Here is a 112,373-nt window from a genome sequence, read left to right as displayed (position 1 = left end):
TCCGTGACGTCGCGTGTGCCCAGGCGCTGCTGCTCATTGGACTTGCCCCTGGGGTGGAGCTTGCAGACCACATCTGCCGCCGCACGAAACAGCTTCGATTCCGGTGGCAGCTTCGCAATCAGCGCGCCGAGGTCTTTTTCAATGACCTTGGCATCCTCACCGGCATCCAGATGAAGGTGTGCGGACAAGATCACCCCCATCGCATCGCGGCAGAGATCGAAAGCAATCATGTGATGACAAGGCCGCTCAGGCAGAAGGCCGGTTCATCCAGCCACCACTGGAAATCAGCCGGGAGATGCTGGCGTCAAATGCGCGCTTGAAATCCGGGTCCGACGCGTACTGTTTGTACAAGTCAAGTTCCCGCCTGCGCTCCATGCTGATGGCCTGCTGGATGATCTTCTCCAGGGCCAACTGCCTGTTCTGTGCATCGGGGTTGTCTTCAACCTGGGCACGATAATCAACGTGCGCCACCACATGCTTGGCGATGTTGATGAACTTCACCCGCTGCTCTTCAGGCGTTGCTTCCCAGCCTGCAAAGTGGCGCTCGTTGAAGGTGCGCACAATGTCTTCCAACGGGTCTTTGTCGCCCTCCCCCATGTGCGCACCGCGCAGATTGGGGTTGGCTGGCTCTTGCTCCGCCTCAGAGTCATCCAGGCCGATCTTGACCTCCAGACGCGAGCGCTCCAAGCCGTAGGTTGACAGGTCCACGCTGTTGAGCAGCTCGTCCAGCTTGTCCTGATCTGGGTCTTTGACCTTCAGCTTTGGGATGAGGAACTTCAAGAACCAGTGCAGCATTTCCCAGTTCACGTTGTTGAACGGCAAGATGGCCGCCACCTGGGCATAGATCTTGACGAACTGCTTGGCTTTGATCTTGAAGTCGATGCGCTTTTCATCGTCCAGGTCGGCGTCGAACCGTGCCACCACGGCGTCGATGATCGGCGCCAGCTCCTCCGCCTGGGCGCTGGCAAAGAACTTCTCGTTGAAGCTCGTCACCTCGCTCCAGTCGTAGATGCCAAAAGCGTCGAGCGCATCCTTCAGGTCATGCAGCACGTTCACGTCGGTGGGCTCGCTCAGCGACGTGGCGGTGTAGAACGGATCGAAGGCGGCCTTGATGTCATCCACCGAGTTGTAGAAGTCCAGCACGAAGGTGTCGCGCTTGTCGAGCTTCCAGTTGCAGCGATTGAGGCGAGACAGCGCCTGAACCGCCAGCACGCCCTGCAGCTTCTTGTCCACGTACATGGTGTGCAACATGGGCTCGTCAAAGCCGGTCAGGTACTTGTTGGCCACCACCAGGATCTTGAAGTCATCCTTTTCGAACTCGTCGGGCAGGTCACGCACCGCGATGCCGTTGATGCTGTCCTCGGTGTACTTGACGCCGTCCACCGTCTTCTCACCAGAGAACGCCACCAGCGCCTTGAACGGCGCATTGGCCTCCCGCAAGGCGGTGCGGATGGCGAAGAAGTAGCGAATGGCGCACTCGATGTTGCGGGTGACCACCATGGCTTTGGCCTTGCCCTTGAGCTTCTTGGCCTGCCACACACTGCTCATGAAGTGATCGACCATGATGCGGGCCTTCACTTCGATGGTCTTGGGGCTGGCCTCCACAAAAGCCTTGAGCTTCTTGTGGGCCTTGGCGGTATCGAACAGCGGGTTGCCTTCGACTGACTTCTGAACCTCGTAGTAGCTCTTGTACGTGGTGTACTTCTCCAGCACATCGAGGATGAACTTTTCCTCGATGGCCTGCTTCATCGAATACAGGTGGAAGGGGTAGAACTTGCCGTCTGCGCCTTGGCGGCCAAACTTTTCCAGCGTGGCAGGCTTGGGCGTGGCCGTGAACGCGAAGTAACTGGCGTTCTTGCTCATCTTGCGGCCCGCCATGGCAGCCAGGATCTTGTCTTGGATGTCCTCGGGCGCTTCGGCGTCTTCGCCGCCAATGGCCTCGTTCAGACTGTCGGCGCTGGTGCCCGATTGAGATGAGTGAGCCTCGTCAATGATCACTGCAAAGCGGCGGTCCGTCAGGGCGTCCATGCCTTCAACGATGCGCGGGAACTTCTGCACCGTGGTGATGATGACCTTCTTGCCGGCCTCCAGGTTGTACTTCAGCTCCTGCCCGCTCTCGCAGTGGGCCACGATGTTCTTGGTCTCGGAGAACAGTTTGATGTTGTCCTTGAGCTGGGTGTCGAGCACGCGCCGGTCTGTCACCACGACCACAGAATCAAACACGTTGGCCGTGCCTGCCTGGTTGTACAGCTCCACCAACTGGTATGCCAGCCACGTGATGGAGTTGGACTTGCCCGAGCCCGCCGAGTGCTGAATCAGGTAGCTCAGGCCCACGCCGTTTTGCTGCGCATCGGCCAGGATGCGGCGCACCACGTCCAGCTGCTGATAACGCGGGAAGTACAGCGCCTTGCGTTCCTTGCCGGTCTTCTTGTCCTTATCGACCGTGAACTTGGCGAACTGCTCGATGATGTTGCTCAAGCTGCGGCGCGCCAGGATCTCTTCCCACAGGTAGGCTGTTTTGTAGCCGTTCGGATTGACCGGGTTGCCCTTGCCGTGGTCCACGCCCTTGTTGAAGGGCAGGAAGTTGCTGTCCTTGCCCGCCAGGCGGGTGCACATGAAGACCTCGTCCGGGTCTGCAGCCAGGTGCACCAGGCAACGTCCGAACTCGAAGATCGGCTCATTGGGATCGCGCAGGTTGTACTGCTTGTAGATGGCGTTCCAGACCGTTTGCCCGGTCCAGGGGTTCTTGAGCTCAATGGTGGCGATGGCCAGGCCATTGACGAACAGCACCATGTCGATGGACTTGAGGCTGTCGGTCTCGCTGTAGTGCACCTGCCGGGTGACGCTGAAGACATTGGCCTCGTAGCGGGCCAGCACCTCGGGGTTGAGCTGGTTGTAGGGCTGGCGGTAGAGCAGATCGAAGTGGGCGTCATCCACATCGAGCCCCTTCTTGAGCACGGCCAGCACGCTGTCTTTTTTGATCTTCTTGCTGAGCCGCTCCAGCACCAGGCGCTGCCAATTGGGGCGGTCCTTGAGCTTGGCCACCTCCTGGGGTTGGGTGGATTCCAAAAAATCCCAGAACAGCTGGCGATCGACCGCAAAGGTCCGGTCAAAATCAGCCGGGTTGCCAACGCGATAGCCATCCTTGACCAAGGCTGTTTCGATGTGCGTTTCAAGCGCGGCTTCGTTGGTTTGACTGACCATTTTTACTCCCTGGGGACCGCCACTTGACCACTCACAACGGATTCAATCAACACATACTTGAGTTCCCGGAGCTGCTCAAGGCTTGACGCTGTTGAGGCAATCACTGGCTTGAACTGATTTTGTATTTCTCGAATTTTCTGACTGATGGCACGTTGCTCTTCGAGCGGGGGGAGCAGCAAAGGAATGTTACCAATGTCCGACATATTGAAGTGCGCAACCGTTGAGCCGACACTTAACAACTCCACGAAGACTTTTGCCGCACCAGAATAAATTGAATGAACTGCGAAATGAGGATCCAGCCGCTCTGCATTGACCTTGAAGAGAACCATGCGTTGACCGATGATCGCCTTGACGCCCGCAGGCAATACACAAGCCTCGCCAGCGGGAGCCTCACGCGTAAAAAGTATGTCGCCGGCTTCAGGTGTTGCTCGACGCGTCCACCTTGAGAAGGTTTTCTCATCAGTGAATTTCGCGTTCGCATAGGTCAACTCACCACCCTTGACGTTACTCGTCCGAACGACAAGGACTGGGCCCTCTTCGTACATTGGGGGGGTCTTGTGTTCGGTATCAACGATGGCCGAGAGGACGTGTTTGATGCGCATCAGTTGCCAGTGCGCAGGAAAAGACTCAAGCCACTGCTCATTGCTTAGTTGCCGAGGAGAATCAATATCCAACCCTTGGGTTACGACGTGATTTATCGCGTTGAACTGCTGCTCTAACAACAACTCAGTCAGCCGCTCCTTCTTGGCAATAGCGGCATCAATTTCAGAGATTTTCTCATCAAGAAAGGTGACGATGTGGTCTTGCTCTTCGAGCGGAGGGAGGACCACCGGCATGTCCAAGAATCGATCAGGGTAGAGCCTCAATCTAGATGAGTTCACCCCCGTGGATCGCCGCGTGTACTCAGCCACATACATGGGCGTGCGGAACAACCAGTCCATGTACCGAGGGCGCAGGCGTTGTTCAAGCTGTCGGTACACGCCATATGCCGGGCTGACGATGCCAGTGGTACTGGACACGCCCAGAGCCCCCATCCAGGCCCACATGGTGTTGATCACCAGGTCACCGTCTTTGCAGAGCTTGGCCCCGGTGTAGTCCTCGGCCATGAACATGGTGACGTTTTTCTCACTGCGCGGTGTGACGCCAGTCAGGTGCGACACCGATAGCAACTCCTCGTCACCGGCCACGGAGCGGTCGTCGATCTCCTTAAAAACATACTTGGCTCGAAGAATGGACCAATGTGAAGGCAGGTCGCCAAGCCAGTCAAAGCCACTCGGGGCGTACTGCTCATACCGCCGCATCACTTGCCCGCCTTCTCGCTGGCTGCAGGCTGGCTGCCATCTTGACCACTCGCCACGGCGCTCTCGGCCGCCCACTCCTGCAAGCGCTGCTGCAGCTCGTCTTTGCTGGGCAGGTACAACTGGTATTCCGAGGCGTGCACATTGGCATCCTGGGGCAGCGTGATCTCCACCAGCGCGTCGTTCTTCTTTTTGCACAGGATGATGCCGACGGTCTTGTGCTCGTCGTCGCGCTTCACGAAGCGGTCAAAGTAGTTCACATACATCTGCATCTGCCCCAGGTTCTGGTGGGTCAGCTTGCCGAGCTTGAGGTCGATCAGCACATAGCAACGCAGCAGGCGGTTGTAGAACACCAGGTCCACGAAGAAGTGTTCTTCTTCAAAGGTGAAGCGCTTTTGCCGGGCCTCGAACAAGAAGCCTTTGCCCAGCTCCAGCAAGAAGTGCTCGATCTTGTTGATGATGGCCGCTTCAAGATCGGATTCTGAATAGCTGCTGCGCTCTTCCAGGCCCAGGAACTCCAGCACATAGGGCGTCTTGATGAGGTCCTTGGGCGCTTGAATCAGGTCGCCTTCTGCGGCCAGTTGGCCGATGGCCTGCGGATCGCGGCTCAGTGCCAGGCGTTCAAACAAGCCACTGTCGAACTGGCGGCGCAGCTGCGCCAGCGTCCAGGTGCCACGGGCCGCCTCGATCTCGTAGAAGCGGCGCTCGTCGGCATTGCGCAAACCCGTCAGGAACACATAGTGCGACCACGACAGTTCAGCCAGAAACCCCAAGGGGCTCGATTCGTCAGACGCTGTCTGACGAATTTCGGGCTGGCGCTCCGCGTAGGCCTGGTAGAACAAACGGCAGTTCTTGAGGTTGGTGGCAGAGAAGCCGCGCCCAAAGCGGGCGGTCAACTCAGAGGCCAGCCCGTCCAGCAGGCTCTGGCCATACCCTGCCCGATCTTGCCCGCCCTGCAGCGCCTGTACGATCTCGCGCCCGATGAGCCAGTAGGCCAGCACCATCTCGCTGTTGACCGTGCGCGCGACACGCTGGCGCGCATCTTCCAGGATGGTGACGACACGGCCCAGCAATTCGCCAGGCAAGGCCGCTGCCTGGGGCGCCACAACCTTGCGCGGGCTCATGCCCCTGCCCCCACAAAAGCCACCAAGGCCTTGAGCAGGCCATCCGTCTCGGCTTCCAGGGCCAGGATTTCCTGGGTCACCTCTTCCAGGCTGCGCAATGGCTTGTGCTGGTAGAAGTATTTGTTGAAGCTGATTTCATAGCCGATGACCGTCTTGTCCAGCGCGATCCAGGCCTCGTCGACATGAGGGCGCACTTCCTTGATGAAGTAATCGTGGATGACGCCAGAGGCTGCCAGGCGGGTGTCCAATGACAGCGGCACGTTTTCGGTGTCGCGCAACTCACTGTCAGGTTCGTACTCGATGTACTCGCCCGCCTTGGCCGCTTTCTTGCCGCCCTTGGTTTCAGCGGCGGCCTGCACCTCTGCTGGCCAATAGCCATGGTCGGCCAACTTGTCGGCCGTTGTCTTGAGTTCGGCCAACAAGTCCTTGAGCTTGGCTGCGGTGAGCTGGTGTCGCTTCTTGATCACCTTGGCTGCGCGCGGGTCTCGCCAGCTCACGGCGTTCAGGATCTGCTTGCGCTCGTTCGCAGCAAGCTTGAGGCCCAAAGCTTTGATGGCATCGTCCACCAGGGCTTCGAACACATTGAAATCGAGGTGCTCCGTACTGCCGATCACCCCAGCCAATTGCTGAGCGGCCTGCATGATGGATCGCTGCGCCAGCCAGGTGGTCTCAGACAACAGCTCTTTGCGGCTCTTGGGCGAAAGGGTGATTTCTTCGCGCTCAAGGTGGTTCTCAATGGCCTCGGCATGGGCCTTCAGGCCGGTATAGACCTCTTCGCCATACTTGCCGTGCACCCATTCCATGATCTCCTGCATGCCCGGCGTGTAGCGCAAGGTGGCCATGCGCTCGGGTGTGAACTGGGCTGCCAACCGCAATGGGCGCTCCACCGTGACTTTGTAATAGCCGAAGTCGCGGTTGTGGAAGACCTTCGAGATGCCATCCGCCGGCATGGTCAGGTACAGCTGGGTGATCTGCTCAATGTGCTCGTCGGTGAACTCGCAGTTCTTCTCACCCAGGTTCTTGCGCAGTTTCTGGAACAGGTTGGACGCGTCGATCAACTGCACCTTGCCCTGTCGCTTGGCAGGCTTGTTGTTCGTGAGCAGCCACACGTAGGTGGTGATGCCGGTGTTGTAGAACAGGTTGTTGGGCAGCTGGATGATGGCTTCGAGGTAATCGTGCTCGATCAGGTGGCGGCGGATGTTGCTCTCGCCACTGCCTGCATCACCTGTGAACAGGGCCGAGCCGTTGTGGACCGATGCAATGCGCGAGCCGGCAAACCGCACAGGGCTGTCGGCACGGCGCTTCATCTTGTCCACCATCTCCATCAGAAACAGCAGCTGGCCATCTGAGGAACGAGGGATGGCCGGGTAAAAATCAAAGCGCTCGCCCGTGTAGTCGGACAGGTTGACCTGGAAGCGATGGTCAATGACTTCCTTGCCTTCAACAATACTCTTCTGGTCGCTCTTCCATGACTTGCCGTAGGGCGGGTTCGTCAACATGAAGTCGAAGCGCTTGCCAGAGAAATCGTTGGTGGCCAGCGTGGAGCCAAAGCGGATGTTCTCGGGGTCGTTGCCCTTGATCATCATGTCGGACTTGCAGATGGCATAGGTCTCGGGGTTGACCTCCTTGCCGTACAAGAAGACGCCCACCTTGGCCTTGATCTCGCCTTCAGGGTCGGTCACGAAATCCTGGGACTCGGTCAGCATGCCACCGCTGCCGCAAGCGGGGTCATAAATGGTCAGCGGGTTGGGGAGCTGATCCTTGACGGGGATGAACACCAGGTTGGTCATCAGCTTGATAACTTCGCGCGGCGTGAAGTGTTCACCGGCCTCTTCGTTGTTCTCTTCGTTGAACTTGCGGATCAACTCTTCGAACACGTAGCCCATGCCAAGGTTGGACAAGCCAGGCTGTGTCCGACCATCCGGGCCCTTGCGGTCATCGGGGCTGAGGTTGATTTCTTCGGAAACGAATTTTTCGATGACGTCGTGGAGCACGTCGGACTGCGCCATCTTGCGGATCTGGTTGCGCAAGTCGAACTTGTCGACGATTTCCTTCACGTTGTCCGAAAACCCGTCCAGATAGTTCTTGAGGTTGGCCTCCAGTTGCGTGGGGTTGCCCAGCAGGCTCTTGAGGGTGAACTTAGACGTGTTGTAGAAAACGTAGCCAGACGCATCGCGCAGGCCATGCGGGTCCAGATCAGCCATCGCCGCGTCTTCTTGCTGGAACCGCACTTCTTCGAGCACACCCGCCTTGCTCGGCTCCAGCAAGCAGTCCAGGCGGCGCAGAACGAACATGGGCAGGATCACGTCACGGTATTTGCCCCGTACAAAAACATCGCGCAAGCAGTCATCGGCAATGGCCCAGATGAACGAGACGATCTTGTTATGTGCTGCGTGATCCATGAATACCTGGCAAATTGGGGGAAATCGCGATGGGCATGATTTTCCACCGAGCCAAGGCTCGATTGGATCACTGAATGTCTGGGGCATGCGCGATACAGCAACGGCCAACTGCTCGGAATCGCTGGGCGTGAGACCCAGAGACTTGACACTGTATAAATCCACATGGAAAATGTGGTAAAACGCTACCTGTAGTGTTTTTTACCCCACCCAGACACTAAATAGCGCCTGCCACAAGTACACCTCATGTCAGCACCTGCCCCCTGTTCAGCGTCGCAGCCAGATCAAAACAAGGTATTCCAAGTCCTTGCGCTTTCAGGCGGCGGCTACAGAGGCCTGTACACGGCAAAAGTGCTTGCAGACATCGAGCAAGAGCTTCAGGGGCCCATCGCATCCAAGTTCGATCTGATCACAGGCACCTCGATCGGCGGCATCTTGGCGCTGGCCCTCGCCTTGGAAATCCCGGCGCAAACGATGGTTGACCTCTTCGTCAAGCATGGCGAGGAGATCTTCAAGAAGCGCTGGTCTTTTCTGGGAATGGTGCGCGCACCCTATACGCCTGCATCGCTCAAAGCACAGCTTGAGGCCCCCGAAGTCTTTGGCGACCGACTCCTGGGTGCTTGCCTTCACCCTGTGATGGTCCCCTCCATTAACTACACAACGGGTGAGCCTGTTGTCTTCAAGACGGGGCACCACCCCACGTTCAAACGAGACCACAAACATCGCCTGGTGGACATCGGGCTTGCAACCAGTGCAGCACCGGCCTACTTCCCGCGTCATGTCTTCAATGGGGGGCAGTATGTCGATGGTGGGTTGTTCGCGAACTCACCGGGACTGCTCGCGCTCCATGAATCGCAGCATTTCTTCGGTAGAGATATCAAGCACATCCGCATGCTCAGCATCGGGACGATGTCGTCGAAGTTCACCGTTGACCCTCGGCACAACCGGCAAGGCGGCGCCTACGACTGGGGTGGCTGGAACCCCAGCAACATGCCCAAGAGGCTCTTTGGACTGTCCATCTCCGCACAAGAGGTTCTGACCGACAAAATGCTTGAGCACCGGCTGGAAAGCCGATACCTGCGCATTGATGACGACCTGTTCGATGAGCGTGCCCGTGCAGTTGCACTTGACAAGGCCGATGGTCACGCACGTGAGGTGCTGCTCGGTGCCGCCATTGAGCGCTCGAAACGATGCATCAGTGACCCACGCCTACTGGCTTTCTTGGAACACTCGCCACCCAAGTCAGTCTTCTTTCACGGCGAACACGCAACTCCTTGACCGGGGTCCCTCATGCTGAAACTCAATCGACTGCTGTTCGCCACTTCCGAGACCGATGTCTTCATCGACCGCCTCGCCCCCACCCCACATCAACGGGAGACCTTGGTTCAGGCCAAGAACGACATTCGGGATCATCTGCGGCCACGCATTCGAGCGGCGACAGTGGCCGTGCTCGGCATGGACAAGGCAGTCGACCCAAAATTCCGCACCCAAGGCTCCTGGTCGTATAGGACCTGCATCCAGCCAGCATGGCAGCCACCCCAGGAAATGGATTGGGACTTCGGTGTGTACTTGCCGGTCACGGTTTGGGAAGACAATGGCCCGCCGCACAAGATGGCGAAGCTCTACTTCACGCTGGTGGAGAAACTGCTGGCGGACCTTTGCACGGACAAGGGTTGGGAACTGATCACCGGCAAGGACACCTGCATCAGGATCCAGATCAACAACTGGGCGCACATCGATATCCCTTTGTACGCTGCACCTGAAGAAGAGTTCGCGACGATCCTGGAAAAGTCCTTCTCCGCTCAGTTGACGCTTGACTCGGCGCGTGGCACCCTGGTTGAGAATGCGGCGTTCGGCGAGATCGCAGAACAAGAGTGGGCCGACCTGGATCACATCGTCATGGCGACGCGGTCTGGCGAATGGAAATCATCAGACCCTGAAGCTGTCTCGAAGTGGTTCCTTGACCGTGTGAAGGAACATACCGATCAGCTGCGCCGGGTGTGTTGCTACCTCAAGGCTTGGCGTGACCTGCATTGGAAAGCTGGCGATGGGCCCACGTCCGTTTGCATCATGGTGGCCGTCGCACAGAAGTTCGAAGCGATCCGTGGCCGTGACGATCTGGCCTTGGAGGCTGCGTCCAGGACCCTCGCCAACGCTTTGCGCGGAGATATCCGTGCGCCAGGCATTGACGAAGGCAAGGAAGACTTCAACAAGCGCTTGAATCCGGCGCAACGGGAAGAGGCTTCAGCCATGGCCAGCACCCTGGCGCAGCAAATTCAGGCTGCGCGACTGAAGCCCGTGCACACGCCGGGTGATGCCATCGACATCATCCAAAGCCAACTTGGATTGCGCATCCCAATGCGGACCGATCTGGTCGAGCCAGACAGCGGCAATGATGCGGTGAGAAGCGTGCCTGCTCGTGAGGTCAGCCGCCCGATCGTCAGAGCCACTACGGCTGGCTGATGACCCCGAGTGATGCGCAGCTGACCGACGCCCTGCGGTTGCTTCGCATGCGTGGCTTTGAGCCTGCAGGCAACCGTGCCGGCACGCGTTCTTTTGAGGGCGATTTGACTTGCCGTGGTGGCAATGTGCGCGTTCGGCTGAGCATCACGGACTGGGACTTTCTGCGTTATCCATCGATCATCGTGCTCGATGGCACTGACGGCTTCCCTCCCCTCGTTCCGCACCTGACTGCAGAAGGATGGCTTTGCTACTTTGCAGCAGGATCAGTTGTCCTTGATCGCTACAACCCAGCTGAAGCACTCGCTCAGTGTCTTGACCAGGCCAAGCTGGTCCTTGAACAAATCCGCTTTGATGCGGACTATCGCAGGGGCGACATCCAAGACGAATTCATGGTGCATTGGCTCAATGGCCAATCGACGGCCATCTGGGATGTGCTCATTGGCACCGTCGCACTCGGTGCCACCTGTACCAACTACTGGCTCGTCGACATCAACGGTGTGCCGACCGCATTGATCGCAGATTCCGAAAAGGAAGTTGCGGCCTTCGCTGGAGCACTCGGTGCTGCAGCCCCCGAAAAAACAACCTGCCCTTGCTGGCTGTTCCAAACCGATGAGCTTCCTGTTGTGCCGGATGTCATGCCATCGACCGTGAAAGAGTTATTCGCCTGGTTGAAGGCGTGGGACAAGGGCATCTCGAACGGCGTTCAGCGTATCCTGGAGAAGGAGCCCCGATACCTCGAATACAAGCAAGCGACCTTTGCCGTGAAAACGCCCATCGGCTGGCTCGGATTCGGCTTCGATCTCGACCAAGTCCAACGGCTGGGCGCCATCAAGAAGCCGCGGCTCTACAAACAGCACCTCCACGGCAAAGGCGGCACACGCGGCATCATGCGATTGTCCATTTCGGAGTTCGGGCCAGCGTTCGTCCACAGTCGAAACTTGACTTTCAAGGACCTCAGCGGCCGGCAGATCAAGGTTGTGGGATGCGGTGCGATTGGCTCCTATGTCGCTCTATCTCTGATTCGACTTGGCGCTGGAGCCAATGGTGGAAAGTTGACGTTGATCGACCCCGACAAACTCAAACCGGAGAACATCGGAAGGCATGTGTTGGGCTATCCGGCACTGTTCAAATCCAAGGCGACCGCCTTGCGTGATGAACTTGTTCGCCAGTTCCCTTTCTCCACCATTGACGCGTGTCCGACTGACGTCCGTGGCGTTCCTGCCTTGTTCTCCGCCGATTTGGTGATCGATGCCACTGGCGAAGAGTCTGTGAGCGAGTTTCTCAATGCCCGCAGAATCGCCGAGGCGACGAAAACACCTTTGTTGCACGCGTGGATCAAAGGGAATGGGCAGACTGTTCAGACGCTTTGGGTTCAAGGCAGCAAAGGGGGATGCTTCCGGTGCCTGCGGTTGGCAGATCACAAGAACTACAGAGAAGAAAGATTCAAGGTCCTTAAAGAGGACCCCGTGCGCAGACTCATCGGGTGCACCGGCTTTACGCCATATGGTGTTGCGGCGCCGATGCATGCCGCGACATTGGCCACTGAAACCATCCTTGACTGGTTGCAGCGCGATAGCCCAAGCCCCCGGTTTCGCACCCGCTCAGTTGCGAGCGCCGACGTGTTCGAAGTCAAGAACCAGGATCTCACCCGCCTGGCCGCCTGCCCAGCGTGCGGTACCAATGATGTTGCGATCCCAGCCGTACGGTAGCACTGAGGCACGGGTTCTCATTGAGCCCAAAGTTCTCGCTCGTCTGTCCATCTACAAGCAACTGCGACCCCGAGACCCTGAGTCGGGTGGAATTCTCTTGGGATACCGTCGAGGAGAGCACCTGCATGTTGTTGACGCCACCGAGCCCCATCCACACGATCGCCGGAGCCGCTTTGGATTCCACCGTAAGGAGTCGTACCACCAGTCCATGGCTATCAGGAAATGGACTGAAAGCGGCCAGAAGATGGACTACCTCGGGGAGTGGCATACGCATCCAGAGCACCTGCCAACGCCTTCATCAACTGACATCAGAAGCTGGCTGGACATCACCGACAACAAGACCAATCCCATGGTGTTTCTAATCATCGGTATCTCCAATGTCTGGGTAGGTGTCGGGCTTGGTAGCGGCCACAGATCAACCGACTTGCTGGTGCCATGAGCGCATGCATGCGTGGACAACGCCACCGTCAATCGACGGGATTTGGGGAGCTTCTTCGCATGGATAACACGCCGTGAGGCTCAAATCATGTTGATTTGGCACCATCTCTCCAGCAGACTGAAAGGGCTACCTGTGGACATCGCGTTCACGCAGCCTTCAATGGAGATCTAGGTCTCCCTGAAGTCCAGCCATGCTGGCGTCGCAGTCGTGACCTGCCTTGTAGAAGCTGAACCTCGGTTCAGCTAGGCCATGTCAATGGCCTTGTGCCACGTTCAGCCCTCATGCTGAACACCGTGTCATCGGCGCACCTCACCGTGCCGCCGCCGAGCCGCTTCAACCGCCAAGGCTGAAGCATCCCAAGTTGGGGAACCACCATGTTCCCCATCGGGACGAGGCGTTCCCCTTCACACCCTGAAGGAGAACGTCATGAACGCATGCCCTCATGCGACAAGGGAAACGCGCGCCATTTGCGTGCTGTTGGGTGGCTCCGGGCTTGCCCGCGAGCCTGTGTTCCGTCCTGCAGTGCTACCCGCATTGCTGAAGCCTGCGCCGCCTGTCTCGCGACAGGTCGAACAGGTCATGGCTTACCGTGCTGCCGCCTGAACCACTTGACTGTGGTCCAGCATCAGCACATTGACACCGTGGCGATTGACCTCGCCTGCAGTTCGGGTCGAGCACGAAATGACGCGCAGACCTCCCCGGTCTCGCCCAACTTGTGTTCACCCGCGTTCGCATCCCATTGAAGTCAAGCCCGATTGATCGGGAGCCCTCGACTTCATGGGATGTGAACCGTCTTTCATGTGCCTCGGCCATTCGGCTGTGCTGCACTTCCACGCAACCCTTTGGGGGAGTCCACCGTCTCCCCGCCGGGATAGGTGTGCCCTCCTCCTTTCTGGAGTTCACACCATGAATCATGAAGCGTCTCGCGCTCGCCCCAAACGCAGCTGTGTCGAAATTGAGGAGTCTCGTGCCTGGATGGGCTTTTACCGCCGAGTGGGTCAGGACCCCGTCATGGCCGCCGAAGTCATGGCCCAGTTGGAAGCTGACCCGATGATGAAGCGCAACCACCTGGCCCTGTACCTGTGCTGCAAGCAATCCTTGCGGACACACAAAGCCACAGCCGCACGCAACAGGCGCATCGGTCAGTTCGTGCGTTGGCTGTTCCATGGCGTTTTTGTTGCGCCAGCTTTGGCACTTCGCCACATGCTGCGCCAAGGCGGCGACATCGCCGTTGAATGCCTGCCACCTACTGCCAACGAACCGGCAGCAACCCAAGTCAAGCGCCTGAAGAAGGCGCCGGAGTTTGCCCAGGCTCAATCGTCTTTTGAAGGCCAGCCTCCTGTGTCCACGGACGCGCCAGCCGCCACATCGGGTGAGCCATCAAAGCCCAATGCTGTGTCTCAAACGGCCTGATTCCCCGCACGTCAAGACCACCGCGTCTTGACCGTGCCGGGGCCAGCGCCCTGGCCCTGCCCAGATCGACCCACGCGCCTGCCCATCTGCTGGTGGTGCATGCCGCGTCCTCACCCATTTCGCCCGCATCTGCCCGAGTGGCAGTGCGGCACACCCACGGAAGGAATTTCCCATGACCACTGCAACCGACGCCTTGTGCGCCATCGAGAAGCGTGCCCACCGGGCCATCGTGCAGGAACTGCGCTTGCTGATCAAGGAAGTGCAGGCCCTTCAGCCTGGCCTGGCAGGTGATGACAGCGCACATGCCCATGCACTGCTGCTGAAGCTGGAGCACCTCCGACAAAGCCAAGTGGTGGACAGCGTCTGCGATCAGCCGCCCATCCGGTTGGCCGCGCAAGGCTGATACCGACCTGATAGCGAAACAACACGCCTGCGGGGCCACGGCCCGAGCGGCGGTGCGTCCCCAGGCTTCCACACAAGGAATCCTCATGACCACCGTCACACTCAACCTGGAGCAAAAGCTCTATGTCATCACGGAGCGATCAGGCCACAGTTGCTTTGGCTTTGACAATGCTCGCGATCATGCCAACCAGATCGCACAGCAACTCGACCAAAGCCACCTGGCCTTTGCGCCAGGCGACTACGCCACGCTGGCGGGCTATCAGAAATACCTGACGGCCACAGCCGCATGGGGCCGATCCCCACTGAACCACCGCACCTACTTTGCGCCCGGGACCGATCCCAAAGCGGCCAAGGTGCTGGAGTCCTATCGCCGAACTGGCGAGAAGATCCGCCTGATACTTGGCGACCTGGCCACGGGTGAACCGTGGCTTGATGAGCATGGCGTGGTCGGCCGCATTAGCCGATCTGGCGGCATGCTCAAAATCCCCCTGCTGGTCGAGCCTGGCGAGTCAGGTGGCGGCGCCATTTTGACCGACTGCATCCTGTGCCTGGTGGACTGGCAGACCGGCAACACGCCGTATCGGCATCCAGCCTATCGCGAGGCCAACTTGAGCCTGTCGCCCAATGAATGCCCTGACCTGCCATGGGCCGTGAGGCGAGGCAGCGATGCCATCGCTTGTTTCGCGGACATCAGCAAGGCCGCTGCCTACCTGGCCTTCATGCGCGGCGCCACCATCGAGCCACGTGTCTTTGCTTGATGAACCGCCAGGCGGCGTGCTCCATGCTACGCCGCTGAACGGCATTGCTGGTACTCCCGGTCGATCAGCCAATGCAGAAACTGGGTGTCCCTGGAGACGCCCCAATAGTGCGCCTTGCATTGCGCGATGTAGGCATCCAGGTCAGCCAGCGTGCGGATGCCGACAGGCTCCAAATCGGTGATCAGCTTGAAGCGCTCAATCTCTCGCCGAGTGAGCCGGATATGGAGGCCAAAACGGATCATGGTCGTGCTCGTTGCATGGGTTCGAGTCGCCATCTTGGCGAAATTTCAGGCCCGTGTCACGGCTTTGGCCACCCACTGAAACAAGATTTCTGTACTGAACTTCAGGTGATATTCAGCTATCACCCAGGCGTGCACTCGACAATGACCCGGTTCCATGGGGCCTTGTCCATGGCATGCAGCGATCAAGGCTTGAACGCTTCTGACCATCACGACACACTGCCCACCGCTACCTGCATTCCATCGCGGAATGCGCTCCGACCTTGAGTCGGCGTCGCAGTCGTCACCTGCCTCATTGACCGTGCTGGCCTCGCGTCAGCACATCCCGAGCGGGAACATCCATCCCCTCGGGACTGGACGTTCCCGCTTTTCCTTTTTGTGAAGGAGAAATCCGTGAATGTCACCCACTTGTCCAGTGCCGAACTGGTCAGCGAGTTACTCGCCGCACCTGTTCGCCAAGCTCCCCTCCCTTTGCCCTGCGCCTGCGATGCAGCAGCGACATACCAGGCCGTTGAGCACGCTCCCCCTGAGCTGGCCCACAAACTCAGCATCGCACGTGAGCTGCTGCTGCGAGACATGCGCGCCAAAATGCTGGATGGACCGGTCATGGCGTCACCCAAGGTTGTCAAGGACTGGTTGTGCATGTACTGCGCCGGTTTGGAGCACGAGGTGTTCCTTGTGCTGTACCTTGACGCCCAGCATGTTCTGATCGAGGCCGAAGAGATGTTCCGGGGAACATTGACCCAAACGTCTGTTTACCCTCGTGAGGTCGTCAAAAGCGCGCTGGCCCACAACGCGGCATCCGTTTTGTTGGCCCATAACCACCCGAGCGGTCAATTGTCGCCAAGCAGTGCAGACGAACTCTTGACCCAGACGCTGAAATCCTCTTTGATGATGGTGGACGTGCGCGTGCTCGACCATTTCGTCGTAGGAGGAGACCGCGTCCTGTCTTTTGCGGAACAGGGTTTGCTGTGAAGAGGCCGGCCACCCTAGCCCGCATGGCACAGCCTCATTCCTGCCAAGAAGGAGTCCGCCTTGGATAACCTAATCGTGACCAGGTTGTTGGAACTGGTCGAGCCTCTGGCCGCGCTGTCGATCAGCCACTTGACGGCCACCACACGCCAGAAACTGGCCAATGACGATTTGTCAGTCAACGTGTACCCGAACGACTATGGTGGCTTCGTCTACGTGGGCGACCCACCCTACACGGTGCCCGCTGAGAGCGATATGGCCACGATCTTCGAAGCAGCCAGATTGGCTGGCATCGTCTGGCTCAAGTTCGACAGCGATGCAGCCATCGTGGACGGGCTGCCGATTTTCGAAGAGACCGATCCCCTTTGACCCCCACCGGGCGTCGCGCCCTCAGGCCGACGCCCATTTTTTTGCGCCATCTACAGTCACCCCGCGATCGCGCATCGCATCCAGGTCGATCACGGCGTCGGCCATGGCGGTCAACTCCGGCGTTTGCGACACAAAAAACTCCCGCTGGTAGCCGCCCACGCGCAGCACCTCGCGCTTCATGGCCATGAACATGCGTTTGCGCTCGGGGTCCAGCGCCCCATCGGCTTCGTCAGAAAACAAGGCGTCGTAGCGCCGACCTGCATGCTGCGCCAGGTACAGCGCCACCGCCCGCGTCAGGCACTCGTTGACCCACACGCGCTCCCCTCCGCTCATCAGGCCCAGGCTCTTGCAGTCCCCCGACTCGCCGTCATGCACGACGATGTCAAAGCCCTCGCGTTGCTCTCCCTTGCCTGTCTCCACCAGCGTGAGGATGGACACGGTGAAGCGTGGGCCATAACAGGCCAGCAGCAAGTCATTGGCCAATCCAGACAAAGCCGGGCCTGCATCGTCAATGGCCAGGGCGATCAGGCCATCGTTGCTCATGCATCGGGCAAACAGGTTCCAACTTCCCAAGCTGTCCTCCGCTCGGGCCATGCGGGATTGCACCTGCACACGCCGATGAGCCAGGGCCCGCACCTGAGCCATCAATTCAATCCTGGACTGGGCATCGCGCTCGGCGGCCAAGTGGGCTTGCTCAGCGATGGACAAGGCCAGGCGCGCTTGGGCCTCAGCCTGGGCGGCAGCAGCCAGCATCTGATGGTCAAAGGGCGTTGGCAAACCATGAAGCACCGCGTCCAGGCGATTGAGCGCCTCCCGGAAATGCTGCGCCTGTTGCACCAGCGCCTGCGCGATCCGCTGGCGTGTTGCCTCGATCTGTTGGCGCTCGGCCTGCTCTTCGGTCGTCTCGTTGCCTTGGGTCCGGCCAAGCTCTGCCATCAATGAGGACAGTTCAAGCTCAAGGGTCTGCAAGGCGGCGCAGGCTTGGCTGATCTGGCCCGCCCTGGTCGCCAGCAGCGACAAGCGAGACACCCGTGTTCGAGCCATGTCGCCCAAGCGTTCGGCCCGGGCCAGCGCTTGCGGCGCCTGGGCCAGCTCTTCGTACCGATGGCGGATCAGGGAGAGTTCCTGTTCTGCGAGGGCCTTGTCCTGCGCCAGGCGGCTGATCTGGCCTTGTGCGCTGGGTATGAGGGTCTGGGCTTCATGCGCATCCCCCAGCAGCTTGCATTGCCCTTGCAGATCGGTGCCTGCACAAGGCACCTCACCAACCAGGCCAAAGCGGTGCGCCAACTCCTGAGCCTTCAAAGCCGCCCTGCCTGCCTCCAGTTCAATGCTGGCGAGCTTCTGCACCAGCAGTCGTTCCGTGGCCTGTGCATCCCTCATCGCCTGCACCTGCTGTCGGCACACAACGATCTCCTGTTGCCTGGCACTCAGCACCAGTTCAGCCAGAGGCAGGCGATGTGCCGCACGCTGGACAGCGCCAGCCTCTTCGAGCACGTTCAGGCACTGGCGACGTGACTGCATGACCGTGCTCTGCCGAGACTGCGCATGCGTGCGCCGACTGTTGATGCGTTGCGCCAAGCGCTCCAGGCCCTGCAACGCATCCTGCTCTTGAGCCTTGAGCCCCTCGATGGCTCGCGTGCCGGCAGCGATCAACGCCTTGCGCTCCTCAAGCAACTGCGTACGGCGCGCCTCGGTGCTCTGTGACTGATCCCGTTGAGCCTGCAAGAGGGCATGGCCAACCCGATGCCCATCCAATGCCTGCAGCGCTTGTTGTCGCTCAATCAAGGTCTGCGCAACTCGGTCAGATGCACCTTGCAAGCGATGCAGCCCCGCATCCAGGCGAGCCTGCTCCGCATCCAGCCCGGACAACTCCTGCCTGATGGCCGACAGCCCGGCCTTGATCAGCTTGGCGGTGTCATTGGCCTTTTGCCCCAACGCTCGGATTTCTTCCTGGCCGAGCAAGTCGGACAGCAGGCTCTTGATCTCGGCATTGCGGTAGGTGCTGAGCTGGCGCTTGCCCTGCGCCGAGAACGCCGAGGTGAAGAAGGTATCAGCGCTGCCACAAATCGCTTCAACACAGCGGGTGTAGGTCTCGACCTTGCCGTCGGACACCAGACCATCATCAAGGCACACGGGGCGCCATTGGCCCGCATCACTGAGCGCATGCAAATAGGCCTCGGTCTTGCGGCGCCCGTTGAACCGGATCACCACTTGGGATCGATAGCACCGCCCCTCATGTGACCAGGTCAGATCCTTCTCGTTCTCGGGCAGACAGACATGGTCGTAGTAGGAAAAGCCGCCGGGGCCGCTCAAGGCCGCCCGTGACGGCATCGTCAGATAGGGGTGCATGTTGTCCATCAGCGTGGTCTTGCCCCGCCCATTGGCCCCGGCAATGGCGACGAGTTCAGCGCCATCGGCCAGGCGCTCGAAGTCCAGGGTCAACACGTCTTGCCCCAGGCCATAACGGATGCCCCGAAAGCCTTTGAGGGTGAGTTTCAGTGGTTGCATGGTTGGCTCCAGCGGTTTGCTGAAACCAGTTTCCGACGCGATGTCACGTTGTCAACGTCTGCCTGTCAGTACGGTGAATGCCAGCACTGCAGCGGTTGCGGTCATTCAAGTTGAATGACCGAATGACCGCTTCCGACCCAATCCAGTCTGTCGAGGAGTTGAGAAGCAGTCGCTGCCGACGGCGGCGACCGATGAAGATGCCCTGCGTTTCGGTGCCAGTCAGCGTCTTGCGGCCCGCGCGGACGAGCCTTTATCGGTGGGGATGCACCACAGATTCCACCCACCTGAAGTTTCACTTGGCACCCCCGCTGGCCTTCGACACGTAGAGCGCCAGCGCCGCAATCTCTGCTTCGGTGAGCTTGTCCTTGTACGAGGGCATCTGGCCCAGCCCGTTGCGCAGCGCCTTCGCCACGCGCGCAGCGTCGGGCTTCAACTCGTCCAGCACCGGGCCGACGGCGCCCTCGGCGCCCGCGGCCTGCAAGGTGTGGCAAACGGCGCACGACGGGACGACGCCTTGCAGGAACAGCTTCTTCCCTAGCGCGAGTTGCGCGCTGTCGTCGGCCGCCAGCGCGGGTAGAACGGGCAGCGCCAGGCCGGCGACGAGCACCGACGCGACCCTCATTGCATGCAACATGAAGCGCTGCTGGATGGTGCTGCGCATGATCAGGCCACCGTCACTTTCACGGCGTGGTCGGCCCAGCTCGTGTTGTTGTAGCCGCCGGCGTTTTCCATGCGCTGCTCGGGTTGCACGTTGCCTGCCGTGTCGGTGGCGCGGCTGGCCAGCGTGTGGCTGCCGGCCGGCAGCCTGGCCGGCAGCACGAACTGGCGCCAGGCATAGCGGCCGAGGTCGGGCCCGGTGAGCCGCGCGTCGCTCCAGGTCTTGCCGCCGTCCAGCGACACCTCGACGCGCTTGATGCCGTTCATCCCGCCGAAGGCCACGCCCTGCACTTGCACCAGGCCGGCCCTCACGCCAGCTGCGTCGGGCGCGGGCGAGTTGATCCACGACTTGACCGTCATCTCTTGCACCGACGGCTGGCTCGGGTCGCCTTTGCCGCCCGGCGGCGAGATGCGGTACCCGTGCGACATGATCTTCGCGTCCGTCTCCTTGGCCGTGAAGGCCAAGCGCTTGATGTACTTGATGTTGTTCACGCCGGTGTAGCCGGGCACGATCAGGCGCAGCGGGCCGCCGTGGGCCAGCGAGATCGGCACGCCGTTCATCTCCCAGGCCAGCAGCGCGTCAGCCATCGCGGCGGCCGGCACCGAGCGCTCGACGATGATGCTCAGCGGGTCCAGGCCTTCGGGCAGCTTCTCGCCGCCGGTGCCGGTCAGGTAACCGGCGCCCGGCACGACGCCGCCCAGCGCTTCGGCCACCACGCGCACCGGAACGCCGGTCCACATCACGCAACCCGCCGCGCCCACCTGCCAGGGTGTGCCACTGGGCTTGCTGGGGAAGTAGCCGCGACCATTGCCCGAGCACTGCAGCACCATCGCGGTGGTCTCCACGCCCATCGTCTTCAGCTCGCGCAGCGTCAGCTTGCGCGGGGCCTTCACGCCTTCGATGGCCACTTCCCACGCGTCGCGGTCGGCCACGATGGAGGCGTCGGGCGCCGGCAGGTTGTTGCGGATGTAGAGCTGCTCGGCCGGCGTGATGACGCCACTGCCGAAGGCCGCGCGCTTGGTCTCGATGGTGGTGCTGCTGTGCACGATGACGCTGGCCGGGTCTTTCCAGTTCACGTAGGCGGGCAGCGGCTTGGGCGTGGCGCTGGCCACTGGGGTTTCGCCAGCCGCGGCGGCACCGCGCGTGAAAGTGGCCAGGCCGGCCGCGGCCAGGGCGCTGGCGCTGCCGGCCAGCATCTGGCGCCGCGGCAGCGAGTTCAAGGTCTTGTTCATCGGGTCTCCTTGGGGGTCGGTGTGGAATTCGGTGGGGACATGTCGGTGGCTGGACCGAACTGGCTTTGCGCCACGGCCAGGGCCTGCTTCTTCTGCGCCACCAGCACCAGCGGCTTGCCGTCGCGCGAGGTGATGACTTTCCAGTGCACGTTGCCCCACCAGCCGCTGCCCTCCGTCAGCGCCACCGCCTTGTCGAAGGCGAACACGGTGACCATGCCGCCCTTCTCGAAGAAGGTGGTGAGGTGGTAGACGAGGTGGCCGTCGATGTCGCAAGGCCGCATCAGCTGCGGGAAGCCGGGCACAACCTGTTGGCCGGCCAGCCCCAGGTGCTGCAGCAAGGGCGCGCTGGCCATGAAGGTGCCGCGCAGCGTGCGCTCGAAGTATTCGTGTTCGATGGCGCCGCGCACGAGTTCTGGCGGGCGCATGGCCAGCACGGCGCCGGTGCCGCTGCCTGCCAGCAGCAGGCCCAGCACGGCGCGCTGGAAGCTGCGCCGCGCCATTAGCGGCTGCGCCTTGCGGTACAAGTGCGGCGGGGCGTCGATGGGCTCGAAGGCCAGCGCCAGTTCGGCGCGCGTGCGCAAGTCGAACGCGCTGTCGGGCAACTCGGGCGGCCGGAGTTCGCGCTTCATGACGGGGTCTTCCGCAAGGGCGTGACCTGGGCGCCGCCGGGTGCCCGCACTGGCACGCCCATCACCTGCTTCAGCGCGTCGCGCGCGCGAGCCAGGCGCGACAGCACGGTGCCGGGCGCAATCTCCAGCGCCTCGGCCATCTGCGCGGTGGGCATGTCGTCGAAATAGAACAGCACCAGCACCTCGCGGTGGATGGGCGCCAGCCGCGCGAGCGCCTTGACCACGTCCAGCTTGTCGTCCAGCCCGGCGTCGGGGGCGGCCTGCTCGGGCTGCTCGTCGTCGTCCAGCGACTGCATGCCCGGCGCGGCCTGGCGGAAGGCGGCGCGCCGCATGATCTGGAACAGCCAGGCCCGCGCCAAGGCCGCATCGCGCAACTGCTCGCGGTGCTTCCAGGCGTTGGCAAAACAGTCCTGCACCACGTCTTCGGCGATGTCACGCGAGCCCGTCAGCGCCCAGGCGCTGCGCAGCAGGAAGCGGTAATGGTCCCGCACCCATTGGTTGTAGCGGGACTCGGCAGACTGGAACAGCATGGTGATCAAGAGCGGACAGCGCTGCGGTTCATTCCATCGCCATCGTCAGTGCTTACCCTCAGGCTGGGCATCACGGCCCGCGCGTGCCACCCAGCGATGGAAATTCGGCTGCCGAACCCGCGCTAGAGCGCTGCTGCAAGGCCGCCAGCCGCCGCGTCATGCTCTCGATCTCGATGGTCTGGCCGGCGATGATCTCCTCCGCCAGTTGCCGCGTGGCCGGGTCGCGGCCGTGCTGCAGCACCAGCCGCGCCATGTCGACGGCGCCGGCGTGGTGCGGAATCATCATCGCCAGGAAGTCGATGTCGGCCTGGCCCACGAAGCCCGGGCCGTGCATGTCTTGCATCATGCGGGCCATCGAAGCGTCCATCTCGCGCTCGAAGGCACTGACTCCATGTTGGGCGTGTCCGCCCCTCATGCCCTTCATGCCCTTCATGCAGTCTGCCCCTTGGCACCCACGCGCACGTAGACCAGGTTGATGCTCTTCTTGTTGCGCAGCGCTCCGGAAGGCAGGGTCAGGTTGCCCAGCGGAATCTGCGCGATGAAGACCGGCTTCAGCGGGTCGCTGACGTCGAAGGCGCTGCACACCGTCTGGCCGGCGTTGGGCGTGCCGGGCAGTTCGTCCTGCTCGTGCGCCACGTAGAGCAGCGTGTTCTCGGGGTTGGTCCACAGCCCGTGCGATTCGCGGCCGTGGCTGAAGAAGGTGCCGACCACCTTGCGCTGGCCGCTGGCTGCGCTGCGGTCGATGATGGCGATGGGGCTGGAGGCGACGCCGCCGGGGCCCCCGTCGTCGATGCGCGCCAGGCTGGCATAGACCACGCTGCCGCGCGCGTTGCTGACGAACTCGACGTGGTTGGGCCGCGCGCCCATGCCCAGCGGCACGCTGTCAATGAGGTCGAAACCGCCCCGCGTCGAGCGAGAAGACAGCGCATCGGCCAGCTTGTGCGAGAACCACACCTCGGCGCCGTCGGGCGTGGTCTTCATGAAGGGCGTGAAGCCGGGCTTGTCCTGCGCACTGATGTCCAGTGTCGTCACGCGCTGCGGCTGGCTGTGGCCATCGGCGCCCGGGTTGACACGGAACACGTCGACCTGCGACACCTTCTGGCTGGCCACGAAGGCCAGCGTGCCTTCGCGGTTGAACCATACCTGGGCCGGGCCGTTGATCGTCGGCAGGAACTGGCGGATGGCCGTCGAACCTGTGTTGTCGGTGCCCTTCAACTGACGCAGGGCGAGTTCGACGTTGACGATGGCGATGCGGTCTTCCCCGCGCAGCGTCACCCAAAGCTCCTTGCCGTTGCGCGTGAAGGTGGGCTCGTGCGGTTCGCGGCCCAGCAGCAGCCCGCTGCTCAGGCGTTCGGGGTTGGTCGTCATGCCAGCGGCCGGGTTGGGCGTGTTGCCGATGACGCGGCGCTGCTCGGCGTCGACGAGGTAGATGTTGCTCGAGCCGCGCCCGCTGGTGGCCAGCAGCCGGCCGTCGGGCGACGGCACCGCGCCGTGGGCGTCGATGCAGCCGTGGTACAGCGGCTTGTGGATCATCGCCGCGTGCGTCGGCGCCACGCCGGCGGTGACATAGCGGAAGGGCGGCCGCGGGTCTTCGTCGAAGCTGGTCAGGTTGATGGTGCTCTCGACGGTGTTGGTCCTGGGGTCGATCACGACCAGCGTGTTGGAGTCTTCGTTGGTGATGAAGACGCGGTCGCGCGGGTCGATGCCGGTGGCGGCGGCGGCGCTGGACGGCGCCTGGGCTTGCGCTGCGGGCAGCGCGCTGGCGGCTGCGGCGGCCAGCGAGTATTTGAGGATGTCGCGACGTTGTGTGCTTATGGGTGCTTTCTGTGTTCAGTGCAAAGGTGGACGGCAGTGTGTGACGCGTGACCTCGCACCCAACGACGGGCGGCGGCGGTGCGTCAGGCGCTCGCAGCCAAGAGCGCACTGCAGGGCGTTTCATTCCATGGCGGTGCAAACCACCTGCGCCGCGGGACTTGCTGTTGCCTTTAGCGCGGGGTGCCCAGCTGTTGGTAGACCTCGGTCGACACCCGCGCCAGCACGCTGCGGTCGACGTCTGACGACAAGGCGTAGCCGAAGGGTCCGTCGACCCAATAGAACACGTTGACGGCGCCTTCCTGCGCGAAGCGGAAGGCGGTGTCAGCGTTCTTCGCACCCGGTTTCGCATCCGGTTTCGCGGCCCCGCCCGAGCCCGCGGCGCTGCCCACGTCAGCGACGTCATTGGACACGTACAGCGTCAGCTTGCTGCCCTGCTCGTTGCGGTACATGAACTGAGCCACCGGCCCCTGGCCACCTGGCAGCAGGCGCCCGCCTTCCAGCGTGTAGCCCTGCGCCTGCAGGTGCGGCGGTTTCATCGGCGCGCCCATGCGCTTGGACAGCCAGGCCACGAGCTGGTCTTCGTGCGCGGCGTCCACTTCCACGGGCCGGCGCACATCGGGGCTGTAGACCGCATGCGCCACGGCGGCGCGCTGCGCGAAGCCGCTGGCAGACACCAAGGTCAACCCACCCGGGGCCGGTTTCACGGCCGCCATGCGGGCCGCATCGTCACCGCCAACACCCGCGCGGGCGCCAGCCCCGGCGCCGCGCAGCCCCCAGCCCGTGGCGCCGCTGATCACGGCGATGGCGAGCCCGGCAGCCAGGCGCTGCAGGTACCAGGGCGTCGGCGACACGGTGCGTGGGCCCGCCGACTTGAGCAGGCGCTGCGGCGGCTGCTCGTCCAGCACCGGGTCGAACAAGGCGTGCAGTTCTCGCTTCTGCGCGCGGTAGGTCTCGACGCGCTGCGCGTCGTCGGGACGCGCGGCCAGGAAAGCAGCGATCGCGGTCTGGCGCTCTGCGGGCAGGTGGCCATCGACGAACGCATGCAGGTCGGCCTCGGTGACCGGGGGGGTGGGCGGTGGGGGGCGATCGGTGCTCATGGGGTGCTTCGTTGTGCTGTCATTTGACGACCTTCAGCCGCACGGGCTCGGCACGGCCTTCCATCAGGCCGCGCAGACGCTCGCGGCCGCGCGACAAGCGCGACATCACCGTGCCGATAGGAATGCCCAGGGCCTGCGCCACGTCGGCGTAGGCCATGTCTTCCAGCGCCACCAGCAGCAGCACTTCCTTCTGCTCGACGGGCAGCAGGTCCAGCGCGGCCTGCAGGTCCAGCACCGCCAGCCTGTCACCTTGCGTCGGCGCCACCGGCACCTCGGGGGTGTCGTCGTCCATGGTCACGGTGTGCAGCCTGGGCCGGCGCACGCCATCGGCGTGCAGGTTGTGCATGATGCTGAAGAGCCAGGCGCGCATATCGGCCACGCCGCCCCACAGGCCCGACTTGGCCCAGGCCCGCTCCAGCGTGTCCTGCACCAGGTCGTCGGCATCTTCATGGTTGTTCACCAGCGCCCGGGAATAGCGGCGCAGGCGCGGCACCCAGCTCAGCAGGTTGGAGTCGTCTTGCATCGGCGGCTCGCGGCGTGCGGGGCTGGGTGTGGATCGTCGACAGAGGTCATTCCTTGATTATGTGCCAGACGTCTTTGAAGTTGTCGCCAGCGCGGTCGCCGGGCTTCTGGTCGGCCTGGTAGGTGTAGACCGGCTTGCCCTTGTAGGCCCACTGGCGCGAGCCGTCGTCGCGAACGACGATCGTGTACGAACCGGCGGGCTGGTCGCTGGCGGCGGCCATCGCGGGCGGCCACAGCGTCGCGCAGGGGCCGTTGCAGGCGCTCTTGCCACTGCTGGCCATGTCCTTATCGAAGGTGTAGAGCGTCATGCCCTTGGCGTCGACGAGCACGCCGTTGGCGAGCTTGGCCGGCACGTCGGCCGCCATGGCGCTCGTCGGCGGCGCCGCGAAGGAAGCCGTGGCGATGAGCATCGCGGCCAAGGTGGGGAGATGTTTCATGGGGGCGTCCTGGGTAGAGTGCTGATGGGCTGAGCGGGTGGCTCAGTAAGCCGCAGCCACTGCCAGCTTGGGGTCGATCTGCCAGGTTTCGCTGACGATCTTGCCTTCGCGGTAGGTCAGCACGTAACGCACCTTGATGGGCATCTTGCCTTCGAAGACGACGTTGGCCGAGACGGTGGCGCCCTTGGGGTTGGCCGACTCTTCGATTGAGCCGATGGTGAGTTTCAGCGGGCCGACGGCCTTGCCGAACTTTTCCCAGGTGCCGCGGATGGCGTCGGTGGTGGCGTAGGTGCCGTCCAGCGGGCCGCCGACCCAGTTCAGCTGGGCCTGGTCGGCGTAGCCGCGCATCACGATCTGCGTGTCGCCCGAAGCGATGGCCTGGAAGTGCGTGCGGGCGTCGTCGGAAGGGGCGGCGAAGGCGCTGCCGGCGGCAAGGGTCAGGGCGGTAGCGGCGAAGGTGAATGTCTTGAACATGGAGGGCTCCGTTGAAGGCTTGATGTGAAGTGAGGGTGGTCGGTGGTGGATGAAGGGTCCATGAGGTCCCGACACAAGGGCAGACGGCGCCGGCAGGCGGTCTATTCCGGCCCACGCAAAAACTTTTTCTGTCACGCCATCGGCAGTTGACCCGCCCGACACGCTCCACCAATTGCTCCGATGAAGCGAACCCTGACCTTCCTGCTGCTGGCCAGCTTGTTCACCGCCGCGACCGGTGCGCTGGCGCAAGGCATCACCGACCCCATTGGCAACCTACTGCCCACGTACATCGGTCCGCAGAACGGCGACGTGGATGTGGCGAGCGCGTTCGCCGGCTACGACCCGGCCAGCGACACCTTCAGCTTCTCGGGCACCTTTGCCGACGCCCTCGGCACCACGGAGGGCGCCTTCTACTTGCGGGGCCTGGACCGCGGTGTCGGCACCGAAGGTTTCGTGAGCGGCAGCCCATCGGTCGGCCAGCGCATGAAGTTCGACGCCGCCGTGTTCCTGCGGCCCGACGGCATGGCTCGCGTGATCACCTTCGTGGGGTCGGTGGGCACGGGCGTCGAACTGGGGGCCGGTACCGGCACTATCGCCGGCGGCTGCGCGCCTCAGGGCGCCAGCCGCTGACCGTCTTGCGCAAACACCACCCCGCCGGCGTAGTGCGCGGCAATCGACGCCTTGACGGCATCACGCTGCGCGTCGAGCGCAGGTGACAGGTGGCTCAGCAGCAGCTGGCCGGCGCGCACCGCATCGGCCACTTCGCCGATGGCCTTGGGTGGCGTGTGCAAGGTGTACAGCACGTCGGGCGAGCCGGGTGGGTCGAGCACCACGCTGTTGAAGACCAGCAGGCTGGTGCCTTGGGCGATTCGCCGCAGACCCGCCAGCCAGCTGGCGTCGATGTCGCCGCTGAAGGTGATGCTCTTGCCGGCGTGGTCGATGCGGTAGACCACCGCCGGTGCGTCGCGGTGGTGGCCGGCCACGGAGCTGATGCGCAGGCCGCCCTCATCGAACACCGTGCGCACTTCGGGCAGGGCTGACGCCGTGGCGGGTGCGTCGATGTCGTTCACTTGAAAGCGCAGCGGCGCCGAGAAGTCCTTCAGGTAGCCGAAGGCGCCCTGCTTGCCGAACAAGAGGTCGATGAAGCGGCTGGTGGCCGGGAAGTCGGCATCGTCGGCATCGAGCGCACGCCGCCCTGCCGGCCCGAAGATCTTGAAATCGACCGGCCCGCGGTTGGACACCGCACGGGCCTTGAAGAGGCCTGGCAGTCCACCGGCATGGTCCACATGAAGGTGCGTCAGCAGCACGATGTCGGCCCGACCCAGCGCCAGCTTGGCTTCACCCAGGCGCACGAAAGATCCCGGGCCGGCGTCGACGAAAACACGCGCCACGCCATCCACCAACACCACGAAGGCCGAGCCCGCGCGGCCGGTGGCACCCGGGCCGCCCGAGCCCAGCACCACGAGTTCCAGCGCCGGCGGGGCGGCCGTCTGGGCCTGAGCTGCGAACGCGGCGGGCAGCGTGCACATGGCCAGACAAAGTGCCGCCAAGCGGCGCCGGCAGGGGTTGGCCAGAGTTTTCATTCGATCCTTTGTGCGGGCGGGGCGACAACGGGGCGAACCGGAAGCGGCAAGCCCCCGGCTCGGTCGTGCGGTGCGCCGGTTCTCTGACAGTTCCCGGTTTTCAGTACGCCGCCACCGCCTGCGCAGCGGCCACCGTGGCGACGATTCGCTGCCCGGCACGCTCGACCTTGGAGATGCTCAGGTCCTCGTTCAGCACGTAGGCCGTCTTGCCGTCGCGCGTGAACACGATGGCCTGGCGCGGCTGCTTGAAGCCGGCGATGGTGGCGACCACCTTCAACGTGGCCACGTCGATCACCGACACCGTGTTGTCGGCCAAGTTGCCCGAGTAGACGAAGCGGCCGTCGGGCGTGAGCGCGGCGCCGTAGGGGTCGCGGCCCACCGGCACGGTGCCGGTGACGCGGCGCGCGGCGATGTCCACCACCGCGATGTCGTTGCTGCCGCTGTTGGCCGCAAACAGGGTCTTGCCGTCGGCGGTGACGGAGATGGCGCGGATCTTGTTGAAGCCGGTGATCTCGCCCTCGATCTTGTCGGTCTGCGTGTCGACGATGGTCACCTTGTCGCCCAGGAAGTTGGTGACGTAGAGCTTCGCGCCGTCCGGGCTCAGGCGCACGCCCTGGCGCGGCTGCGCAAAGCCGGTGATCACCGCCTTGGCCTGCCCGCTGGCGGTGTCCAGTCGCGTCACCGTGCTGCTGGCCTGGTTGTTGACATACAGCGCGCTGCCGTCCTTGCTGAGCGCGGTGCCGAAGGCGCCGGGGCCGGCCGCCAGCGTCGACGCGGTGGCCAGCGGCTTGAGCGTGGTGGTGTCCAGGCGCGTCACCGTGCCCAGGCTGCTGTCGGAGACATAGAAGCTCTTGCCGTCGGGCGCGAACACGATGTTGCGCGGCGTGACGTAGCCGCGCAGCACACCGCGCACGGCACCGGTGGCCAGGTCGTAGACGATGACGTCCGGGCGCTCGCTGTAAGACACCACGGCGGTGGCCTCGTCGGGGCTCAGCGCCAGCGAGTTGTTGCGGATCTGGCCGTCGAAGGTGACGCGGGCCGGGGTGGCTTCGGCGCCGTTGGCGGCGTTGGCGGGCACGCTGGCGGCGACGAGGACGAAGGTGCTGCACCAGGCCAGCGCGGTGGTGCGGAAGAAGGTATTCATGGGATGTCTTTCGGAGAGTGTTGAGAAAAGAGGGAAAGGCTTGCTGTGGTGGACGAGGAGAGCCCGTGGTTTATTCCGTCGGGCCGTGAATTCGAGGCTTCAGCCGAGCAGGGCCGGTACCCAGCGGTTGATCAAGGCACCGCCGACGATGAGCCAGCCGAACAGGATCAGCGCCAGCAACAGCGGCTTGGCACCGGCCTTGCGGATGGCGCCGATGTGCGTGGACAGGCCGAGTGCGGCCATGGCCATGGCCAGCAGCGCGGTGTCGATCTCGGTGGTCACCGCCACCACCGAGGCCGGCAGCCACTGCAGCGAGTTGAACAACACCACCGCGACGAAGCCGAAGGCGAACCAGGGCACGGCGAGCTTGCCTGGGGCCTGGCCCGTGGCGGCGGAAGTGTGGGCGTGGCGTTTGTCGTCACGTGCCAGCCAGGCCGACAACATCACCAGGAACGGCGCCAGCATCATCACCCGCACCATCTTCGCGATGACGGCCGAGTTGGCCGCGTCCGGGCCCACCGAACGCGCCGCGGCCACCACCTGGGCTACCTCGTGGATGGTCGAGCCGGCGTAGATGCCGAAGCCGTTGGCGCCACCCGGAATCAGCGCCCAGTGCTGGTTCAGCTCGAACAGCGCCGGGTACAGAAAGATCGCCAGAGTGCCGAACACCACCACCGTGGCCACCGCCACCGTTACCTGCTCGGCGCGCGCCTTGACCACCGGTTCGGCAGCCATCACCGCGGCGGCGCCGCAGATGGAACTGCCGGCGCCGATCAGCATCGCCGTCTTGCGGTCCAGGCCCAACCAGCGCGTGCCGATGAAGCAGGCCAGCGCGAAGGTCGAGCCCAGCACCAGCGCGTCGATGGCGACGCCGGCGATGCCGACGTGGCCGATGTCCTGCACCGTCAGCCGCAGGCCGTACAGCACGACCCCCAGGCGCAGCAGGTTCTGCTTGGACACGTTGACGCCGGCACCGCTGGCCGCGGCCAGGCGCGGCACCAGCGGATAGACCGTGTTGCCCACCAGCATGCCCAACACGATGGCCAGCGTCAGCGCACTGAAGCCGTGGTCCTGCAGCCAGCCGATGTGGCCCAGCGCGATGCCGGTCGCGGCCAGGGCGCCGCTCAAGGCCAGGCCGGGCAGCAGGGCTGCCAACTGCAAGCGCAACCGCGCTGCCCGGTGGCCGGCTGACGGGCCAGGGCTGGCTTGTGAGGTCGACAGCGCGTGCATCACGCCAGCACCCAGATCAAGGCGATGCCGGCGCACAGCAGCACGGCCGCCATCGGCACTGCGACCGGCATCCAGCGCAGCACCTGCGGGTCGATGCTGCTGTCGGCGGCCAAGGTGGTCGAGACGGCATGGGCCACGTCGCGGGTCGGCCCCATGAAGCCCGCCACTGGCCGCCGGGCAGCAACCCATTGAAGGGCATGCAGCGCCTGTGGGGCCAGCGGGCCGGGTGCTGCGGGGCGTGGGGTTGTTCGTTCAAGGGTCAGCATGTCGGGCTCCAGATGCCGGTGGTGGCGCGGCGGGCCGCCGCCCCGTGATCGAGCGGCCAGGCAAATTTAGAGCTTGGCAATCAACCCGTCCAACGGGTTGTATGACTAAGATGTACCTGCGAAATCGATAACAAAGGCAATCACCGTGGACGTGCTTCGACTCACCCTGCGTCAGCTGCAGATTTTTGTCGCCGTGGCGCGCAGCGGCAGCACCACGGCGGCCAGCGCTGAGATAGCGCTGTCGCAATCGGCCACCAGTTCGGCCGTCAACGAGCTGGAACGCCTGCTGTCGCTGCGCCTGTTCGACCGCGCCGGCAAACGCCTGCTGTTGAACGACAACGGCCGCGCGCTGTTGCCGCGGGCTTTGGCTTTGCTCGACGGCGCCGCAGGCATCGAGCAGATGTCGCGCGACGGCAGCGCGCAGGCGCAGTCGCTGCGCATCGGCGCCAGCACGACGATTGGCAACTACGTGTTGCCCAAGCTGCTCGCTGGCTTCATGGGGGCACAGCAGCCCGGCAGCGCCGCCGCCTGGCGGTCGAAGGTCGTTATCGGGAACACCGCCGCCATCTGCGATGCCGTGACCGCTTTCGAACTCGACGTGGGGCTGATCGAGGGGCCCAGCCACCAGCCGGAGCTGGTGATCACCCCCTGGCTGCAAGACGAGATGGTGGTCGTGGCTGCGCCCGACAGTGCGCTGGCCCAGTCAAGCCGGGCGGGCGATCGCATTCCCCTGCGCACGCTGCGTGAGGCGGTCTGGCTGGTTCGCGAAACGGGCTCTGGCACGCGCGAGGCCACCGACCAGAGCTTGCTGCCCCACCTGCGTTCTTACCGGCGCAGCATCGAGCTAGGCAGTTCGGAGGCCATCCAGCGTGCCGCTCAGGAAGGGTTGGGGGTGGCTTGCCTGTCCGCCTGGGTAGTGAACGATGCGCTGGAGGCTGGACGTCTGTGCCGCGTCTCCACGACATTGCCGCGGCAGCTTCGGCAATGTCATCTGGTTGTGCATCGTGAGAAGCAGTCGACGCCCGCGTTGCTGGCGTTCATCGCCCAGGCAGATGCGACTGCTGGGGCTGCCCGCTAACGTCCCGGCCCCGCTTCGCATGTCGAAGGTTCAGCCCTCGGCGACACGCGATTACCCTTCAGCTAGGCGCCGACGCCCGCTCCGCCCACCTGCCCATTGATCGAAGCTTTGATGCAATGAGCTGGTCTGGGTAATCGACGTCCGCTTCCGGACGCACCACCCAACGGCTGCTTGTGGCCGAAAGCTAACGTCCGGTGTGGGCTGATCGGAGGACTGCGATCAGCCTTGGCCTGCCGCTCAGGTGCGTGGGCACAACGACTGCTCATGGCAGATCCGCGTTGGTCGATGGCACCCCTCATCCACCCTGCACGTGTATGACTGCGGAACGGTAGATCGACACAGCAGAACGTCATCGCTAGACACCATTCGCGGCTCATACGCCCTTGATGCCACCATCACCGCAACTTAGGCATTTCGCTTCCAAAATTCTGCCAGCGATTTCATCGGGCTGTGAACACACCAATTCACCAAGGCATCTCAGCAGCCCCGCATGCTGAACACCCGTTGCCTGCGCCCAAGCCGTGACTTTCTGTTCCAAACTGTCCAACTGCGAAATGCCCGCCGCTCTGGTCCGCACAACCGGCACGATGCGCCCTTCTAACTTGACTTCAGCTGCCGCACCCAACGCCTCCTGAATGGCCTGGCGATTGACCTCATGGCGATCTTCGTCCGCCACCGTCCACCGGACACGCACGAACGCCCCGGCAACGTCCTGTTGCGCCACCGCATCCCGCAAGGTGTCGAGGTCTGGCTTGCCGTCAAACACAATGTCAACCGTTCGCCGAGCAGGTGTCGGCTGCAGCGTGCAGACCGCTGACGAGGTATCCACCTCCCACAGCAGCCAGCCCTTGTCGCCATCCTCCCCATAGTGGAAGCGCCCGATGGAGCCCGCATAGGCGATGCGCTGCTGCCCATGCCGCGCCTCACAGTCCCATGCCTGATGTCGGTGGATGTGCCCCAGCATGAAAGCCTGGGCCTCGGCAGCAAACAATGCGCCCGTGGTGAACTCGTGGTCGAATCCGGCCATGGGAACGCCGTGCTCGCTCATGCAGCCAAAGACGGTGCCATGCGATACGCCGATGGACGGCACCGCCAAGGTCTGTGCGCGTCGGTTGCTCTCGGCAAACCCGGCCAGCAAGACGGCCAGGTGCTCGCCCACTGCCTCGGCAGCAGCCCCCGCCCCCACCGTCGCCGCCACAGCAGCCTTGTTGACCGTGGGCACGCAACTGAACAGGGCCATGAGCCCATCTGGCAGCACATCGAAACGCCAGCTTGAAGAAACCTGCCAGCAGCCGTTCGGCATGAGCGCCACTTGTCCAATCTGGTCGACCACATGGACAGGGTAACGCCCGCCCAAGGATTTGAAGATGGACAGGGTGCCCGGTGGCTCATGAGAGAACGTGCCTTGCAGCATCAGCACCGGACAATGGTCAGCCAGGCGACGCACCTGCGCCACCAGGCGTTCGGCAGCGGGCGAATGCAGGTCCAGGGCGTGATCGGTTGAATCCCCAGACAGCACTGCAGCCTGCACACCTGAGGCCATGGCCATGTCGATGGCTGCCCCGAAACAGCGGTCGGCCTCGATCAGGTTCTTGGGGCCGTAGTGAAGGTCAGAAAAATGAGCAATGCGAACCATGCCGTATCTCCTTCATGTCACCCGGTGCAGTTCGCTCTCGATCTTGTCGAGGTAGCCCTGCGGGTCGTTGCGATAGCGATCCAGTTCATCCCAAGCACGGCGACGACCATGCGGGTTAAGCCGCCACCCTCGGCCCCACCGTCGGTCGGCGTAGGCCTGGTATTGGTCCGCAGCAATGCCATAGGCTTGGGCACGCGCCAGGAGGTGTTCCAAGGTGAGATCCCCGTCATGCACCGGGGCGTCCTTGGGTGCCTCAGCGATCACCGACGCCACAACGGCATCCACATCGGCATCCACATCGGCACCAGCACCCTCCCACGTTGGGGCCCCATCCAGGACCTGAGTGGCCAGTTGCGCTTGAACAATGGCCGTGTCTTCGTCCTCCCTGTCACGCAACAAGGCGGTCACATCCACAGGCGCTTCCAATTCGATGATCCATTGCGGCACACGGGTGGGCAGGCCCGTCTCGTCGATGTGGGCAACCTCCATCAAGCGCTTGGTCAGGTAAAACGGGGTGCGTTGCCGATCCAGAAAGCCAGAGATACGACCGCCACGCAGAAAGCCGATGGTTTCGAACTTCTGGATGGCCGCGTTCATCGCGTAGAAGCTGTTTGTAGGCAACTCGAACGCACTGATGGAGCGGATACCCGGGATGAAGAACAGGAACCGCCCGGTCAGGTTGCAGCGCCGCTGCTGGTAGTCAGCGCAGGACTCGGGCTCGCAAATGCCGCCGTTGTCTTCGCGCAGAACCGTCTTGCGCCCACCGAAGATGCGGATAGAGCGCCGGCCCGTGTTGTCCATGGGCACAGGTGCATGGCACATGCAGTGGCGCACACGGCCATCAGCCGAATACTGCGACCAGTAGCGCTTGTCCTGCGCCCCCCAGGCCGCGAGTTCATGCGGCATCACGGTCTGCCACTGGTCAGCCGGAAAGACGATGGGGAAGCGATAGAGGTGAAGGCCTTCACCACGGTCCTCGCCATAGGCTTGCAGGATCTGCTTCGGTGTCTCGGGATTGGGGAAGTCTTGTGCCCGCACGGTAAACCAGGGCACGTTGCGCGGGATCAGCGGTGACTTGAGTTGCGGCATCGCACCCACGATGGCGCGTTCGATCTGATCGAAGGACTGGCCGGCTTCAACGCCCTCGTCGTAGAGGCGTTGAGCCTGGGGTTGCTCCGCCGCCTTGCGGGTGAGCACCTTGATGCCTGCGCGGATCTTGCCGCCTGTGGGGATGCGGGCGGGGCCTTGCCTGAGCAGAGTCGGCAGTGCTGCCGAACCGCCCTGGACCGTGACAGTGGTTTTGACCATGGTGGCGCTCCTTCATGAACATTCGATGGTTCATGCTCTCGCGACTTCATGCGACGTCAAGCCTAAAAACCTACGGCGAGGTCCCGTCTAGATCTAGTGCGGCACGGTGACAAGGTGGTGTTCTATGCAATCAGCGAGAACCGCAAGCTGACGGTGAAGTATGTTCAGCCTGTGAAACAGGCATGCAGCGCGGCTCTTATCTGCCTGCGCAACAACCACGTTGTTGTTGAATAGGCGGGCATGGCACCGATCCGAATGAACAGAACACACAGCAATCCCCCGGCTTTGGGTGCAGCAGCGTATGGCAGGCCGTGCACTCGTAGTAGAACTGGCAGGCGTCGGTGGGCATGGTTTCCTGTTGTGCGTGGCCGCACTGTGGACAGGTCAGCACGGATTCAAGGATGACGGCGCTCATCGTGGCGTCACTTCTGCAAGGCAGACGGATAGCCAGCGTTCGTCGTGGCTGTGGTCAACGCGTCCGGCTTGGCCTTGTCGGCGTCATAGGTGACGATGGCTGTCTTGTTGTCGAAATCGATTTTGACCGCACTCACGCCCGGCACCTTTTCCAGCGACTTCTTGACCGTGATCGGGCACAGCTCGCAGGTCAAGTTCTGCACGGCCAGTGTGACGGTTTTCGGGGTGGTTGCCAACACGGCAAGTGGCGCGCTAGCCAGCAGAGCAATGATCAGTTTTTGCATGGAAGTCTCCTTTCAGTAGAACAGTGAGGCGAAACACGGCACGGCCAGCAGGCCTAGCAGCAGCAGCGTGACGACCCAAAACATCAGGCGCTGTCTTTGGCGTGCGCGTGGATCAGCGCACGGCGTCCCGGGCGTGCAGACCTGGGGCGCCACGTAGAGCTTGCGAAAAGCCAGTCCAAGGAAGAGCAGCGTCAGGCCGATGAAAACAGGGCGGTACGGCTCCATCGCGGTCAGGCTGCCAACCCATGACCCACCGATGCCCAGTGCCAGCAGAACAAGGGGTCCTACACAGCACACCGATGCCCCGATGGCGGCCAGCGCACCTGCGATCAACGAACCTTTTTCAGTGAGTCGTGCCATGTCGTTTTTCTAGAACTTGTTTGTCCAAGTGTTACTCTAAATCCCGTACTTAGGTACAGAGTCAAGGGGAATGTGATGGCAACAGAACTGACCATCGGCAAGCTGGCCGACGCTGCCGGAGTGAGCATCGAGACGATTCGCTACTACCAGCGGCGCGGCCTGCTGAATGAGCCACCCAAGCCACTGGGAGGGCATCGGCGCTATGCTCCCTCGCAAGCCAAACGCCTGCGATTCATCAAGCGGGCGCAGGCACTGGGTTTCACGCTGGAAGAGATCGGTGCATTGCTGACCCTTGATGCCGCGTGTGCCTGCGGTGAGACTCGGGCTCTTGCTGTGCGCAAGCTGGGACTGATCAAGCAGAAGATGGCTGACTTGGCGGCCATGCGACAGGCACTGGGCGACTTGGTCCAGCAGTGTGACGATGGCAACGGTGAGGCCAGCTGCCCCATCATCGATGTACTGGCATGTGATTGATGTCATCGCGTCGTTGTCAAGCCAACCCCGAAAAGCCAATTTGACAAACAACATTCGCTTCGCCTAAACTCCGTTCTGCGCAACAGACATTAGCCAAATCGCTCCACATGCCCACGCACGCCTTCACCGTTCGCAAGCTCGCCGACTCGGCAGGGGTCGGTGTGGAAGCGGTGCGCTTTTACCAGCGTCGCGGGTTGTTGCGTGAGCCTGCGCGTGAAGGCAATGGCTTTCGGCAGTACGACGAGGGTGACGTGCGGCGCTTGCGTTTCATCAAACGTGCGCAAGAGCTGGGCTTTTCCCTCGACGATGTGGCCTCGCTGGTGTCTTTGAGCGCCGAGACCGATCAGGTGCGCGTGCGCGAGATCACCCAGCAACGTGTGCTGGACATCCGCCAGCGAGCCACCCAACTGGAAGCCATGGCCGTTGCCCTTGAAGGCTTGGTCACTTGTTGCCAGAAGTCGGCCAATGGCGATCACTGCCCCATCATCGCGGCCCTGGTCGATCACGCCCCCCGACCCGCAGAGCAGGTGGCCGCATGACCATGCCTCGCGCGCTCAAGCATTGGATTTGCCGACTGATGGTCGGCGTGATCTTGTTTGCGCAGATGAGCGTGGCAGCCTACGCTTGCCCCAGCAACATGGTCTCCGGCAATGCCACAGCCGACGCCATCACCGCGATGGGCGCCATGGTGGATTGCGAGCAGATGGGCGAAGGCATGGGAAGGCACCTGGACCAAGCCAACCCTGGCCTGTGCGCCGAGCATTGCCACCCCACCCAACAAAGCGATCACACCCAGGCGCCTACCGTGCCTGCGGCGCTGTTGATCGCGCTGTACACCGTCGCCCTGACGGTGGATGCGTCAAGGCCGGATGGCCTGGCGCCGACTGCGGACAGCCGCCTTCACGCGGCGCCACCACCGCTGTCCATACTGCACTGCTGCTTCCGAATTTGACACGCCGAGTGACGCGGCGCTGACGGCCTGACGGTCGCCTCAGCGCCTGGTCGTGCGGGTTGCTGGCCAATGCAGGCGCGTGGCGTTCTGCCTTGCCTGCCCTGTCCCGCGCACGCCTACGCCATTGGCTTCATTCGGAGGTGTCATGTTTCCCCATTTTTCGCTCCTGTCACGCAGGAGCATGCAACTGGTCGATCTCGGCCATCCCATCTGCATGCGCATTCGCACGCGCTTCCAAGGTGTCGCCGTTCTGGTGGCCCTCAGCCTTGCCTCCTTCCACGCCCATGCGGGCGACGTCCTGACGTTTGAACAGGCTCTCAGGCTGTCTCAGGCACGCTCTCAACAACTGGTGGCCCAGAACCACGCCACGGCGGCTGCCCGCGACATGGCTGTTTCGGCCGCTCAGCAGCCCGATCCCGTCCTCAAACTGGGCATCAACAACCTGCCCATCAGCGGACCTGATCGCTTCAGCGTCACCCGCGATTTCATGACCATGCGCTCGGTGGGCCTCATGCAGGAGTTCACCCGTCAAGACAAACGCCTTGCACGGTCCGTGCGTTTCGAGCGAGAGGCCCAGGCCAGCGAAGCCAGCCGCGCTCAAGCGCTGACTCAACTGCAACGAGACACAGCCATCGCCTGGCTGGATCTCTACTACCAGGAACGCATGCTGGCCCTGGTCAAGGCCCAGCGCGATGAAATCCGCCTGCAAGTGGAGGCGACTGAGGTCGCCTATCGAGGGGGCAGAGGATCGCAAACTGAAGTGCTCGCTGCCCGCGCAGCGCTTGCTCAGGTGGATGACCGCATTGACCAGGCCATGCGTGAAGTGAGCACAGCGCAGACCGCGCTGCGCCGGTGGACAGGTCGTGCAGCCGACACGCCCCTGGCCGATGCGCCCGACACCCGCCATGTTCCCTCGCACCTGAACGATCTGGAAAGCACCCTGACCACGCACCCTGACATCACCGTCCTGATCCGGCAGGAAGAGATGGCCCAGGCCGACGCAGACCTGGCCCGAGCCAACAAACAAGCTGACTGGGGTGTGGAGCTGATGCTCAGTCAACGTGGGCCCGGCTATTCCAAGATGGCCTCTGTCAATGTCTCCGTTCCCTTGCAATGGGATCAGACGAGCCGTCAAGACCGCGACCTGGCTGCCAAGTTGGCCACCGTTGAGCAGATGCGCGCCCAGCGCGAAGAAGCCACACGGGAGCACCTCGCCCAGGTCACGGTAATGCTCCAAACCTGGCAGAGCAGCCGGGATCGCCTGCGCCGCTACGACAGCACCCTGATCCCCCTGGCGGGCGAGCGAACACAGGCCGCTTTGACCGCCTATCGAGGCGGCAGCGGCACGCTGGCCTCCGTGCTGGAGGCTCGCCGCATGGCCTTGGACACCCAGATGGACCGACTGCGACTCGACATGGACACCGCTCGCATCTGGGCGCAGCTCAACTACCTGATTCCGGTGGCACACGACGTGGCCATGCCCGTTCTTGACCGCTGACACGGAGCCCTACATGAAACTCAAAAAACTGGTGATCGCCATGATTGCCGCCACAGCACTGAGCGCCGCCGCATATGGCCTGTACGCATTGGGCATGCAAAGAGGCATGGGCATGAATGCCGATGCTGATCAGCGCCCCGCTCAACCCGCCACTGAAGCAACCGCCACCCAAGCCCTGCCGCAAAGCGTGGCCGAGGGTGAAGACGCCACCCGGCGCCACATCGCCGATGGCCTCAAGGCTGGCGACATGGACCCGGTCACCGGCAAGAAGGTCCTGTACTACCACGACCCCATGGTGCCGGGCAACAAGTTCGACAAGCCCGCCAAGTCGCCTTTCATGGACATGATGCTGGTGCCTGTTTATGCAGACAGCGACGGAGACCAGGGCAAGGTCACTGTGAGCCCACGCATCCAGCAGAACCTGGGCGTGCGCACCGCAGAGGTCACCGAGGGGGTGCTGTCGCCCCAAGTTTCTGCCGTGGGCAGCATCGCTTACAACGAACGCGACCAGGTTGTCATGCAAGCACGGGCCGCCGGGTTTGTGGAGCGGTTGCATGTGCGCGCCACGCTGGATGCGGTCAAGCAAGGTCAACCCCTGGCCGATCTCTATGTGCCTGAATGGGTGGCTGCACAAGAAGAGTTTTTGTCTGTTCGCCGCATGCAGGGCAACGACCTGGGCAGCTTGGTCGATGGCGCTCGCCAGCGCATGCGTCAGGTCGGCATGAGCGAGGATCAGATCAAGCGCGTCGAGCAAACCAGCAAGACCCAGCCGCGCGTCACCCTGGTGGCACCCATCAACGGCGTGCTCAGTGAGTTGATGGTGCGTGAAGGCATGTCCGTGATGCCTGGGGCCACCTTGTTGCGCATCAACGGCGTGTCCACGGTTTGGGCCAACGCCGAGGTGCCGGAGAGTCAAGTCGCGCAACTGCGCCCAGGCACCAAGGTGCAGGCCCGCAGCCCGGCTGTGCCTGGCACCACCTTTGAAGGCACGGTTCAGGCCCTGGTGCCAGAGGTCAACCCTGGCACCCGCACCCTCAAGGCCCGCGTGCAATTGAACAACCCAGGCATGCACCTGGTGCCGGGCATGAGCGTGGCCATGCAGTTCATGGACATGCGTGCCGAGAAGGCCTTGTTGATCCCCACAGAGGCAGTCATCCAGACGGGCAAGCGCACCGTGGTGATGCTGGCCGAAGACAAAGGGCGGTTCCGCCCGGTCGAGATCGAGGCGGGCATCGAGAGCGATGGGCAAACCGAGGTCAAGCGCGGTCTGGATGTGGGCCAGCGTGTGGTGGTGTCATCGCAGTTCCTCATCGATTCGGAAGCCAGCCTCAAAGGTGTTGAGGCGCGGCTCAATGGCGCACCGGCACCCACCATGGACAACACCGCCCCCAGACACGAAGGTCAGGGCAAGGTGGAAGCCCTGGCAGACGAGGCCATCACCTTGTCGCACGGGCCGATTGCCTCACTCAAGTGGGGCGCCATGACGATGGATTTCAAGGTGCCGCTCAAGGGCGGGCTGCCCCGCCATCTGGAAGTGGGTGACCCGGTGAGCTTTGAGTTCTACATGGATGCAGACGGCATGCCGCAGTTGACCCGACTGTCGCACCTGGCACCTGAGCCCCAGCCTGCGTCCGAGGCGCCCCATCACGCCCATGGCACATCCAAGCAAGGGAGCAAGCCATGATCGCCCGCCTGATCCGTTGGTCCATCACCAACCGCTTCCTGGTGCTGCTGGCCACCTTGATGCTCAGTGCATGGGGGGTGTATTCGGTTACGATAACGCCGCTGGACGCCTTGCCTGACCTGTCTGATGTGCAAGTCATCATCCGCACGACCTACCCGGGCCAGGCGCCGCGCATTGTGGAGAATCAGGTCACCTACCCGCTGACCACGACCATGTTGTCGGTGCCTGGTGCCAAGACGGTGCGGGGGTACTCCTTCTTCGGCGACTCTTATGTCTACGTGCTGTTCGAGGACGGCACCGATCTGTACTGGGCCCGCTCGCGTGTGCTGGAGTACCTGAACCAGGTTCAGTCGCGCTTGCCCGCCAGCGCCAAGGCGTCGCTGGGGCCCGACGCCACGGGCGTGGGCTGGATTTACCAATACGCCCTGGTGGACCGTGGTGGCACCCAGGATGCGGGCCAGTTGCGCGCCTTGCAGGACTGGTTCTTGAAGTACGAACTCAAGACAGTGCCGAATGTGGCGGAAGTCGCCTCGGTGGGCGGCATGGTGCGCCAGTACCAAGTGGTGCTGGACCCCGACAAACTGGCCACCTACGGCATCGCGCACACCCAGGTGGTCGAGGCCATCCAGAAGGCCAACCAGGAAGCGGGCGGCTCGGTGCTGGAGTTGGGCGAGGCCGAGTACATGGTGCGCGCCTCGGGCTACTTGCAATCGCTGGACGATTTCCGGCAAGTGCCCTTGATGACCACCGACGCAGGCGTGTCGGTGCGCCTGGGGGATGTGGCCCGCATCCAGATGGGGCCGGAAATGCGCCGGGGCATCGGTGAGCTGGACGGTGAGGGAGAAGCCGCTGGCGGCGTGATCGTGATGCGCTCAGGCAAGAACGCATTGGAGACGATTGCTGCGGTCAAGGCCAAGCTCAAGACCCTGCAAGCCAGCTTGCCCAAAGGGGTGGAGATCGTGCCTGTGTACGACCGATCCACCCTCATCGAGCGTGCGGTGGAGAACCTTTCGCACAAGCTGCTCGAAGAGTTCGCCGTGGTGGCCGTGGTGTGCTTTGTCTTTTTGTTTCACCTGCGCTCGGCCCTGGTGGCCATCATCTCGCTGCCCCTGGGCATCCTGGCGGCTTTCATCGTCATGCACTACCAAGGGGTGAACGCCAACATCATGTCGCTGGGAGGCATCGCCATTGCCATCGGCGCCATGGTGGATGCAGCCGTGGTGATGATCGAGAACGCACACAAGCACTTGGAACACTGGGAGCAAGCCCACCCCGATCAATCGCTGGAAGGTGCCGAGCGCTGGAAGGTCATCGGCGATTCGGCGGCCGAGGTCGGGCCCGCGCTGTTTTTCTCACTGTTGATCATCACGCTGTCTTTTGTGCCAGTGTTCACGCTGGAGGCGCAAGAGGGGCGGCTGTTCTCGCCGCTGGCCTTCACCAAAACCTATGCCATGGCGGCGGCAGCGGGCTTGTCGGTCACGCTGATCCCCGTGCTGATGGGCTACCTGATCCGTGGCCGCATCCCCAGCGAGCAGAGCAACCCGCTCAACCGACTCCTGATTGCCATCTACCGCCCACTGCTCAATGCAGTCTTGCAAGGCCCCAAGCGCACGCTGGCGGTGGCCGCCGTGTTGCTGTTGCTCAGCTTGTGGCCCTTGCAGCACATTGGCGGTGAGTTCATGCCCAAGCTGGACGAGGGCGACCTGCTCTACATGCCCACGGCCCTGCCAGGCTTGTCCGCAGGCAAGGCCGCCGAGCTGCTTCAGCAGACCGACCGTTTGATCAAGACCGTCCCCGAGGTGGCCAGTGTCTATGGCAAGGCAGGCCGCGCCGAAACCGCGACCGACCCGGCACCCATGGAGATGTTCGAGACCACCATCCAGTTCAAACCCAAAGACCAATGGCGCCCCGGCATGACGCAAGACAGGCTGGTTGAAGAACTGGACCGCATTGTGAAAGTACCCGGCTTGGCCAACATCTGGGTGCCCCCCATCCGCAACCGCATCGACATGCTGGCCACCGGCATCAAGAGCCCCGTGGGCGTCAAGGTGGCGGGCACCGACCTGGCCACCATCGACCGACTCACGGGTGAGATCGAGCGTGCGCTCAAAGATGTGCCCGGTGTCAGCAGCGCCTTGGCTGAGCGCCTGACCGGTGGGCGCTATGTCGATGTCAACATCCGCCGCGATGCCGCCGCGCGCTTTGGCATGAACATCGCTGATGTGCAGTCGCTCATCAGCTCGGCAGTGGGCGGCGAGAACATTGGCGAGACGGTGGAAGGCTTGCAGCGCTTCCCGATCAACCTGCGCTACCCACGCGAGACACGTGATTCGCTGGAAAAACTGCGCACCTTGCCCATCGTGAACGAGCGTGGAGAGCGCCTGGTCTTGTCCGACGTGGCCGACATCCGCGTGACCGATGGCCCGCCCATGCTGCGCAGCGAGAACGCCCGCCTGTCAGGCTGGGTGTATGTGGACATCCGGGGGCGGGATCTGCGATCAGCGGTGCAGGACATGCAAAAGGCCGTTTCAGCTAAGGTCAAGCTGCCACCGGGCTACTCAGTGTCCTGGTCAGGCCAGTTCGAGTTCCTGGAGCGGGCCACGGCCAAGCTCAAGGTGGTGGTGCCCTTCACGCTGCTGATCATCTTCGTGCTGCTGTACCTGACATTCGGTGCATTTGACGAGGCCTTGCTGATCATGGCCACGCTGCCCTTTGCCCTGGTGGGCGGCATCTGGTTGCTCTACCTGCTGAGCTACAACCTGTCGGTGGCTGGGGCAGTCGGGTTCATTGCATTGGCTGGCGTATCCGCCGAGTTCGGCGTGATCATGCTGCTCTACCTCAAGCAGGCTTGGGGCGAGCGCATCGACAAGGGCCAGGTCAGTGTCGATGACTTGCTGGACGCCATCCGTGACGGTGCCGTGCTGCGCGTGCGCCCCAAGGCCATGACGGTGGCAGTGATTCTGGCGGGTTTGCTGCCGATCATGTGGGGCACCGGCACTGGCTCGGAGGTCATGCAACGCATTGCTGCACCCATGGTCGGGGGCATGATCACGGCGCCACTGCTGTCGATGTTCGTGATTCCGGCTGCGTACCTGCTGATTCGCCGCAGCAAAAAGGCAAGGCACGCCACGCAAGCGCCTCACATGAAACATGCCTGAAGGCTGTCACGCCATCACCCACAACAACAGCCACCTCGACTGGCCTTCTCGGGTTTGAGCGGCCCATTTGTCATCACCACAGGGGTGTAACCAGCCTCCTGGATTGCGTCGCGAAGTTCATCTGCATCTGCCTCGGTGGGTTCGATCTGGACTTGGTGCGACTGCAACTCGATCCGTACAGTGGCCTCTTTATCGATGGCCCGCACCGCCTTGGTGATGGTGCTGACGCAATGGCCGCAAGTCATGTCCTTGACTTCAAAAGTGATCATCAGAAACTCCGAATGGTTTTTGGTGGGTTCACTTTCAAGCTTCCCACAGCAGGAAGGTCAAGCACCTGTTTTCAATAACCATGCCATCAAAGCAAGTAATTGCCACATGACTTTACATTCCCACGATGGGAAGCTTGAGGATCCACGACAAATATCAACCACCTATACGGGCACACCATGATCTCCCCGCAAAAGCCGCTGGCCACATTCCGAATCGACATCCCCATCTCGGGGATGACTTGCGCTTCTTGTGTGTCCAGGGTAGAAAAATCGCTCAAGGCAACGGCTGGTGTGCAAAGCGCCAACGTCAATTTGGCCACCGAAGTGGCCTCGGTCCAAGCGGACCCATCTGTGAACCTTGAGGTACTCAGCGCAGCCGTCCGCGAGGCCGGCTACGACCTGAAGACCACCGATGTGGCCCTCCATGTCGAGGGCATGACCTGCGCCTCTTGCGTCACCCGGGTGGAAAAAGCCTTGCTCAAGGTTCCCGGCGTCTTGTCGGCCTCCGTCAACCTGGCAACCGAACAGGCCGCCGTGCGTGCACTCTCCACGATCCCACCCGCATCTCTCGTGGCAGCGGTCACCAAGGCAGGCTATGTGACTCAATTGAAGCAGGAAGCCGAGCCCGCAAAGCCCAACACCCTGCCGACATGGGGGCCCGTGGCGATCGCTTCTGTTTTAACCTTGCCTCTGGTATTGCCCATGGTGCTGCAGTTGGTGGGGATCGACTGGATGCTCAATGGCTGGCTGCAACTCGCACTGGCCACGCCGGTGCAATTCTGGCTGGGCTGGCGCTTCTACCGGGCAGGATGGCGGGCCTTCAAGGCCAAGGCCGGCAACATGGACCTGCTGGTTGCGCTTGGCACGTCCGCAGCCTTCGGCCTGTCCGTCTACCTTCTGATGCGGCATTCACAGCACGGCATGCCGCACCTCTATTTCGAAGCCTCGGCTGCCGTGATCACGCTCGTTCTCCTGGGCAAGTGGCTGGAGGATCGCGCAAAGCGGCAGACCACGGACGCGATTCGCTCTCTGAACGCCTTGCGGCCGAGCACGGCACTGGTACGACGCGATGGCGTTGACGTCGAAACGCCCATGGCCGACGTGCGGGTCGGTGACCTGGTGTGCATACGCCCGGGTGACCGCGTGCCCGTCGATGGCGACATCATGGAGGGGCGCAGCCACGTGGATGAATCGCTCATCACCGGCGAAAGCCTGCCTGTGTCCAAACAAGTGGGTGATCAGGTGACCGGCGGGGCCATCAACGCCGAGGGCATGCTGATTGTCAGGACGCAGGCCGTCGGTGCCGAAACAACCCTGGCACGCATCATCCGACTGGTCGAGTCGGCCCAGGCGGGCAAGGCGCCCATTCAGCGCATCGTGGACCGTGTCAGCGCCGTGTTCGTTCCGGTGGTGTTGGGGATCGCGTTGCTCACCTTCCTGGCTTGGCTTGGCATCAACGGAGACTGGGAGCATGCCCTGATCAACGCTGTGGCTGTGCTGGTGATCGCCTGCCCATGTGCATTGGGCCTGGCCACACCCACGGCGATCATGGTCGGAACAGGCGCCGCCGCACGCCGAGGCATCCTCATCAAGGATGCTCAGGCGCTTGAGATCGCACACTCGGTGACCGTCGTGGCGTTCGACAAGACAGGCACACTGACGGAAGGCAAGCCGACGCTGGTCGCCGTTGTCCCGGCCGAAGGGTCAGGCATTGACGAAGTGGTCGCTCTGGCCGCAGCGTTGCAACAAGCAAGCAGCCATCCGCTGGCGCTGGCAGTCACGACCCACGCCCGCGATGCGCGCCTCACGATCCCGCCAGTACAAGACGCCAAGGCACTGGCGGGCCGGGGCGTCGAGGGCATGGTGAGGGGAGCCAAGTTGATGCTGGGCAACACCAGACTTTTGAATGAACTGGGGGTGGATGCAGGTGCGCTCGGCACGCAAGCCGATGTGTTGGAGCGGCAAGGACGGACCTTGTCATGGCTTGTGCAGCAAAACGCAGGCGGCTTTGAACTGTTGGGGCTGATGGCCTTCGGAGACACCGTCAAGCCCACGGCAACTGCAGCGGTGAGAAACCTGCACCAACTGGGCATCAAAACCCTCATGCTGACCGGCGACAACCAGGGCAGCGCTGATGCGGTCGCGCAGGCCCTGGGTATTCTCGATGTGCGAGCGGAGGTGCTGCCCAGCGACAAAGCGGCCATCGTGCAAGCCTTGCGCGCCAGCGGTGAGGTCGTGGCCTTCGTGGGTGATGGCCTGAACGATGGCCCTGCCCTGGCTGCAGCATCTTGCGGTTTTGCGATGGCCGGAGGTGCTGACGTGGCAACCGAGACCGCAGGCGTCACGCTGATGCGCGGCGACCCCAGGCTGGTGGCCGACGCCCTGGATGTGTCGCGGCGAACCTATGCCAAGATCAAGCAGGGGCTGTTCTGGGCCTTTGCCTATAACGTCCTGGGCATCCCACTGGCGGCACTGGGCATGCTCAACCCCGTCATCGCGGGTGCCGCCATGGCGCTCAGCAGCCTCAGCGTCATCGCCAATGCGCTCTTGCTGCGCCGTTGGCGGGGTGCGATGGAAAACGAGTTGCCACAGCACACCAAGCCTGCCACCGTCAATTCACAAGGAGCCGCTGCATGAGCGAACACATGAACATCGGAGAAGCAGCCAAGGCCTCTGGCGTGTCGGCCAAGATGATCCGGCACTATGAAAGCGTGGGGCTCTTCCCCGGCGCTTTGCGAACCGATGCAGGTTACCGCCAGTACACCGACAAGGAGGTCGGCACCTTGCGCTTCATTCGGCAAGCCAGAGACCTCGGGTTCTCGCTGGATCAGATCCGCGAACTGCTGGGACTATGGCAAGACCGTCGACGCCCAAGCCGCCAAGTGAAGGCGCTGGCCCAGGCCCATCTGCAGGAGTTAAATCAGAAGCTCCAGGAATTGCTTGCCATGAAGGCCACCCTCGAACACCTCGTTCATTGCTGCCATGGTGATGACAGACCGGACTGCCCGATCCTCGATATCCTGGCAACCCCACATGCCCAAAGCGAAACGAAGCCCGCGCGGAGCGGGCTGCGGTCAGGTCGGCAAAGTTGACCTGGACGATGTGGGCAAGCAGCGCATCATCCAATCAATCCAGGTGTCCTTCGCTGATCAGGTTGCCAAGCCTTGCCACCTCGTTGCTGCTCGCAACTATCTTCTTCCCGTCGACGGTTTCTAACGTTTCACCTTTTTTCATGTAAACGGCTTTTCCATACTTACTTTCCTTCGCCATTTTTCCATCCTTGAAAATGTAAAGCGTGCCACCATCTTTCAGTTGATGCGTAGCAGCGGCCTGATTTTTAGCCGCATCACCAGCATAAGCAGACCCGACAAATCCAATCAAGGCGACAAGCGTGATCAACGAGGTAGAATTTTTCATGGTGTTTCCTCTTAGAAATTGGCAAAAATGTGGCCTTCGAATAAAATATATAAGGCCACGACATGCAATTTAACCGCTGCCACCTTACATAGACATGACGTCGCGATGACTAATTTGACAGCATCTCGTCAATATTAAAACGTCTTGAAAACTCATCCGTCATTCTTGAAATAATGTACTTGTCATAGACCCTTGCCAATTGCGCATCATTGCCACCCAAACGGATGTTCTTTTTGAACAAGGCCGTACGTCTGGACCCAGGTATATCTGGTCTGCGTGAGGGAGCATTGAAAACTTGCCTGACCCGAAATCCGGAGCGCACAGCACACGCGTTAACCCAAATATCATCCGCATCAGGACACGTCGCCCGGTAACCGAGTCCGACTCGTTTGAGCAGAAGCAGAAAATCAGGTGGGTAAAGTACACCACCCACTCCAGTGGAGAAATTTAGATGGGAGGGGACACTGCTATTGCAAAGCGGCCATGCGATGTAGGGCATCAATGCATCGCCATTCGTTAAGACAGACCGAGCGCGCAAACAATGAATAACGGCCTTATCGCTCAACCAGGCATCAAAAAGATGCTTGAAAGCAAGATGTTCGTAAAAAACATCGTCGTCAATGGTGATCAAAGGTCGAACGAAAGAGGCATTCATCTGCAGATAAGGTTGCAGCTTTTTGTGAGGCCCATCGTTTTCGCAGGTTATCACCTCCAATCCACGATGACACAAACGCGTCAACGATTTCGGCAATCGCCCCGGCCAATCTTCCCGAGACAAGAACAGAATGACTCTTCTGGGCTTAATTCCGCTGCACGCAGATTCGATCGCCAAATGAACCCTGTTGACACGATCTCCGTGTGAAGTGAGGGACACATCAAACGCTGAGCTCTCGTCCACCAATTTTTCTTTCGATAACCAGTTTTTCAATGCATACCGAAGAAAAAGAAGATAGCTCTTCACCACAGCCCCAAAACAAAAAGCATTCCCAAATCAGGCCAAAAACCATCTTCAGCTGAGCGGGCACTGAATTGGACTATGGGCGATCCTCTAACCAACCAACCCGATCAGATAAATAGCCCAAGCAAAGCCCGATTGAATCGATCTCGGAAAAACACCACCGAGCACAGACAGTCAACGCTAACTCAACAAGCCTGGCACCTAACGTGATTTAACACTTTCGTCAAGGCGCATTTTTAATTTCCGTCACGATCATCTTCCCACCCTCGCTGAGGACCATGAATTTCACCTGATCACCAGGCTTGAAATTGGACAAGATGCTCTTGTCTTTGGCGGTAAACACCATGGTCATGCCTGGCATGTCCAGGTGCTTGATGTCACCATGCTTGATGGTGACTTTGCCGTTGGTCTGATCAATTTTCTTGATCTCGCCGTCGGTCATTGCGGGAGCCTGCGCGGACTCCATCTTCGAATGGTCCATGGCAGCTTGAGCGAATGAAGCAAGTGGAGAAGCGATGCCGATGGCACAAGCCGATACGGCTAAAAACTTAGCAATGGCGTTCATTGTTGACCTCATGAGTAAGAGTTAAAAACCAGAACCGATCCGTCTTTGCGGATCAGCAGCACTTGGTATGGATCGCGGTGACCATCAAAGTCAGGCCCATCCATCCCAGGAGATCCGACAGGCATGCCAGGCACAGCCAAACCCAGGGCATGTGGCCTGTCTTTGAGCAACCGGCGGATATCGCGCGCAGGGACGTGCCCCTCGATCACATAGCCGGACACCACAGCCGTGTGACAGGATGCCTGCCGCTCCGGCATCCCAAGGGCGGCACGCGCGGCCTTGTTGCCCTCATCCACCACGGTGACGACGAAGCCATTGTGCTCAAGGTGCGAGACCCACAGCTTGCAACAGCCGCAGTTGGGATCTTTCCACACCTTGATTGGTGTTCGCTCCGCAGTCTCTGAGGCCGCCCAAATCGTCGGCGTACATGCCAATGACAAGGCCGCCATCAGCACTTTGCGCCTAGAGCGCAATGGAGACACAGATTGGTCTCGCATGATCATTTCTTCGAAACCTGGACCTTGCCCTTCATGCCCGCCTCGTAGTGACCAGGAACCAAGCACGCGAAATTCACTGTCCCGGCTTTAGTGAACTGCCAGACGATTTCACCTTGCTGCCCAGGCGCAATGGTCACCTTGTTGGGCTCGTCGTGCTCCATGTTCGGGAACTTCTTCATCACCTCCAAATGCTCCAAAAGTTCCTTTTCGGTCCCCAGGTTCATCTCGTGCTTGATCTGGCCTGCGTTTCTGACGACGAAGCGCACTGTTTCGCCCTGCTTGACTTGAATCGATGCAGGTTCAAATCGCATCTTGTCGCTCATCGAAACCTTGATCGTTCTGGTGACTTTCGATGCCCGACCAGGCTTGCCGATGGCGGTTTCTTCAGCGGCCTGGGTTCCTGCACCATGGTCATGCGCATGGTCTCCCCCAGCAAATGCGGAAGCGGACAGCGTCAAGCAAGTTGCAGCAATGAAGTGGGTGGCGAATCGACGTTTGTTCATCATGAAAAATCCGTATCAAGAGGTTGAGAATCAGTGATCGCTGTGAGACGTCGGCTTGCGGGCTCGCACCTCGACAGCCTTGTCAGGCTTCTTGGCCCGGGGCATAGATTGCCCACCTTCAGACTTGAATCTGGCAGGCTCACTCAAGGGGCCGGTATATTCATGTGCCACGGTGCCTGCAGGATGCTTGAACCAACCAGGGTCCTTGTAATCGCCATGCTTTTGGTTCTTGCGAACCTTGAGCACACTGAACATGCCGCCCATCTCGACCGAGCCAAAAGGCCCTTCGCCAGTCATCATGGGTACCGTGTTGTCAGGTATCGGCATTTCCATCTCGGTCATGTCGGCCATCCCACGCTCGCCCATGACCATGTACTCAGGCAAAAGGCCCTTGATCTTTTTGGCAACGCCACGGTGATCCACACCAATCAGATTTGGAACGTCATGCCCCATGGCGTTCATGGTGTGATGGCTCTTGTGGCAGTGAAAAGCCCAGTCCCCCTCCTCATCGGCCAAAAACTCGATCTGCCGCATTTGCCCAACGGCAACGTCGGTGGTCACCTCGTACCAGCGAGTGCTCTTCGGCGTCGGGCCACCATCGGTGCCTGTCACCAAGAATTCATGTCCATGCAAATGGATGGGGTGGTTCGTCATCGTGAGATTGCCAACCCGGATGCGCACTTTGTCGTTGAGTCGAACGTTGAGCGAGTCGACCCCGGGAAAGATGCGGCTGTTCCACGCCCACAGATTGAAGTCAAGCATGGTCATCGTCTTGGGGGTGTAACTGCCCGGATCGATGTCAAAAGCATTGAGCAAGAAGCAGAAGTCTCTGTTGACCTCATCGATCAACGGGTGCTTGTTCTTCGGGTGCGTGACCCAAAACCCCATCATGCCCATGGCCATCTGTGTCATTTCGTCGGCATGGGGGTGATACATGAACGTTCCTGGACGACGTGCCACGAACTCGTAAACGTAGGTCTTCCCCACAGGAATGGCGGGCTGATTCAAACCGGCCACACCGTCCATGCCGTTGGGCAGCCGCTGTCCATGCCAATGGATGCTCGTGTGCTCAGGCAACCGATTGGTGACATAAAGCCGAACACGGTCGCCTTCCACCACTTCAATGGTAGGCCCCGGGCTTTGCCCGTTGTACCCCCACAGGTGCGCCTTGAAGCCTGGCGCCATCTCTCTCACCACCGGCTCGGCAACCAAATGGAACTCCTTGACGCCCTGGTTCATACGCCAGGGCAAAGTCCATCCATTCAAGGTCACCACAGGGTTGTACAAGCGCCCCGTTTCAGGAATGAGCGGAGCCATGGTTTCCGCGCTGGTCTGAATCACTGGCTCAGGCAATGCGGCCATGGCCACACGGCTGACGGCACTGGCGGCCACGGCACCACCCGCAATGCCAGCCATCCTGAAAAAATCTCTTCTTGACGACATCTTTGTTCCTTTGATCAGTGGCCGCCACCGGCGCTGGGAGCTGCGCCGCCGACGGACAAGGTGGTACTGGTGGGGCGCCCGATCAGAGAGGCCTGCATCGCGGCGTCGGCCAACCAGAACTGTTGTTCAGCATCGATGGCAGCAATAACCGTTTCCACTTGATCCCGGTAGTCGGCCAGCAGCTCGAATACACCGATGAGCATGCCGTTGTACCGAAGCTGGTTCTCATCCGAGATGACTTTGCGCAGAGGCAGAACCTCATCTCTGTAATGCCTGGCAACGTCGTGAGCAGCTCGATAAGCCGAATAGCTCTCTCGCAGGTTGGAGCCTGCTGAGCGTATGACGGCCTCAAGCTGATTGGCCGCAGCCAAAGTACGCGCATTGAAGGCGTCGCGCTGCATGCCACCCCAGTCAAAAATTGGCAGTCGCAAGGCCAACTCATAACCTCTGGCAGTGGAACTTGTTCCCGCTGCGTTATCAAATTTGGTGTTCCTGCGGGCGGTCAACTCGATGTCGGTAAACGAGTTCACCAGTTCAAGACCCTGAGCCTTGGCATACGCATCGAAATTGCTCTGGGCCAAGCGAATATCCAGTCGAGATTGAGACGCCTGCGCACTGAATGCCTTCGGATTCACCGGTTCCTTGGGTAAGTCGGGGAGACGATCTGGAAGCCTCAGTTGATCGACTTGGGCATCGTTCAAACCAAGCAGACGTACCAACTCCTCTCTGGCCGCCGTGTTCAGATGGCTTACAGAGGCCAACCGGGTTGCTGCGTCGGCATAAAAGGCCTGTTGCCTGGCGCGCGAAACTCGGTTGAAGTTGCCGACCGCTTGCATACGCTGCGCCAGTTCTGCGCTTGCTTGGGATGCCTCATAGACCTGTTCGGCATACTTGAGCGTCTGTTGAGCGGCCACAGCACGGACCCAAGCCTGGCGGACCAAGGTCACTTGGTCCACAACGTCTGCAGCCAGCTTTACCTGTGCTTGTTCGATTCGTCGGCTGGCAGCACTCTGTCGCCAAGGTAGAGAGATGAGATCAAGCAAGCCAAAGGACAAAGCGCGCCCCAACTCCAGCTCATCGCCAGCGCGCAAGCGCTCAAAACTGAACACCGGATTGGCGATACGGCCTGACTGAGCCGTCTGAGCTGCTTCAGCCCAACTCTGCGCCAGAAGGGCTTGCATGGAAGGGCTATTGACCAACGCCAGCTCCACTGCTTGCGACTGGCTCAAAGGCTTTTCCAACAGAGAGTGGGCTCGTCCGCGGAGTTTTGTCTTTTCAGAATCGTTCGTCGCCAGCGACAGATTCCCCTGCGTGAAGCCCGAGGTTTCGTCGTTGGTGCGCTTGACCGATTGACCAATGTCGATGCTCGCACAACCAGAGAGAACACCCAAACCGATCGCAGCGACACCCGCTCTCAGCGGTACTCGATTGAACAGCCTTTTCATCGACGGCTCTCCCCATGACCTGCGTGCGGATCATCGCGTTCAGACTCGCTGCTCGGTTTGATGTTGGGACCACCACGCGACTCTCGTGCGTAAGCTCGCCAACCACCAATGCGACCGACCAAGTCGTTGGACTCTTTCCAGGCCGCGAGAACCGGATCGGAAAAGCCCTGGTAGCTGCCAATAGGGGATCGGTAGGTCACCTTGAATTCAGGTGGCGCGATTGGTTCAGCACTGGCAGGCTGCTGGGCTTGGGTCAGCCCCCCCATGGCTAACAGCACCAGACCCAGTGCGGGGCGAACAACATAGGACGATTGGGCCAATAGCATGTCTTCCTCTTGGCAAGCTGTGATTTCAAGCTGCCATTGTGCTCAGGTCAGCCTGTCGAGAACCTGTTTCGCAGATGACAGTTTTGTCATCTGCGAAACGCACGTCAGAATGGCGGCAAACTCATGCGCTGGCAGGAACTGGAGATCACCGTGCGCATCTTGATCGTAGAAGACGAACCAAAGACCGGGGAGTACCTGCGCCAAGGGCTCAGCGAAGCAGGGTTTGTTGTCGATCTGGCGACCAACGGCCCCGACGGGATTCACCTCGCCAAACACGGTGCGCACGATCTGGTGATCCTGGACGTCATGCTGCCAGGTCTCAACGGGTGGCAAGTGCTGAGCACCTTGCGTCAGCAGGGCCTGGAAATGCCTGTCTTATTTTTGACAGCCCGCGATCAAGTCGAGGATCGTGTCAAAGGGCTGGAGTTGGGCGCCGATGATTACCTCATCAAACCGTTCTCGTTCGCGGAGTTGCTGGCGCGGGTTCGAATCATCCTGCGCAGGGGGCGGCAGCATGGTGACGGCCCAACGTTGTGCGTTGCTGATCTTGAGATGGATCTCTTGCGACGACGCGTGACCAGAGGTGGCGTGAGGATCGACTTGACGGCCAAAGAGTTCGGTCTTCTGGAGCTACTGATGCGGCGACAAGGTGAGGTGCTGCCGCGTTCTCTCATCGCATCGCAAGTGTGGGACATGAACTTCGACAGCGATACAAACGTGATCGAGGTGGCCATTCGGCGGCTGAGGGTCAAAATCGACGAAGGCCAAAACATCAAGTTGATTCAAACAGTACGAGGAATGGGGTACGTTCTCGAAGAGCCTGGAAGGTCTGCACAGTGAAGATCGAACGACTGAAGGCGTTGTCACTGACCGCTCGCTTGACATTGTTCTTCACCTTGACGTCCGTGTGCATTGTGCTGGGCTTGGGCAGCCTGCTTATGTACGCTGCAGACCAGCATTTCATCGATTTGGACCGCTTCACCCTCAGTGACAAGCAACTCCTCATCAAGGACATCCTAACGAAGTCGCGCTCTCAAGATGACGCCCGCAAAAGATTGAGCGAGGCCTTGAATCACCACCACGGCATGTACATCTCTGCCAAAGGCATTGACGGATCAACACTCTATAGTTCAGATCGGTTTTCTCCGCCTGGGCAAGTGGCGCCGGGGCTGAGCCAGCCTGACGAGCAGGTGATTCAAAGGTGGCAGAGTCAAGGGCGGGAATACCGGGCGCTTCGCATGCAGCAAAGCCCTGGATACGACCCCACCAACGCCCTTGACGTTGTTGTGGCCATTGACACGAAACACCACGACGAATTCATCGCCCAACTCGGCCGAACCTTGGCGATTTACACGGTACTTGCGATGATCGCCAGCGGCATGTTCAGTTGGTTTGCTGCCCACCAGGGTCTTGCTCCGTTGAGGGCGATGAAATCGCGTGCTGCGACAGTTTCCGGGAGGCAACTTGACGAGCGGATGCCTGTCGGCTCAGTTCCCATTGAGATGGCCGATCTGGCAAAGGAACTCAACAGCATGTTGGACAGGCTGCAAAGTGATTTTCAGCGTTTGTCAGATTTCTCCTCTGATCTGGCGCATGAACTGCGCACACCTATCAGCAACTTGATGACGCAAACACAGGTTGTCCTGTCATCGCAACGTGACACGGAGACCTATCGAGATACCCTGGCATCTAACGTCGAGGAGTTTCAGCGCTTGGCCAGAATGGTGTCAGACATGCTTTTTCTGGCCAAGACTGAACGCAGCTTTGCCATACCTCAAAAGGAGCATTTTCAAGCGTCATCAGAAATCCAGAAACTCGTAGAGTTTTACGATGCCGTCGCGGAAGAAAAATCCATCCGCATCAACCTTGTGGGCGATGATCTGATCACAGGTGACAGGCTGATGTTCAGGAGGGCCGTCAGCAATCTGCTGTCAAATGCCCTTCGCCACACACCGAGCAGCGGAGACGTTTGCATCTCCGTGCGAAAAGCAGAGCCCTATATCGAGGTGGCTGTTGCCAATTCGGGCGAAGACATCGACCCCAAGGTTTTACCAAGGTTGTTCGATCGATTCTTCCGTGCAGACCCCGCTCGGGCTCACCCATCCAGCGACGGCGCAGGACTGGGTCTGTCCATCACCCGTGCGATTGTCGAAGCCCACAGCGGAAAAGTCGCCGTCACCTCAAAGCATGGGCGCACCTGCTTCACGCTGAGTTTCCCGGTGGGCGACAGGTCGAACCCGTCCCATGCCTGACATGCCCCTTCCGTTGTAGGTTGGCATCCACGAGCCCGGCGCCACGCAATGCGCCCCGTCTGCCATTGATCTAGATCAAGCTGGCTGGCGTTAATGGCCTCAATGACACCAAGATAACAAACCTGTAATCTCTGACTCACCTGCATGAAAGGTGCTGCCACTAAGCTGAACTCACCACAACCGTTCGCCTAGCGAATACTGGAGTCAGCATGATCGTCAATCAACGCAACTTCTCTGCCGCAGCCCTGGTTTTTTTGGCACTGAACGGAATGGCCTTTGCACAATCAAAGGCAGAAGATCACTCGGCACATCACCCTGCGGCGTCGGCATCCGCGTCAGTTGTTGCCCCAAGCGCATCGACTTCGTCGGCCATGAGCGAGTCAATGGGCATGCACGCCCACATGGAAAAGCACCACGCCGAAATCCAGCGAATCATGAAGATCCGAGACTTCAAGAAGCGCCAGGAAGCCATGAATGAGCACATGAAAGCCATGAAGGAAAGCGGCTGTCCAATGATGAAGGACGGCATGGGCATGGGCCCGGCATCCGGTACGAAAAAGTGATTTCCACGTAAACACTCGCAATACACGGAGCGCAAATGACAAACGCACACACCCATCACCAAAGCAGCACTGGACGCCCATCGTTTCTGAGGTCCCCGCTCGGCGTAGCGTTGATCATGGTCGGCGCCATTCTGGCGTTCTTCGTATTGCGAGAGCACTGGTCGCATGTCGTGGGTAAGCTGCCCTATCTGTTGCTATTGGCATGCCCACTGATGCACCTGTTCGGGCATGGACATGGCGGTCACGGAGGGCAAAAGCACGGGTCTGACACGCCACAGAAATCGGCAGATTCTGGCAAGACAACCCGATGAAGTGCATACAACGTGAGTTTGGAGCGGCCTACGAGGCCCATGCTTTCATCACACCAAGGTTCCTGCCGCGCTTTTTCCAATCACCGCTGGAGAGTTGCCCGTGAATGAAAATCACAGCCATCACCACTCACCAAGCGATAGCACCGCATTGCTTGACGACGAAGTCAAGGATCCAGTTTGTGGCATGACGATCAGGCAGCAATCGGCACTGACCGAGAGCTACGCAGGCAAGATGTTCTTCTTCTGTAGCGAACGCTGCAAAGCCAAATTCCTCTCAAGCCCAGATCGGTTCGTCTTGCCAAACGAGGCGCAGCAGGCTGAAGCAACACCTCCTCAGTTACCAGCCTCGGAGCAACTCACAGGCGCCACCTATACCTGCCCCATGCACCCGGAGGTTCGTCAGGACCACCCGGGAAACTGCCCCAAGTGCGGCATGACGCTGGAGCCCTTGCTTCCCATCCTGGATGACGACAACCCTGAATTGCGTGACTTTCAGCAGCGCTTTTGGTGGACGCTTCCACTAACTGCCGTCGTATTCGTGCTGGCAATGTTCGGACACAACCTGGGGCTGATGGACATGACCGTCCAAAGCTGGGTGGAACTGATCCTGGCCACACCCATCGTGCTATGGGGCGGTTGGCCCTTCTTCTATCGGGGCTGGCTATCGGTGGTGCATCGCAGCCCCAACATGTGGACACTGATCGGCCTGGGCACTGGTGCGGCGTACTGGTACAGCGTCGTGGCCACCGCTGCGCCACAGGTCTTTCCTGCTTCTTTCATGGCGATGGGGCGTGTGGCGGTTTACTTTGAAGCCGCTGCCGTGATCATTTCTCTGACGCTGCTTGGACAGGTGCTTGAACTGAAAGCGCGCTCTCAAACGTCAGCTGCCATCAAGTCGCTCCTGGGTTTGGCGCCCAAGACAGCCAGGAGGCTAAAGCCTGACGGAACCGAAGAAGATGTACCGTTGTCCCATGTCCACGTGGGAGACCGCTTGCGCGTAAGGCCCGGAGAGAAGGTTCCTGTGGACGGCGTCGTGGAGGAAGGCACGAGTGCCGTGGACGAATCCATGCTGACTGGTGAGCCCATTCCCGTGAGCAAACGATTAGGCGACAAGGTAATAGGCGCGACGCTCAATACCAACGGTGCGCTGATCATGCGCTCGGAGCGAGTTGGATCGGAGACCATGCTGTCGCAGATCGTGCAATTGGTGGCCCAGGCGCAGCGCTCCAAGGCCCCCATGCAACGCATGGCCGATGTCGTAGCCGGTTACTTCGTGATGGCCGTGATCAGCATTGCCCTCTTGACATTCTTTGGCTGGGGATTCTTCGGGCCTGATCCGAGCTGGGTGTACGGCCTGATCAACGCGGTATCTGTGCTGATCATCGCCTGCCCTTGTGCGCTGGGCTTGGCCACGCCCATGTCCATCATGGTAGCCACCGGAAAGGGAGCCACGCAAGGTGTGTTGTTCAGGGATGCTGCGGCCATCGAACGCATGCGTCAGGTCAATGCATTGATCGTGGACAAGACGGGTACGCTCACAGAAGGCAAGCCAGCCTACGACCGCGCAGTGGCAGCGCCTGGCTGGGACGCCACCGAAGTATTGAGGTTGGCAGCAAGCCTCGATCAAGGTAGCGAGCATCCACTTGCCGATGCCATCGTTCGAGCGGCTCGTGAACAGGGCCTGCTCTTGGACAAGCCGATCAATTTTGAATCTGGCACAGGCATTGGCGTACAAGGGGAGGTAGATGGTCATCGCTTGGCGCTGGGCAACACCACCCTCATGCAACAGATCGGGGCTCCCGTAGAGAAACTTGTGCCGCAGGCAGAAGCGTTGCGCGCGGAGGGCGCCAGCGTCATGTACCTGGCTGTCAATGGCCAGATTGCCGGCTTACTGGCTGTCTCTGACCCCATCAAATCAAGCACTCCTGAGGCACTGACCGTCCTTAGGGAGGCAGGTATCCGAATAGTGATGGCCACAGGCGACGGACAGACCACAGCAAAAGCGGTCGGCGCACGGCTGGGTATCGATGAGGTTCATGGCGAGGTCAAGCCCGCAGACAAACTCTTGCTGGTCGAGCGCCTGCAGAAAGAGGGGTGCGTGGTGGCCATGGCGGGCGACGGCATCAACGATGCACCCGCGCTCGCTCGCGCGGATGTGGGTGTCGCGATGGGAACGGGTACAGATGTGGCCATGAACAGCGCCCAGATCACCCTGGTCAAAGGCGACCTTAGAGGGATTGCCACGGCGCGCATGCTATCCATGGCGACCGTGGCCAACATGAAGCAAAACCTGGCTTTCGCGTTCTTCTACAACGCCTTGGGCATTCCCATCGCAGCGGGTTTGCTGTATCCCCTGACCGGGTGGCTGCTGTCCCCATTGATTGCGGCTCTGGCCATGAGTCTGAGCTCCGTGTCGGTGATTGGCAATGCCCTTCGGCTACAGCGCTTCAAGAAAAAGTGACGCACTTGAAATCCTGGTCTACCTGCCTGCGCTGGTACTCCAGCAGGGCAAGTCCATGTGGCTCCTGCTGCCTGCTGCGACAGCGCTGAGTTTGTTCTCCGTGGCTGCCGACGCTGCACCCCACGGCGGCCGGGCGTACCTACGCGGTCTGTGGTGGTGTCTACATTTTTGGGGCCTTGGCGTGACTGTGGCAAGTGGATGGCATCACCCCAAGCCGCTGGGACAGCGGTCTGGGCCTGCATGGCGCTGGCGGGGAAGGCCTTCATTGCGTTTCAGCCAACGTCGTCCTGACCTCAGTGGCCGTGTCGATGGTGCGCATCCGGGAAATGCGCGTGGCTGTGGCTCATAGGCAAATGGCGATGAACGTGCTTGTGCGGCACACCCAGCACGACAGGGCCAGCGTGCTCATGTTGATGGTGCGCATCGTGAACGTGCTCATGCGCGTGTTCCAGGGCCTCATGCGAATGCTCGTGAGCATGGTCCTCCGACAAGTGCAGCCAGACACCCCAAGCCATCAAGGCCGCAGCGACCAGCAACTGAACCGTGACAGGCTCGTGGAGAAGCAGCACAGACACCAGCGCGCCAAAGAACGGTGCAACGGAGAAGTAGGCCCCTGTGCGCGACGCACCCAGATGCCGCAGCGCCAGAACGAACAAGGTCAGGCTGGCGCCGTAGCTGAGAAACCCGAGCAAGCCCGCAGACAGTGTGGTCTCCCAACCGGGCCACCCCGCGCCCAGCGCCACGGCCAAGACCAGGTTGGTGCTGCCCGCGCTCAATCCTTTGGCCATGGCAATGAAACCGGCGTCGTTCAAAGCGACTTTGCGCGTCAGGTTGTTGTCCACAGCCCAGCCCAAACATGCCCCCAGCACCGCCAAAGATGGCCAGAGTGTCGAAGTGGCTACGTGCTCAGCAGCACCTGGCCAACTCAGTACCAGGGCACCGGCCACGATGGCGGCCATGCCCAGCGCGATGCGCCGGTCCACGTTCTCCTTGAACACCACCCAGGCCAGCACGGCAGTCAGCACACTCTCCGCATTGAGCAGCAAGGACGACTGAGACGCCGACATGCCAGCCAGCCCCGTCATCAACAAGACAGGCGCTGCGATGCCTCCCGTCACGATGGCGCCTGCCAGCCACCCCCATTCGCGCCAGGCCAGGGTCACCGGAGGTACACGCTGAATGCGACGCACCACCCACAAACCCATTCCGGATCCCAGGTACAACAGCGCCGCCAGCAGCCATGGGCTGGTCTGAGCGAGCAGAACCTTAGCAAGCGGCGCGCTCACACCGAACAACAATGCGGCCAACAACGCGGACATCACGCCGACGTGTCGATGAGAGAGCAACTTTTGGATCATGGGTGAGCAGGTTCAGGCAGAAAGGAAGGATGTCGTGACTCAAGGGCCCTTGCTTCCAGAGTTTATTTTTTAAGCGCCAGACGGCAGTCGGTGATGCTGACCTCAACCCAATCGCCCACCTCGACATCGACATCATTGGGTATCGCCACGATGCGCTTTGCCCTCAGGTTGGGATTGCCGCCATAGCTATAGGAAGCCACGGCAAACCGGGTTTTGCCCGCCTCAGCACCCAATGCCATTCGGCAATCTTCCTTGCTTGATCGCACCGCCAACTGATCCTTTTCGATGGCCACAACCTGCGCTCGCCGCCAACCTTGCGAGTAGGCGTTGCTCGATACCTGCGGCCCCGTCGTGCAGGCGGTGGTCAAGGCCGCAAACACAACGACCAGTGCTATTTTCAGTTTCAGCATGATGAACTCCTTTGGGTTGAGGCAATCAGTTCGCAGGGGAAAAATCATCTGTGCGATGCGTCCATCGGTAGAGCAGCGGCAGCACGAACAGGGTCAATACAGTCGATGACAGGATGCCGCCGATGACCACGGTGGCCAACGGCCGCTGCACCTCGGCGCCCGTGCCAATGGCTACCGCCATAGGCACAAAGCCCAGGCTGGCCACCAGCGCGGTCATGAGCACAGGCCTCAGGCGTGTCAGGGCCCCTTCTCTGATCGCTGGCTCCAGGGTCATGCCGCCTTCGCGCAGGCTTCGGATGTAGGCAATCATCACCAAGCCATTGAGCACGGCCACACCCGACAATGCGATGAAACCCACCCCTGCCGAGATCGACAAGGGAATGTCCCGCAGCCACAGCGCCGCCACACCGCCCGTCAGCGCAAAGGGCACACCGGTGAACACCAGCAAACCATCCTTGACGTTGCCAAACATGGCAAAGAGCAACAGGAAGACCAGCAACAAGGCCACGGGCACCACGATGGCCAGACGGCGCGAGGCCGATTGCAATTGCTCAAAGGTGCCGCCCCAGGTGGTCCAGTAACCGGCTGACACCTTGACCCCAGCTTCGATCTTGGCTTGCGCCTCACCCACAAAGCTGCCGATGTCCCGCCCGCGCACGTTGGCGGTTACGACCACACGTCGTTTGCCTTCTTCGCGGCTGATCTGGTTGGGGCCAGGGGTCAGGTCCATCGTGGCCACATCGCCCAGTCGGGCAAAGCCCTCGTGTTCACCCGCGGCGTTGGCGGGAAGACGAATGGGCAACTGCCCCAAAGCGTCCAGGTCGCTGCGCAGGTTTTCTGGCAGGCGCACCAGGATGTCGAACCGGCGATCCCCCTCGAACACCGCCCCTGCCTCGCGCCCACCCAGTGCCGTGGCCAGCGTGTCCTGAATGTCGCCCACGTTCAAGCCCAGGCGCCCAGCCTTCTCGCGGTCGATCTTCACAGATAGCATGGGCAGGCCGGTGGTTTGTTCTACCTTGACATCTTCGGCCCCAGGCACGGCCTCCAGCACCTTGGAGATCTGCTCCGCGGTTTCGTTGAGCGTGTCCATGTCATCGCCAAACACCTTGACGGCCACATCGCTGCGCACGCCTGATATCAACTCGTTGAAGCGCATCTGGATGGGCTGGGTGAACTCGTAGTTGTTGCCGGGTACCTTCATCACGGCCACCTGCAAGGCCTTGACCAGGTCATCCTTGGGCCGCTTGGGATCGGGCCATTGCTCACGTGGCTTGAGCATCACGAAGGTGTCAGCCACGCTGGGCGGCATCGGGTCGGTGGCGATCTCGGCCGTGCCAAGCTTGGCGAACACCGCCTCGACCTCAGGGAAGGCCTTGATGCTGCGCTCCAGTTGCGCTTGCATCTCGATGGCCTGGCTCAGGCTGGTACCTGGGATGCGCAGCGCGTGCAAAGCGATGTCGTGTTCGTCCAGGCTGGGGATGAACTCGCTGCCCATGCGGGTGGCCATCAACACGGCCAAGGCCACCGACACACCCGTGATGGTCAGCACCAGTGGCTGGCGGGACATGGCCTTGTCCAGCAGAGGCTCATAGCCGCGCTTGGCCCAGCCCATCAGGCGGTTTTCCTTCTCGCTGACCGAGCCCGTCAGGAACAGCGCAACGGCTGCCGGGACGAAGGTCATCGACAAGATCATGGCGCCCAACAAAGCCGCCACCACCGTGAAAGCCATGGGATGGAACATCTTGCCCTCAACACCCGTCAAGGCAAAGATGGGCAGCTAGACAATCATGATGCTCAACCGCCCGAGCAGTAGTCGCAGAATATCCCCCCTGTGCGCAAGGGATTTTCCAAGGCCTTGACTCTGAACCGGCTACAGGGTTTCAAATGTTGTCAAGGAGCACGCCATGACCATCACGCAGCAGGCACCGACACCGCCATTGAGACTGCTGACGTGGCCCTCATGCAAGACGACCTGCGCAAGTTGCCAGAGTTCATCGCTCTCCCCCATCGGGTAGGCAATGTGCTGAGAGCCAACATCGCCTTTGCCATCGGCACCAAGGCGGTGTCCATGGTCATGACCTTCACGGGACACGCCAGCTTGTGGCTGGCAATCCTGGCTGACATGGATGCGAGCCTGGTCGTGGTGTTCAACGGATTGCGCCTGCTCAGGCCTACAGCGAGAGGGATAAGGTCCAGTGACGATACGCCAAACAATTGATCCACGCGTTGCCCGCGCCTTCCTTGCAGCCGCATTCGTATTCTTGATCGACACCGCAAGCAAAGCTGCGGTGGTAGCTGCGCTCCCGTATGGCTCCAGCGAGCCTTGGCTCCCCGTGCTGAACATCGTTCACTGGCGGAACGAAGGTGCCGCTTTCAGCATCTTGCACGACGCAGGTGGATGGCAGCGCCTCTTCTTCAGCGCAGTGGCGGTGGCCGCCTCGATTGTTTTGGTCGTACTGATTCGGCGGCCTCAAACCGATCGTCCTCAGCGGCTGGCCTTCGGGCTTCTCCTAGGCGGTGCTTTAGGGAACCTGCTCGATCGGCTCGCTCGCGGGGCGGTGGTGGACTGGATTGATGTCAGGTGGCAGTCGTTCTACTGGCCAGCATTCAACGTCGCAGACATCGGCATCACCCTCGGTGCTGCCTTGATCGTCGTCTGTGAGTTGCGGGGAGGGAAAACGGAGACTTGGCCGCGTTGACGGGAGGTATGCCGACGGTCAGTGTCGTCCTGGCGCGCTATCGCACAGTGGCAATGACATTGATCCATACCGGCTGGTGCACCGCATCAGCCGAATTTCGCGACGCCCACAGTTCATTCACCGCCAACCCGGCGGCGTCAAGTGACCTGCGTATGTCGTCTTCTGAGTAGTAGACGTACAAACGGCCGTCCGGAAGAATCGCTTCGCCCTGCCCCTCCTGGACTGCCATGAAGAGTGTGCCGCCTCTTTTGAGGGCCCGGTTCAGGCAACGAAGCGCGGGGCGAAATGCGTCCCGGGGCAAGTGGAGCAATGAAGCACATGCCCATATCCCATCGAACCGATCTTCATAGCTGATGCTTTCGATCCGAGCGACCTCACATGGGGCGCCCGAATGCTGGGCCGCCATTTGCACGAGGGCTGTCGAGGCATCGATCCCCAACGCACAATGACCCCGGGAAAGAAAGAATTTGAGGTCCCGGCCGGAGCCGCAGCCGGCATCAAGGATGGAGGCCTTGGCCGGCAGATGTGACAGGAAGCGATCCAGGACGAACTGCGTCTGGGCACCGAAGGTCCATGAGAAGTATTCGACCGCATGGTCCTCGTAGAATCGGTTTGTCGACGCCACGGCAGCATCATGGCGAACGGAAGACCGAACGTCCTCACCAACTGGACCAATCAGCTTGTCGACAGACATCCCTGCCCCTTTCAATCTGTCCGGCGACGCCGCACCGAACTGCTGCCATCAGGACGACTATCGAGATCCAGGCGGCGGCTCAACTAAGCAGAGGCCAAGCGACGTGCCCGCACGCCATTGACTCCAAAGCCCAACAAGGCGGCGGTCAGCACGACGGCCTGGGCTACGTTGGTTTGAATTGTCGGAAAGATGCCCAGGATAGGCAAGCGCAGCCCGTCCACGGGCGTTGCCGCCAACCAGCCTGCTTCTTGGAGGCCAGAGATCCCCTTGCCGGCGAGCACAATCGCCAAGGCCGCCACGAGGAAGGAACTGAGCGCAAAGAACTGGCTGATCGGCATGCGGGCGCTGGTCTTCAGGAAGATGACCGCAATGATGGTCAGCAAAACCATGCCGATTCCTAGCCCGGCCAGCAGGGCCGAATCATTGCCGTCTGTTGCTAGAGCGGAGTAGAACAGCACCGTCTCGAAAACCTCGCGATACACAGCAATGAAGGCCAGTGCGAACAGCGCCCACGCCGATCGTCCAGTGAGCGCACTGGAGAGGCGTTCATTCAGATATGCCTGCCAACGTCCGGCGCTGCTCTTCTGGTGCATCCAGAGCCCTACGGACAGCAGGACGATGGCGGCAAAGAGCGACGACACGCCTTCCGTCACTTCTCGGCTTGCGCCACTGATGCTGACGACTCTGGTGGCCACCAGCCAGGTGGCCCCGCCTGCCAGAAGGGCGCCGATCCACCCTGCGTGAACGTAGCGCAAGGCCTCCGGCCGGTTCGACTTGCGCAGGAACGCCACCATGGCCACGATGATCAACAGAGCTTCCACACCTTCACGCAAAAGGATGGTCAAGGCACCAACAAAAGTGGCCATCGCGTCGGCCCGCCCGCTTCCGAACTCAGCTTCTACCAGAACAAATAGGCCATCCAATCGGTTGGCATGCCGCAAGGCGGCCCCGATGTCGCCATGAGCAATGGCCGATCTGTATAGCTGCATGCTGCGCTCTACGTCCACCAGCAGTTCCTTGTTGCGGCTCTCTAGGCCCGCCTCAAGTGGCTCGAAGCCATCTAGATAGGCAGACAGCGCGAGTTGGGTCGCACCAGCATGGTCGCCCGCCTGCAGCGCCTCAACGCTGGATTTGAGCTGCTTGCGCGCCAGCGCGGTGCCGGATGAGCCGTCCGGGACGGAAAGCATCTGAGGGTTCGCACGCGTGTATGCCAACACCGCAGCGGCATCAGCAGGCGGCAGGGACTGTGCAAGGGTAACTTCTGACGCCGTTGCAAGGGCCTTCAAATTGGGTAGCGCCGCGCGTGAGCCTGGATCGTTTGCAAACAACTGTGCCCCCCGTTGGCGCACCTCTTCGTTGTAAGAAAGCGTTCCGACGTAAAACGCAAGGGCCCAGCGGTCCGCCTCATCCAGCTTGCTGAACTCTGGCATTGATGTGCCGGATACACCTTGCGTGACAACCTGGTAAAGCGCCATGACTGAGCGATGACGTGCCCGGTCGCCGTCAGTGAAATCGACAGGTTTGGGGTCCAACTGCCCCGCCAATGCGCCATCGCCAGCGCCAGTTGCCCCATGGCATGAAGCGCACTGTGCTTGGTAGAGGCGTTGTCCATTGAGAAGGTCGGGGACGGTTCTCGGTGCAACGGGTATAGGGTACGCCTTCAGGAGAAGGACGTTCGCGTCGCGGGCCAATATGGCAACGGCTGATGGCTCGGTCTTCGCTTGAACTGCATTTTGCAGACGCTGGATCAACGCCTGAAGCTGAGCAAGCGACGGGTGAGGTGGGAGCGCGGCAGCGTGCTTGACGGAATTCTGGGCGAATTCGATCATTTCCGCGTATTCCGCCTCACTGACCACTGCACCACCGCTCACCGCGCCAGCATAGTCAACGGCGATGTAGTCCAGCAGCTGCCAAAGCTGTCGCGCCTTCGCTTCTTCCGTCGGCTGCGCGGCATGACTTAGATGAGCAAAGAGCATCCAAACTGCTGTAACAGTGCAAAAGCACAAACGTTTGAAGAATTCCATTTCGGGCAGACGCGTATTCAGACCCGCGCGATTATCAACCCTGAAGTAGGTGTAGAGTCAACTGTGAATTCGATGAGGAGTAGATATGAAGATTGGTGAACTGGCGGAGCGAGCAGGCGTTCAGGTTGAAACCATCCGCTTCTATGAGCGTGAAGGCCTTTTGCAAGCTGCTGCCAGAAGCGCTGGCAACTATCGCATCTATGAAAGCCTACACGTTCAGCGGCTGGCATTCATTCGCCACTGCCGATCACTCGACATGACGCTGGATGAGGTTCGCGTCCTGCTGCGGCTGACTGACTCTCCCGACGAGAGTTGTGCCGAGGTCAACCAGATCTTGGACGCTCATATAGGGCAAGTCAGCCAGAGAATTAAGGAACTGCGCTTGCTTGAACTGGAACTCAAACAGTTGCGCAGTCAATGTCGCCAGGGCACGGACGCGAAGGACTGCGCCATCCTTAGTGAGATCTCCAGAAAGGCCCCGGGCGGTAAGCCGCATCGCAATGGGAAGGTGGGACAGCAGGAGTCCGCCCGCCAACCGGGCTAACACTAACCGCTACCTTGGAGCTTCGTTCTGGCGAAGCTGAGCCAGCCAGGTTCGCTCATAGCCAACCTTGCGATCTGTTGCCTCACTCAATAGGCTCAGCCAAGCCGAACCAACGTAAGCGGTCAATAGACTACGCCCCTTGCGGTTCCTGCTCAACCGTGATGGGCACGTTGTGCCGGTGATGGTCGAGCGAGAATCGCGGTTGTTGCCGCACCTTGCGTTCAATCGATGACCAACCCATTTACCCCGCTATCCGAGGAAGAGTTCGACGAGCTTGACCAGTTCCTGCTCTATGACGTCGACACGGAAGAGGTCATGGTGGCGGACATCATGGATGGGTTCATGCATGCGATTGCTGTCGGCCCGACGACGCTGCATCCAAAGCAATGGCTCCCAAAGATCTGGGGCACCCAGGAGATGATGCCGCCGATGGACTCCATCGAGCATCTGAACCACATATTGGGTCTGGTCATGCGCCACTTCAACAGCATCATTGCTGGGCTGGAATCGGATCCCAGGCAGATCAGCCCTTGCTGGTCAACGATGACGTACGAAGGTGATGAGCGGAAGTATGACGACGCCGAAGGTTGGGCCTACGGTTTTGTTCAAGGCATGAGACTTTGTTGGAATGACTGGCAACCCTTGTTGTCAACGGCTCAAGGGCAGGCATGGTTCAGGCCAATCGCACTGCTCGGCGAAGATGACTTCGGTGAGGACCAGGATGAACTGACCAAGACGCCAGCCATGCGAGCGGAGTTGGCCCTTCAGATCCCGCAGGCCGTCTTGGACATGCATGCTCACTGGCTACCGCTGAGACTGGCTGTCTACGAGCGAGGAGTGGCCAAATCGATGCAGCCCAAGGTGGGCCGCAATGAGCCTTGCCCTTGTGGGAGCGGCAAGAAGTTCAAGAAGTGCTGTGGCGCGGCAGCTGACCTGCATTGACCTCGATTGACTGCACTCAGTCTGTGTTCATGTTGATGCGCCAGGGCAGCAGCGCGGCATAGTCGTCAGCCGTACTGGCCATCGGCAGCCACCTGAACAGGGAGCGCAGATAGCGGTAGCCATCGATGCCGTTGACACGGCAGGTCTGCAGCAGCGAGTACAGGTTGGCACTGGCGTGTGCGCCGGCGACGGTGTCGGCGAACAGCCAGTTGCGCCTGCCCACGCAGAACGGCCGGATGGCGTTCTCCTGAGCGTTGTTGTCGATGCTGTAGCGCCCATCCTCCACGTAGCGCTTGAGCTTGTGCCACTGTCCTGCCGTGTAGTGCAAGGCTTTGCCCAGCAGGCTTTGCGGTAGCACGCTGTGCAGGTTGGCCAACAGCAGTTGTTCGATGTCCTGGATCACCGGCGTGCTGTCGCGCTGGCGCCGCAGCGTGAGCTCGGCCAGGTCGGCGCCATCACGCTTGGCCTGGGCCTCGATCTGGTACAGCTTGCCGATCAGCGCGATGAACCGTGCGGCCAGTTGGTCTGGTCCGCGCTGGTCCTTGGGGCAGGCCTGCAAAGCGTCGTGGAAGTAGCGTCGGCAATGCGCCCAGCAGGCCAGGTGCACAAGCTGCTGCGTCTGCGCCACCTTGTCATACACGTCGTAGCCATCGGTCATCAGCACCGCACCGGCACGGATGCCGGCGTACAGCCCCATCGCGGTGGCGGCCGAGCGGCTGGGCGCGTAGCTGAACAGCCTGATCGGTGGCCCGGTGCCATCCCGGCCTGAGCCATCGGTCATCTGCGCCCAGACATAGCTCTTGGTTTGTGCTTTACGCCCTGGCTCCTTGAGCACCTGCAACTCGGTCTCGTCGCCGAACACCAACGGTGCGTCCAGCAGTTCGTCGCGCAGCAGGTTCATCACCGGCTGCACGGCCTGGCCAACACGCACCATGCTGGCGGCCACCGTGTTGCGCGAGATGTCGGTGCCGCCGAAGCGCCCCAGCAGCGCTGCCTGGCGGTACAGCGGCAGCCCGTCGAGGTACTTGGCCGTGGCCATCCAGGCCAGCGCGCACTCGGTGAACAGGCCCTTTGGAATGACTTGCGCGGGCCGCGCGGCCAGCCGCAGCCCGCCGTCACAGCAGGGGCAGGCGTACTTCACCCGCTCGTGGCGGATCACGCGCACCTGCTGCGGGATGATGTCGAGTTGTTCGCTGGTCTCCACGCCAATCTCGCGCAGCGCAGCGCCGTCATGCGGGCACACGCGCTCGCTCTCGGGCAGTTCGTGGCGCACCACCTCACGCGGCAGTGCGGGGTCCAGAGGCTTGCGCCCGCGCTTGGCGCGCCGGTGACCGGGCACATCGATCGCCTCATCGCCGGGCGTGGCCTCTTCGGCGGCCGGCTCTGCCTGCGCACCCAGGCCCTCGGCCTCATTGAAGAACATGTCCTTCTGGTGCTGGCCACTGACCTCGCTGCTGGCGGCAAACAGCTGGCGCTTGAACTTGTTGAGCTGCTCCTTGAGCAGGTCGCGCTCGGTGCGTGTCACACGCAACTCGCCCGCCAGGGCTTCGTTGTGCTGGCGCGCCTCGGCCAGCGCTTGTTGCAGCTCTTGGATCCGTTCGAGGGTGGGCATGTCGGTCATCTGCGATGCAGTGTCCCGGCCTGCAGCCCTCGGCGCCATTCGGATGTGCCGCAATGGCGCAGCACCACCGAAGTGTTCTCAGCCGACCCGCTCGTACCGTCGCATCGGATGTCGCTGCACCACGCCCACATCGATGCCCTCCAGCAGCCAGTGCAACTGCTCGACCGTCAAGGTGGGCACGTCCTGCTCGCTCGGCCAGATGAACCGGTCCTGTTCCAGCCGCTTGAGCAGCAGCCAGAACCCGTTGCGGTCCCAGCCCAGCACCTTCACCCGGTCGCGGCGGCGGTTGCTGAACACGTAGATGCAGGCGGCAAACGGGTCCAGCCCAAGGGCTTGCTGTACCAGCGCCGCCAAGCCGTTGATGTTGAGCCGGAAGTCCACCGGTGCGCGATGCAGGTAGACCTTCAGCCCTTCGTCGAGACGGAACACCGCAGCCTCCCCAGTGCTTCGATCACCGCGCCGACGTGCCGGACGTCGATGCCTCCAAGTTCGATGGCGACGCCGTTGGGCAGCCGGGCTTGCAACTGCACCATGGCAACCAGCCGCTCCTCAGCCGGCGCCGCCGCAGATACCACCGGCACGGCGACGAACGCCGTCGGTGTGCTCACCGCACGGCTCGTGGCCTGACGCGGTCGGCGGACATGCCCACGTTCTCGCAGCCAGCGGCAAACCTGGTTGGCGTTGACCCCGCACTCGCGCGCCAGACGGGACACCGACGCGCCGGGCCGCATGCACAGCTCAACCAATTCCGCCTTCGCCTGCTCGTCGTACACGCTGCGCCCGTCGGCCTTGTGCCCCACCACCAACCTGCGCCTGAGATCCTGCAATTCGTCGTTCATCGCTACGTTCCCACGTTCATCTACGTGGAAACCTAGGCTGTCAGAGCACAGCCTTGGTGGCTAGGGTGGGGTTCAATGACCGCTTACGAACCAACACATCGACGCGACGCCTGGACGGCCTCGCTTACCTGCGCTCCGACGGTCCCGCCAGCATTTAATGCAACCCGGTTGGTGGCGACGGCAAGGCTGGCACCAGCCCATCGCCCGACCATGCCCATGCCGGACATTGGCTTCCATTTGCCGCCCGCTCCTTCTCCGTGCGCTCTTTTGGCGACATGAACGGGCTGATCAAATGCAGAGGGACTGGATCGGGCCCTGCATCCAGCAGCAAGGCGTTGGGAAAGGCCGCCACGCTCTTGGCGTCATAGCGCAGTGGTTTGATGAAGCGACGATGCTGTGCCACCAGCGCCTGCACCAGTGCCAATTCATAGACTCTTTCCACGGGGATCCACTGTTCACTGGCCAGCATGAAACTGGCCGCATCGATTTCATACGTGTGTTCCCGCCGCGACCGGATCAGTGCCGCCATCACCAGACGCACCTTGTATCCGCTGTCGGCATCCCGGGCTTCGAACAAGGGCGCGAACACGCGCTCGATGCGTTCCCAGGTCTTGCTTGCCACCAGCAGTGGCGCATCCGGCATGTGCTTGATCCATACACGCCGCCCAAAGGCCGTGGCATCGCTCGCCTTGAACTCACCCATCACGATCGCCAGCGGGCTGTGCCCCTCATGGGGCCGGAGAATGGACAACTTGTCACGGCGCCGGATCGCAGCCGCAGCCTTGTTGGCTTCATTGAATGACTCAGGCACATGGAGACGTTTACTCAGCGGAACGCCCTTGACGAGCACGTCCTCTGCTGCCGCCAGCAAGTATTTGTGAACAACCCAACGGATTTGCCGCTGCCGGACAACGCGCCCGAGACCCATCCCAAGGTGCAGACGCTTCGCGAGTTGGCGCAATGGTCCGAGGGGATGGTCTGGTGCTCGCCCGAACGACATGGCGCCATGACCGGCATCATGAAGGCCCAGATCGATTGGATTCCACTGAGCGTCGGATCGGTCAGGCCCACTCAAGGCAAGACCCTTGCCGTGATGGAAGTATCGGGCGGTTCGCAGTCCTTCAATGCCGTCAACCAAATGCGCATTCTTGGCCGGTGGATGCGCATGATCACGATCCCCAATCAATCGTCGGTGGCCAAAGCCTTTCTGGAATTCGATGAGGCGGGCCGCATGAAACCATCGGCGTACTACGAGCGCGTGGTGGACGTGATGGAGGAATTGATGAAGTTCACGCTGCTCACCCGCGACGTTGCACCCTACCTCGTCGATCGCTACAGCGAGCGCAAGGAAAGCGCGGCGGAGTTGTCCAGGCGAGTCAACCAAGCCGCGCTGTAGTCTTGACGGCAAGGTGTTGGCGCCTCAGTGCAGGACCCTCCTGATGACCAACACGATCGCCAATCCCAAACCAGCTAAGGACGGCAGTACCGTGGTCACCATGCCGAAGCTGCGCGCGCCCGCGCCTTTGGGATAGCCATGCAAAAAGGCTCCCCTGCCAATTGCAAAGAGCATCACGGCCGCAGGAATGCAGAACAACGCGTCTCCCGTCACCAGGGTTGCCAGCGTCACATGCACCCCAATGGCCACGACACACTGTTCCAGCGTGTTCTGCAGAAATGCCACCTTGATGGCAATGCGGGGACTGGGGGGCGCGAACGCCGATCCCCGGTTGTCCTCTGCACTTTGGTACCTCCCTGAGGACACCATGCGCACGCTGATCAACAGCCAGAGCAACACGAACACATCGCATTGCAACGCAAAGGCGATGCGCTCGGACATGGCGACGGGTGGCTGGAAGTAATGCGGCAACCAGAACCAAGCCCCTACCACCATAGCCATGCACAACAACCCAGCCAGCAAAGCGTTGCGCAGGATGAGACGCTGCTCACGCCGGATGTCCACCCCCTGTTCGCTGGCCTCGGCCGCCGATGCTTCGGACTTGCATGAATGTCTCCCGAGTTCACTCATCAGGACACTCCCGGCCAAGTTGCACAGCGTTCATTTGACAACTTCGGCCGCTGCCAGACGGCCGTCGTACACGCGCCTATACCGGCGCGAACGCCTCTCTGAGCAGAGGAAAGTGGATGCGCGCACCCACACGCCGAATGCGCCTTCAGATGCCACATCATCCAGATGAACCGCCTCACATCGCGCGCCAGACAATCCGTGCCACTGTGCCGGGTCACACCGCCTGCCCTATTGCCCGCCCGTGTTCGCTGTCGTTCTCCTCTTCATCATCACGCCTGTGGACCAGGCGATAGAGCACGGGCAGCACCAGCAAAGTCAAAGCCGTCGATGAAAGGATGCCGCCGATCACCACGGTGGCCAGGGGCCGCTGCACTTCGGCTCCCGTTCCGGTCGCCAATGCCATTGGCACGAAGCCCAGTGAAGCAACCAGCGCAGTCATCAGGACCGGCCTCAGACGTGTCAGCGCACCCTCGCGGACAGCAGCGTCCATTCCCATGCCGTTTTCTCGTAGGCTGCGAATGAACGAGATCATCACCAGGCCGTTCAATACCGCCACGCCCGACAGAGCAATGAAGCCGACAGCCGCTGAGATCGACAGCGGTATGTCTCGCAGCCACAGAGCCGCCACGCCACCGGTCAATGCGAATGGGATCCCGGTGAAAACCAGCAGCCCGTCCTTGACGTTGCCAAAAACAGCGAATAGCAGGATGAAGACAAGGGCGAGCGCTACGGGTACGACGACCGTCAGACGCTGGGCAGCCGCTTGCAGATTCTCATACTGCCCGCCCCACTCGAGCCAATAGCCGGCCGGTGGCCGCGCCTTAGCCTGGATCTGTGTTTGCGCGTCTACAACGAAGGAGCCCAGATCTCGACCCCGTACATTGGCGCTGACCACAACGCGCCGCTTGCCGTTCTCCCTGCTGACTTGATTCGGCCCCGGCTTGAGCTCCAATTGAGCGACCTCGGACAACGGCACATACGCCGGCCGGGCCACTTTTCCGCTCCGATCGTCTTGTGGCAACGGGACTGGCAGGCGCATCAATGCCGCTAGGTCGCTGCGCATGGCGTCCGGTAGTCTGACAACAATATCGAATCGTCGGTCGCCCTCAAACAGCGTTCCGGCCCCACGCCCTGCCAGAGCGGTTGACAGGACATCTTGGACTTCAAAGACGCTGAGCCCCAAACGTGCGGCGCGCTCCCGGTCAATCGCCACCGTGAGGACAGGAAGGCCGGTGGTCTGCTCCACCTTGACTTCACTCGCGCCCTCAACTTGGCGCAACACCCCTGCGATGCGCTCGGCCTGAGCGTTCAGTACGTCCATGTCGTCGCCGAACACCTTCACCGCCACATCGCTGCGCACACCAGAGATCAGCTCATTGAATCGCATCTGGATCGGCTGGGAGAATTCGTAGGCGTTGCCCGGGATGCTCTCGACCGTCGCCTGAATGGCCGAGAGCAGCTCTTCGCGGCTCTTGCGCGGCTCTGGCCATTGATCCATTGGCTTGAGCATCACATAGCCATCCGAAACGTTCTGCGGCATCGGGTCGGTGGCCACTTCGGCAGTGCCTGTGCGGGCAAAGACGCGCTCGATCTCGCCGAACTTCGCCTTAAGGGTCCTCTCTATTTGCTGCTGCATCTCCACCGACTGGGTAAGGCTGGTCGCGGGGACGCGCAACGCCTGCAACGCGAAGTCGCCCTCGTTGAGGCTCGGCACGAACTCGCTGCCAAGCTTCGTTGCTGCCACACTCGCCAGCACCACCAAGCATGTCGCCGCCGTGATAACGATGGCGGCATTGCCCAGCGCCTTGTCGAGCAAAACTTTGTAGCCGCGCTTGCTGGCCCGAAGCAGCCCGTTCTCTTTCTCCGAAACTTTCTCGCCAATGAAGAGCGCGACAGCCGCAGGCACGAACGTGACCGACAGCAGCATTGCAGCGGCCAGGGCGAAAACGACCGTGAGCGCCATCGGATGGAACATCTTCCCTTCCACCCCGGAGAGCGCAAAGATGGGGAGGTACACCACCATGATGATGAGTTGCCCAAAGATGAGCGGCCGACGCGCCTCTTGCGAGGCAGCGAATACCTCATGGAAACGCTCGGGCAAGGTGAGTACCCGCCCTTTGTGGGACTGCGCGTGCGCGAGACGCCGCACACAGTTCTCTACGATGACCACGGCACCGTCCACGATGATGCCGAAATCCAATGCCCCCAAACTCATCAGATTGGCGCTGACCTTCTGAGTCACCATCCCGGTAAAGGTAAACAACATGGCAAGCGGAATGACCATTGCAGTGATCAGTGCCGCCCTCAGATTGCCCAGGAAAGCAAAGAGCACGGCAATCACCAGGATCGCACCTTCCAACAGGTTCTTTCTCACCGTGTCGATGGCCTTGTCCACCAGATGCGTCCGGTCATAGACGGTGATGGCATGAACGCCAGCAGGCAGGCTCTGCTTGACCTGGGCCATCTTCTCGGCAACCGCTTGCGCAACGGCGCGGCTGTTTTCGCCCATGAGCATGAACGCCGTGCCCAGCACGACTTCCCGGCCGTTGTCGGTGGCCGCACCCGTTCGCAGCTCCCGGCCAATGCCCACGGTTGCCACGTCTCCGATGCGAATTGGGCTTCCATCGACCGCTTTCACGACAATGTTGGCAATGTCTTCAGTCGATGCGACTTGCCCAGGAGCGCGCACCAAGTATTGCTCGCCGCTCTTCTCGATGTAGCCGGCGCCAACATTCCCATTGTTTCGCTCGATGGCCGCGACAAGGTCGGATAGACCTAAACCGAACGAGGACAGCTTGGCAGGATCCGGCGCAACCAAGTATTCCTTGCTAAAGCCCCCAATGGAGTTGATTTCGGCAACGCCTCGCACGTTGCGCAACTGTGGTTTGATGATCCAGTCTTGGATCTCCCGGAGATCCGTCGGCGTGTAGGGGCTGCCGTCCGGCTTCTTGGCGCCCTCATCGGCTTCCACCGTCCACATGAAGATCTCCCCCAGCCCTGTGGAGATCGGGCCCATCTCGGGCGTGATACTTTCCGGAAGACTTTCACGAGCCTGCGCTAGCCGCTCCGAGATGAGCTGCCGGGCAAAGTAGATGTCCGTGCCTTCTTCGAACACCACGGTGACCTGCGAGAGTCCATAGCGCGACAGTGATCGGGTTTGGACCATCCGCGGAAGACCCGCCATGGCCGTCTCAACCGGAAAGGTGATGCGCTGTTCAGCCTCAAGCGGAGAATAACCAGACGCGGCGGTATTGATCTGCACCTGGACGTTCGTGATGTCTGGTACGGCGTCAATGGGCAGCCTTGTGTAGCTGTATGCGCCCAGCCCTCCGATCGCGAAGACGGCGAGCAAGACAAGCCATCGATGCTCGATGGCAAAGCGAATGATGCGTTCAAACATGGTCAGTCCTGCCTTAGTCTTCGTCTTCAACGCTGCTCTTGCCGATGTCAGCCTTGAGCACGAAGCTGTTGACCGCCACATAGGACTGCCCAGCGGTAAGGCCACCCAATATCTCTGTGGTCTGGCCATCCGTACGACCCAGCTTGACCGGCGTTGCTTTGAAGCCGTCACTGCCTGAGACAAAGACCACCGCCTTGTCGTCCATCATCTGGATCGCTGTCGATCGCACGCTTACGGGTACTTGCGTCTGGCTGGCCAAGACGCTGACGGTGACGAAGAGGCCGGGGCGCCAGGCGCCCCCTGGATTCGCGAGCGTGACACGTGCCACGGCAGAGCGAGTCTGTTCCCCCAGCAGGTTGCCCACATAGGTGATCTTGCCGTTAGACACGGCTTGCGAGCCAGCCGCCTTGACGACCGCAGGAAGCCCGACGCGCACCTTGTCGAGGTCTTTGGGACTGACGTTCACGTCCGCCCACACCGTAGAGAGGTCTGAGACAACGAACACTGTCGCGTCTTCCTTGACGGCCTCACCCAATGCCAGACGCTTCTCAACAACCGTGCCGTCAAAAGGCGCGCGCAACTCATAGCGGCTCAAGCTAGTGTTGCCTTTCACATTGCCGGATTGCTGCACCCCCAACGCGCTGAGCTTCTGCTCAGCGTTCCGTTGCTGAATCTCTGCTTCCCGCAGTGCTTGCTGAGCCTGAAGAAGGTCTTGCTCGGCCGAGATCTTCTGCTCCCAGAGTGTCTTCTCCCGCTGGTACATGACGCGCGCTGCCGCTGCTCGCTCGCGCGCTGCCAGCGCCTCAGAACGCAAATCGGACAGGTCAGGGCTTGACAGTACCGCCAAGACCTGCCCCTTGCGCACGTTCTGGCCCAGGTTCACAAGAACGGCGTCGACAACGCCAGCCACCCGAGGTGTCACCTGCGCTGTTCGATCGGCATTGGATCGGACCTCCCCCGGGAAATCCTGACCGGTCCGAATCACTGCCGCCTGCGCCTTGTCCAATTGAATTCCGCTGGCCTTGAGCTGCTCGGGAGTGAGCTTTACGGTGTCGCTTTCACCATGCTCCTCATGTTCAGACGCCTCAGCTTCGCGTGACTCCTTTCCTCCAGAGGGCTGCGCCGATCCGTCCGGCTTGCTTTCCTGGGACGCTTCCCGCTCCTCGGATTCGGAATTCTTCTCAGTTTCCCCTTCCTGCTTACGCTCAGCGTGTTCTGCGTGCTCTTCGCCGCCAGCAGCGGCCGGCGGATTGCGGTTCCAGACAACAAAGAGGGCCGCTGCGGTGGCCAGCAGCATGCCAACGATGATGGTTACTTGTTTACGGGTCATGTTGTCACTCGGTTCATTGCGTCGTAACGGGAGCGGTACGGGCCATTCCCAAGATGCGGCCAAGGTCGATGGCCGCACGCTGGCTTTCAGCCACAGCTTTGAGATGCTGAGCACGCGCTTGAAAGAGGCTGCGCTGGGCATCAAGCACGTCCAGGAACGTGAACTTCCCCAGCGCGAACCCATTGGTCGCTGCGTCATAGGCGCTTTGGGCCTTGGGGAGCAATTCGCGCTCGATCATCAGTGCCTGCTTGCGGGCGCTCTGAGCCTGTGCGAGGGCAACGTGTGCCCCGGCCCTTAGGCGTGAGACTGTCGCTTGCAAGGCATAGCGGGCTTGATCCTCGCGGGCGAGCGCCTCCTGCAGATTGCCCTGATTGCGGTCGAACATGGGCAAGGGAATGGAAACGCCAATCAATGGCTGATTACGCCCGATCTCGTTGTTCCGCTGTACTCCCAGCCCGACAGTGATGTCCGGCATGGCGCGGCTGCGCTCGACATCCACCAGTGCTTGTCGCCGCGCAACCTCCAGCCTTGCTTCCACCACTTCCGGGGCCGCCTCTATGCGTTCCTCCAAAGAAGCAGTGGCGACTTCCTCAGGGACGTGCAGTACCCCTTCGAGAGGTGGAAGCAACGCTTCCATCGCGCCCCAATGCGCGGCCAGACGGGTACGTGCAACTTGCAACTCCACCTGCGCCTGTGCCAGTTCGAGGTCAACACCGGATGCGGCAAGGCGGGCCCTCGTCTCATCGACAGGTGACACCTTGCCGGCGGCGACTCGTTTTGCAGCAGCATCCGTGGCCTGCCGCGCTAATTGCGACAAAGCGTTCGCCTGGTCTAGACGTGCCTGTGCCGCAAGCGCTTCCCAGAAGCTTGCGCTGACCTCGGCGCCGATCTTTGCCTGCAGTCCCTCAAGTCGCGCCTGCGCAATCGCGCGCCCTTGGTGTGCAGCCATCACGCGAGCCTGACGCTTGCCACCCAGTTCCAGACGCTGGCTCACTTGAACTGCCGTGGTACGAGTACGACGTTGGGTGTCCTCGATCGAGGCTGCGAACTCCGGGTTGGGCATCAAGCCCGCTTGCTCTTCAGCGCCCTGCGCGGCGGCGACTTCCGCCCGCGTTGCTGCCAATTCAGGACTTCTTTCCAGTGCAAGGGCAACCGCCCTCGCCAGCGTCAGGGGAACGCTTGGGGAAGCGGCCGCGGGGTTTGAGGCGACAGTTGGGAGTACTGAATGCGGCTGGGTCATCTCCGCTCGCGCAACGACGCAAGAGACGAGCGCAGCAAGTGCCAGTGCCGTGCGTTGAACTGTCAGAGTTGAAGGACGACGCGTTTGGCGCCCTCCGAAGGGATATGTCATCGAATTCTCCAATGTATGGATAGAACTCGACGAGTCGCAGGGCCGCGCGGAGCGCGCCTATTCTTGGGAAAGGGAAAGCCGACTCGTCGAACTAGAGCGAGTCGGCCCATTTGGGCCGCTCCAGCGCAGCAGGCTGGAACGACGTGTAGTTCACGATAGGCGTGGCAAACAACAGCGCACCAACCATCGGTGGCTTGAGCTTGAAATCAAGCTCCATCAGATGCGCTTCCCTAAATGGCACATTCCGCAGTCTGCTTCAGGCTGTGCGGAGTTGTGAGCGTCCGTCTGCGATCCCTGCCGCCCGCCCTTGTCATCCAACGACGTAGTGCCAGATGCGCCTTTCGCGGCGTCAACTTCGTGCTTGCAGGAATGATGTCCGACATGTGTCGCCGATCGCCCAGTTTCGTGCTGGCAATAGCTCGCCATCGCCGCCCAACTGAAATGGAGAGGCACCAATACCAGCAAGATGAGGGCAATCAATCGGCGCATAGAACGGAAGTATAGGGGAAAGGATGATGGTCGCGTACCCCTTGACTCTCTACTGGGTACATGGTTTCAAATGCCTCACCAAGATTTAAATTGGCCCATTGGTCCGCTGCCCTTGGAGGGAATACTGATGAGTAACGACGACGATCATGGCCTGGACGGCCGACAGGCTTCGGACAGGCGCATTCTCTGGCAGGTACTCATGATCAACCTTGCTCAATGTATCGCCGGATTCGCCGTGGGCGCGTGGGCGTCCTCGACGGCCGTGATGGGAGCAGCGCTTGATAACCTTGCCGACGCCTCTGTCTATGGCGTGAGCCTTTACGCTGTTGGCCGCTCAGCCGCCATCAAAGCAAGGGCAGCTCGCCTGTCTGGCTGGCTCCTGATCGGGCTCGCAGTGTTGATGCTCAGCGAAGTCCTGCGGCGCTTCTTCGGGGGCGAAGCGCCTCTTGGACCGGCCATGATGACCATGGCGGCGGTCAATGCCGGCATGAACCTGTTCTGCCTGAGGCTCCTCAAGCGACACAAGGGCAAGGACGTCAACTTCAAAGCATCCTCGATCTTCACAAGCAACGATTCGATCGTGAACCTGGCCATCGTCGCATCGGGTGCGCTGGTGATGTGGCTTGGTTCGAACTTGCCGGATCTGATTCTTGGAATGGTGGTGAGCGCCATCGCGTTCAAAGGTGGCCGAGAGATCCTTGCCGAAGCGCGCGAAAGCACTCAGGTTGACGAGGCAGACGCCTCTTAGACGTTGCGAGGTGGCGACGAATTGACTAATTTACTACTTGACCCTGGAGTTGGTGCAGCGTTTTAAATGGTGTGCTTGCTTCAAATGAACCTGTCCTCAATGGCCAATCCTCTTCAATCACTGCTGCTATGGCTTGCTCTCGCCATGACCATGGCGGGAAGCGGCGGCGCTGAGGCGCGAGAGCTAGGTGTTCATGAGTCGGCCAGGTCATTTTCGGGAGACTTTGATACCCAATTCTGCCCTCCTCCGTCACGTTGTTGCCCGCCATTCAGCACGCCTGACGGAGCCAAGGATGATTTCGCGGCGGTACCGCATGCATGCCAGGCTCCAGCAGAACCGTGCGTTTGTGAGGCCTGTTGCACAACCCTGGGACTTCCGGGGACCCACGCCGAGGCGCTAGAACCTGCGTTGCCGTCCATATGGGAGCCTGCACCGTTGATCGAACCCATCTCCCACCGGCCAGACGGCCCGAGGCGCCCGCCCAGGACGCCCCCCCGAGACCAGCACCGTGCCGCAGCACCAATGCCTGCCATGAGCAGCGGCATCTCAACCTCATTCTCTGGTCGATGGCTGATCGGCGGACTCGCTGATTGTCACCTCGACCAAACAAAGGAAAATCCATGAAGCTCATCATCCAACTCGCCATGACCGCTTCCTTCGCGCTCGGAAGCCAAGCGTTTGCTCAGTCCTCCGCAGCGACGCCCAAGGCCTCGATCTTTGGAACGCCTGCATCCACGGCCGAAGTAGAACGGACCATCGAAATCCTGCCTACCACTCGCTGGATCAACGTGACCCGTTTCGAGACCGTCAGGTTGGCCATCAGGGATGGCAACGAAACGAAGTACGTCATATGGCGGTTCGACACCCTTTCCTTCACGCCTTTCGATTTGAGCCAAGCGATCCCTTCCCTCGCCGCCAGATCGATCAAGGTCTTCGTCGGGGCCAGTCATTTGGACATGTCATGACGTAATGGAGGCCGCCCTGAAGAAGGGCGGCCTTTTTTGCTGCGCAACGCGCCCCTGCAGACACGCGCTCGGCTCCATGGCCACTTCAGGTTTACCCGTTCAGCAAAAGAGGCACCTATGAAAACTGACGATGCACCCACTTCCGCGCCTGCCACCTGCGGTTCGTGCGCCAGCGATCAACAGGGCCCGCCCACGGTTCTGATGCTCGATCTACCCGATTTGGACCGGCGTTCGGAAGCTCTTGTGCGGGCTCAGCTGGGTCAAATCACCGGCATCGAGGATCTCTCACTTGATTCGAGTGCGGGCAGGCTGTCCATACGGCATCGCCTCACCTCCACCACGCCTATCCTTGACGCCTTGCTTGCCATTGGAGTCAAAGGAACCGTTGCAACGGATGGCGAATCTGTCAGCCCGGTAGCTTGCGGCAAGCCCGCGCTGAGCAGCGGCGTCACCAGCTGCCGGGCACCGGTTGCTGCGACTTTTCCCCCATCTCCTCCGCCAACTGGAAACACCTCGCGCCTTCTCATCACCAACATGGATTGCCCAACCGAGGAGGGCCTCATCCGGAAGCGCTTGGAAAAGATCAAAGGTATCGAGCGGCTCAACTTCGACCTGATGAACCGCCGTTTGGATGTGCAGCACGCTTCCGTGGATCTCGCAGGGATCCTCGCGGCCTTGCATGAGATTGGCATGCAAGCAAGCGTAGAGCGGGAGGCAGGGCCGAGCCCTCGTGGCCAGGCGACCTATCTCATCGAAAAAATGGACTGTCCCACCGAGGAAGCCATGCTGCGCAAAGCGCTTGAGGGGATGGCCGGCGTCGAAGCCCTTCAATTTGACCTGTTAAGCCGCAAGCTGGTTGTGAGCCATGGTCTCCCGAGCGAGGCGCCCATCACCGCGGCGATCGAGCGTCTGGGGCTGTCGCCTGTGCTCCAGGACCACAATGATCCCGCTCCTGCCGTCACGAAGGAATTCGGCACAGGAATCACGAAAACCGAATGGCTGCGAATGGCCGCAGCAGGCGTCTTGGCGATGGGTGCAGAGGTCTTGGCCTTCTCAGGCATGGACGAGTCATCCATGCCCGTTATTGCAGCCTCCTTGGCCGCCATCGGTCTAGGCGGCACGGCCACCCTGCGCAAAGGCTGGATTGCTCTGCGCACCCTATCGCTCAACATGAATCTCTTGATGACCATCGCGGTCATCGGCGCAGCGTTGATTGGACAGTGGCCAGAGGCAGCAGTGGTCATCTGGCTGTTCGGCGTGGCCGAAATGATCGAGGCCTTAAGCTTGGATCGAGCTCGCAACGCCATTCGCAAACTGATGGACCTGGCTCCGGAAACGGCCCTCTTGCGGCAAAGCGATGGGCGCTGGGCCGAAGTCAAGGCCGACACGGTCGCCATCGGCGGCATCGTGCGTGTGCGCCCCGGCGAGCGGATCGCGCTGGATGGGGTGGTTGTCTCCGGCAAGTCGGCGGTCAATCAGGCACCGATCACCGGCGAGAGCATGCCTGTGGAGAAGAACCCAGGCGATACGGTCTACGCGGGCACCATCAACGAGCGCGGAACGCTTGAGTTCGAGGTTCGAGCCCGCAAGGGTGACACGACATTGGACCGCATCGCCCGCTCCGTGCAAGAGGCCCAGGGCCAACGTGCGCCCACACAGCGGTTTGTCGATCGTTTTGCCAGCGTGTATACGCCAGCAGTCTTTGTGCTTGCCCTTGGAATCGCCCTCATTCCTCCACTTGTGGCCGGCGGCGACTGGTACGACTGGACGTACAAGGCTTTGGTCTTGCTCGTGATCGCCTGCCCGTGCGCACTGGTCATTTCCACCCCAGTGACAGTGGTCAGCGGTCTGGCAGCAGCAGCGAAGCGAGGCATTCTCGTCAAGGGCGGACTGTATCTGGAGCAAGGCCGGTTGCTCAAGTCCGTCGCACTGGACAAGACCGGAACGCTCACCCATGGAAAACCGGTGCTCACGGACACGGTCGAGCTCGGTCCGCTCTCGCGCCAAGAGGTCCTCCGGATCGCTGCCAGCCTCGATGCCTTGTCCGAGCATCCTGTGGCCACCGCCATCGTCAGGGCCTATGGAGACCAGCCGCACGCCGACGTCCAGGCCTTCGAGGCGCTCGCTGGCCGCGGTGTGAAGGGCGCGATAGACGGCGAGACCTACTACATCGGCAATCAGCGGCTGGCCAATGAATTGGGGGTGACGAACGAACGCGTGTTACAACTCCTTGAGCAGATGGAAGCCCAGGCCAAGACCGCTGTCGTGCTCTCCACCGCCACACAGGCCCTCGGCGTGCTGGCCGTGGCCGACACGGTCCGCGAGAGCAGCAAAGTGGCCGTCGCGCAGCTCAGGCAATTGGGGGTCGAGCCGGTCATGCTCACTGGGGATAACAAGAAGACAGCGCAGGCGGTCGCGGCTCAGGTGGGCATCAGCGATGCTCGCGGTGAAATGCTGCCTCATGACAAACTCTTGGCCATCGAGGCAATGGCCGCCCAAGGACCAGTCGGCATGGTCGGGGACGGGGTGAACGATGCGCCAGCCCTTGCAAAGGCAAGCATCGGCTTCGCCATGGGCGCAGCAGGCACTGACACAGCCATTGAGACCGCAGACGTGGCGCTCATGCAAGACGATCTGCGCAAGTTGCCAGAGTTCATCGCTCTCTCACATCGGGTGGGCAATGTGCTGAGAGCCAACATCGCCTTTGCCATCGGCACCAAGGCGGTGTTCATGGTCTTGACCTTCACGGGACACGCCAGCTTGTGGCTGGCAATCCTGGCTGACATGGGTGCGAGCCTGGTCGTGGTGTTCAACGGGTTGCGCCTGCTCAGGGCGCCCGGCGAGAGGGACAAGGTCCAGTGAGGATGCGCCAAACAATGGATCCGAGCGTTGCGCGTGCCTTCCTTGCAGCCGCAGCCGTCTTCCTGATCGACATCGCAAGCAAAGCTGCGGTGGTCGCTGCACTCCCGTATGGCTCCAGCGAGCCATGGCTCCCGGTGCTCAACATCGTCCACTGGCGCAACGAAGGTGCCGCTTTCAGCTTCTTGCACGACGCAGGTGGATGGCAGCGCCTCTTCTTCAGCGCCGTGGCTGTGGCCGCCTCGGTTGTTTTTGCCGTACTGATTCGGCGGCCTCAAACCGGTCGGCCTCAGCGGCTGGCCTTCGGGCTCCTCCTAGGCGGTGCTTTAGGGAACCTGCTCGATCGGCTCGCTCGCGGGGCGGTGGTGGACTGGATTGATGTCAGGTGGCAGTCGTTCTACTGGCCGGCCTTCAACGTGGCCGACATCGGCATCACCCTCGGTGCTGTCTTGATGCTCGTCTGCGAGTTGCGGGGAGGGAAAACGGAAACTAAGCCGAGTTAACAGGGAAGTATGCCGACGGCCAGTGCAGTCCTGGCGCGCTATTGCGCCGTGGCAATGACATTGATCCATACCGGCTGGTGCACAGCCTCAGCCGAATTCCGCGTCGTCCACAGTTCATTCACTGCCAACCCGGCAGCGTCAAGTGACGTGCGTATATCGTCTTCTGAGTAGTAGACGTACAACCGGCCGTCCGGGCGAATCGCCTCGCCCTGCCCCTCCTGGACTGCCATGAAGAGTGTGCCGCCTCTTTTGAGGGCCCGGTTCAGGCTACGAAGTGCGGGGCGAAATGCGTCCCGAGGCAAGTGGAGCAATGAGGCACATGCCCATACCCCATCGAACCGTTCTTCATAGCTGATGCGTTCTATGCGAACGACTTCACATGGGGCGCCCGAATACTCCGCCGCCATTTGTACGAGGGCTGTCGAGGCATCGATGCCCAACGCGCAATGACCCCGCGAATGAAAGTACTTGAGGTCCCGACCGGAGCCGCAGCCGGCATCAAGGATGGCGGCATTGGCCGGCAGATGTGACAGGAACCGATCGAGGACGAACTGCGTCTGGGCACCGGAGGTCCCTGAGAAATATTCGACCGCATGGTCTTCGTAGAATCGATCGGTCGATGACACGGCAGCATCTTGGCTAACGGATGATCGAACGTCCTCACCATTTGGGCCTTTCAGATTGTCTTCAGACATCATGCATCTATCACTCCTTCCGGCTTAGGGCAATGCTGAAAAAGGTCCGATCTGGCGCATGACTTGCATGCCTAGCAAGCACTCGTTGGAGGATCCCAAAGATGAAGCAGCAGACACTTGCGGTAGCGGCAGATCAGAACGCGGAGTATCAGCAGTATCGCTGCCCGATGCGACGACCTTGCCGAAGTTTCTCCGTTTGTTGGAGAACAACGAGTTGGGCAGGGCAAGGTGGGCGAGGTGCTCCAGGTACGAGGGCTGAAAGTTGGGGCACAGGCGATCGTTGACGCAACGATCGTCGGGGCGCCGAGTTCGACGAAGAACAAGGACAAGCAGCGGGATCCCTCACACATCGAACACGTGGCCCAACGGATTCGAGAGCTGACCGCCTTGAAAAAACAACTGGTGGCCCTGCGGGGGCAATGTGCTCAGGCAAAAGACGTGGCGCATTGCGGCATCTTGAGTGGGCTTGGCCAGGGGGAGGCTCTTGAGCAGCCGACAGCTCGACAACATGTCTCAGCAAGCCACGGCAAACGCCGGTGATCGACACCTGCCAATCATCTGACCAATGTTTATCTCAGCCTTGGAAGGACTCAAGACGGTGGTCATCGGAGCCCATATGCCCGAGGTTCGCTCAATGACTCTTGGACGTCATTGCCTCTGGCAACGCAGGCATCTCTTCGGCACTCCACCAGAGCCAGGATGAAACACCGGACGTTCGCACCACGCGATCTTTTTCCGCCCGATCCTTCGGGGGCATGAATGCGCTGATGACATGCAAAGGCACCGGCAGACAACCGGCATCCAGCAACAAAGCATTGGGAAATGCAACGGCGCTCCTGGCGTCGTAACGCAGTGGTTTGACAAAGCGTCGGCCCTGAGAGACAAGCGCATGCACCAGCGGCAACTCGTGCACGCCCTCCACAGGGATCCAGTGCTCGCTAGTCAACATCAAACTGGCCGCATCAATTTCATAGGTGTGCTCACGGCGAGCGCGTATCAGTGCCACCAGCACCAAACGGACCTTGTATCCGCTGTCAGCGTCACGGGCTTCAAACAATGGCGCGAAGACCCGCTCAATGCGCTCCCAGGTCTTGGTGCCCACCAGCAGGGGGGCATCGGGCATGTGCTTGATCCAAACACGCCGCCCCAGGGCCGTTACCTCGCTGACCTTGAACTCTCCGATGACCACCGCCAGAGGGCTTTGCCCTTCATGCGGATGCAAGACCGCCAGCTTGTTGCGACGGCGCTGAGCTACCTCGAATTTGCTGGCTTCGCTGAAGGGCTCGGGCACGTACAAACGCTCGCTCAACCCAGCACCCTTGACCATCACGTCCTCGGCCGCATTCATCAGGTATTTGTGCAGGACACCTTGATTGCGCTTGCCCTCCATAGCCGGGCTCCATCGGTTGAAGCCTGCTCGCTCGAACAGGAAGTGCATCAGGGCATGCAGGCTCATTCGTCGCCTGGGCGCTTCCACCTCGTTCACGTCATGCGTTTCACCTCGAACCAAGCTACGCCCCACCGTGCGCACCCATGGGAAGTCCACACGCAGTTGAATCTGGCCAGGAACCATCTCCAGAACAGCCTCGCCCACCAACTCGCCCAGGCCTGACTGTTGCCACTCTGGCTCAAAGGATGGGCACGATGGGTGATGCCGACACCCGGTTTCCGGCATGCGCTTGACAACGAACTGACGGTGCCGCGCCACGTACATCTCCACACCACCAGGAACACACAGACATCGGGGACGTTCGGGGGTCTCGTACACGTGAGCCAGCAGATCCTGCATGTCTGGCGCACTTGCATCCACCACCCGCCCTTTGATGGAAAAGCGCTGACTGTCGCCTTCAGCGCCTTGACGGGTGGGCATGGTGTTCACACCAGTTCATCGAGCAGTTGCTCGATGGTCGGCTTGTGGCGAGCCAGCAGTTCGCGCACCGCACTGCGTTCGCTGATGCCCAGGATCAGGCCGACATCGTCCTCATCAGCGCCACGCTCATAGAGGCGTGCCACGACGGTGCGCCGCACAGACAGCGCCGTCACGCCTTTCATCTCGGCATAGCGAAACAGCTTGCGATAGGTCTCCAGGATCGGTCGACACAAGAACCGTCGCTGACCAGGCGCACCATAGGGTGTGATCTTGAACCCCTCTCCTGCTGTAGACAGGAACAAGCGGCTATCTGGATCAAGCCCTCTGTAAGCACCATCCCGTCCCAAGCCCAGCCCGAGCCTCAGGCGCTCTTCCAAGTAGTTTGAAAGCGATTCGTCCAGCCTCGTGCTGGCGAAGTGCAATGGGCGGGCCTTTCCAGTGATGGCCACCTCGGCACGCATCTGGGAGTGGCGCCGAACGCTGCCATCGGAGTTCAGGTAGTCCCGCACTTCGAGGCGGGCGATCTCCAGGGGTCGTGCGCCCGTGGCGAACAGGAGATAGAACAGCGACAGGTCATGCCAGGCCCGATTGCTGCGCCCCTTGATGCGCTTGCCTGCCTGGATGATCTCATCCATGGAGACGATGCGGCTTGAACGATGCTCGACCGTCTTTCTCGGATCGAAATCCACCAAGGCCGTCAGGATGGCATCGCGGTGCAGGCGCAAGCGTCTGACGAATGCGGCGCCATCTTCATTCAAACCATCGATGTCGGCCACTTGGCTCAACTGCACCGCAATGGCTTTGATGCGCCGCTCAACCGCCGTGCGTGACACGCCAAACCGCGCGGCCACGGTCTCATAGGTGTCGCCATCGATGACCTCCTTGAGCATCCGGATCGATTGGGCAACGGTACTCCCGTCTGGTTCCAGTTCTGGTACGCATGACATGACCCTCTCCCTGCTTTGTTTACTTGTCCTCACGCTGCCAAAGTGCCTTCATGCTCAACCCTGGTCGCACTTTTCACCAGTCGAAATCGCCGGTGAAGGCGGGGGGTTTTGGCATCAGGCAGATCTGCTTTGGCGTGGACAAAAGCCACGTGACAACACCCAGAAGCAAGCAAGTTCCGTGGCACCACCCCGCATGGGTAGCAGCACACTTCCCATGCATTGGCGTGTGCCAAGGCCCCAGCGCGCTCGATATCGGGGCAAGGCATGCCAAGCAAGGTGCATTGCAAGAGGGCGGGCTCTGCAAGCGTGAACATCGGCTTCAGCAAAGGGCGTCAGGCACGGCTACTTTGTTCAGCGATCCATTGCCTGATGTCCTCCACCCTCCAGACGGTCACGCGCACCGACAGCTTGACGGGCTCAGGAAAGGTGCGCGTCTGCACGCGCCGCCACAGTGTGGACTTGGAGATGGGAACAAATTGCAGAACCTGTGCCTGTCGGAGAAAGCCAACTTGCGGCAATGATGGCGCCGCAACAGCATGGACAGGCGCCGCGGGCACGACAACGGCACCCCGGTTGGGTTTAGGCATGATCTGGCCTCTTCACGGCGAATGCCGATGGAAGACATGACCTGCTCTGTAGCGGCGGCGCTAGGTCAGGGTTTGCGCATGCCGATAGGGACGCACGACTCCGGCATCACATCGGCGGCGTCCCGGTCGCACGGTGTGGTTGTGAGCAACTCCAAGTACATCGTGCCTCGTCAACGGGCTGGCTCAGCGCAACGTGGACAGGCACAGGCAGGCAGGTATCGACTGCGACGGTGGCGCAACATGCGTCCCGATGTCACCTTAGCGGACGACATGGGACGCCTCAAGGCAAGAACGGCTTGTGCTCCTCGAAATCGTCCGTGAAGTTGGCCCCTTGCGCGTGGCGCTTGCCAGCATCAACCAGGTCGCGTTGAGTAGCTACTTGACGACAACAGCAGCAACCACAGGCTCCATGGTGTCCGTGGCTGACGAAACACTTGCATCATCGCCGGTCGCTTCCAGCTCCTGAGCAAGCACACCAGATGCTTGAACATTTGCTGCTGGGGCTGGCACAGACTCGGGACCGCCCTCACCCCGTTCACCCATGGCATTCATGCGGCGCCTCAGGCCAGTGGCCAGATTGCGAGCCCCGTTGGCCACGTCGCGTACCTGACGCTTGAGGCTGGCGCGCTGGATGTCCACCGCCTGCGCAGTGATCACTTCATGGATCTCCAGCGTCTGGAGCAGTGGCATCAACTGGTCCAGCTTACCCAGGACCTCCAGGAAGCGACGCCCAAACGACGACAGCACACTGACGTCCACCGCCAGGGCCACGGTGTCATACGTCGCCACACTGGTGATGCCATGGGCCTTGAACAAGGCCTCTGCGCCATCGATGGCGCTGTTCAGGCTCTCGTTGACCGCGTCAAGCTTCGCCCGAACGCTGGCCTCCACCTTGACGATGTCATCGTGATCCAGCCGCGTGCGTGCGATCACCGAGATGAAGTGCATGTTGAGCTGCAGCGTGTTGAACAAGCGAACAAAGAAGCGCTTGCCCTCTGCGCTGGTGAAGCGCGTGGGCATCTTCACACTGGCCGCTTCGATGCGCCTGAAATCTGCTTTGCTTTCTTTGGCCAGGATCCGGTCGTTGACCCCGCCCTGGTCCATCTTGACGATCTGGTGAATATCAGACATGTCGCGCTCCCGTGACTGGCGTGCTCGCCACCATCTTGCGAACCGCGTTCATGCATCACCACCGGGAATCATCGGCAATTAAAGGCCCTTTCGGCATCAGCCCCCGTTTTGGCATGGAACCATCTTGACCATCCTCATGGCAAGGCACTACCTTGCTGACATGCGGCAGCTGGCCCTGCATTCAAACAAGGCAAGCCCTGGAGTTCACATCAAACCCTTGACGGTCACCACCGTTCCGATGCCATCGAAGCGACTTTCGTGGTGAGTGCACGACCGCACTGACGCGGCATGCGCGCCCTCACCCAGAAAGCCTTCTTCGATCGGTAGCTGGCACACCGATCCGAACGGGCTCACCACCCGATCAAGCCAGCCCTGGAGTCTTTTCATCGCCATCGGCAGTGCGTCATAACACCTTGCCGACTGTTCATCACCCTGTGGGGCATTGCCCCACCCGTGGTGCGCCGTGCCTCCCAATTTCACATGGAGGCCACGATGCTGCACACGAGCACATCCCTGGTTCACCCCCCAGCTGCCTTGAATGGCTTCATGGGGGCGACGCAGTCCGTTTTTCCGGATCAACCGCCAGACCCACAGTCGCTGGACGATCCGACCGAACGCATCGACTGGAGCGAGGAGGACATCGTCTTCTTGCACTGGCGCTTGCTGCAGGAGATCAACCAGTTGTCTGACCCGACCACGCCGTTGGAAGACAAGTTCGACACCCTGCGCTGGGTGTTCACCGAGCGAGAAAAGGACCAACAGCCCTTCTCATTCGTGAACTGCCTGCGTGTTGTGGGCTGCAGCCCGCTGTCGCCCATCGCGTACTGTGGCCTTGTGGATGCGCAAGACATCCGCGACCACATCCGCAACAAGCTCAAAGCCTGGCTGTCTGAATCGCTTGAGCGCTATCCCCAGTGGGTTCGAGATGCCATCGCCAGCAACCCCCATTGGGTTGAAGCGCGCCTGGCCAGGAATCCCCAATGGATCAATGAACAGCTCAAGCAGATGTCCGAGCAGGGCGATCTGTTCACCTGATCCCAACCGCCTCAAAACAGGGCCGAGGCCAGATCTGTCCGATCAGCCCTGGCCCTCAACTCACACATGGAGTGCCATATGCACAAACAAGCCCATGCCCACGGCCACCGCATTCCGATGCTGATGGTCGATGAGCCCCAGGACATCGAGTTCCTGGTCAAGGAAAGTGAAGTCCTGACGGGCCAGGCTGGCCGCATCTTTGTCATCGCCGGTGCCGACTGGCTGACCTACCGCGTGCTGTGGAGCCAGGCAGGTTTCAAGGTCGAACGCCTGGACGACAAAGGCCAGGTCTTGCACACGCAGCACCAACTGCCCTGGGAGTTCGTCGAGCACAGCGTGATCGAAGCACTGCAGGCGGGCCAGTTGTTCACCCCATCGGTTCGCCATCGCGGCTGACCGCTGCTCTATCCCCTGGAGGACATGTCATCAACACGGAGTTAATCATGAACAACCCCGAGTACGAAGCTCGCATTGAAGACGTCAAACGCCGGGCCCACGGTCGCTGGACCGAAATCCTGGGCAGCCTGGGCGTTGGCGAACAGATCCTCAAGAAACGGAACCTGCCTTGCCCGCTTTGTGGCGGCACCGACCGGTTTCAGTACACCGACAAATTCGGTGAAGGCAACTACCACTGTCGCGCCTGTGGCGCGGGAGGTGGCTTCAAGCTGCTGCAGGCCGTCACAGGCCTGGATTTCAACACCGCGCTCAAGGAAGTCGAGCGCGTGGTGGGCACCTCGCGCCCTGCCCCGCATGTGGCGTCACCGGAGCCGTCTGCCGAGCGCATGAAGGCTCTGGCCAAGCGACTCTGGGAGGAAGCCACGCCCGTGACACCCGGTGATGAGGTGGACCGCTACCTGTCCGGTCGGCGGCTCGCCTTGGCCCACTACCCCAAGGTGCTGCGCCTGCATCCAGCGCTGGGCTATTACGAGAAGGATCCGACCTCGGGCAAGTCGCGCAAAGTGGCCGAATACGCCGCCATGCTGGCTTGCATCCAGGGTGCCGATGGTCACGCAGTCACGCTGCACCGCACGTATCTGAAGGATGGCCGCAAGGCCAATGTGAGCGAGGCCAAAAAGGTTCTCTCCTCGGGTATCAATGGTGCTTCCGTGCGCTTGTTCGAACCCGAGCACGAACTGGCCATTGCCGAGGGCATCGAGACCGCCATGGCGGTGCACCTGGCCACCGGCAAACCCGTGTGGGCAGGACTCAACGCCGGGAACCTGGAAAAGCTGTGGCTGCCCGACTCGGTGCAGAGCATCTGCATCTATGCCGATAACGATGCCCAAGCGGACTTTGACGGCCAGATGTTTGCCTTTGCCCTGGCTCGGCGGCTGAAGAAGCAGGAGCACCAGAGCGGCCCCCGGCAAGTGCGGGTGCTCTTGCCCAAGACCCCGGGCACCGACTGGGCCGATGTGTGGCTGGCCAAGGCGGAGCACGCCTCCCGAACCACGTAAGTCATGTATCCCCACTGGTAGCTGTCAAACCAGGCCAAGCCACATGGCAAGGCAAAGACAGCCCTGGCGTTTTGCATGAGTGATTTGTGAATCGGGCGCGATCCCTGGCCAGTGGTCAGTGCGCGCCCTGCGTGGATGGGTCAGAGCCCATCCGTCATCAACCCTGGCGGGGATGTGCATCCCCGCATGTGGGCCATGCCGTCTCCGCCATTTCTTTCCCGAACAGGAGCTTGATATGAGAAGCGGACGTTCCCTGGTGAGCCTGGCCCATGAACTTGAGCGCCAACTGCAATCCAAGAAGGACCTGGTGGTCCCCTCGTCGCTGCTGCGGCACGATACCGACGACACAGGCGAGACCCGTCTCGTCATTGGCGAAGGCGGGGCCTCGACGCCCTATGGCGTCATGCCTCTGGCGCGCCGCCAGTTGGCTGACAAGTTGAAAATTCCCTACGCCTACTTTGAGCGCATGCGCTCCGAACAGCCGGTCTTGCTGGACCGCAACGTGAACACCTGGCTGCAAAGCGACGATGACCGTCGCATGATCCGCACGCTCCATGGCAACGTCCGAGCCGTGCTGTCAGACCGCTACCGTCGCCTGGACAACTACGATCTGGCCGAGAGCGTGCTGCCCATCCTGCAGCAGTTGCCTGATGTGCGCTTCGAATCGGTGGAACTCACCGACACGCGGATGTACATCAAGTGCATCACGCCACAGTTAAAAGTCGAGATGGCGCCTGGCGACGTCGTACAGGCTGGCGTGGTCATCTCCAACTCGGAGGTGGGACAAGGCACGCTGTCGGTTCAGCCCTTGCTGTACCGACTGGTGTGCCGCAATGGCCTGATTGCTTCAGACCGCTCCTTGCGCAAAACCCACGTCGGGCGAGCGCTCGGGTCCGATGAAAGCATCATGGTCTTCAAGGACGACACCTTGCAGGCCGACGACAAAGCCTTCTTCCTGAAGGTTCGCGACGTGGTGCAAGCGGCCGTGTCTGAGGCAACGTTCATGCAGGCTGCGCAGAAGATGCAAAAGACCTTGCAGATCCACCTGGTCGGCAACCCCGTCAAGACGGTGGAAGTGCTGGCTCAGCGCTATACCTTGAACGATGTCGAGCGCGCCGGGGTGCTGCGCCACCTGATCGCCGAAGGTGATCTATCGGGGTATGGCCTGGTGAATGCCGTCACGCACTTCTCCCAGGAAGTTGAGGACTACGACCGTGCCACCGAGTTTGAAGCCCTGGGCGGGAAATTGATCGAACTGTCAGTCAAGGAATGGAAGGAGTTGGCACAAGCCATCTGATCTCGGATCACAGTGATTCACCACCAGGGCCTTGGCTCTGGTGGTTTTTTAATTCCACGCTCAAGTTCCAGGCATGACGCTCATTGAGGGTGACAAATGCGGCAGGCAATGCGGGCTGTTGTCGATGGCAAACACGCCATCCCCCCGCACTCGGGCATTGATTCCATGGCGTGGTCATGAATATGCTGAGCCGACCCGTCACTCCACACACACAACACCAAAGCAGTCATACCTCGCCGCAATACCTGGCCCATCTCGACTCGCATCTGGGCACACCAACAGGAGAAGACCATGAGCAGCATCCAGTTCACCGATGTGCAGTTGACCAATTTGTACCTGTTGCAGGCCATCAGGCTGGGCATTGCGCAAGATCGGGTATCGACATGCTGTAAGTTCGGGTTGGATGCCGCCCAAGCAGATTTCCTTGGTGCAATGAGCCAGGAACAGTTGTGGGCATTCGTCGATCAGATCGGCCAAAGCACCCTCTTCCCTCCACGCCAGGATTTGCTTGCCTTGCTCAAGGCCCCCGCGCCGCTTCAGGCATCGCTGGCTGCTGTTCATGCGCCAAGGCCACGGCAACTCGCGCCCATGGTGCCCGCAAGCACGTCGTGACCGGAGGGGACCATGATGTCAACGCGTGCTGACCGCCAGTTGTGCGCCATACGCCTGGCGCAAGACTGCGCTCAACTGGGTGCCCGGGTGCGCACCATCCATCACCTCACAGGGCTCAACCCTCGGGACGTACAGAGGCTGTTCTTCAACGACCCACAAGCGATCCCACGCGGTCGCCCGCCTAATTCCCTGGAGTGGTATCACGGCGCCAACCTCATCGCGAGGGCAGAATCCTCGATCTTCATGTCGATGTACCGCCGCCTGCGCAACACTGGCTTCGGCGCCGCAGAGACGCTGGTCAGCGCCTACCGCGGATACCAAGCCGTCTGCCAATGCCCGCACCGCATCAGCTTTGACCGAGCGTTTGATCTGACATCGCACACCGATGGCATCTGGTTGACCAGCACCCCGGTGTTCGAGGTCCTCGCTTGCCCGACCTGCGGCAGCGATGTGCTGATGGCCATCGGCACCGTGGTCCACTTGGGCGACAACTGTCCGTTCTGCAAACTGGTACAGCGCTACAGTTGTGACCCTCGGCTCCAGGCCTCGTTTCCCAAGAACGGGATGGCGACCGCACCTGCGACTACCCCCTGAACCGATGGCCTTGTAATCAACCTACTTTCAGTTGATCCAGCGTCTTGCCAGCGGCCAACGCGGCCTTGATCCACTTAGGCTGAAGTCCCCGTCCGCTCCAGGTCTCGCCCGTGTCAACGTTGCGATATTTTGGGGCGACCTTGCTGCCTGCTGCAGCACTGGAGCGGGTCGCCACACCGGCCTTCAACCCCAAGTCGGCCACAGTCAAACCATTGGCAGCCAACAGTTGCTTGATGTGGTCAATCACCCCAGCTCGCTCTGCCTTGCGGGCATCCTGCAATTGCCTGTCCAGCTCCGAAGCCTGCTTGTCCAGGGCAGCCTTCTGGGCCAGGAGTTCTTGGTACGTGGTCATGATTGCAGTGTTTGGCTACGCCGAGTTTGGATTCCAACATCCTACATTGCAAGTTCCGTGGCTTCATGACCAACGGGCCTGCATCCTCGTCGTTGCATGCAGAGTCAAGGCCAAGGTATCAGACGGATCGACGCCCATCGCTCTGATCCGAAATTGCCCCTCATTCGTCAAGTCTCGATGGCGAAAGCCCAGATGAACAGACGGCATTTTGAGGTGCACACGGCTATGCATGGTGACCAAATGGTTGGGTCATTTGAAATGGACCACCATGCTTGCCCCGTCTCAGCCACACAGCACTTTTGCATCGTCAGATCCCGGCTTCGAGGCCCTGCCCATTGATGCTCTGCTGTCGCAAAACGATGACCTGATCGCCCGCATCAAGCTCTGCCATGGGTCTGACCGTACCGAGTTCGAACAAACCATCCTGTCACTTATCAGACGATACGCCAACCTAGTACACCTGCTGCCAGCCACATCAGACAACTACTTCTGCACCCCTGGCGGCCTGTTGCGCCTGGGCATGGAAGTCAGCTTCTTCAGCCTGCAGGGCACAGACGCGCACATATTCTCAGGTCGCTCCAACATATCGGCACGCCGCCACTTGGAGCCGCGCTGGCGCCTGGCAACCTTCGTCGCGGGGCTTTGCTGCGAGGCCCACCGGGTGCTCAGTCACATCATCGTGACCAACGCCCCAGGCGATGTGTGGCCAGCCTACCTTCTGTCCCTGAGTGATTGGCTGATGGAGCGACAAGCGGACCGCTACTTCTTGCGCTGGCGCCCACACGCCATCGAGACACGCAGCCTGGGCGTGTTCACGCTGGCCCATGTCGTACCCCCAACGGTCATGCATTACCTGGCTGAAGACAACACAGTCATCGTGCCTCACCTCATGGGCAGCGTCAGCGGCATCTCGCAGCATCGCGATCACAACTTGCTGGACGAGTTGGTCCGGCGCTCCTTGGCGCTGGTGATTGACCGCAACCTGCTGGCCAATGCCGACCGCTACGGTACGCCTCAATACGGTTCGCACCTGGAACGCTACCTGGTTGACGCGCTAAGGCATCTCGCGGTCTCCAACTCGGGGTGGCAAGCCAATCGCGAGAAGTCTCGCGTCTGGCTCGGCCCCGATGGCCTGTTCCTGGCCTGGCCTAGCGCTGCCGAAGACCTCCAAAAGCAACTGGACGCCGCCCAGTTGCCAGGCATTCCCAAAGCGCCGGAGACCATCATGGAAGTGCTCCTGCTAGCCGGCGTCTTCGAACCCACGCCCACAGGAGCCCCAATCTGGCTCATCCAACCACCAGGCGGCAAGGCCAAAATCGACGCAGTCAAGCTGTCGTCGCAGGCGATCCTGTTTGCAGGACATGACCCGTTGCCGCCGCCTCTGGCGGAAAACCTCACGAGTGCGCCAAGCAACAACAGTCCGTCGGCCCAAGCGGGCGAACCGGTTGCACCAAGATCTCGCCCTGATGGCCCGCCAGGCACACAACTCTCGCTCATCCCTGGTAACGCCGAGCAAACTCCACAAGCAGCTTCGAATGTCCGAGAGGCTCAAGCCGAAGCGGCACTTTTGTCGACCGCCCCGCCGACTGCCTTGGTATCGACAAGCGATGCCCACCCAACTCAGCAAGCGACGATAGGTCTTCAAGCGCCGCTGCGCCTCAACCCCGTGGTGCGCGACGCGTTGACCGAGGTGATCAACACCTTGAACACAGGTACTGGTCCCGCCCAGGGTTGCACTGTCGCGTCGGGGGTGTTTGTGCCTCTGCAGGAATTCGAGCGGCGCGGCATTCAACCCTCGATGGCTCTGCGCGCCCTGTCTGACGTGCACATGCTAGTTCGCGCCGCGGGCAAAGGTCCACCAACAACCTCAAGGGATTTCAACGGCACATCGACCGTGGGTTTAACCATAGCCCCGCACTTCATCAGCGGCGTGGACATGGAAGCCTTTGCCTCGCCCGAGGCTCAGGGAGGGTGACATGCCCATCCGCCGCTACGAGATGCCATGGCGCCACGCCTACGAGGCCTATGCAGGCCTTGCCTGGGGCATCGCGTTGATGTTCTTCACGGCGGTCGGCGCCATCGGACAACTGCCCCGCATTCTCGCTTTCCCCCTGTCCATCACTTGCCTCGGCATGAGTGCCCTCAGGTTCTCGCAGGCGCTGCGCATTCTCGTGCTGAGGGCGTCGCTGGCTGGTCACGCCATCCAGGTGATCAGCACGCAAACCCAGGCGCGGTGGTGTCAGGATCCAACGGCCGTTTTCCTTGGCTTCGGCTTCGAGTGGCGGCCCGTGCACTCCCAGCGCCTGTATGAACTGGCCAAGATCGACTATCGCGACTTCACGGTGTCTCCGCGCCTCTTGAGTCTGCTGGGCTATGACAGCGCCCCCCAACCTGATGCGGAGATCGGCTTGCCCTACATACACGGCGTCGAGCCTCATGAGGTGCCACTGCATCGCCCCTTGCAGAACTTCGAAGGCGGCACGCTGCTGGTCGGCACCACGCAATCTGGCAAAGGGGTGGCCCTGGCCAACCTCATCACCCAGGCCGTCAGGCGCGGCGACGTGGTGATCGTCATCGACCCCAAGAACAGCCGTCGCCTCAAGCGCGTGGTGGAACGCGCCTGCCAGGACTGGCGTGAGCCCGACACCTTCATGGAGTTCCATCCGGCCTTCCCGGAAGCCGGTGTGCGGCTGGACTTCACCTTCAACTGGCAAAAGCCCACCGAGATTGCATCCCGCATCCAATCGATCATGCCGCCGGACACGGCTGGCGCGTTCTCCGCCTTCGGCTGGGATGCGGTCAACGTGGTCGTGCAAGGCCTGGTCGAACTGGAAGAACGACCTAACCTGGCCAAGCTGACCCGCTACATCGAAGGTGGCATCGAACCCGTGCTAGAAGGCTCTCTGCGCCGCTTCTATGAAGAAACTTTGGGGCCCGCCTGGCGCGAGTTGCCCGAGATGAAGAAGCTGATGCAGGAGGCTCATCGAGGCCACATGAAGCGCCCATCAGAAGCGGCCAGCGCCGAGTTGATGGCCTTTGTCGCGTACTACGAACACCACATTGCCCAGTCACAACGCAGCAAGGTGATCGATGCCCAGGTGCGAACCTTCAGGCACAACCGCGAGCACTATCAAAAAATCACCGCCAACCTGTTGCCCGTGCTGTCGATGCTGACCTCGGGTGACCTGGGTCGTACGCTGTCGCCTGATCCGTTCGACGCCGACGACACGCGCCCGATCATGAACTTCGAGAAAATCGAGCGCGGCGGGCATGTGCTGTACATGTGTCTGGATTCGCTGCCCGACCCTTCGGTGGCTTCGGCCATCGGTGCGCTGGCATTGGCCGACCTGGCCGCACGGGCGGGCATGCGCTACAACCTCGGCGGCTATCGGCGCATTGCGCTGTTTGTAGATGAGGTGGCCAACGTCATCAACCAGCCCTTGATCGAGATCCTCAACAAAGGTGCCGAGGGCGGCATCTACACCACCTGCGCGATGCAAACACTGGCGGACCTGGCCAAACGCCTGGGCAGCGAAGCGGCTGCGCGCATGGCACTGGGCAACCTGAACAACCTGATTGCGCTGCGCTCAAAAGACCGCCCCACGCAGGATTTCATCGTGGAGACCTTTGGCAAGACCGCCATTCATTCGATGAGAGTTGGGCTCGGGCATGGTGCAGACACCCATCTGGGTGACTTCTCGACCAGCTATTCAAGCCAACTCTCCGAGAGCTTCGAGGAGATGGTGCCCGCCGATGTCCTGGGCAAACTGCCCAACCTTCAGTACTTTGCCTCGGTGTCTGGCGGGCGCATCATCAAAGGTCGCTTCCCCATCCTGGATCCGGATGCGCATGGGGACGATCAACCCATCAGGAGGGCGGCATGATCAGGGCGATGGCCGTGGTGTCACTGCTGGTGTTGCTGGTTCTGGTGCTCTATGTGCCGTCCGCCCATCCGCCAGAACGGTTCATAGAGCAACTGCGAACGGAATACACCAATGCGGCGGTGTTCTGGGGCAAAGACGCGGGCACCCGCATGCTGTCGCGTGCGATGAGCATGCAGCAGTCTGCACGTCAGGCATCACCTGTCCCCTCATCCAAAGACGCGGCCCCCGTGGGTGGCGTCAACGCGGCTGTCGGGCAAGAAATGGCTTCGGTCAACCAACGGCTGTTCAACAACCCCTACTTCCGCTCGATTGACGCACTGCTGCTGCTCGCCAGCTTCCGCCTGGCCATGCTGCTGGAGTGGCTCCCCTGGCTGTTGGCCTTCCCGGTTGCTGCCTTGGTGGATGGCTGCCTTGTACGAGTGGTCAAAGCCAAAGAGTTCCTGCACCACAGCCCGGAGATGTTCGCCTTGTATGCCTGCTTGGCCATCCTCACCAGTTGCGCAACCGTCCTGGCGTTTGTGCTGCCCTTCACCTTGCATCCCCTGGCCGTGCCATGCGTGCCTGTGGTCATCGGCACGTTGATGGGGACGGCGATCAGGGACTTTCACGCAAGAATCTGAACATCAGGCCTGCAAGAACCTTGCTTCAAGTACCACAGCAGCCTGAGCTTCGGCTCGGCGCGGCCGCGGCCGGACGAGACAGATCCTCCAGAATGGAACAATCGAGCGTAGGGCCCCCCGCGCAATCCCTGTCGCATGCGCGCACAAAGGCTCCCAGGCTGCTCTCTAGTGCCTGGAGTTCCAACAGCCTACGCTGCACCTCAGCCAAATGCTTGGCAGCGAGGTCTCGGACTTCAACGCAAGGTCGAGTTGGCTCATCGACAAGACAGACAAGTTCTCGCACCTGATCAATGGAGAAGCCGAAGTCTCGACATCGACGGATGAAAGTCAGACGTGCGATGGTCGCCTCCGAGAAATTTCGTCGACATCCATCCGTCCGATCTGCGTTTGGCAAGAGGCCAATATCCTCGTAGTAGCGGATGGTCGGGACAGAGCAACCCGTCCGTTTGGCAACAACGCAGATTGATAAATTTGGTGCAGCCATCTTTCTATCTTAGATCACGCGCAGACTCCTGCTGCACACCCACAGGGTTTGAGTGGACGCGGCGGCACCTGCGAGCCACAAGCCCAAGCGGCTCGAATCACCCGTGCACTTCTAGTTCAACCACCAAGCCCGTTGCCCAGACTGCCGAGCTTAGGTCAACGGGCCATGCCGATCATCTGAGATTGCAGCCCCCCGAACACATGGAGACCTTAGGACTGACCGATGTGCGCCGACGGCGCCAGGCCATCAGCACACTGCCTAAGGCCAACACCAGCAATACCCCACCAATCAGGACAAGCTCATCAGCACATGCAACCATGGATGCTCCGATTGCAGCAAGGGCGGTAGATCCTGCCGCCAGGGCAGCAGTACCACCAAGCAGGGGGACGGCACAGCAGGCAGCACATTCTGCTCCGACACCGACAGCGGCTTTCCAAGGTCTCATTTCAGTCTTTCCGTAAGTGAGCACGTCGCCCACATCACAACGGTACGACCTCAAGCTACTTGAGATGCAAGAGGTTTGTATGAAAATGCCGACATGGATTTGCTCAAAACCTTCCTGCTGTTTGTCGTCACGGCCATCGCCGAGATCCTTGGGTGCTACCTACCTTACCTTTGGCTTCACCAGGGCCGCTCGGCGTGGCTTTTGTTGCCAGCGGCGGCAAGTTTGGCCCTTTTTGCATGGCTACTGTCGCTGCACCCCAGCGCGGCTGGCCGCGTCTACGCCGCCTATGGCGGGGTCTACATCCTTGTGGCCATCGTGTGGTTAATGCTGGTCGACAAAGTCCAGCCAACAGCGACAGACTGGATCGGGGTAACCGTCAGCCTGTGTGGAATGGCCATCATCATGTACGGCCCGCGGACAGACTGATCGTCCACAGAGAAAGCAGAGCCACATCCGATAGCAGTGATGACATCAGTTAGCTCCTGGCTCTGTACAAAGTGCGGTATCCAACGTCGAGCAACGGTTCATCAAAAACGTCGAACAGATTTGAAGCGATGGCCAGCTTCTTGAGCGTGGCGTGGCCATGTCTGTCCTTCATGTGCGTGACCGCATCAGGCTCCTGTAGCCATGCAATGCGCCCCGCATCCGCGAGATAGGTCCATCCTTCGGCCCGCCGTCTTTGTGCAGCCACATCGCTCAGGACCGCATCCAGACGGCTGTGCTGCAACAGGATCAACTCGAAGTGGCGCAAGCCCTCATCAGATGCGAAGAATGCGCCATGCACTGGCCAACATCAAGCAACGCCTTGGAGAGCGAACGGAGATTTTCGTACATGGGCAACACCCTGCCCCGCTGATCATCGAGATACTTGGCTGCCTCGGCCACCTTCTCCTGTGGGCCAGGCTGGCCCTGCGCTATGTCAGACCATCGACCAGCATGGCGTCAAGACTGTTCTGAACCTGCGTGGCACGAATCATGGTCAACCTTGGTACGACAGCGACGTGGCCATCACGGAAACCACCGGAGTCAGGCTTCTGGATGTGCCCCTGTCCGCCTACAGGGAGAACTGACACTTGAGCAGTCTCCTGATGAAGACATCGCCCACGCCCTTGTTGGTTCACTGTGCATCGGGTTCCGATCGAACAGGCCTGGAATTGAGTCGAGGGGCGCCGATCGCGGTGGCCAATGATGAGCTCTCGGCAAAGTATGGTCACTTTCCAACGCTGGAGTCAGATTCTGCGGCCATGGGCCGCAGCTGGACGAAGTACGCCGATTCTGGACAAACAAAGACGCCTTCGGCACTCTCGCCATAGGCCCAGCAAGTTGCTCGGCGCGGCAAAAGGAGATGACAAAACTGTAACCAATCTGTACGGAGCGTGTCGGGCACGAACTTCTAGAGTCACCTCCAGGACATGCCGCTCAAGCCCATCAATCGATGTGCCGGTTGTCCCGGAACCAACTGGAGCTGATCATGAATCATTGCCTGACCAAAACCGCCTTCGTTCTCAGCCTCGCATTGTCTGCGGCCTTGGCGAGCGCCACGACGGATCGATCGACTACCCGCGACGGCAAGTCCATGTATGGCGCCATGTCCAGCCCATCCCAAGCAGTCAAGGTCGTCGATGTCGAATCCGCCAAGTTCGTCAACGTGGTCTGCGGCGAAACCGTCACTTTCCGCAGCGGCGACAAGAGCTTCAGCTGGAAGTTCGAGGTGCTCAACCATCAGGCCGTGGACCTGATGGCCGTGGCACCGAAGGGCTTCACTAACAAATCGCTGAAGGTCTACATCACCCCCAACCTGCACGAAAGCAATTGACGGAACGGGGCAGCGGCCCATCACAAGGTTGGGCCAGGTCCAGCGGCGTCGGGCAACATCATCCCGATGCGGGTCACGCCTGCGGCTGACTCCGCGAATGCATGGCCGCCATGCATTCGCGCGATGGCCGCCACGATGGACAAGCCAAGCCCATGGTTGCGATCCGCAGGGCTGCGCGCGGGATCGGCTCGGTAGAAGCGGTCGAACAACCTGGGCAGATGCTCCACACCGATGGTCGCCCCCTTGTTGTAGACGGCAATCCTCACCCAGCCGATTTTCTCGCGATCGATCTGGATCAACACCGATGACTCCGGTGAAGCGTAGCGCGTGGCATTGCCCAAGAGATTCGACAGCGCCCGCCGCAACAACGGGCCATCCACCGTGGCGAAAGCATCGCCCGAGATCTTGGCAGTCAGCCCCGCGTCAAGGAGCGCCGCCTCATGAAACTCGATCACCTCTTCCGCCAAGACACTAAGGCAAGGCGTCCATTCGCGCCGCGCAGGCCCACCACGTTCGGCATTGGACAGAAACAGCATGTCGCCGACGATACTGGCAAGACTGCGTAGCTCTTCTAGATTGGATGCCAATGCCTCTCTGAGATCATCGGCACTTCGAGGTTTGCGCAACGCCAACTCACAGCTGCTGATCAACGTCGCCAGCGGCGTGTTCAGTTCGTGTGCCACATCGGCATTGAAGGCCTCCATCTGCTTGTAGGCAACGCCAAGGCGGTCCAGCAAGGCATTGAACTGCTGAATCAAGGGTTGCAGTTCGTAGGCCTGACCCGCGCCGTCCAGGCGTCGTTCCAGGTCCGTGGCCGTGACGAGTCCGGTCTGCTCGACAAGCTTGTGCAGTGGCGCCAGACCCAGGCGAACCAGCATGAACCCTCCGACGGAAACCGCCAGGGCACCCACCAGCGCCGCGACCGCCAGCGTCCACGCCAGGCGGGCGAGCAAGGCGTCATCCATGCGTTTGTCCAGTACCAAGATGGCCCGAGCCATTCCGCCATCTTCAGACCGCACTTTGATGTCGAACGCCCTGCTCTTGATCTCATTTGGACCGGCCCGCCATGAAGATGTCTCAAAAAGCACTTGGCCATCACGCCCCATCAAGCGCAAAGAAAGTTCGTCATGCCCTGCCAGAAAGCTGCCAAGCACTTGACGCACATCAGCCAGGTCCCGCTCACCGTCGCTGCCTGCAAGCAGGTGTTCGACGGTGTTCTGCTTCTGTGACAGCGCTTCATCCTGCCGCTCGGACACCGTCAGCGCGAACAGCACGTACACCACCACGCAAACCAGGCCAAGGCCCAGCATGGTCTGGAGCGCCAACCAGCGTGACAGCCGCCCCCGAAGGCTGGCCGTCGTGACAATGTCGCTCACGGCTCGCGAACCTCCAGCACGTAGCCCATCCCGCGCACCGTGTGCAACAACGATCTCTCAAAAGGCTGATCCAGCTTGGAGCGCAGGCGACGAATGGCCACCTCCACGACATTGGTCTCGCTGTCGAAGTGCATGTCCCAGACCTGCTCGGCCAATTCGGTACGCGACAGCACTTCGCCCTGGCGTCGCAGCAGCAGGCTCAGCAGGTTGAACTCCTTAGCCGTGAGGTCGAGCCGCTGCCCAGATCGCGTGGCTTTTCGACGAAGCAGATCCACATCCAGATCGGCCACCTTCAAAACCGTCGGCTCGCCAGCATTTCGCTGCCCGCCCGACCGTCTGAGCAGAACCTGGATGCGCGCAACCAATTCCGAAAACGCGAACGGTTTGACGAGGTAATCGTCCGCTCCGCCTTGAAGGCCTTTGACACGGTCTTCGACCTGTCCGCGGGCCGTCAACATGAGCACCGGCGTCTGTTTGCTTTGCCGCAGAGCAGCGAGCACTGCCAGGCCGTCGATGCCGGGGAGCATGCCATCCAGGACGAGAAGGTCATAGTCGATCTCGATCGCCATGTGCAAGCCGTCAATGCCGCTGTTGGCCACGTCGACCACATAGCCTTCCTCGCAGAGACCCTTGCGAAGGTACTCGGCCATCTTGACGCTGTCTTCGATCACCAGAATTTTCATGCGTTTGATTGTTAAATGGCTGTTACACAAGGAAGATGACGAATTTGTCATCTTTGAGTTGGCCTTCTGTCGCCTGCATCTGCATAGGCTTTCACCTCCATAACCTTCAAGGACTGAAGATGAGAAAAGTGAACAGCCTGATTGCCTGCTCGATCCTGGCCATCAGTGCCAGCGCCTTTGCGGCGGATGGACACGAACACGGGCACGAACATGATCCGCTGCACGGCGGCGTGGTGGTGGAAGCCAGCGAGATGGACTTCGAACTGGTGGCCAAGGCCGACCTGATCAGCCTGTACGTGCGCGATCACGGCAAGGCAGTCAAGATGCAAGGTGCCAGTGGCAAACTGACCCTCATCAAGGGCACCGACAAAAACGAAGTGCAACTCGCGCCAGCGGGTGAGAAGCTGGAAGCCAAAGGCAGCTTCGACGTGAGCGCTGGCGCCAAAGCGGTGGCTGTCGTGACGCTGCCTGGCAAGAAGCCCGTCTCTGTTCGCTTTGCGCTGAAGTGATGCAAGCCCCCGAAGCTGGCCGATGAATCGGCCGCTTCGGGGCGAACGCAGGTCCTGATGCATTCGCTGGCCGCTCATTGTTGATGGGGGCAATTTGGCAGCTTCAATGCCCCCATCTTGAAGGACCTTGATGCCGTCTGATAGTAGGCGATCGCCTCATTCAACAGTACCGGATCCACTGCTTTGGGCGTCGTCTCCAGCGTCCGAGGATCGACCCTGTAGCTCTCCACCCGTTGCCGAGGCAGCAACACCGTGAGCGTGTTGCTTCGCAGGTAGCCAAGCGACTGATAGTTGCTGACGAAGACCCTTCTCAACGGCTCCTCTTCTTCGAAGAGACAGCGTCCAAAGAAGTAGTCGGCCCCCTTTTTCCCCAATAGCTCGACGATCGTGGGGGCCAGGTCCAACTGGCTGACCAGCGGTTCGTATACACCTGGCTTCAGCAGATCAGGCGCGAAGAAGATCAAAGGGATTCTGTAGCCATCCAGTGGCAATTTGGTCTTTCCCGCCACGGACGCACCATGGTCGGCGACGATGATGAACAGGGTGTCCTTGAACCAGGGTTGCGCACGAGCCCTGTCGATGAAGTCGCCGATCGCGAAATCGGTGTACTTGACGGCGCCGAGTCGCCCACCGGGCGAAGGGATGTCGATGCGGCCGGCGGGATAGGTGTAAGGGCGGTGATTGGACGTTGTCATGATGTGCGCAAAGAAAGGATTGCTTTGCGCCCTTCCCTCATCCAGCGTGCTCAAGGCCTGGCTGAACAGCACCTCGTCCGCCACCCCCCAGACGTTTTCGAAGACGATGGTGCGCTTGTCCATGTCCGTCCTGTCGATCACCTTGTAGCCGTTGCCCCCGAAATAGGCATTCATGTTGTCGAAGTAGCCGTACCCGCCGTAGAAAAAGTAGGGCTTGAAGCCTTGAGAGCCAAGCACTTCTCCCAGCGTGGCGAGGTGCTCGTTCTGAGGTCGGCGGACAATGGCCTGCCCGGGGACGGGGGGCGTTCCCAGCGACAGCGCCTCCAACCCCCTGACCGTGCGTGTTCCCGTCGCATAGGCGTGCGAGAACAGCAGTCCTTGCTTGGCGATCGCATCGAGCCGGGGCGTCAACCCTCGCGAGTCGCCGTATGCGCCAAGAAATGAAGCCGAGAGGCTTTCCACCGAGATCAGCACCACATTCCGTGGCCGCCGGGTGAAGGGCCATGCGTGGTTCGCGGCGCCCTTCAATGCCTGAGCAGAAAGATCGGACAGCGGTCTGCGCTGCATCCCCATGGTTTGAAGAATGCGGTCCGCCTCGCTTTGCGGCATTGTTCGATAAAAGCGATCGAAATCCAGCTCGTTCCGCCGCATGGCCGCCGCCAGCGTGAACAGACCGTTCCCGGAGATCTCGTCCGCATAGGCGTTGCCTGCCCCTTCCATCTGGTCCACGCTGACCGTGAACCCCGCGATCACGGGCAGAACCACACCCGCTGCCACCAGCTTGGCGCGCTGGATGCGCGTGATCTTGACGTTGTCCATGTTTCGAACGGCGCCCCGCAAGAACCAGACAATGAGACCAGCCACCACTGCGATGGCCGCCAAGACGGTTGGAACAGGATAGGACTGCCGGATGTTGCCGATCACCTCCTGCGTGTAGAGCAGGTAGTCGACCGCGATGAAGTTGAACCGTGTTGAAAACTCCAGCCAGAAGGTGACCTCCGCGCCGATGCCAAACAGCATGACGAAGACAGAAAACCACAACCACTTGAGCCGAAGCGTTCTATGCCAAAGGCTAGTTCTCCAGCGATTGGGCAGTACCGCCTCGTAAAGGCAAACCGGCGCGACCAGAAAGGCCAGCGTTGCCAAATCGAACAGAAGCCCCTTGGTCAGCACATAGGGCCAGAGATCGATGCCGACCTGCCCCGCATCCAATGTGACCAGCAGGCCGATGCGCAAGCAAGTGAAGGCCGCCAACCAGATGACGGCGACCAGCCAGGGAACGCCCATGGACCTGAAAGCATTCGTGGGAACTGAAAACATCTAAGGTGATCCTGATGTGTGTCGGGCGGGTATCGACCCTATTCCCAACACGTCTGACAAATGAACGAAGACGTGATCGTTTCAAGTTGAATGGCGATGGCTCACGCCACCGATGCCGATTGCTTGCCTCGGTAAGTTGCCTGGTAATGCATCTCAGCAAAAGACGCGACGACAATCTCGCCATGCTTTGACAGACCTCACAGGCATATCCGCGAGATCAATATCGAAGTGCGTCCCGTTCCTTGATCAATTTGTCCAACTTGCGCTGGGCCTGCTCCGTCTCCGAAGCCAACGAGCGCTGACGGCGGCCATACTGTGAAGAAAATCTACGGCCTTGCCGATCCCCCTCTACGACCTGGCGCCCGGCCTCCTGATCGGACCGACGGCCCCTGAGCTCTTCGTAGGCACTGGCAATCTTGTTGTCCAGATCCTTCAGCCGAAGAGATCGCGCAGCAGCGTCTTTCAGCAACTGCTCTCGCGTCATCGCAAGCGCGCGTTGCGCCGCCTCGGCCTGCTGCGGATCAGCCGGGTGAGGTTCGACAGATATCGCGTAAGACCGCTTCGCCTTTGCCTCGGGCTCGTCGCCATACACGACCTGCCCATTGGGCATGATCGACTTGTAGAGGATGCGTTCCTCGGCCCAACAGTAAGGGGTCATGCAGAGACATGCCAGCGGGATCAAGCTACTGGCGAGATGTCCAGGCACGCTTCGCATTGAATTGCTCATCCACAAGCTCCTTCTTCATTTCTCGCCATTGCAAAAGCTCGCGTGTTCAGACGCGCTATGCAGGCGAACCGCCAGATCAGGGAACCGTGCCTTCGCCACCAGTTTTAGTCGGTGACGGAACCGTACGATCCAGCGCGCGCAGAATCCGGCTTTCGTCGATCAGCGCACGCCCTTCCTGCCGCGACAAGCGAACAAGGTCGAATCTCTTCCCATACCTTCCACGCCTGCGTACTTCCAGCACAACGACATCACCTGCTCGCAGTTCCAGGGGAATGGTCGCGTCCACCCCCTCCTGAATGCGAACTTCGTGAAGCCCCGGCGAAACGTCCACGGCAACGACCGAATAGGGGATGAGGCTTTCCAGCGGCTGCCCATTCAACCCCAAAGGCACCAGCCCTTGGACGTCGCCGTCCCGCGCTCGAACGATCACCACCCGCCCCGCATCCGGCCGCAATGCCAGGTTGCGCACCTTGGCCGCGTCCAAGGACTTCGGTGACGGCCCCGGCACGCAGGTTCTCGTCTTGAGCATGGTGAAACATATGGGCTTAAGCCGCTTGGCCTCGTCCCTCTCGGGCAGGGCACAGCCTTGCAACACCGCGGCGAACAGCCCCAGCAAGACTATGTCAGGCGCATAGAACGTCGCGCGAGTGAAGGCACGCGCGCTCCCCTCACCGGGCCAAAGCCGGGGCCACCGGCCCCATGCTTTGGTCATGCAATCGCTCCATCCTCGTGTGCGTCAGGAGAGGGCTTGGTTTCGGTGGTCTGGGCGTCCTCTTCATCCTTTCGATGGACGATGCGGTAAAGCACAGGCAGCACCAGCAAAGTCAGCATCGTCGAGGACAGGATGCCCCCGATCACGACGGTCGCCAGCGGCCTTTGAACCTCCGCGCCCGTGCCGGTGGCCAGGGCCATCGGTACGAAGCCAAGCGATGCCACCAACGCGGTCATCAGGACCGGCCTCAGCCGCGTCAAGGCGCCCTCGTGGATGGCCTCGTCAAGCGACCGCCCTTCGTCACGCAAGTTGCGAATGAAGGAGATCATCACCAGCCCGTTCAGCACGGCCACCCCAGACAGTGCGATGAATCCGATGGCCGCCGAGATCGACAAGGGGATGTCCCGCAGCCACAGGGCCAGGATGCCTCCCGTCAGCGCGAACGGGATCCCGGTGAACACCAGCAAGCCGTCCTTCACGTTGCCGAACATGGCAAAGAGCAGCACGAAAACCAGCAGCAGCGAGACCGGCACGACGATCTGCAGGCGCTGCGTGGCGGACTGCAGGTTCTCGAACTGGCCGCCCCACACGGTCCAATAGCCCGTGGGGATCTTGACCGCTTCCAGCGCCTTCTGGGCATCCCCGACGAAGGTGCCGATGTCACGGCCACGCACGTTGGCGCTGATGACGATGCGGCGCTTGCCGTTCTCGCGGCTGACCTGGTTGGGACCAGGCGCCGAGTCGATGGAAGCCACCTCGGACAGCGGAATGAAGCGCGCGCCCTCGCCGTCTCCGCCCTTCAAGGCGATGGGGAGGCGCCGAACGGCTTCCAGATCCGTGCGGACATCTTCCGGCAGACGCACGACGATGTCGAAACGGCGGTCGCCCTCGAACAGCGTCCCAGCCTCCTTGCCGCCCACGGCCGTGGCCAGCGTGTCCTGGATGTCGCCGATGTTCAGGCCATAGCGCGTCGCCTTCTCGCGGTCGATGTTGATGGTCAGCATGGGCAGGCCCGTGGTCTGTTCCACCTTCACCTCGGACGAGCCCGGGATGCCTTGCAGCACCTTCGCGATCTGGTTGGCAGTGTTGTTGAGGACATCCATGTCATCACCGAACAGCTTGACCGCGACGTCACTGCGCACCCCGGAGATCAGCTCGTTGAAGCGCAGCTGGATCGGCTGAGAGAACTCGTAGTTCTGCCCCGGCAGTTTGGCGACCTCTTCCTGAACAGCGGCCAGCAGTTCGTCGCGCGTCTTGCGCGGCTCGGGCCATTTGTCCACCGGCTTGAGCATCACGTAACCGTCCGAGATGTTGGGCGGCATCGGGTCGGCCGCGATCTCGGCGGTACCGGTGCGTGCAAACACACGTTCGATCTCAGGGAACTTGGCCTTCAGATGGCTTTCCAGCTTGGTCTGCATGGCCACCGATTGGCTGAGGCTGGTGCCGGGAATCCGCAGCGCCTGCACCGCGAAATCGCCTTCGTTCAAGCTTGGCACGAACTCGCTGCCCATGCGGGAAGCCACCACGCCACAGACCAGGACGAGCACCGCTGCCGCCGTCAGCACGACAGGCTTGGCCCCCATCACCGTGTTCAGCATGGGCTCATACCAGCGCTTGGCGGTGCGGATCACTACGTTTTCGGTCTCCGACACCTTCTTGCCGATGAACAGCGCCACGGCAGCGGGGATGAAGGTGATGGACAGGATCATGGCACCCAACAACGCCGTCACCACGGTGAACGCCATCGGATGGAACATCTTGCCTTCCACACCGGCCAGGGCGAAGATGGGCAGGTAGACGATCATGATGATCAGCTGCCCGAACAGCAGCGGACGACGGGCCTCCTGCGAAGCCGCGAAGACTTCATGGAAGCGCTCGCGCAAGGTCAACTCTCGCCCGTGATGCGCCTGCGCATGCGCCAGGCGGCGCACGCAGTTCTCCACGATCACCACCGCGCCATCGACGATGATCCCGAAGTCCAGCGCGCCCAGACTCATCAGGTTCGCACTGACCTTCTGACTGACCATACCGCTGAAGGTGAAGAGCATGGAAAGCGGGATCACCATGGCGGTGATCACCGCGGCACGCATGTTGCCCAGGAACAGGAAGAGGATGGCGATCACCAGGATGGCGCCTTCCATCAGGTTCTTCTTCACCGTGGCGATCGCCTTGTCCACCAGGACGGTCCGGTCGTAGACGGTCACGGCATGAACACCAGCTGGCAGGGACTTGTTGATCTCCGCCATCTTGATGTCAACTGCTTGCGAGACCTTGCGGCTGTTCTCGCCAATGAGCATGAACACGGTGCCCAGGACGACCTCTCGGCCGTTGTCGGTGGCTGCGCCCGTGCGCAGCTCCTTGCCCTGCCCCACTTCTGCGATGTCGCGGATGCGGATGGGTACATCCGTCGTCTGCTTGACGATGATGCTGCCCAGGTCCTGGGTGCCACGCACCTGACCAGGTGCACGGATCAGGTACTGCTCGCCTTCGCGTTCGATGTAGCCGGCGCCAACGTTGCCGTTGTTGCGCTCCAGGGCATTGACCACGTCACCCAACGTCAGGCCATGCGCCATGAGCTTCTCAGGGCTGGGCGCGACCTGGTATTCCTTGGCATAGCCGCCGATGGAATTGATCTCGGTCACGCCCGTTACATTGCGCAGTTGAGGCTTGATGATCCAATCCTGGATTTCGCGCAGGTCAGTCGGCGTGTAGGGCGTGCCATCCGGCTTCTTGGCGCCGTCCTTGGCTTCGACAGTCCACATGTAGATCTCGCCCAGGCCTGTGGAAATGGGGCCCATGGCCGGCGTGACGCCTTCCGGCAGCCGCGCCTTGGCCTCCTGGATCCGCTCGTTCACCAGTTGGCGCGCGAAGTACAGGTCGGTGCCGTCCTTGAAGATCACGGTGATCTGGGACAGGCCGTAGCGCGACAGGGAGCGGGTCTGCTCCAGGCCGGGCAGGCCCGCCATCACTGTCTCCAGCGGGTAGGTCACACGCTGTTCGGTTTCCAGCGGCGAATAGCCAGGTGTCTGGGTGTTGATCTGGACCTGGACGTTGGTGATGTCCGGCACGGCATCGATGGGCAGCTTCTGATAGCTGAAGACGCCCAGGGCGGCCATACCGAAGACGGCCAGCAGCACAAGCCAGCGCTGCTCAATGGCAAATCGGATGATGCGTTCAAACATGATGGGTGGACCTCGTGCTCAATGCTCGTGCTCGGCCGAAGCCTTGCCGATTTCAGCTTTGATGACGAAGCTGTTCGTCGCCGCATAGCGGGTACCGGCGCTCAAGCCCTTGACGACTTCCGTGCGCTTGCCATCGGTGTGACCGACCTCCACAGGCTTGGCCTGGAATCCGCCCGGGACTTCGACGAACACGACTTGGCGGCCTTCCATGGTCTGCACCGCGCCAGCCGTCACGGTCACGGGTGCTTCCGTCTCGCCGGAAGTCACGGCGACATTGACGAACAGGCCGGGACGCCACGACAGGTCTGGATTGGTCAGCACCACTCGGGCGGTTGCTGTGCGCGTCTGCTCGCCAATCAGCGATCCAACGTAGGTCACGGTGCCCTTGGCCGTGGCTTCGAACGAACTGGATCGCACGGTAACCTTCTCGCCCACCTTCACGAGGTTCAGGTCCTTGGCGGGCACGTTGATTGTGGCCCACACGGTGGACAGGTCGGACAGGGTGAACACATTGGCGTCTTCCTTGACCGACTCGCCCAGAGCGATGTGCTTCTCGACCACGACCGCATCAAACGGTGCGCGCAGCTCGTAGCGATTCAATGCCCCAGCCGAAGGCGAGGCACCCAACGCCTTGAGCTTCTGGTTGGCGTTGTTGACCGCAATCTCGGCTTCGCGCAGGGCCTGGGTGGCCTGCAGAAGATCCATCTGCGGCGAGATCTTGTCTTCGAAGAGCTTCTTCTCTCGGTCGTAGGTGGTTTGCGCCAAGGTCAGGCGCTTCTGGGCCGCCTGCAACTCGCTGCGCTGTTCGGACAGCAACACGCTGGAAATGACCGCGAGGACCTGGCCCTTTTTGACCTGCTGCCCGAGGTTGGCCGACACCGATTCGACGACGCCACCGACACGGGGCACAACGTGTGCCGTGCGATCCTCGTTGAACTTGATCTCGCCGGACAGTTGCACCGTCGAAAGGATCTTGCCAGGTTGTGCCGCTTGGACTTCAACGCCCGCTGCTGCGATCTGCTGAGCATTCAGAGAGACAGGCTCTTCCTCGCCTTCCTCGTGCTTGCCAGCGTTGGCGGCGGCAGCGCCCTTCTCAGGAGCGGTTTCGCCTTCATGCTTGTCATGCTCCCCATGCTCCTCGGCCTTCTCATGGTGTTCCTTGTCATCGTGTCCCTTCGCCTCGTCGTGGCCGGACTCGGATTTCTTCTCGCCGTGGTGCTCGGCGTCGTCGTGTCCCTTGGCCTCGCCGTGACCGTGGCCATGGCTCTCCTCGGCCGCTTCGCCGGCGGGCGCGCTGGGAGACCGCGTCAGCACAAATGCGCTGACGCCCAACCCCGCCAAAACGATGGCGATGATGGCGATGAGTTGCTTTTGGCTGATGCGCCCAGCTTGGCGTTGTGATTTGGAGCGTGTCATGCAATGCTTTCTCATGGCTTGGACGTCGTCTGTTCTTCGCCGCTGGTCCCCAGCAGGCGATCAATGTTGGCGTTGGTGCGGTACAGCTCATTGAGCGCCCGCAGGTACTGGGCGCGAGCCTGGAGCAAGGTCCGTTGAGCATCCAGGGCGTCGAGGAAGCTGAACTTGCCCAACTCGAAGCCGGTCGTGGCGGCCTGCCACGCGCTCTCGGCGCCCGGCAGTACCTCGCTGCGCAGGACGTCCACCTCAGCCTGGGCGAAGCGCTGACGCTCCGTCAATTGCACCCACTCGGTCTCGACGCGGATCCGCGTTGCCTGGAAGTCCGCTTCGGCCTTATCGTGCAGGCGCAAGGCCTGAA

At 61.1% G+C, this 112,373-nt stretch carries 108 protein-coding genes and 5 pseudogenes (2 of these 113 only partly in view); 48 read left to right on the top strand and 65 right to left on the bottom strand.

Features of this window, described 5'->3' with window-relative positions:
* The 5 genes in view from LQ232_RS06395 to LQ232_RS06375 are tightly spaced (at most 16 nt apart) and all read right to left on the bottom strand, a layout consistent with a single transcriptional unit that may run on beyond the window.
* Positions 1-230, bottom strand: partial view of a hypothetical protein gene (locus LQ232_RS06395; protein ID WP_230179430.1) — the 5' portion only. It extends 67 nt beyond the left edge of the window; only the first 230 of its 297 coding nucleotides appear in the window; the start codon lies at positions 228-230; its stop codon lies off the left edge, out of view.
* A gap of 16 nt (positions 231-246) precedes the next feature.
* Positions 247-3,204, bottom strand: coding sequence for a type I restriction endonuclease subunit R (locus tag LQ232_RS06390; RefSeq protein ID WP_230179429.1), 2,958 nt, complete (start codon positions 3,202-3,204; stop codon positions 247-249).
* Between the two features lie 2 nt (positions 3,205-3,206).
* On the bottom strand, positions 3,207-4,505 hold the full coding sequence (locus LQ232_RS06385; protein WP_230179428.1) for a restriction endonuclease subunit S: 1,299 nt from the start codon (positions 4,503-4,505) through the stop codon (positions 3,207-3,209).
* The gene (locus LQ232_RS06380) at positions 4,505-5,626 is read right to left on the bottom strand and encodes a YhcG family protein (RefSeq protein WP_230179427.1); all 1,122 of its coding nucleotides are present in this window, start codon (positions 5,624-5,626) and stop codon (positions 4,505-4,507) included. The genes LQ232_RS06385 and LQ232_RS06380 overlap by 1 nt, the downstream gene beginning before the upstream one ends.
* Positions 5,623-8,028 (bottom strand): class I SAM-dependent DNA methyltransferase, encoded by a 2,406-nt coding sequence (locus tag LQ232_RS06375; protein WP_230179426.1) that lies wholly within the window; start codon positions 8,026-8,028, stop codon positions 5,623-5,625. Before LQ232_RS06375 ends, LQ232_RS06380 begins: the two co-directional genes overlap by 4 nt.
* A gap of 243 nt (positions 8,029-8,271) precedes the next feature.
* Between LQ232_RS06375 and LQ232_RS06370 the strand changes: the two genes are divergently transcribed.
* From LQ232_RS06370 to LQ232_RS06335, 8 genes are all read left to right on the top strand, one after another.
* Positions 8,272-9,303 carry a CBASS cGAMP-activated phospholipase gene (locus tag LQ232_RS06370; protein WP_230179425.1) on the top strand — a complete coding sequence of 344 codons (1,032 nt, stop codon included), beginning with the start codon at positions 8,272-8,274 and terminating at the stop codon, positions 9,301-9,303.
* Between the two features lie 12 nt (positions 9,304-9,315).
* On the top strand, positions 9,316-10,488 hold the full coding sequence (locus LQ232_RS06365; RefSeq protein ID WP_305878579.1) for a CBASS cGAMP synthase: 1,173 nt from the start codon (positions 9,316-9,318) through the stop codon (positions 10,486-10,488).
* On the top strand, positions 10,488-12,197 hold the full coding sequence (locus LQ232_RS06360; RefSeq protein ID WP_230179423.1) for a ThiF family adenylyltransferase: 1,710 nt from the start codon (positions 10,488-10,490) through the stop codon (positions 12,195-12,197). The genes LQ232_RS06365 and LQ232_RS06360 overlap by 1 nt, the downstream gene beginning before the upstream one ends.
* Complete coding sequence (locus tag LQ232_RS06355; protein WP_371820115.1) at positions 12,169-12,636, top strand: Mov34/MPN/PAD-1 family protein; 468 nt, start codon at positions 12,169-12,171, stop codon at positions 12,634-12,636. The genes LQ232_RS06360 and LQ232_RS06355 overlap by 29 nt, the downstream gene beginning before the upstream one ends.
* A 426-nt stretch (positions 12,637-13,062) precedes the next feature.
* The gene (locus LQ232_RS06350; protein WP_230179422.1) at positions 13,063-13,239 is read left to right on the top strand and encodes a hypothetical protein; all 177 of its coding nucleotides are present in this window, start codon (positions 13,063-13,065) and stop codon (positions 13,237-13,239) included.
* 408 nt (positions 13,240-13,647) lie between these two features.
* Positions 13,648-14,049, top strand: a complete 402-nt coding sequence (locus LQ232_RS06345) for a hypothetical protein (RefSeq protein ID WP_230179421.1) — start codon at positions 13,648-13,650, stop codon at positions 14,047-14,049.
* Between the two features lie 172 nt (positions 14,050-14,221).
* Entirely contained in the window at positions 14,222-14,452 is a 231-nt protein-coding gene (locus LQ232_RS06340; protein WP_125244018.1) for a hypothetical protein, read from the top strand.
* Positions 14,453-14,537: 85 nt separating this feature from the next.
* Positions 14,538-15,209 carry a hypothetical protein gene (locus LQ232_RS06335; RefSeq protein ID WP_230179420.1) on the top strand — a complete coding sequence of 224 codons (672 nt, stop codon included), beginning with the start codon at positions 14,538-14,540 and terminating at the stop codon, positions 15,207-15,209.
* 26 nt (positions 15,210-15,235) lie between these two features.
* Here LQ232_RS06335 and LQ232_RS06330 read toward each other — a convergent pair whose 3' ends face one another.
* The gene (locus LQ232_RS06330) at positions 15,236-15,451 is read right to left on the bottom strand and encodes a hypothetical protein (RefSeq protein WP_133611276.1); all 216 of its coding nucleotides are present in this window, start codon (positions 15,449-15,451) and stop codon (positions 15,236-15,238) included.
* Between the two features lie 405 nt (positions 15,452-15,856).
* Here LQ232_RS06330 and LQ232_RS06325 point away from each other — a divergent pair, with 405 nt between their 5' ends.
* Positions 15,857-16,423 carry a RadC family protein gene (locus tag LQ232_RS06325; RefSeq protein ID WP_230179419.1) on the top strand — a complete coding sequence of 189 codons (567 nt, stop codon included), beginning with the start codon at positions 15,857-15,859 and terminating at the stop codon, positions 16,421-16,423.
* Positions 16,424-16,483: 60 nt separating this feature from the next.
* A complete protein-coding gene (locus LQ232_RS06320; protein ID WP_230179418.1) occupies positions 16,484-16,789 on the top strand; it encodes a hypothetical protein in 306 nt (101 codons plus the stop codon).
* Between the two features lie 21 nt (positions 16,790-16,810).
* On the opposite strand, the gene LQ232_RS06315 is transcribed toward LQ232_RS06320, so the two are convergent.
* From LQ232_RS06315 to LQ232_RS06265, 11 genes are all read right to left on the bottom strand, one after another.
* Positions 16,811-19,297 carry an AAA family ATPase gene (locus tag LQ232_RS06315; protein ID WP_230179417.1) on the bottom strand — a complete coding sequence of 829 codons (2,487 nt, stop codon included), beginning with the start codon at positions 19,295-19,297 and terminating at the stop codon, positions 16,811-16,813.
* 292 nt (positions 19,298-19,589) lie between these two features.
* On the bottom strand, positions 19,590-19,919 hold the full coding sequence (locus LQ232_RS06310) for a cytochrome c (protein WP_371820138.1): 330 nt from the start codon (positions 19,917-19,919) through the stop codon (positions 19,590-19,592).
* Positions 19,920-19,960: 41 nt separating this feature from the next.
* The gene (locus LQ232_RS06305; RefSeq protein ID WP_130966400.1) at positions 19,961-21,187 is read right to left on the bottom strand and encodes a sulfite oxidase; all 1,227 of its coding nucleotides are present in this window, start codon (positions 21,185-21,187) and stop codon (positions 19,961-19,963) included.
* Complete coding sequence (locus LQ232_RS06300; protein WP_004306457.1) at positions 21,184-21,816, bottom strand: hypothetical protein; 633 nt, start codon at positions 21,814-21,816, stop codon at positions 21,184-21,186. Before LQ232_RS06300 ends, LQ232_RS06305 begins: the two co-directional genes overlap by 4 nt.
* Positions 21,813-22,346, bottom strand: coding sequence for an RNA polymerase sigma factor (locus LQ232_RS06295; RefSeq protein WP_165456618.1), 534 nt, complete (start codon positions 22,344-22,346; stop codon positions 21,813-21,815). The genes LQ232_RS06300 and LQ232_RS06295 overlap by 4 nt, the downstream gene beginning before the upstream one ends.
* A 70-nt stretch (positions 22,347-22,416) precedes the next feature.
* Complete coding sequence (locus LQ232_RS06290; protein WP_004306461.1) at positions 22,417-22,779, bottom strand: DUF305 domain-containing protein; 363 nt, start codon at positions 22,777-22,779, stop codon at positions 22,417-22,419.
* Positions 22,776-24,101 carry a YncE family protein gene (locus LQ232_RS06285; protein ID WP_256450032.1) on the bottom strand — a complete coding sequence of 442 codons (1,326 nt, stop codon included), beginning with the start codon at positions 24,099-24,101 and terminating at the stop codon, positions 22,776-22,778. The genes LQ232_RS06290 and LQ232_RS06285 overlap by 4 nt, the downstream gene beginning before the upstream one ends.
* Positions 24,102-24,331: 230 nt before the next feature.
* Positions 24,332-25,258 carry an anti-sigma factor gene (locus tag LQ232_RS06280; protein ID WP_230179415.1) on the bottom strand — a complete coding sequence of 309 codons (927 nt, stop codon included), beginning with the start codon at positions 25,256-25,258 and terminating at the stop codon, positions 24,332-24,334.
* Between the two features lie 19 nt (positions 25,259-25,277).
* Positions 25,278-25,781: an RNA polymerase sigma factor gene (locus tag LQ232_RS06275; RefSeq protein WP_054018143.1), complete on the bottom strand. Its 504-nt coding sequence runs from the start codon at positions 25,779-25,781 to the stop codon at positions 25,278-25,280.
* A 46-nt stretch (positions 25,782-25,827) separates the two neighbouring features.
* On the bottom strand, positions 25,828-26,190 hold the full coding sequence (locus tag LQ232_RS06270) for a hypothetical protein (RefSeq protein WP_054018144.1): 363 nt from the start codon (positions 26,188-26,190) through the stop codon (positions 25,828-25,830).
* Positions 26,191-26,259: 69 nt separating this feature from the next.
* The gene (locus LQ232_RS06265; protein ID WP_130966404.1) at positions 26,260-26,691 is read right to left on the bottom strand and encodes a nuclear transport factor 2 family protein; all 432 of its coding nucleotides are present in this window, start codon (positions 26,689-26,691) and stop codon (positions 26,260-26,262) included.
* Between the two features lie 180 nt (positions 26,692-26,871).
* On the opposite strand from LQ232_RS06265, the gene LQ232_RS06260 reads away from it, so the two are divergent.
* Positions 26,872-27,321: a hypothetical protein gene (locus LQ232_RS06260; protein WP_031943573.1), complete on the top strand. Its 450-nt coding sequence runs from the start codon at positions 26,872-26,874 to the stop codon at positions 27,319-27,321.
* On the opposite strand, the gene LQ232_RS06255 is transcribed toward LQ232_RS06260, so the two are convergent.
* The 4 genes from LQ232_RS06255 to LQ232_RS06240 form a co-directional block, all read right to left on the bottom strand.
* A complete protein-coding gene (locus LQ232_RS06255) occupies positions 27,303-28,274 on the bottom strand; it encodes an MBL fold metallo-hydrolase (protein ID WP_230179414.1) in 972 nt (323 codons plus the stop codon). The genes LQ232_RS06260 and LQ232_RS06255 overlap by 19 nt on opposite strands.
* A gap of 100 nt (positions 28,275-28,374) precedes the next feature.
* A complete protein-coding gene (locus tag LQ232_RS06250; protein ID WP_031943571.1) occupies positions 28,375-29,418 on the bottom strand; it encodes a beta-propeller fold lactonase family protein in 1,044 nt (347 codons plus the stop codon).
* 99 nt (positions 29,419-29,517) lie between these two features.
* Positions 29,518-30,648 (bottom strand): YeiH family protein, encoded by a 1,131-nt coding sequence (locus tag LQ232_RS06245; protein WP_230179413.1) that lies wholly within the window; start codon positions 30,646-30,648, stop codon positions 29,518-29,520.
* Complete coding sequence (locus LQ232_RS06240; RefSeq protein ID WP_031943569.1) at positions 30,648-30,914, bottom strand: hypothetical protein; 267 nt, start codon at positions 30,912-30,914, stop codon at positions 30,648-30,650. The genes LQ232_RS06245 and LQ232_RS06240 overlap by 1 nt, the downstream gene beginning before the upstream one ends.
* A gap of 145 nt (positions 30,915-31,059) precedes the next feature.
* Here LQ232_RS06240 and LQ232_RS06235 point away from each other — a divergent pair, with 145 nt between their 5' ends.
* On the top strand, positions 31,060-31,992 hold the full coding sequence (locus LQ232_RS06235; protein ID WP_130966406.1) for a LysR family transcriptional regulator: 933 nt from the start codon (positions 31,060-31,062) through the stop codon (positions 31,990-31,992).
* Between the two features lie 373 nt (positions 31,993-32,365).
* Here the strand turns inward: LQ232_RS06235 and LQ232_RS06230 are convergent, their stop codons facing one another.
* The 5 genes from LQ232_RS06230 to LQ232_RS06210 all read right to left on the bottom strand — a co-directional run bounded on the left by LQ232_RS06230 (position 32,366) and on the right by LQ232_RS06210 (position 35,994).
* On the bottom strand, positions 32,366-33,628 hold the full coding sequence (locus tag LQ232_RS06230) for a metallophosphatase family protein (protein WP_230179412.1): 1,263 nt from the start codon (positions 33,626-33,628) through the stop codon (positions 32,366-32,368).
* 12 nt (positions 33,629-33,640) lie between these two features.
* Complete coding sequence (locus tag LQ232_RS06225) at positions 33,641-34,936, bottom strand: hypothetical protein (protein ID WP_230179411.1); 1,296 nt, start codon at positions 34,934-34,936, stop codon at positions 33,641-33,643.
* Positions 34,937-35,132: 196 nt separating this feature from the next.
* Positions 35,133-35,351 carry a GDCCVxC domain-containing (seleno)protein gene (locus LQ232_RS06220; RefSeq protein WP_083506250.1) on the bottom strand — a complete coding sequence of 73 codons (219 nt, stop codon included), beginning with the start codon at positions 35,349-35,351 and terminating at the stop codon, positions 35,133-35,135.
* A gap of 7 nt (positions 35,352-35,358) precedes the next feature.
* The gene (gene merP / locus LQ232_RS06215) at positions 35,359-35,634 is read right to left on the bottom strand and encodes a mercury resistance system periplasmic binding protein MerP (protein WP_058089000.1); all 276 of its coding nucleotides are present in this window, start codon (positions 35,632-35,634) and stop codon (positions 35,359-35,361) included.
* A gap of 12 nt (positions 35,635-35,646) precedes the next feature.
* Positions 35,647-35,994, bottom strand: coding sequence for a mercuric transporter MerT family protein (locus LQ232_RS06210; protein WP_058089001.1), 348 nt, complete (start codon positions 35,992-35,994; stop codon positions 35,647-35,649).
* Between the two features lie 75 nt (positions 35,995-36,069).
* Between LQ232_RS06210 and merR the strand changes: the two genes are divergently transcribed.
* The 6 genes from merR to LQ232_RS06180 all read left to right on the top strand — a co-directional run bounded on the left by merR (position 36,070) and on the right by LQ232_RS06180 (position 43,760).
* Positions 36,070-36,468 (top strand): Hg(II)-responsive transcriptional regulator, encoded by a 399-nt coding sequence (gene merR, locus LQ232_RS06205; RefSeq protein WP_230179410.1) that lies wholly within the window; start codon positions 36,070-36,072, stop codon positions 36,466-36,468.
* Positions 36,469-36,575: 107 nt separating this feature from the next.
* Positions 36,576-37,007, top strand: a complete 432-nt coding sequence (locus tag LQ232_RS06200; protein WP_230179409.1) for a MerR family transcriptional regulator — start codon at positions 36,576-36,578, stop codon at positions 37,005-37,007.
* Positions 37,004-37,420 (top strand): hypothetical protein, encoded by a 417-nt coding sequence (locus LQ232_RS06195; protein ID WP_230179408.1) that lies wholly within the window; start codon positions 37,004-37,006, stop codon positions 37,418-37,420. The genes LQ232_RS06200 and LQ232_RS06195 overlap by 4 nt, the downstream gene beginning before the upstream one ends.
* Positions 37,421-37,601: 181 nt before the next feature.
* On the top strand, positions 37,602-38,918 hold the full coding sequence (locus LQ232_RS06190) for a TolC family protein (protein ID WP_230179407.1): 1,317 nt from the start codon (positions 37,602-37,604) through the stop codon (positions 38,916-38,918).
* Positions 38,919-38,931: 13 nt separating this feature from the next.
* Complete coding sequence (locus LQ232_RS06185; protein ID WP_230179406.1) at positions 38,932-40,602, top strand: efflux RND transporter periplasmic adaptor subunit; 1,671 nt, start codon at positions 38,932-38,934, stop codon at positions 40,600-40,602.
* Positions 40,599-43,760: an efflux RND transporter permease subunit gene (locus LQ232_RS06180; protein ID WP_230179405.1), complete on the top strand. Its 3,162-nt coding sequence runs from the start codon at positions 40,599-40,601 to the stop codon at positions 43,758-43,760. Before LQ232_RS06185 ends, LQ232_RS06180 begins: the two co-directional genes overlap by 4 nt.
* 14 nt (positions 43,761-43,774) lie before the next feature.
* On the opposite strand, the gene LQ232_RS06175 is transcribed toward LQ232_RS06180, so the two are convergent.
* On the bottom strand, positions 43,775-44,029 hold the full coding sequence (locus LQ232_RS06175) for a heavy-metal-associated domain-containing protein (protein WP_133611072.1): 255 nt from the start codon (positions 44,027-44,029) through the stop codon (positions 43,775-43,777).
* A 177-nt stretch (positions 44,030-44,206) separates the two neighbouring features.
* Between LQ232_RS06175 and LQ232_RS06170 the strand changes: the two genes are divergently transcribed.
* Complete coding sequence (locus LQ232_RS06170; RefSeq protein WP_230179404.1) at positions 44,207-46,666, top strand: heavy metal translocating P-type ATPase; 2,460 nt, start codon at positions 44,207-44,209, stop codon at positions 46,664-46,666.
* Positions 46,667-46,674: 8 nt separating this feature from the next.
* The gene (cueR, locus tag LQ232_RS06165) at positions 46,675-47,121 is read left to right on the top strand and encodes a Cu(I)-responsive transcriptional regulator (RefSeq protein WP_125244136.1); all 447 of its coding nucleotides are present in this window, start codon (positions 46,675-46,677) and stop codon (positions 47,119-47,121) included.
* Between the two features lie 34 nt (positions 47,122-47,155).
* On the opposite strand, the gene LQ232_RS06160 is transcribed toward cueR, so the two are convergent.
* The 8 genes from LQ232_RS06160 to LQ232_RS06125 form a co-directional block, all read right to left on the bottom strand.
* Positions 47,156-47,446 (bottom strand): CopK family periplasmic copper-binding protein, encoded by a 291-nt coding sequence (locus LQ232_RS06160; protein ID WP_137839884.1) that lies wholly within the window; start codon positions 47,444-47,446, stop codon positions 47,156-47,158.
* A 109-nt stretch (positions 47,447-47,555) separates the two neighbouring features.
* Positions 47,556-48,407: a hypothetical protein gene (locus tag LQ232_RS06155; RefSeq protein ID WP_137839883.1), complete on the bottom strand. Its 852-nt coding sequence runs from the start codon at positions 48,405-48,407 to the stop codon at positions 47,556-47,558.
* Between the two features lie 220 nt (positions 48,408-48,627).
* Positions 48,628-48,969: a copper-binding protein gene (locus LQ232_RS06150; RefSeq protein ID WP_230179403.1), complete on the bottom strand. Its 342-nt coding sequence runs from the start codon at positions 48,967-48,969 to the stop codon at positions 48,628-48,630.
* A gap of 8 nt (positions 48,970-48,977) precedes the next feature.
* Positions 48,978-49,466, bottom strand: a complete 489-nt coding sequence (locus LQ232_RS06145) for a DUF411 domain-containing protein (protein ID WP_137839881.1) — start codon at positions 49,464-49,466, stop codon at positions 48,978-48,980.
* 2 nt (positions 49,467-49,468) lie between these two features.
* Positions 49,469-49,972, bottom strand: coding sequence for a plastocyanin/azurin family copper-binding protein (locus LQ232_RS06140; protein WP_230179402.1), 504 nt, complete (start codon positions 49,970-49,972; stop codon positions 49,469-49,471).
* 27 nt (positions 49,973-49,999) lie between these two features.
* Positions 50,000-51,412 (bottom strand): multicopper oxidase family protein, encoded by a 1,413-nt coding sequence (locus tag LQ232_RS06135; protein WP_230179401.1) that lies wholly within the window; start codon positions 51,410-51,412, stop codon positions 50,000-50,002.
* Positions 51,413-51,426: 14 nt separating this feature from the next.
* Positions 51,427-52,857, bottom strand: a complete 1,431-nt coding sequence (locus LQ232_RS06130; RefSeq protein ID WP_230179400.1) for a TolC family protein — start codon at positions 52,855-52,857, stop codon at positions 51,427-51,429.
* Positions 52,854-53,183, bottom strand: coding sequence for a hypothetical protein (locus tag LQ232_RS06125; protein WP_125244039.1), 330 nt, complete (start codon positions 53,181-53,183; stop codon positions 52,854-52,856). The genes LQ232_RS06130 and LQ232_RS06125 overlap by 4 nt, the downstream gene beginning before the upstream one ends.
* A 150-nt stretch (positions 53,184-53,333) precedes the next feature.
* On the opposite strand from LQ232_RS06125, the gene LQ232_RS06120 reads away from it, so the two are divergent.
* From LQ232_RS06120 to LQ232_RS06095, 6 genes and pseudogenes are all read left to right on the top strand, one after another.
* Entirely contained in the window at positions 53,334-54,023 is a 690-nt protein-coding gene (locus LQ232_RS06120; RefSeq protein WP_125244139.1) for a heavy metal response regulator transcription factor, read from the top strand.
* Positions 54,020-55,435 carry a heavy metal sensor histidine kinase gene (locus LQ232_RS06115; protein WP_230179399.1) on the top strand — a complete coding sequence of 472 codons (1,416 nt, stop codon included), beginning with the start codon at positions 54,020-54,022 and terminating at the stop codon, positions 55,433-55,435. The genes LQ232_RS06120 and LQ232_RS06115 overlap by 4 nt, the downstream gene beginning before the upstream one ends.
* Positions 55,436-55,644: 209 nt before the next feature.
* On the top strand, positions 55,645-55,998 hold the full coding sequence (locus tag LQ232_RS06110; RefSeq protein WP_137839878.1) for a hypothetical protein: 354 nt from the start codon (positions 55,645-55,647) through the stop codon (positions 55,996-55,998).
* Positions 55,999-56,033: 35 nt separating this feature from the next.
* Entirely contained in the window at positions 56,034-56,309 is a 276-nt protein-coding gene (locus LQ232_RS06105) for a DUF2933 domain-containing protein (RefSeq protein WP_083506252.1), read from the top strand.
* 100 nt (positions 56,310-56,409) lie between these two features.
* Positions 56,410-58,770, top strand: coding sequence for a heavy metal translocating P-type ATPase (locus LQ232_RS06100; RefSeq protein ID WP_256450026.1), 2,361 nt, complete (start codon positions 56,410-56,412; stop codon positions 58,768-58,770).
* Positions 58,736-59,061 (top strand): annotated as a pseudogene (locus LQ232_RS06095) (YnfA family protein). The gene LQ232_RS06100 and the pseudogene LQ232_RS06095 overlap by 35 nt, the downstream one beginning before the upstream one ends.
* A gap of 2 nt (positions 59,062-59,063) precedes the next feature.
* On the opposite strand, the gene LQ232_RS06090 reads toward LQ232_RS06095, so the two are convergent.
* The 3 genes and pseudogenes from LQ232_RS06090 to LQ232_RS06080 form a co-directional block, all read right to left on the bottom strand.
* A complete protein-coding gene (locus LQ232_RS06090; RefSeq protein ID WP_058088970.1) occupies positions 59,064-60,089 on the bottom strand; it encodes a DMT family transporter in 1,026 nt (341 codons plus the stop codon).
* A 101-nt stretch (positions 60,090-60,190) separates the two neighbouring features.
* Positions 60,191-60,538: a hypothetical protein gene (locus tag LQ232_RS06085; RefSeq protein WP_058088964.1), complete on the bottom strand. Its 348-nt coding sequence runs from the start codon at positions 60,536-60,538 to the stop codon at positions 60,191-60,193.
* Between the two features lie 25 nt (positions 60,539-60,563).
* Positions 60,564-62,351 (bottom strand): annotated as a pseudogene (locus tag LQ232_RS06080) (efflux RND transporter permease subunit); the annotation flags it as partial.
* 102 nt (positions 62,352-62,453) lie between these two features.
* Between LQ232_RS06080 and LQ232_RS06075 the strand changes: the two are divergent.
* Together LQ232_RS06075 and lspA (LQ232_RS06070) are read left to right on the top strand one after the other, a co-directional pair.
* Positions 62,454-62,756: pseudogene (locus tag LQ232_RS06075) on the top strand (hypothetical protein); the annotation flags it as partial.
* On the top strand, positions 62,734-63,237 hold the full coding sequence (gene lspA / locus LQ232_RS06070) for a signal peptidase II (RefSeq protein WP_256450025.1): 504 nt from the start codon (positions 62,734-62,736) through the stop codon (positions 63,235-63,237). The pseudogene LQ232_RS06075 and the gene lspA (LQ232_RS06070), both read left to right, overlap by 23 nt.
* Positions 63,238-63,274: 37 nt before the next feature.
* On the opposite strand, the gene LQ232_RS06065 is transcribed toward lspA (LQ232_RS06070), so the two are convergent.
* Entirely contained in the window at positions 63,275-63,931 is a 657-nt protein-coding gene (locus LQ232_RS06065) for a bifunctional 2-polyprenyl-6-hydroxyphenol methylase/3-demethylubiquinol 3-O-methyltransferase UbiG (RefSeq protein WP_230179397.1), read from the bottom strand.
* A gap of 83 nt (positions 63,932-64,014) precedes the next feature.
* Positions 64,015-65,955 carry a cytochrome c/FTR1 family iron permease gene (locus tag LQ232_RS06060; RefSeq protein WP_058088967.1) on the bottom strand — a complete coding sequence of 647 codons (1,941 nt, stop codon included), beginning with the start codon at positions 65,953-65,955 and terminating at the stop codon, positions 64,015-64,017.
* An 85-nt stretch (positions 65,956-66,040) separates the two neighbouring features.
* Between LQ232_RS06060 and cadR the strand changes: the two genes are divergently transcribed.
* Both cadR and LQ232_RS06050 read left to right on the top strand, forming a co-directional pair.
* Entirely contained in the window at positions 66,041-66,499 is a 459-nt protein-coding gene (cadR, locus tag LQ232_RS06055; RefSeq protein ID WP_230179396.1) for a Cd(II)/Pb(II)-responsive transcriptional regulator, read from the top strand.
* Between the two features lie 228 nt (positions 66,500-66,727).
* Entirely contained in the window at positions 66,728-67,441 is a 714-nt protein-coding gene (locus LQ232_RS06050) for a UPF0149 family protein (RefSeq protein ID WP_230179395.1), read from the top strand.
* Between the two features lie 16 nt (positions 67,442-67,457).
* Here LQ232_RS06050 and LQ232_RS06045 read toward each other — a convergent pair whose 3' ends face one another.
* The 4 genes from LQ232_RS06045 to LQ232_RS06030 form a co-directional block, all read right to left on the bottom strand.
* Positions 67,458-69,062, bottom strand: a complete 1,605-nt coding sequence (locus LQ232_RS06045) for an IS66 family transposase (protein WP_371820112.1) — start codon at positions 69,060-69,062, stop codon at positions 67,458-67,460.
* A gap of 78 nt (positions 69,063-69,140) precedes the next feature.
* Positions 69,141-69,491 carry an IS66 family insertion sequence element accessory protein TnpB gene (gene tnpB / locus LQ232_RS06040; RefSeq protein WP_058089224.1) on the bottom strand — a complete coding sequence of 117 codons (351 nt, stop codon included), beginning with the start codon at positions 69,489-69,491 and terminating at the stop codon, positions 69,141-69,143.
* Positions 69,467-69,901: a transposase gene (locus LQ232_RS06035; protein WP_058089223.1), complete on the bottom strand. Its 435-nt coding sequence runs from the start codon at positions 69,899-69,901 to the stop codon at positions 69,467-69,469. Before LQ232_RS06035 ends, tnpB begins: the two co-directional genes overlap by 25 nt.
* A gap of 154 nt (positions 69,902-70,055) precedes the next feature.
* Complete coding sequence (locus LQ232_RS06030; protein WP_230179393.1) at positions 70,056-70,751, bottom strand: DUF1173 family protein; 696 nt, start codon at positions 70,749-70,751, stop codon at positions 70,056-70,058.
* An 18-nt stretch (positions 70,752-70,769) separates the two neighbouring features.
* Here LQ232_RS06030 and arsH point away from each other — a divergent pair.
* Positions 70,770-71,297, top strand: a pseudogene (gene arsH, locus LQ232_RS06025) (arsenical resistance protein ArsH); the annotation flags it as partial.
* Positions 71,298-71,321: 24 nt separating this feature from the next.
* Here arsH and LQ232_RS06020 read toward each other — a convergent pair.
* From LQ232_RS06020 to LQ232_RS23525, 5 genes are all read right to left on the bottom strand, one after another.
* Positions 71,322-71,927 carry an MAPEG family protein gene (locus LQ232_RS06020; RefSeq protein ID WP_230179392.1) on the bottom strand — a complete coding sequence of 202 codons (606 nt, stop codon included), beginning with the start codon at positions 71,925-71,927 and terminating at the stop codon, positions 71,322-71,324.
* 214 nt (positions 71,928-72,141) lie between these two features.
* A complete protein-coding gene (locus tag LQ232_RS06015; protein WP_230179391.1) occupies positions 72,142-75,327 on the bottom strand; it encodes an efflux RND transporter permease subunit in 3,186 nt (1,061 codons plus the stop codon).
* A gap of 13 nt (positions 75,328-75,340) precedes the next feature.
* A complete protein-coding gene (locus tag LQ232_RS06010) occupies positions 75,341-76,657 on the bottom strand; it encodes an efflux RND transporter periplasmic adaptor subunit (protein ID WP_230179390.1) in 1,317 nt (438 codons plus the stop codon).
* 13 nt (positions 76,658-76,670) lie between these two features.
* Positions 76,671-77,897 (bottom strand): TolC family protein, encoded by a 1,227-nt coding sequence (locus tag LQ232_RS06005; RefSeq protein ID WP_256450024.1) that lies wholly within the window; start codon positions 77,895-77,897, stop codon positions 76,671-76,673.
* Positions 77,898-78,099: 202 nt separating this feature from the next.
* Positions 78,100-78,225, bottom strand: a complete 126-nt coding sequence (locus LQ232_RS23525; RefSeq protein WP_256450023.1) for a hypothetical protein — start codon at positions 78,223-78,225, stop codon at positions 78,100-78,102.
* A gap of 399 nt (positions 78,226-78,624) precedes the next feature.
* Between LQ232_RS23525 and LQ232_RS06000 the strand changes: the two genes are divergently transcribed.
* The 4 genes from LQ232_RS06000 (at position 78,625) to lspA (LQ232_RS05985) (ending at position 83,572) form a co-directional block, all read left to right on the top strand.
* Complete coding sequence (locus LQ232_RS06000; protein ID WP_230179388.1) at positions 78,625-79,245, top strand: cation transporter; 621 nt, start codon at positions 78,625-78,627, stop codon at positions 79,243-79,245.
* Positions 79,246-79,865: 620 nt separating this feature from the next.
* On the top strand, positions 79,866-80,210 hold the full coding sequence (locus LQ232_RS05995) for a CzcE family metal-binding protein (RefSeq protein WP_230179387.1): 345 nt from the start codon (positions 79,866-79,868) through the stop codon (positions 80,208-80,210).
* A 117-nt stretch (positions 80,211-80,327) separates the two neighbouring features.
* Positions 80,328-83,072 carry a heavy metal translocating P-type ATPase gene (locus LQ232_RS05990; RefSeq protein ID WP_152987636.1) on the top strand — a complete coding sequence of 915 codons (2,745 nt, stop codon included), beginning with the start codon at positions 80,328-80,330 and terminating at the stop codon, positions 83,070-83,072.
* 14 nt (positions 83,073-83,086) lie between these two features.
* A complete protein-coding gene (gene lspA, locus LQ232_RS05985; RefSeq protein WP_058088281.1) occupies positions 83,087-83,572 on the top strand; it encodes a signal peptidase II in 486 nt (161 codons plus the stop codon).
* Between the two features lie 38 nt (positions 83,573-83,610).
* On the opposite strand, the gene LQ232_RS05980 is transcribed toward lspA (LQ232_RS05985), so the two are convergent.
* The gene (locus LQ232_RS05980) at positions 83,611-84,270 is read right to left on the bottom strand and encodes a bifunctional 2-polyprenyl-6-hydroxyphenol methylase/3-demethylubiquinol 3-O-methyltransferase UbiG (RefSeq protein WP_058088276.1); all 660 of its coding nucleotides are present in this window, start codon (positions 84,268-84,270) and stop codon (positions 83,611-83,613) included.
* 160 nt (positions 84,271-84,430) lie between these two features.
* Between LQ232_RS05980 and LQ232_RS05975 the strand changes: the two are divergent.
* Positions 84,431-84,609 (top strand): annotated as a pseudogene (locus LQ232_RS05975) (IS5/IS1182 family transposase); the annotation flags it as partial.
* A 289-nt stretch (positions 84,610-84,898) separates the two neighbouring features.
* Here the strand turns inward: LQ232_RS05975 and LQ232_RS05965 are convergent.
* The 4 genes from LQ232_RS05965 to LQ232_RS05950 all read right to left on the bottom strand — a co-directional run bounded on the left by LQ232_RS05965 (position 84,899) and on the right by LQ232_RS05950 (position 88,802).
* A complete protein-coding gene (locus tag LQ232_RS05965) occupies positions 84,899-86,137 on the bottom strand; it encodes a DUF1173 family protein (RefSeq protein WP_058088280.1) in 1,239 nt (412 codons plus the stop codon).
* 5 nt (positions 86,138-86,142) lie between these two features.
* Positions 86,143-87,084 carry a site-specific integrase gene (locus LQ232_RS05960; RefSeq protein WP_230179386.1) on the bottom strand — a complete coding sequence of 314 codons (942 nt, stop codon included), beginning with the start codon at positions 87,082-87,084 and terminating at the stop codon, positions 86,143-86,145.
* Between the two features lie 332 nt (positions 87,085-87,416).
* On the bottom strand, positions 87,417-87,671 hold the full coding sequence (locus LQ232_RS05955) for an AlpA family transcriptional regulator (protein WP_109036436.1): 255 nt from the start codon (positions 87,669-87,671) through the stop codon (positions 87,417-87,419).
* A 375-nt stretch (positions 87,672-88,046) separates the two neighbouring features.
* Positions 88,047-88,802, bottom strand: a complete 756-nt coding sequence (locus tag LQ232_RS05950) for a DUF1845 domain-containing protein (protein WP_230179385.1) — start codon at positions 88,800-88,802, stop codon at positions 88,047-88,049.
* 492 nt (positions 88,803-89,294) lie between these two features.
* Between LQ232_RS05950 and LQ232_RS05945 the strand changes: the two genes are divergently transcribed.
* From LQ232_RS05945 to LQ232_RS05920, 6 genes are all read left to right on the top strand, one after another.
* On the top strand, positions 89,295-89,837 hold the full coding sequence (locus tag LQ232_RS05945; protein ID WP_109038287.1) for a hypothetical protein: 543 nt from the start codon (positions 89,295-89,297) through the stop codon (positions 89,835-89,837).
* 78 nt (positions 89,838-89,915) lie between these two features.
* Complete coding sequence (locus LQ232_RS05940) at positions 89,916-90,233, top strand: hypothetical protein (RefSeq protein ID WP_208110799.1); 318 nt, start codon at positions 89,916-89,918, stop codon at positions 90,231-90,233.
* A gap of 47 nt (positions 90,234-90,280) precedes the next feature.
* A complete protein-coding gene (locus LQ232_RS05935; RefSeq protein ID WP_109036431.1) occupies positions 90,281-91,291 on the top strand; it encodes a toprim domain-containing protein in 1,011 nt (336 codons plus the stop codon).
* Positions 91,292-91,526: 235 nt separating this feature from the next.
* The gene (locus LQ232_RS05930; protein WP_230179384.1) at positions 91,527-92,588 is read left to right on the top strand and encodes a DUF932 domain-containing protein; all 1,062 of its coding nucleotides are present in this window, start codon (positions 91,527-91,529) and stop codon (positions 92,586-92,588) included.
* Between the two features lie 291 nt (positions 92,589-92,879).
* On the top strand, positions 92,880-93,200 hold the full coding sequence (locus LQ232_RS05925) for a hypothetical protein (protein WP_109036427.1): 321 nt from the start codon (positions 92,880-92,882) through the stop codon (positions 93,198-93,200).
* Positions 93,201-93,212: 12 nt separating this feature from the next.
* On the top strand, positions 93,213-93,794 hold the full coding sequence (locus LQ232_RS05920; protein ID WP_137839865.1) for a FlhC family transcriptional regulator: 582 nt from the start codon (positions 93,213-93,215) through the stop codon (positions 93,792-93,794).
* A gap of 16 nt (positions 93,795-93,810) precedes the next feature.
* Here LQ232_RS05920 and LQ232_RS05915 read toward each other — a convergent pair whose 3' ends face one another.
* Positions 93,811-94,146, bottom strand: coding sequence for an H-NS family nucleoid-associated regulatory protein (locus LQ232_RS05915; RefSeq protein WP_109036423.1), 336 nt, complete (start codon positions 94,144-94,146; stop codon positions 93,811-93,813).
* Between the two features lie 268 nt (positions 94,147-94,414).
* Between LQ232_RS05915 and mobH the strand changes: the two genes are divergently transcribed.
* From mobH to LQ232_RS05900, 3 genes are read left to right on the top strand one after another with little or no spacing between them, the layout of a single operon-like run.
* Positions 94,415-96,121 (top strand): MobH family relaxase, encoded by a 1,707-nt coding sequence (mobH, locus tag LQ232_RS05910; RefSeq protein WP_170119683.1) that lies wholly within the window; start codon positions 94,415-94,417, stop codon positions 96,119-96,121.
* A 1-nt stretch (position 96,122) separates the two neighbouring features.
* A complete protein-coding gene (gene traD, locus LQ232_RS05905) occupies positions 96,123-98,030 on the top strand; it encodes a conjugative transfer system coupling protein TraD (protein ID WP_058087364.1) in 1,908 nt (635 codons plus the stop codon).
* On the top strand, positions 98,027-98,650 hold the full coding sequence (locus LQ232_RS05900; protein WP_058087365.1) for a DUF4400 domain-containing protein: 624 nt from the start codon (positions 98,027-98,029) through the stop codon (positions 98,648-98,650). Before traD ends, LQ232_RS05900 begins: the two co-directional genes overlap by 4 nt.
* Positions 98,651-98,675: 25 nt before the next feature.
* Here LQ232_RS05900 and LQ232_RS23640 read toward each other — a convergent pair whose 3' ends face one another.
* A complete protein-coding gene (locus LQ232_RS23640) occupies positions 98,676-99,134 on the bottom strand; it encodes a helix-turn-helix domain-containing protein (protein WP_109036419.1) in 459 nt (152 codons plus the stop codon).
* A gap of 538 nt (positions 99,135-99,672) precedes the next feature.
* Here LQ232_RS23640 and LQ232_RS05895 point away from each other — a divergent pair.
* Positions 99,673-100,005 (top strand): YnfA family protein, encoded by a 333-nt coding sequence (locus LQ232_RS05895; protein WP_109036417.1) that lies wholly within the window; start codon positions 99,673-99,675, stop codon positions 100,003-100,005.
* 49 nt (positions 100,006-100,054) lie between these two features.
* Here the strand turns inward: LQ232_RS05895 and LQ232_RS05890 are convergent, their stop codons facing one another.
* The gene (locus LQ232_RS05890) at positions 100,055-100,363 is read right to left on the bottom strand and encodes a hypothetical protein (protein WP_109036415.1); all 309 of its coding nucleotides are present in this window, start codon (positions 100,361-100,363) and stop codon (positions 100,055-100,057) included.
* Between the two features lie 687 nt (positions 100,364-101,050).
* On the opposite strand from LQ232_RS05890, the gene LQ232_RS05885 reads away from it, so the two are divergent.
* Positions 101,051-101,395 carry a CzcE family metal-binding protein gene (locus tag LQ232_RS05885; RefSeq protein WP_159098910.1) on the top strand — a complete coding sequence of 115 codons (345 nt, stop codon included), beginning with the start codon at positions 101,051-101,053 and terminating at the stop codon, positions 101,393-101,395.
* 20 nt (positions 101,396-101,415) lie between these two features.
* On the opposite strand, the gene LQ232_RS05880 is transcribed toward LQ232_RS05885, so the two are convergent.
* On the bottom strand, positions 101,416-102,762 hold the full coding sequence (locus LQ232_RS05880; RefSeq protein ID WP_109038284.1) for a heavy metal sensor histidine kinase: 1,347 nt from the start codon (positions 102,760-102,762) through the stop codon (positions 101,416-101,418).
* Between the two features lie 5 nt (positions 102,763-102,767).
* The gene (locus tag LQ232_RS05875; RefSeq protein ID WP_109036413.1) at positions 102,768-103,454 is read right to left on the bottom strand and encodes a heavy metal response regulator transcription factor; all 687 of its coding nucleotides are present in this window, start codon (positions 103,452-103,454) and stop codon (positions 102,768-102,770) included.
* Between the two features lie 119 nt (positions 103,455-103,573).
* Here LQ232_RS05875 and LQ232_RS05870 point away from each other — a divergent pair, with 119 nt between their 5' ends.
* Positions 103,574-103,963 (top strand): hypothetical protein, encoded by a 390-nt coding sequence (locus tag LQ232_RS05870; protein WP_058085851.1) that lies wholly within the window; start codon positions 103,574-103,576, stop codon positions 103,961-103,963.
* A gap of 74 nt (positions 103,964-104,037) precedes the next feature.
* Here the strand turns inward: LQ232_RS05870 and LQ232_RS05865 are convergent, their stop codons facing one another.
* From LQ232_RS05865 to LQ232_RS05840, 6 genes are all read right to left on the bottom strand, one after another.
* Complete coding sequence (locus LQ232_RS05865; protein WP_058085852.1) at positions 104,038-105,978, bottom strand: LTA synthase family protein; 1,941 nt, start codon at positions 105,976-105,978, stop codon at positions 104,038-104,040.
* A 217-nt stretch (positions 105,979-106,195) separates the two neighbouring features.
* Positions 106,196-106,705: a DUF4124 domain-containing protein gene (locus LQ232_RS05860; protein ID WP_152987392.1), complete on the bottom strand. Its 510-nt coding sequence runs from the start codon at positions 106,703-106,705 to the stop codon at positions 106,196-106,198.
* A gap of 76 nt (positions 106,706-106,781) precedes the next feature.
* Positions 106,782-107,417 carry a hypothetical protein gene (locus LQ232_RS05855; protein WP_058085854.1) on the bottom strand — a complete coding sequence of 212 codons (636 nt, stop codon included), beginning with the start codon at positions 107,415-107,417 and terminating at the stop codon, positions 106,782-106,784.
* Positions 107,414-110,599 carry a CusA/CzcA family heavy metal efflux RND transporter gene (locus LQ232_RS05850; protein WP_058085855.1) on the bottom strand — a complete coding sequence of 1,062 codons (3,186 nt, stop codon included), beginning with the start codon at positions 110,597-110,599 and terminating at the stop codon, positions 107,414-107,416. The genes LQ232_RS05855 and LQ232_RS05850 overlap by 4 nt, the downstream gene beginning before the upstream one ends.
* Positions 110,600-110,617: 18 nt before the next feature.
* Entirely contained in the window at positions 110,618-112,015 is a 1,398-nt protein-coding gene (locus LQ232_RS05845; protein WP_058085856.1) for an efflux RND transporter periplasmic adaptor subunit, read from the bottom strand.
* Between the two features lie 11 nt (positions 112,016-112,026).
* Positions 112,027-112,373, bottom strand: the final stretch of a protein-coding gene (locus LQ232_RS05840; RefSeq protein ID WP_083505682.1) for a TolC family protein. 952 nt of this gene lie beyond the right edge of the window; 347 of the gene's 1,299 nt are visible here — the last part of the coding sequence; the start codon falls outside the window, past its right edge — the gene reads right to left on this strand; its stop codon occupies positions 112,027-112,029.

This window comes from Aquabacterium sp. CECT 9606 (assembly GCF_918741295.1).
Classification (GTDB): domain Bacteria; phylum Pseudomonadota; class Gammaproteobacteria; order Burkholderiales; family Burkholderiaceae_C; genus Aquabacterium.
Note: the sequence above shows the minus strand (reverse complement) of the source record. Positions and strands in the feature narration are given on the sequence as shown.

Excerpts from the sequence above, each read along its gene's own strand:
- LQ232_RS06260 (WP_031943573.1), top strand. The coding sequence starts at position 26,872 with ATGAAGCGAACCCTGACCTTCCTGCTGCTGGCCAGCTTGTTCACCGCC.
- LQ232_RS06020 (WP_230179392.1), bottom strand. The coding sequence starts at position 71,927 with ATGAGTGAACTCGGGAGACATTCATGCAAGTCCGAAGCATCGGCGGCC.
- LQ232_RS06160 (WP_137839884.1), bottom strand. The coding sequence starts at position 47,446 with ATGAAAAATTCTACCTCGTTGATCACGCTTGTCGCCTTGATTGGATTT.
- cadR (WP_230179396.1), top strand. The coding sequence starts at position 66,041 with ATGAAGATTGGTGAACTGGCGGAGCGAGCAGGCGTTCAGGTTGAAACC.
- LQ232_RS06000 (WP_230179388.1), top strand. The coding sequence starts at position 78,625 with ATGAGTAACGACGACGATCATGGCCTGGACGGCCGACAGGCTTCGGAC.
- LQ232_RS05990 (WP_152987636.1), top strand. The coding sequence starts at position 80,328 with ATGAAAACTGACGATGCACCCACTTCCGCGCCTGCCACCTGCGGTTCG.
- traD (WP_058087364.1), top strand. The coding sequence starts at position 96,123 with ATGCCCATCCGCCGCTACGAGATGCCATGGCGCCACGCCTACGAGGCC.
- LQ232_RS06185 (WP_230179406.1), top strand. The coding sequence starts at position 38,932 with ATGAAACTCAAAAAACTGGTGATCGCCATGATTGCCGCCACAGCACTG.
- LQ232_RS06015 (WP_230179391.1), bottom strand. The coding sequence starts at position 75,327 with ATGTTTGAACGCATCATTCGCTTTGCCATCGAGCATCGATGGCTTGTC.
- LQ232_RS06330 (WP_133611276.1), bottom strand. The coding sequence starts at position 15,451 with ATGATCCGTTTTGGCCTCCATATCCGGCTCACTCGGCGAGAGATTGAG.
- LQ232_RS05945 (WP_109038287.1), top strand. The coding sequence starts at position 89,295 with ATGCTGCACACGAGCACATCCCTGGTTCACCCCCCAGCTGCCTTGAAT.
- merR (WP_230179410.1), top strand. The coding sequence starts at position 36,070 with ATGGCAACAGAACTGACCATCGGCAAGCTGGCCGACGCTGCCGGAGTG.
- LQ232_RS06090 (WP_058088970.1), bottom strand. The coding sequence starts at position 60,089 with ATGTCCGCGTTGTTGGCCGCATTGTTGTTCGGTGTGAGCGCGCCGCTT.
- LQ232_RS06295 (WP_165456618.1), bottom strand. The coding sequence starts at position 22,346 with ATGCTGTTCCAGTCTGCCGAGTCCCGCTACAACCAATGGGTGCGGGAC.
- LQ232_RS05895 (WP_109036417.1), top strand. The coding sequence starts at position 99,673 with ATGGATTTGCTCAAAACCTTCCTGCTGTTTGTCGTCACGGCCATCGCC.
- LQ232_RS05950 (WP_230179385.1), bottom strand. The coding sequence starts at position 88,802 with ATGTCTGATATTCACCAGATCGTCAAGATGGACCAGGGCGGGGTCAAC.
- LQ232_RS06130 (WP_230179400.1), bottom strand. The coding sequence starts at position 52,857 with ATGAAAAGGCTGTTCAATCGAGTACCGCTGAGAGCGGGTGTCGCTGCG.
- LQ232_RS06200 (WP_230179409.1), top strand. The coding sequence starts at position 36,576 with ATGCCCACGCACGCCTTCACCGTTCGCAAGCTCGCCGACTCGGCAGGG.
- LQ232_RS06140 (WP_230179402.1), bottom strand. The coding sequence starts at position 49,972 with ATGATGAACAAACGTCGATTCGCCACCCACTTCATTGCTGCAACTTGC.
- LQ232_RS05960 (WP_230179386.1), bottom strand. The coding sequence starts at position 87,084 with ATGTCATGCGTACCAGAACTGGAACCAGACGGGAGTACCGTTGCCCAA.
- LQ232_RS05855 (WP_058085854.1), bottom strand. The coding sequence starts at position 107,417 with ATGACCAAAGCATGGGGCCGGTGGCCCCGGCTTTGGCCCGGTGAGGGG.
- LQ232_RS06010 (WP_230179390.1), bottom strand. The coding sequence starts at position 76,657 with ATGACCCGTAAACAAGTAACCATCATCGTTGGCATGCTGCTGGCCACC.
- LQ232_RS06045 (WP_371820112.1), bottom strand. The coding sequence starts at position 69,062 with ATGACCGACATGCCCACCCTCGAACGGATCCAAGAGCTGCAACAAGCG.
- LQ232_RS06340 (WP_125244018.1), top strand. The coding sequence starts at position 14,222 with ATGACCACTGCAACCGACGCCTTGTGCGCCATCGAGAAGCGTGCCCAC.
- LQ232_RS06250 (WP_031943571.1), bottom strand. The coding sequence starts at position 29,418 with ATGAATACCTTCTTCCGCACCACCGCGCTGGCCTGGTGCAGCACCTTC.
- LQ232_RS06335 (WP_230179420.1), top strand. The coding sequence starts at position 14,538 with ATGACCACCGTCACACTCAACCTGGAGCAAAAGCTCTATGTCATCACG.
- LQ232_RS06390 (WP_230179429.1), bottom strand. The coding sequence starts at position 3,204 with ATGGTCAGTCAAACCAACGAAGCCGCGCTTGAAACGCACATCGAAACA.
- LQ232_RS05915 (WP_109036423.1), bottom strand. The coding sequence starts at position 94,146 with ATGACCACGTACCAAGAACTCCTGGCCCAGAAGGCTGCCCTGGACAAG.
- LQ232_RS06240 (WP_031943569.1), bottom strand. The coding sequence starts at position 30,914 with ATGCTGACCCTTGAACGAACAACCCCACGCCCCGCAGCACCCGGCCCG.
- LQ232_RS05995 (WP_230179387.1), top strand. The coding sequence starts at position 79,866 with ATGAAGCTCATCATCCAACTCGCCATGACCGCTTCCTTCGCGCTCGGA.
- LQ232_RS06385 (WP_230179428.1), bottom strand. The coding sequence starts at position 4,505 with ATGCGGCGGTATGAGCAGTACGCCCCGAGTGGCTTTGACTGGCTTGGC.
- LQ232_RS06190 (WP_230179407.1), top strand. The coding sequence starts at position 37,602 with ATGCAACTGGTCGATCTCGGCCATCCCATCTGCATGCGCATTCGCACG.
- LQ232_RS06350 (WP_230179422.1), top strand. The coding sequence starts at position 13,063 with ATGAACGCATGCCCTCATGCGACAAGGGAAACGCGCGCCATTTGCGTG.
- LQ232_RS06355 (WP_371820115.1), top strand. The coding sequence starts at position 12,169 with ATGATGTTGCGATCCCAGCCGTACGGTAGCACTGAGGCACGGGTTCTC.
- LQ232_RS05875 (WP_109036413.1), bottom strand. The coding sequence starts at position 103,454 with ATGAAAATTCTGGTGATCGAAGACAGCGTCAAGATGGCCGAGTACCTT.
- LQ232_RS23525 (WP_256450023.1), bottom strand. The coding sequence starts at position 78,225 with ATGGAGCTTGATTTCAAGCTCAAGCCACCGATGGTTGGTGCGCTGTTG.
- LQ232_RS06310 (WP_371820138.1), bottom strand. The coding sequence starts at position 19,919 with ATGAGGGTCGCGTCGGTGCTCGTCGCCGGCCTGGCGCTGCCCGTTCTA.
- LQ232_RS06125 (WP_125244039.1), bottom strand. The coding sequence starts at position 53,183 with ATGCTATTGGCCCAATCGTCCTATGTTGTTCGCCCCGCACTGGGTCTG.
- LQ232_RS06270 (WP_054018144.1), bottom strand. The coding sequence starts at position 26,190 with ATGCTCATCGCCACGGCTTCCTTCGCGGCGCCGCCGACGAGCGCCATG.
- LQ232_RS06135 (WP_230179401.1), bottom strand. The coding sequence starts at position 51,412 with ATGTCGTCAAGAAGAGATTTTTTCAGGATGGCTGGCATTGCGGGTGGT.
- LQ232_RS05865 (WP_058085852.1), bottom strand. The coding sequence starts at position 105,978 with ATGTTTTCAGTTCCCACGAATGCTTTCAGGTCCATGGGCGTTCCCTGG.
- LQ232_RS06255 (WP_230179414.1), bottom strand. The coding sequence starts at position 28,274 with ATGAAAACTCTGGCCAACCCCTGCCGGCGCCGCTTGGCGGCACTTTGT.
- LQ232_RS06005 (WP_256450024.1), bottom strand. The coding sequence starts at position 77,897 with ATGACCCAGCCGCATTCAGTACTCCCAACTGTCGCCTCAAACCCCGCG.
- LQ232_RS05870 (WP_058085851.1), top strand. The coding sequence starts at position 103,574 with ATGAGAAAAGTGAACAGCCTGATTGCCTGCTCGATCCTGGCCATCAGT.
- LQ232_RS05900 (WP_058087365.1), top strand. The coding sequence starts at position 98,027 with ATGATCAGGGCGATGGCCGTGGTGTCACTGCTGGTGTTGCTGGTTCTG.
- LQ232_RS06170 (WP_230179404.1), top strand. The coding sequence starts at position 44,207 with ATGATCTCCCCGCAAAAGCCGCTGGCCACATTCCGAATCGACATCCCC.
- LQ232_RS06210 (WP_058089001.1), bottom strand. The coding sequence starts at position 35,994 with ATGGCACGACTCACTGAAAAAGGTTCGTTGATCGCAGGTGCGCTGGCC.
- LQ232_RS06035 (WP_058089223.1), bottom strand. The coding sequence starts at position 69,901 with ATGAACGACGAATTGCAGGATCTCAGGCGCAGGTTGGTGGTGGGGCAC.
- LQ232_RS05885 (WP_159098910.1), top strand. The coding sequence starts at position 101,051 with ATGAATCATTGCCTGACCAAAACCGCCTTCGTTCTCAGCCTCGCATTG.
- cueR (WP_125244136.1), top strand. The coding sequence starts at position 46,675 with ATGAACATCGGAGAAGCAGCCAAGGCCTCTGGCGTGTCGGCCAAGATG.
- LQ232_RS06375 (WP_230179426.1), bottom strand. The coding sequence starts at position 8,028 with ATGGATCACGCAGCACATAACAAGATCGTCTCGTTCATCTGGGCCATT.
- LQ232_RS05845 (WP_058085856.1), bottom strand. The coding sequence starts at position 112,015 with ATGACACGCTCCAAATCACAACGCCAAGCTGGGCGCATCAGCCAAAAG.
- LQ232_RS05965 (WP_058088280.1), bottom strand. The coding sequence starts at position 86,137 with ATGCCCACCCGTCAAGGCGCTGAAGGCGACAGTCAGCGCTTTTCCATC.
- LQ232_RS06280 (WP_230179415.1), bottom strand. The coding sequence starts at position 25,258 with ATGAGCACCGATCGCCCCCCACCGCCCACCCCCCCGGTCACCGAGGCC.
- LQ232_RS05925 (WP_109036427.1), top strand. The coding sequence starts at position 92,880 with ATGAGCAGCATCCAGTTCACCGATGTGCAGTTGACCAATTTGTACCTG.
- mobH (WP_170119683.1), top strand. The coding sequence starts at position 94,415 with ATGCTTGCCCCGTCTCAGCCACACAGCACTTTTGCATCGTCAGATCCC.
- LQ232_RS05930 (WP_230179384.1), top strand. The coding sequence starts at position 91,527 with ATGAGAAGCGGACGTTCCCTGGTGAGCCTGGCCCATGAACTTGAGCGC.
- LQ232_RS23640 (WP_109036419.1), bottom strand. The coding sequence starts at position 99,134 with ATGGCTGCACCAAATTTATCAATCTGCGTTGTTGCCAAACGGACGGGT.
- LQ232_RS06245 (WP_230179413.1), bottom strand. The coding sequence starts at position 30,648 with ATGCACGCGCTGTCGACCTCACAAGCCAGCCCTGGCCCGTCAGCCGGC.
- LQ232_RS06370 (WP_230179425.1), top strand. The coding sequence starts at position 8,272 with ATGTCAGCACCTGCCCCCTGTTCAGCGTCGCAGCCAGATCAAAACAAG.
- lspA (WP_058088281.1), top strand. The coding sequence starts at position 83,087 with ATGGATCCGAGCGTTGCGCGTGCCTTCCTTGCAGCCGCAGCCGTCTTC.
- LQ232_RS06180 (WP_230179405.1), top strand. The coding sequence starts at position 40,599 with ATGATCGCCCGCCTGATCCGTTGGTCCATCACCAACCGCTTCCTGGTG.
- LQ232_RS06300 (WP_004306457.1), bottom strand. The coding sequence starts at position 21,816 with ATGAAGCGCGAACTCCGGCCGCCCGAGTTGCCCGACAGCGCGTTCGAC.
- LQ232_RS06345 (WP_230179421.1), top strand. The coding sequence starts at position 13,648 with ATGGCCGCCGAAGTCATGGCCCAGTTGGAAGCTGACCCGATGATGAAG.
- LQ232_RS06305 (WP_130966400.1), bottom strand. The coding sequence starts at position 21,187 with ATGAACAAGACCTTGAACTCGCTGCCGCGGCGCCAGATGCTGGCCGGC.
- LQ232_RS06220 (WP_083506250.1), bottom strand. The coding sequence starts at position 35,351 with ATGAGCGCCGTCATCCTTGAATCCGTGCTGACCTGTCCACAGTGCGGC.
- LQ232_RS05920 (WP_137839865.1), top strand. The coding sequence starts at position 93,213 with ATGATGTCAACGCGTGCTGACCGCCAGTTGTGCGCCATACGCCTGGCG.
- LQ232_RS06065 (WP_230179397.1), bottom strand. The coding sequence starts at position 63,931 with ATGTCTGTCGACAAGCTGATTGGTCCAGTTGGTGAGGACGTTCGGTCT.
- LQ232_RS05935 (WP_109036431.1), top strand. The coding sequence starts at position 90,281 with ATGAACAACCCCGAGTACGAAGCTCGCATTGAAGACGTCAAACGCCGG.
- LQ232_RS06110 (WP_137839878.1), top strand. The coding sequence starts at position 55,645 with ATGATCGTCAATCAACGCAACTTCTCTGCCGCAGCCCTGGTTTTTTTG.
- LQ232_RS06060 (WP_058088967.1), bottom strand. The coding sequence starts at position 65,955 with ATGGAATTCTTCAAACGTTTGTGCTTTTGCACTGTTACAGCAGTTTGG.
- LQ232_RS05850 (WP_058085855.1), bottom strand. The coding sequence starts at position 110,599 with ATGTTTGAACGCATCATCCGATTTGCCATTGAGCAGCGCTGGCTTGTG.
- LQ232_RS05980 (WP_058088276.1), bottom strand. The coding sequence starts at position 84,270 with ATGATGTCTGAAGACAATCTGAAAGGCCCAAATGGTGAGGACGTTCGA.
- LQ232_RS06195 (WP_230179408.1), top strand. The coding sequence starts at position 37,004 with ATGACCATGCCTCGCGCGCTCAAGCATTGGATTTGCCGACTGATGGTC.
- LQ232_RS06225 (WP_230179411.1), bottom strand. The coding sequence starts at position 34,936 with ATGGTCAAAACCACTGTCACGGTCCAGGGCGGTTCGGCAGCACTGCCG.
- LQ232_RS05955 (WP_109036436.1), bottom strand. The coding sequence starts at position 87,671 with ATGCCTAAACCCAACCGGGGTGCCGTTGTCGTGCCCGCGGCGCCTGTC.
- LQ232_RS06360 (WP_230179423.1), top strand. The coding sequence starts at position 10,488 with ATGACCCCGAGTGATGCGCAGCTGACCGACGCCCTGCGGTTGCTTCGC.
- LQ232_RS06105 (WP_083506252.1), top strand. The coding sequence starts at position 56,034 with ATGACAAACGCACACACCCATCACCAAAGCAGCACTGGACGCCCATCG.
- merP (WP_058089000.1), bottom strand. The coding sequence starts at position 35,634 with ATGCAAAAACTGATCATTGCTCTGCTGGCTAGCGCGCCACTTGCCGTG.
- LQ232_RS05940 (WP_208110799.1), top strand. The coding sequence starts at position 89,916 with ATGCACAAACAAGCCCATGCCCACGGCCACCGCATTCCGATGCTGATG.
- LQ232_RS06230 (WP_230179412.1), bottom strand. The coding sequence starts at position 33,628 with ATGGTTCGCATTGCTCATTTTTCTGACCTTCACTACGGCCCCAAGAAC.
- LQ232_RS06290 (WP_004306461.1), bottom strand. The coding sequence starts at position 22,779 with ATGAAGGGCATGAAGGGCATGAGGGGCGGACACGCCCAACATGGAGTC.
- LQ232_RS05860 (WP_152987392.1), bottom strand. The coding sequence starts at position 106,705 with ATGAGCAATTCAATGCGAAGCGTGCCTGGACATCTCGCCAGTAGCTTG.
- LQ232_RS06050 (WP_230179395.1), top strand. The coding sequence starts at position 66,728 with ATGACCAACCCATTTACCCCGCTATCCGAGGAAGAGTTCGACGAGCTT.
- LQ232_RS06085 (WP_058088964.1), bottom strand. The coding sequence starts at position 60,538 with ATGCTGAAACTGAAAATAGCACTGGTCGTTGTGTTTGCGGCCTTGACC.
- LQ232_RS06365 (WP_305878579.1), top strand. The coding sequence starts at position 9,316 with ATGCTGAAACTCAATCGACTGCTGTTCGCCACTTCCGAGACCGATGTC.
- LQ232_RS06380 (WP_230179427.1), bottom strand. The coding sequence starts at position 5,626 with ATGAGCCCGCGCAAGGTTGTGGCGCCCCAGGCAGCGGCCTTGCCTGGC.
- LQ232_RS06150 (WP_230179403.1), bottom strand. The coding sequence starts at position 48,969 with ATGAACGCCATTGCTAAGTTTTTAGCCGTATCGGCTTGTGCCATCGGC.
- LQ232_RS06275 (WP_054018143.1), bottom strand. The coding sequence starts at position 25,781 with ATGCAAGACGACTCCAACCTGCTGAGCTGGGTGCCGCGCCTGCGCCGC.
- LQ232_RS06145 (WP_137839881.1), bottom strand. The coding sequence starts at position 49,466 with ATGCGAGACCAATCTGTGTCTCCATTGCGCTCTAGGCGCAAAGTGCTG.
- LQ232_RS06265 (WP_130966404.1), bottom strand. The coding sequence starts at position 26,691 with ATGTTCAAGACATTCACCTTCGCCGCTACCGCCCTGACCCTTGCCGCC.
- LQ232_RS06315 (WP_230179417.1), bottom strand. The coding sequence starts at position 19,297 with ATGCAACCACTGAAACTCACCCTCAAAGGCTTTCGGGGCATCCGTTAT.
- LQ232_RS06175 (WP_133611072.1), bottom strand. The coding sequence starts at position 44,029 with ATGATCACTTTTGAAGTCAAGGACATGACTTGCGGCCATTGCGTCAGC.